The sequence below is a fragment of the Pseudomonas ogarae genome (genome assembly GCF_014268695.2).
In the GTDB taxonomy this organism is placed as follows: Bacteria; Pseudomonadota; Gammaproteobacteria; order Pseudomonadales; family Pseudomonadaceae; genus Aquipseudomonas; species Aquipseudomonas kilonensis.
Map to the genome: position 1 here is coordinate 3,982,773 of NZ_CP077086.1, position 115,343 is coordinate 4,098,115.

The 115,343-nt window shown below is 62.1% G+C and carries 87 protein-coding genes (2 of these 87 cut by a window edge); 42 read left to right on the forward strand and 45 right to left on the reverse strand.

From position 1 onward, the window contains the following. Positions 1–325: the 3' end of a bifunctional diguanylate cyclase/phosphodiesterase gene (locus HU749_RS17350; RefSeq protein ID WP_095961938.1), read on the forward strand. The gene continues 2,249 nt to the left of window position 1, outside the view; only the last 325 of its 2,574 coding nucleotides appear in the window; its start codon lies off the left edge, out of view; it ends in the stop codon at positions 323–325. A gap of 149 nt (positions 326–474) precedes the next feature. Here the strand turns inward: HU749_RS17350 and HU749_RS17355 are convergent, their stop codons facing one another. From HU749_RS17355 to gspG, 9 genes are all read right to left on the reverse strand, one after another. Continuing rightward, positions 475–12,885: a filamentous hemagglutinin family protein gene (locus HU749_RS17355; protein WP_095961939.1), complete on the reverse strand. Its 12,411-nt coding sequence runs from the start codon at positions 12,883–12,885 to the stop codon at positions 475–477. A gap of 216 nt (positions 12,886–13,101) precedes the next feature. Then, on the reverse strand, positions 13,102–14,289 hold the full coding sequence (locus HU749_RS17360; RefSeq protein WP_186650841.1) for a substrate-binding domain-containing protein: 1,188 nt from the start codon (positions 14,287–14,289) through the stop codon (positions 13,102–13,104). A gap of 523 nt (positions 14,290–14,812) precedes the next feature. After that, positions 14,813–16,024 (reverse strand): type II secretion system inner membrane protein GspF, encoded by a 1,212-nt coding sequence (gspF, locus tag HU749_RS17365; protein ID WP_095961941.1) that lies wholly within the window; start codon positions 16,022–16,024, stop codon positions 14,813–14,815. Further along, on the reverse strand, positions 16,024–17,442 hold the full coding sequence (gspE, locus tag HU749_RS17370) for a type II secretion system ATPase GspE (RefSeq protein WP_095961942.1): 1,419 nt from the start codon (positions 17,440–17,442) through the stop codon (positions 16,024–16,026). Before gspE ends, gspF begins: the two co-directional genes overlap by 1 nt. A gap of 271 nt (positions 17,443–17,713) precedes the next feature. Then, positions 17,714–20,074 (reverse strand): type II secretion system secretin GspD, encoded by a 2,361-nt coding sequence (gene gspD, locus HU749_RS17375; RefSeq protein ID WP_186650839.1) that lies wholly within the window; start codon positions 20,072–20,074, stop codon positions 17,714–17,716. Continuing rightward, on the reverse strand, positions 20,071–20,637 hold the full coding sequence (locus HU749_RS17380; RefSeq protein ID WP_186650837.1) for a type II secretion system protein M: 567 nt from the start codon (positions 20,635–20,637) through the stop codon (positions 20,071–20,073). Before HU749_RS17380 ends, gspD begins: the two co-directional genes overlap by 4 nt. Then, positions 20,630–21,802: a type II secretion system protein GspL gene (gene gspL / locus HU749_RS17385; protein ID WP_186650835.1), complete on the reverse strand. Its 1,173-nt coding sequence runs from the start codon at positions 21,800–21,802 to the stop codon at positions 20,630–20,632. Before gspL ends, HU749_RS17380 begins: the two co-directional genes overlap by 8 nt. Then, on the reverse strand, positions 21,799–22,785 hold the full coding sequence (gene gspK / locus HU749_RS17390) for a type II secretion system minor pseudopilin GspK (protein WP_186650833.1): 987 nt from the start codon (positions 22,783–22,785) through the stop codon (positions 21,799–21,801). The genes gspL and gspK overlap by 4 nt, the downstream gene beginning before the upstream one ends. Before the next feature lie 8 nt (positions 22,786–22,793). After that, the gene (gspG, locus tag HU749_RS17395) at positions 22,794–23,243 is read right to left on the reverse strand and encodes a type II secretion system major pseudopilin GspG (protein WP_046062736.1); all 450 of its coding nucleotides are present in this window, start codon (positions 23,241–23,243) and stop codon (positions 22,794–22,796) included. A gap of 148 nt (positions 23,244–23,391) precedes the next feature. Between gspG and gspI the strand changes: the two genes are divergently transcribed. Continuing rightward, complete coding sequence (gene gspI / locus HU749_RS17400) at positions 23,392–23,766, forward strand: type II secretion system minor pseudopilin GspI (protein WP_046062737.1); 375 nt, start codon at positions 23,392–23,394, stop codon at positions 23,764–23,766. 116 nt (positions 23,767–23,882) lie between these two features. Here the strand turns inward: gspI and HU749_RS17405 are convergent, their stop codons facing one another. After that, positions 23,883–24,326 carry a type II secretion system protein N gene (locus tag HU749_RS17405; protein ID WP_186650831.1) on the reverse strand — a complete coding sequence of 148 codons (444 nt, stop codon included), beginning with the start codon at positions 24,324–24,326 and terminating at the stop codon, positions 23,883–23,885. Positions 24,327–24,443: 117 nt separating this feature from the next. Between HU749_RS17405 and gspH the strand changes: the two genes are divergently transcribed. Both gspH and HU749_RS17415 read left to right on the forward strand, forming a co-directional pair. Beyond that, the gene (gene gspH / locus HU749_RS17410; protein WP_046062739.1) at positions 24,444–24,896 is read left to right on the forward strand and encodes a type II secretion system minor pseudopilin GspH; all 453 of its coding nucleotides are present in this window, start codon (positions 24,444–24,446) and stop codon (positions 24,894–24,896) included. Next, positions 24,893–25,504 (forward strand): type II secretion system protein GspJ, encoded by a 612-nt coding sequence (locus tag HU749_RS17415; RefSeq protein WP_186650829.1) that lies wholly within the window; start codon positions 24,893–24,895, stop codon positions 25,502–25,504. Before gspH ends, HU749_RS17415 begins: the two co-directional genes overlap by 4 nt. 101 nt (positions 25,505–25,605) lie before the next feature. Here the strand turns inward: HU749_RS17415 and HU749_RS17420 are convergent, their stop codons facing one another. From HU749_RS17420 to HU749_RS17430, 3 genes are read right to left on the reverse strand one after another with little or no spacing between them, the layout of a single operon-like run. Beyond that, positions 25,606–26,547, reverse strand: a complete 942-nt coding sequence (locus HU749_RS17420; protein WP_186650873.1) for a FecR family protein — start codon at positions 26,545–26,547, stop codon at positions 25,606–25,608. 37 nt (positions 26,548–26,584) lie between these two features. Further along, a complete protein-coding gene (locus HU749_RS17425) occupies positions 26,585–27,130 on the reverse strand; it encodes a sigma-70 family RNA polymerase sigma factor (protein ID WP_186650827.1) in 546 nt (181 codons plus the stop codon). After that, positions 27,127–27,759, reverse strand: a complete 633-nt coding sequence (locus HU749_RS17430; protein WP_046062742.1) for a secretin and TonB N-terminal domain-containing protein — start codon at positions 27,757–27,759, stop codon at positions 27,127–27,129. Before HU749_RS17430 ends, HU749_RS17425 begins: the two co-directional genes overlap by 4 nt. A 205-nt stretch (positions 27,760–27,964) precedes the next feature. Between HU749_RS17430 and HU749_RS17435 the strand changes: the two genes are divergently transcribed. Beyond that, on the forward strand, positions 27,965–28,306 hold the full coding sequence (locus HU749_RS17435; protein ID WP_186650825.1) for a hypothetical protein: 342 nt from the start codon (positions 27,965–27,967) through the stop codon (positions 28,304–28,306). Between the two features lie 126 nt (positions 28,307–28,432). On the opposite strand, the gene HU749_RS17440 is transcribed toward HU749_RS17435, so the two are convergent. After that, positions 28,433–28,873, reverse strand: coding sequence for a carboxymuconolactone decarboxylase family protein (locus HU749_RS17440; RefSeq protein WP_003202631.1), 441 nt, complete (start codon positions 28,871–28,873; stop codon positions 28,433–28,435). 194 nt (positions 28,874–29,067) lie between these two features. On the opposite strand from HU749_RS17440, the gene pdxR reads away from it, so the two are divergent. The 3 genes from pdxR to HU749_RS17455 all read left to right on the forward strand — a co-directional run bounded on the left by pdxR (position 29,068) and on the right by HU749_RS17455 (position 31,509). Beyond that, on the forward strand, positions 29,068–30,501 hold the full coding sequence (pdxR, locus tag HU749_RS17445) for a MocR-like pyridoxine biosynthesis transcription factor PdxR (RefSeq protein WP_079305553.1): 1,434 nt from the start codon (positions 29,068–29,070) through the stop codon (positions 30,499–30,501). A gap of 119 nt (positions 30,502–30,620) precedes the next feature. Then, positions 30,621–30,914, forward strand: coding sequence for an antibiotic biosynthesis monooxygenase family protein (locus HU749_RS17450; RefSeq protein WP_046062745.1), 294 nt, complete (start codon positions 30,621–30,623; stop codon positions 30,912–30,914). Between the two features lie 190 nt (positions 30,915–31,104). Continuing rightward, the gene (locus HU749_RS17455) at positions 31,105–31,509 is read left to right on the forward strand and encodes a cupin domain-containing protein (protein ID WP_095961949.1); all 405 of its coding nucleotides are present in this window, start codon (positions 31,105–31,107) and stop codon (positions 31,507–31,509) included. A 198-nt stretch (positions 31,510–31,707) separates the two neighbouring features. On the opposite strand, the gene HU749_RS17460 is transcribed toward HU749_RS17455, so the two are convergent. Beyond that, positions 31,708–36,576 carry an NAD-glutamate dehydrogenase gene (locus HU749_RS17460; protein WP_186650823.1) on the reverse strand — a complete coding sequence of 1,623 codons (4,869 nt, stop codon included), beginning with the start codon at positions 36,574–36,576 and terminating at the stop codon, positions 31,708–31,710. Between the two features lie 426 nt (positions 36,577–37,002). Between HU749_RS17460 and HU749_RS17465 the strand changes: the two genes are divergently transcribed. Continuing rightward, positions 37,003–37,356 carry a hypothetical protein gene (locus HU749_RS17465; protein WP_046062747.1) on the forward strand — a complete coding sequence of 118 codons (354 nt, stop codon included), beginning with the start codon at positions 37,003–37,005 and terminating at the stop codon, positions 37,354–37,356. 206 nt (positions 37,357–37,562) lie between these two features. On the opposite strand, the gene HU749_RS17470 is transcribed toward HU749_RS17465, so the two are convergent. Next, the gene (locus HU749_RS17470; protein WP_186650821.1) at positions 37,563–39,716 is read right to left on the reverse strand and encodes a WG repeat-containing protein; all 2,154 of its coding nucleotides are present in this window, start codon (positions 39,714–39,716) and stop codon (positions 37,563–37,565) included. Positions 39,717–40,429: 713 nt separating this feature from the next. On the opposite strand from HU749_RS17470, the gene HU749_RS17475 reads away from it, so the two are divergent. Together HU749_RS17475 and HU749_RS17480 are read left to right on the forward strand one after the other, a co-directional pair. Further along, positions 40,430–41,602, forward strand: a complete 1,173-nt coding sequence (locus HU749_RS17475; RefSeq protein WP_225919101.1) for a YcaO-like family protein — start codon at positions 40,430–40,432, stop codon at positions 41,600–41,602. 33 nt (positions 41,603–41,635) lie between these two features. Next, positions 41,636–43,351 (forward strand): ATP-binding cassette domain-containing protein, encoded by a 1,716-nt coding sequence (locus HU749_RS17480; RefSeq protein WP_079305543.1) that lies wholly within the window; start codon positions 41,636–41,638, stop codon positions 43,349–43,351. A gap of 508 nt (positions 43,352–43,859) precedes the next feature. On the opposite strand, the gene HU749_RS17485 is transcribed toward HU749_RS17480, so the two are convergent. Further along, complete coding sequence (locus tag HU749_RS17485; RefSeq protein ID WP_079305541.1) at positions 43,860–44,228, reverse strand: DUF6124 family protein; 369 nt, start codon at positions 44,226–44,228, stop codon at positions 43,860–43,862. Positions 44,229–44,813: 585 nt separating this feature from the next. Between HU749_RS17485 and HU749_RS17490 the strand changes: the two genes are divergently transcribed. The 9 genes from HU749_RS17490 to HU749_RS17530 all read left to right on the forward strand — a co-directional run bounded on the left by HU749_RS17490 (position 44,814) and on the right by HU749_RS17530 (position 57,379). After that, positions 44,814–45,773: an AAA family ATPase gene (locus HU749_RS17490; protein WP_003202654.1), complete on the forward strand. Its 960-nt coding sequence runs from the start codon at positions 44,814–44,816 to the stop codon at positions 45,771–45,773. Between the two features lie 9 nt (positions 45,774–45,782). Next, positions 45,783–46,727: a DUF58 domain-containing protein gene (locus HU749_RS17495; RefSeq protein ID WP_014339082.1), complete on the forward strand. Its 945-nt coding sequence runs from the start codon at positions 45,783–45,785 to the stop codon at positions 46,725–46,727. Beyond that, entirely contained in the window at positions 46,724–47,218 is a 495-nt protein-coding gene (locus HU749_RS17500) for a DUF4381 domain-containing protein (RefSeq protein WP_046062756.1), read from the forward strand. Before HU749_RS17495 ends, HU749_RS17500 begins: the two co-directional genes overlap by 4 nt. After that, positions 47,211–48,290, forward strand: coding sequence for a vWA domain-containing protein (locus HU749_RS17505; protein WP_046062757.1), 1,080 nt, complete (start codon positions 47,211–47,213; stop codon positions 48,288–48,290). The genes HU749_RS17500 and HU749_RS17505 overlap by 8 nt, the downstream gene beginning before the upstream one ends. Then, complete coding sequence (locus HU749_RS17510) at positions 48,287–50,023, forward strand: tetratricopeptide repeat protein (RefSeq protein WP_079305539.1); 1,737 nt, start codon at positions 48,287–48,289, stop codon at positions 50,021–50,023. Before HU749_RS17505 ends, HU749_RS17510 begins: the two co-directional genes overlap by 4 nt. Continuing rightward, positions 50,020–51,657: a BatD family protein gene (locus HU749_RS17515; RefSeq protein ID WP_079305537.1), complete on the forward strand. Its 1,638-nt coding sequence runs from the start codon at positions 50,020–50,022 to the stop codon at positions 51,655–51,657. Before HU749_RS17510 ends, HU749_RS17515 begins: the two co-directional genes overlap by 4 nt. Positions 51,658–51,897: 240 nt before the next feature. Beyond that, on the forward strand, positions 51,898–53,142 hold the full coding sequence (locus HU749_RS17520; RefSeq protein ID WP_046062760.1) for an exonuclease SbcCD subunit D C-terminal domain-containing protein: 1,245 nt from the start codon (positions 51,898–51,900) through the stop codon (positions 53,140–53,142). Further along, a complete protein-coding gene (locus HU749_RS17525) occupies positions 53,139–56,780 on the forward strand; it encodes an AAA family ATPase (protein WP_079305535.1) in 3,642 nt (1,213 codons plus the stop codon). The genes HU749_RS17520 and HU749_RS17525 overlap by 4 nt, the downstream gene beginning before the upstream one ends. After that, positions 56,777–57,379 carry a glutathione S-transferase gene (locus HU749_RS17530; RefSeq protein WP_046062762.1) on the forward strand — a complete coding sequence of 201 codons (603 nt, stop codon included), beginning with the start codon at positions 56,777–56,779 and terminating at the stop codon, positions 57,377–57,379. Before HU749_RS17525 ends, HU749_RS17530 begins: the two co-directional genes overlap by 4 nt. A 170-nt stretch (positions 57,380–57,549) precedes the next feature. On the opposite strand, the gene HU749_RS29380 is transcribed toward HU749_RS17530, so the two are convergent. The 7 genes from HU749_RS29380 to HU749_RS17560 form a co-directional block, all read right to left on the reverse strand. Next, a complete protein-coding gene (locus HU749_RS29380) occupies positions 57,550–57,675 on the reverse strand; it encodes a hypothetical protein (RefSeq protein WP_003180680.1) in 126 nt (41 codons plus the stop codon). Positions 57,676–57,849: 174 nt separating this feature from the next. Beyond that, entirely contained in the window at positions 57,850–58,029 is a 180-nt protein-coding gene (locus HU749_RS17535) for a hypothetical protein (RefSeq protein ID WP_014339063.1), read from the reverse strand. Positions 58,030–58,185: 156 nt separating this feature from the next. Continuing rightward, on the reverse strand, positions 58,186–59,361 hold the full coding sequence (locus HU749_RS17540; protein ID WP_079305533.1) for a lactonase family protein: 1,176 nt from the start codon (positions 59,359–59,361) through the stop codon (positions 58,186–58,188). Continuing rightward, the gene (locus HU749_RS17545; RefSeq protein ID WP_046062899.1) at positions 59,348–59,647 is read right to left on the reverse strand and encodes a DUF5629 family protein; all 300 of its coding nucleotides are present in this window, start codon (positions 59,645–59,647) and stop codon (positions 59,348–59,350) included. The genes HU749_RS17540 and HU749_RS17545 overlap by 14 nt, the downstream gene beginning before the upstream one ends. Before the next feature lie 238 nt (positions 59,648–59,885). Further along, positions 59,886–61,466 carry an aldehyde dehydrogenase (NADP(+)) gene (locus HU749_RS17550; RefSeq protein WP_079305529.1) on the reverse strand — a complete coding sequence of 527 codons (1,581 nt, stop codon included), beginning with the start codon at positions 61,464–61,466 and terminating at the stop codon, positions 59,886–59,888. A gap of 12 nt (positions 61,467–61,478) precedes the next feature. Beyond that, positions 61,479–62,471 (reverse strand): AraD1 family protein, encoded by a 993-nt coding sequence (gene araD1 / locus HU749_RS17555; protein WP_079305527.1) that lies wholly within the window; start codon positions 62,469–62,471, stop codon positions 61,479–61,481. 205 nt (positions 62,472–62,676) lie between these two features. After that, positions 62,677–63,999 carry an MFS transporter gene (locus HU749_RS17560; RefSeq protein WP_046062765.1) on the reverse strand — a complete coding sequence of 441 codons (1,323 nt, stop codon included), beginning with the start codon at positions 63,997–63,999 and terminating at the stop codon, positions 62,677–62,679. Between the two features lie 193 nt (positions 64,000–64,192). Here HU749_RS17560 and HU749_RS17565 point away from each other — a divergent pair, with 193 nt between their 5' ends. From HU749_RS17565 to HU749_RS17575, 3 genes are all read left to right on the forward strand, one after another. Continuing rightward, the gene (locus HU749_RS17565) at positions 64,193–65,929 is read left to right on the forward strand and encodes an IlvD/Edd family dehydratase (RefSeq protein ID WP_014339057.1); all 1,737 of its coding nucleotides are present in this window, start codon (positions 64,193–64,195) and stop codon (positions 65,927–65,929) included. A gap of 242 nt (positions 65,930–66,171) precedes the next feature. After that, the gene (locus tag HU749_RS17570) at positions 66,172–66,891 is read left to right on the forward strand and encodes a FadR/GntR family transcriptional regulator (RefSeq protein ID WP_003202686.1); all 720 of its coding nucleotides are present in this window, start codon (positions 66,172–66,174) and stop codon (positions 66,889–66,891) included. Between the two features lie 219 nt (positions 66,892–67,110). Then, positions 67,111–71,787: a dermonecrotic toxin domain-containing protein gene (locus tag HU749_RS17575; RefSeq protein ID WP_095974020.1), complete on the forward strand. Its 4,677-nt coding sequence runs from the start codon at positions 67,111–67,113 to the stop codon at positions 71,785–71,787. A 327-nt stretch (positions 71,788–72,114) separates the two neighbouring features. Here the strand turns inward: HU749_RS17575 and HU749_RS17580 are convergent, their stop codons facing one another. From HU749_RS17580 to HU749_RS17615, 8 genes are all read right to left on the reverse strand, one after another. Continuing rightward, positions 72,115–74,490: an efflux RND transporter permease subunit gene (locus HU749_RS17580; RefSeq protein WP_014339055.1), complete on the reverse strand. Its 2,376-nt coding sequence runs from the start codon at positions 74,488–74,490 to the stop codon at positions 72,115–72,117. A 43-nt stretch (positions 74,491–74,533) separates the two neighbouring features. Beyond that, positions 74,534–75,586, reverse strand: a complete 1,053-nt coding sequence (locus tag HU749_RS17585; protein ID WP_046062767.1) for a WD40/YVTN/BNR-like repeat-containing protein — start codon at positions 75,584–75,586, stop codon at positions 74,534–74,536. 358 nt (positions 75,587–75,944) lie between these two features. Further along, on the reverse strand, positions 75,945–78,602 hold the full coding sequence (gene pepN / locus HU749_RS17590; protein WP_079305653.1) for an aminopeptidase N: 2,658 nt from the start codon (positions 78,600–78,602) through the stop codon (positions 75,945–75,947). 13 nt (positions 78,603–78,615) lie between these two features. Next, positions 78,616–79,446: a DUF2797 domain-containing protein gene (locus HU749_RS17595; protein ID WP_046062769.1), complete on the reverse strand. Its 831-nt coding sequence runs from the start codon at positions 79,444–79,446 to the stop codon at positions 78,616–78,618. Continuing rightward, complete coding sequence (locus HU749_RS17600) at positions 79,443–79,703, reverse strand: YeaC family protein (protein ID WP_046062770.1); 261 nt, start codon at positions 79,701–79,703, stop codon at positions 79,443–79,445. Before HU749_RS17600 ends, HU749_RS17595 begins: the two co-directional genes overlap by 4 nt. Positions 79,704–79,748: 45 nt before the next feature. After that, on the reverse strand, positions 79,749–80,621 hold the full coding sequence (locus HU749_RS17605) for a rhomboid family intramembrane serine protease (protein ID WP_046062771.1): 873 nt from the start codon (positions 80,619–80,621) through the stop codon (positions 79,749–79,751). Further along, complete coding sequence (locus HU749_RS17610) at positions 80,618–81,592, reverse strand: metallophosphoesterase (RefSeq protein ID WP_172436021.1); 975 nt, start codon at positions 81,590–81,592, stop codon at positions 80,618–80,620. The genes HU749_RS17605 and HU749_RS17610 overlap by 4 nt, the downstream gene beginning before the upstream one ends. After that, positions 81,589–82,479, reverse strand: a complete 891-nt coding sequence (locus HU749_RS17615) for an NAD(+) kinase (RefSeq protein ID WP_003202709.1) — start codon at positions 82,477–82,479, stop codon at positions 81,589–81,591. Before HU749_RS17615 ends, HU749_RS17610 begins: the two co-directional genes overlap by 4 nt. Positions 82,480–82,584: 105 nt before the next feature. Between HU749_RS17615 and HU749_RS17620 the strand changes: the two genes are divergently transcribed. Next, positions 82,585–83,550 (forward strand): DUF1853 family protein, encoded by a 966-nt coding sequence (locus HU749_RS17620; RefSeq protein WP_186650818.1) that lies wholly within the window; start codon positions 82,585–82,587, stop codon positions 83,548–83,550. A 104-nt stretch (positions 83,551–83,654) separates the two neighbouring features. Here the strand turns inward: HU749_RS17620 and HU749_RS17625 are convergent, their stop codons facing one another. Both HU749_RS17625 and HU749_RS17630 read right to left on the reverse strand, forming a co-directional pair. Continuing rightward, a complete protein-coding gene (locus HU749_RS17625; protein ID WP_079305647.1) occupies positions 83,655–84,938 on the reverse strand; it encodes an arsenic transporter in 1,284 nt (427 codons plus the stop codon). A gap of 227 nt (positions 84,939–85,165) precedes the next feature. Beyond that, a complete protein-coding gene (locus tag HU749_RS17630; RefSeq protein WP_041476018.1) occupies positions 85,166–85,723 on the reverse strand; it encodes an NADPH-dependent FMN reductase in 558 nt (185 codons plus the stop codon). A 185-nt stretch (positions 85,724–85,908) separates the two neighbouring features. Here HU749_RS17630 and HU749_RS17635 point away from each other — a divergent pair, with 185 nt between their 5' ends. Together HU749_RS17635 and HU749_RS17640 are read left to right on the forward strand one after the other, a co-directional pair. Next, a complete protein-coding gene (locus HU749_RS17635; protein ID WP_014339045.1) occupies positions 85,909–86,142 on the forward strand; it encodes a hypothetical protein in 234 nt (77 codons plus the stop codon). Positions 86,143–86,229: 87 nt separating this feature from the next. Continuing rightward, on the forward strand, positions 86,230–87,123 hold the full coding sequence (locus HU749_RS17640) for a LysR family transcriptional regulator (RefSeq protein ID WP_095961958.1): 894 nt from the start codon (positions 86,230–86,232) through the stop codon (positions 87,121–87,123). Here the strand turns inward: HU749_RS17640 and HU749_RS17645 are convergent. The 4 genes from HU749_RS17645 to HU749_RS17660 all read right to left on the reverse strand — a co-directional run bounded on the left by HU749_RS17645 (position 87,089) and on the right by HU749_RS17660 (position 90,268). Beyond that, on the reverse strand, positions 87,089–87,703 hold the full coding sequence (locus HU749_RS17645) for a GNAT family N-acetyltransferase (RefSeq protein ID WP_053184822.1): 615 nt from the start codon (positions 87,701–87,703) through the stop codon (positions 87,089–87,091). The genes HU749_RS17640 and HU749_RS17645 overlap by 35 nt on opposite strands. Before the next feature lie 264 nt (positions 87,704–87,967). Beyond that, entirely contained in the window at positions 87,968–88,729 is a 762-nt protein-coding gene (dnaQ, locus tag HU749_RS17650; protein WP_079305643.1) for a DNA polymerase III subunit epsilon, read from the reverse strand. A gap of 239 nt (positions 88,730–88,968) precedes the next feature. Continuing rightward, positions 88,969–89,421, reverse strand: a complete 453-nt coding sequence (gene rnhA, locus HU749_RS17655) for a ribonuclease HI (protein ID WP_003180633.1) — start codon at positions 89,419–89,421, stop codon at positions 88,969–88,971. Positions 89,422–89,509: 88 nt separating this feature from the next. Then, on the reverse strand, positions 89,510–90,268 hold the full coding sequence (locus HU749_RS17660) for a class I SAM-dependent methyltransferase (protein ID WP_046062777.1): 759 nt from the start codon (positions 90,266–90,268) through the stop codon (positions 89,510–89,512). Positions 90,269–90,333: 65 nt separating this feature from the next. Here HU749_RS17660 and gloB point away from each other — a divergent pair, with 65 nt between their 5' ends. From gloB to fabI, 8 genes are all read left to right on the forward strand, one after another. Beyond that, entirely contained in the window at positions 90,334–91,101 is a 768-nt protein-coding gene (gene gloB / locus HU749_RS17665; RefSeq protein ID WP_079305641.1) for a hydroxyacylglutathione hydrolase, read from the forward strand. 99 nt (positions 91,102–91,200) lie between these two features. Beyond that, positions 91,201–92,649, forward strand: coding sequence for a transglycosylase SLT domain-containing protein (locus tag HU749_RS17670; RefSeq protein WP_079305639.1), 1,449 nt, complete (start codon positions 91,201–91,203; stop codon positions 92,647–92,649). Between the two features lie 278 nt (positions 92,650–92,927). Then, entirely contained in the window at positions 92,928–94,760 is a 1,833-nt protein-coding gene (locus HU749_RS17675; RefSeq protein WP_189664679.1) for an extracellular solute-binding protein, read from the forward strand. After that, positions 94,757–96,610 (forward strand): extracellular solute-binding protein, encoded by a 1,854-nt coding sequence (locus tag HU749_RS17680; protein ID WP_079305635.1) that lies wholly within the window; start codon positions 94,757–94,759, stop codon positions 96,608–96,610. The genes HU749_RS17675 and HU749_RS17680 overlap by 4 nt, the downstream gene beginning before the upstream one ends. A 4-nt stretch (positions 96,611–96,614) precedes the next feature. Beyond that, on the forward strand, positions 96,615–97,688 hold the full coding sequence (locus tag HU749_RS17685; RefSeq protein WP_079305633.1) for a microcin C ABC transporter permease YejB: 1,074 nt from the start codon (positions 96,615–96,617) through the stop codon (positions 97,686–97,688). Position 97,689: 1 nt separating this feature from the next. Beyond that, positions 97,690–98,709 carry an ABC transporter permease gene (locus HU749_RS17690; protein WP_046062782.1) on the forward strand — a complete coding sequence of 340 codons (1,020 nt, stop codon included), beginning with the start codon at positions 97,690–97,692 and terminating at the stop codon, positions 98,707–98,709. A gap of 1 nt (position 98,710) precedes the next feature. Then, complete coding sequence (locus HU749_RS17695; RefSeq protein ID WP_014339033.1) at positions 98,711–100,321, forward strand: ABC transporter ATP-binding protein; 1,611 nt, start codon at positions 98,711–98,713, stop codon at positions 100,319–100,321. A 19-nt stretch (positions 100,322–100,340) separates the two neighbouring features. Next, positions 100,341–101,135, forward strand: a complete 795-nt coding sequence (fabI, locus tag HU749_RS17700; RefSeq protein WP_014339032.1) for an enoyl-ACP reductase FabI — start codon at positions 100,341–100,343, stop codon at positions 101,133–101,135. Positions 101,136–101,333: 198 nt separating this feature from the next. Here the strand turns inward: fabI and HU749_RS17705 are convergent, their stop codons facing one another. After that, positions 101,334–102,296, reverse strand: coding sequence for a GGDEF domain-containing protein (locus HU749_RS17705; protein WP_079305631.1), 963 nt, complete (start codon positions 102,294–102,296; stop codon positions 101,334–101,336). A gap of 138 nt (positions 102,297–102,434) precedes the next feature. On the opposite strand from HU749_RS17705, the gene HU749_RS17710 reads away from it, so the two are divergent. Continuing rightward, a complete protein-coding gene (locus HU749_RS17710) occupies positions 102,435–103,259 on the forward strand; it encodes a helix-turn-helix transcriptional regulator (RefSeq protein WP_079305629.1) in 825 nt (274 codons plus the stop codon). A 178-nt stretch (positions 103,260–103,437) separates the two neighbouring features. On the opposite strand, the gene HU749_RS17715 is transcribed toward HU749_RS17710, so the two are convergent. Continuing rightward, the gene (locus HU749_RS17715; RefSeq protein ID WP_046063966.1) at positions 103,438–104,025 is read right to left on the reverse strand and encodes a LysE family translocator; all 588 of its coding nucleotides are present in this window, start codon (positions 104,023–104,025) and stop codon (positions 103,438–103,440) included. A 174-nt stretch (positions 104,026–104,199) separates the two neighbouring features. Between HU749_RS17715 and HU749_RS17720 the strand changes: the two genes are divergently transcribed. Further along, positions 104,200–105,654: a TrkH family potassium uptake protein gene (locus tag HU749_RS17720; RefSeq protein WP_046063967.1), complete on the forward strand. Its 1,455-nt coding sequence runs from the start codon at positions 104,200–104,202 to the stop codon at positions 105,652–105,654. Between the two features lie 77 nt (positions 105,655–105,731). Here the strand turns inward: HU749_RS17720 and HU749_RS17725 are convergent, their stop codons facing one another. Next, a complete protein-coding gene (locus tag HU749_RS17725) occupies positions 105,732–106,214 on the reverse strand; it encodes a hypothetical protein (RefSeq protein WP_046063968.1) in 483 nt (160 codons plus the stop codon). 146 nt (positions 106,215–106,360) lie between these two features. Between HU749_RS17725 and HU749_RS17730 the strand changes: the two genes are divergently transcribed. The 4 genes from HU749_RS17730 to HU749_RS17745 all read left to right on the forward strand — a co-directional run bounded on the left by HU749_RS17730 (position 106,361) and on the right by HU749_RS17745 (position 109,661). After that, on the forward strand, positions 106,361–107,443 hold the full coding sequence (locus tag HU749_RS17730; protein WP_079305627.1) for a bifunctional transcriptional activator/DNA repair enzyme AdaA: 1,083 nt from the start codon (positions 106,361–106,363) through the stop codon (positions 107,441–107,443). Between the two features lie 23 nt (positions 107,444–107,466). Continuing rightward, entirely contained in the window at positions 107,467–108,084 is a 618-nt protein-coding gene (locus HU749_RS17735) for a DNA-3-methyladenine glycosylase family protein (RefSeq protein WP_186650816.1), read from the forward strand. A 198-nt stretch (positions 108,085–108,282) separates the two neighbouring features. Beyond that, positions 108,283–108,771 carry a GFA family protein gene (locus HU749_RS17740; RefSeq protein WP_186650814.1) on the forward strand — a complete coding sequence of 163 codons (489 nt, stop codon included), beginning with the start codon at positions 108,283–108,285 and terminating at the stop codon, positions 108,769–108,771. A gap of 101 nt (positions 108,772–108,872) precedes the next feature. Next, entirely contained in the window at positions 108,873–109,661 is a 789-nt protein-coding gene (locus HU749_RS17745) for a MipA/OmpV family protein (protein WP_186650812.1), read from the forward strand. A 30-nt stretch (positions 109,662–109,691) separates the two neighbouring features. Here HU749_RS17745 and HU749_RS17750 read toward each other — a convergent pair whose 3' ends face one another. The 3 genes from HU749_RS17750 to HU749_RS17760 form a co-directional block, all read right to left on the reverse strand. After that, positions 109,692–110,978, reverse strand: coding sequence for an ATP-binding protein (locus HU749_RS17750; protein WP_186650810.1), 1,287 nt, complete (start codon positions 110,976–110,978; stop codon positions 109,692–109,694). Beyond that, on the reverse strand, positions 110,979–111,686 hold the full coding sequence (locus tag HU749_RS17755) for a winged helix-turn-helix domain-containing protein (protein ID WP_046063972.1): 708 nt from the start codon (positions 111,684–111,686) through the stop codon (positions 110,979–110,981). A gap of 140 nt (positions 111,687–111,826) precedes the next feature. Beyond that, positions 111,827–112,435: a MiaE family protein gene (locus tag HU749_RS17760; RefSeq protein ID WP_186650808.1), complete on the reverse strand. Its 609-nt coding sequence runs from the start codon at positions 112,433–112,435 to the stop codon at positions 111,827–111,829. Between the two features lie 178 nt (positions 112,436–112,613). On the opposite strand from HU749_RS17760, the gene HU749_RS17765 reads away from it, so the two are divergent. Continuing rightward, positions 112,614–113,477 (forward strand): universal stress protein, encoded by an 864-nt coding sequence (locus HU749_RS17765; RefSeq protein ID WP_079305617.1) that lies wholly within the window; start codon positions 112,614–112,616, stop codon positions 113,475–113,477. A 163-nt stretch (positions 113,478–113,640) separates the two neighbouring features. On the opposite strand, the gene HU749_RS17770 is transcribed toward HU749_RS17765, so the two are convergent. Continuing rightward, positions 113,641–114,111 (reverse strand): DUF1289 domain-containing protein, encoded by a 471-nt coding sequence (locus tag HU749_RS17770; protein WP_003202781.1) that lies wholly within the window; start codon positions 114,109–114,111, stop codon positions 113,641–113,643. A 408-nt stretch (positions 114,112–114,519) separates the two neighbouring features. Here HU749_RS17770 and acnB point away from each other — a divergent pair, with 408 nt between their 5' ends. After that, on the forward strand, positions 114,520–115,343 hold the 5' portion of the coding sequence (gene acnB / locus HU749_RS17775) for a bifunctional aconitate hydratase 2/2-methylisocitrate dehydratase (RefSeq protein WP_079305615.1). The gene runs 1,786 nt beyond the window's last position; 824 of the gene's 2,610 nt are visible here — the first part of the coding sequence; it begins with the start codon at positions 114,520–114,522; its stop codon lies beyond the right edge, outside the window.

The following is a 115,343-nucleotide window of genomic DNA, read 5'->3' on the forward strand; positions in this document are numbered from 1 at the left end:
CCTCGGCGTGCGGATCAACATCGACAAATTCGGCACCAGCATCGCCTCCCTGCGCGAGGTGCTGGACCAGCCGTTCGATGGCATCCGCTTCGATCGCAACATCCTCACGCAGCTGGGCCTGGAGGATGACAAGGAAGGCGTCCTGGCGATGATTCGATTGAGCCGCAGCGTGGGGCTGATGGTCACTGCCGAAGGCATCGAAAACGCCCGGCAATTCAGCCAACTGCGCAACGTAGCCTGCGACCATGTCCAAGGCCCCTACTTCGGCGCGGCCCTGGCCCGCTCGGAAATGGCCTCGTTCTTCACCACGCCGCGGTGGCTGTAACCCACCTCCCCACCGCTATCGCGAGCAAGCTCGCTCCCACAATAGGTTCTGCGGTGCATGCAGAGCTCATGAACGCCTCAAGCCCCCTGTGGGAGCGAGCTTGCTCGCGATGAGGCCTGCACAGCCGACATCCCTGCAAGCTCGGTCTCTTACAAACTCAACCGCCCCCGCTCCTCCTCAGTCAGCCGCTGGCGGTTCTGTTCGTCCAAAGGCCCCGCACCCAGGACCTGCACCGGGCTGGCCGGATCGTAGGCCCGAGGCGCTTCGCGGCTGGCACCATCGCGTGATGGGGCCAGTTGCTCGGAGCCAAAACTCACCACCTGCACGGTAAACACCGACGCCTGGTTCTGCCGCGCCGCGTTCTGTTGCTGACGGGCCACATCCTCAGCCGCCTGCGTCGCCGAAGACGCCGCCGAACTGGCCGAGGTGATGGCGCCGGTGTTCACCGAGGCCGCCAGCGGCACGCCAGTGGATTTGCCCTGGGTCTGGATGTTGGCCGCGTTCACCACGGTCAACGCCGCGATGTTGACGTTGCCCGACACCCGAATCCCCGCCTCGCCCGCATCGATGGTGCCCAACGGCGCGATCAGGTCGATATCCCCCGGCGCCACTTCGGCAATCGGGTTGAGGGTGGCGATACCGGCCCCGGTACTCGGCACCGATGGCGACAGGGTCACGTTGCCCCAGGTGTCGTACAAGCGCTTGGGCGGCGTATAGACCACGGTGGTCTTCGAACCGCGACCGGCGTTGATATCGCCCTGGGCCGACCAGCCGAGAATAGAACCGCCGAAGGTGGTCATGATCCGGCTCTGCCCCAGCAGGATGCTGTTTTGCGCATACAACTGGATATCGCCCTCGCCCTGGGTGATGACCCCGGCGGTGGACGGCGGCGCGTTGCCCTCGATGCCGAACGTCTGCCCGCCACCCGGGGTGAGCATCTGGATGCTGCCGCCGAAATCGGTGTGCACCCCGGCCCCGCCGAACATGGTGATGTCGCCCTTGTAGGTGATCGCGTTACCCGCCACATCCTTGCTCGGGAACAACCAGTCGATAGCCTCCCGCCCGCGCAGGTAGCTGCCTTGGCGCACGCCGCCCACTTCGTTGTACTCACGGCCACCGGCCTTGAGTTCAGCAAAGTACACATTGCGGGCAAACACCCGCTGCTGCTCCGCCGGCAGCGCCGCGAAGAAGCTGCGGGCCTGCTCGGTGTCGCCGCTGAAGCCGAAGCGTTTCTCCAGCCAATCCACCAGCTCAGCCTCGTAGGTCTTGGCGACCTTGCCGTCCTGGTTCGCCAGGGGCACACCGGCCAGAGCCTGGTTGGCCGGGTCCAGGTACGCCTTGACGAAGCGCTCGTAATCCGCGCCATTGAGGCCCGCGCCGGCTTGCAGCACCAGGCTTGCGCCGGGGCGGGAATCCCCTGGCACCACCGCGCCGATACTGGTGATGCTGACCTTGTCGTCCATCAGGATATTGCGCCCGGCGGTGATTTCCAGCAGGCCGGGACCGGCGACGTTGAAGTTGCTGTAGAGGATGTCGCGCCCGGCTGCCACGATGGAGATGTCGGTGGGGTTGTTGTGGATGAAGAGGTTGCCGGTGCTGGTGTAATTACCCGTGTCGGGGTTCTCATTCAGAGACCCGCCCAGCGGTATGCCGCTGCTGACAATGTCTCGTCCAGCCATCATTCGTACAGCACCGGCGCCTTCGTATGCGATTCGCCCCGGCCATCTGCCCGTAGAGACTGATGTGATCGACCGTCCAGTGGCGACTGCCAGCAAGTCGCCTTCAAGCGCATAGAAACGAGCAGGATCGACATTAAGGGCCCATTCACTGGAAGCGCTGCTGGTGTCGAAGGCAAACAGCGGCAATATGTTCGCAGTAGGGCGAGCGGGGTTGCCATCGGCTGAGAGATTGCTGGCCTTTATGATGAAACCATCGACGATACCGGCAAAGGCCGGCCTGAACGGTGTGGCCAGGGCCGCAGACGAAGCACCGGAACGGCTGACCGACATATCGCCACCGTAGATGGAATCACCGGCCATGAATTGCAACTCACTATTGACGCCGGGAGCAAGCAACAGGGCTGGGCGATTGTTGCCGTTGTAGCCTGTGTCATACAGCTCCGAGGACTTCCCGTAATAAAGACTGCCACTGGCTGCCACAGCTCTCAGGATGGACGGATAGACCACCGCCAGATCCGTTGCGGTACTGGACGTGAAAGGTGTCAGGTTACCTCCCGACGACCACAAGTCGACCGCAGTATTGGCCGTCCACAGCGTGAACCAACTCAGGCCCGATCCGTTGGTGTTACCGTCCTTGAAGCGTGAGGCGCTCATCATCGGCGCCCGCCCCGGATCGGCGACGTCCATCACCACAAGGTCGCCCGAAGTCGTCAGATCGAAGGTAGCATCGCCCGGCATGAGGGTCAGGCCGCCGGTCGCAAACCCTCGTGTGGATTTGAAGGAGTCGTAGGCCCGCGTTTCTCCAGGGGACTGTACTGCGACAGCATTGCCGTATTGAAGGTCGATTCGACCGATGGCGCCGCTGTCGATCTGCGCGTGGCCCCGCAGGTTGATGACCGCGCCGTTGAGATGCCCGCTCACGAACAGGCCCTCGGGATTCAAAGCACCACCCACACGCAGATTGAGATCACCACCGCCGGTCAGTTGCAAACTCCCATCGGCACCTACCCGCCCGGTGCTGCCCACGGCAAGAACCAGTCCTTGACTGCGGCGGTTGCTGCGCGGCTCAAGAAGACTGCCCGCTAGTTGATCGAGTATTCCGGCATCGCCGGCCACTTGGACGTTCAGATCCCCCCCGCCCAGCGTACCGAAACCGGTAAAACCAACCATCAGGTCAGCATTGATAGGATCCTGCGCAGCGGTGTAACTACCAAAGTTGATCCACCAGGCGGACGGTTGTGCCCCGGTACCCGTGGCAACTGAGCCGTTGCCTTGGCGCCACAACCAGTTACCAACGTTGACCGTGTCGTAACCGGTATCGAATGGGTTGGGCCGCCCATAATTGCTGCTGGAAACATCCATGGCGTTGCCGATCAAGTCACCGCCGACCTTCAGGGTCAGGTTACCGCCAGAGTCAGGGTACCAAGCGCGATAAACACTGTTGATGCCGCCGTCCACAAATTGCTCGTTTTCACCTGTTGCGTCATTCAGCACCGTACCTCCTGCCCCCAACGCCTTGGGCTGATTGTACGGATCGCCAGCGTAGGTCGCGCTGGCCGAACTGCCGGCGGTGTAGACCCCATAAAGGGAATCCATTTTCAGATCACCTGCCGATAGCAACTCAAGGTCTGCCGTGCCAGTGCGAATGACACTCCAGCGTTGGCTGCCCGGCTTATATCCGGGGGGACCATCCTCTTCACAGCGAGACGGGTCGTCGATGCACAGATTCGGATCGCCGAACCCAACGAAGTCCACGGGTTGCCCTACCATGCTGGAGTCACCAAAAAACTCCAGCGATCCGGCTTCGGTCCAGACCATATTCGGCACGCCAAATACACCGTAATGACTGTCAGCCAGATGAAGATCGCCACGGGCCGAGGCAGGCTGCACGACCCGGCTGTCCGCCGCCTGTGTATCGGCCCCCGCCACAAGGCGCAACGACCAGGACTGCGAGCCCTCGGCCAACATCGGTGCGATGGCCCAGTTGCTCCCCGCCACTTCCGGACGCAACTGCACCGACTCGACACCGGCCGGCAGCTTGATGTCGGTACCTGAAGGGATTTTCGAACCCACACTCAGTGCCAGGGGACCGCTGAGACGCAGGACATTGGTCAAGCCATGGGTCGCGTCCGCAATGCCTGGCAAGGCAACGCCTTTGGGCCAGATCAGGCTGCCTATTGTTGCGCTGCTGCCCAGCAAGCTGCCGGCCCCCAGCACTGTTCCTGCCTCAAGAGTCTGAGTCGAAGCCAACAAAGTGCCGGCGGCGAACAACAGATTACCGAAGGCGTCATGCACCGCTGCGGCTAGCACCGTGCCCGCCGGCAGCACCATTGGCTGATCAAGTGTCGCGGCGACCGGCAGGCGCGTTCCCGCCGCCAAGGTAGCGCCCTTGAGCGGCACGTCGAAGTTGAGCACCGAGCCCGCCGGAAACGCCGTGTCGTCCGCCAGGGTCACGCCGCTGCCGGGCACGACGATATCGCCCGCCGCGAAATCAATGCCCGGCAACAGCACCCAGCCTTTGTCATCGTTACTGGCCGGCGGCTGGGCAAACCCGTCGGTGATGCTGCCGTAGATATTCAAGTCACCGCCGGCCCGTAGGGTCAGGCTAGCGGATTCGCCGGAGCCGTAGACCCCGCTCAGGGCGTTATGCGGATTGAGGCTCTCGTAGCGATAGCGCGACAGGTCCAGGTCCCCCTGGACCACCAGGTCGCCATCGGCCGTTGCACTCACGACCTCCACGCCAGGGCGCAGATGCAACACATCGCGATAGCGGCTGTTGTTCAACCCGGCGAGCTTGCGCTGCAACAGATCGTTGTTGTCGAGGGCGTTAGTGATAAAAGCAGTGTTGTCGTCATGCACATCCTCCAGCCACGCTTGATTGATGACCTGATAAGGCCGACCACTGGCCGCTGGCACGTTAATCAGCGGCGCATCGCTGTATTGCCACATGGCAACCAGCGAGATCGAGCGGGCGCCTTGAATATCCAGCGCACCACTGGCATCGACAGCCACGTCGCCACCCGACACGCCACCCAATCGTGGTGCGCTGAGCTGCAACGTGCCGCGAGCACGACCGTCATTCAGGCCGGGTGCACTGCCCAGCGCGACCTCGGTACCGTGGCGCAGGTCGATGCGGGCGCCGTTGCCCAAGGTCAGGAGGCCTTCCCGAGCAGTCAAGTCGACAATGGCGCGGTTCGGCGAGTCGATGATCTTGCCGTAGCTGTCTACCCGCAGGCGCCGACCATGGGCGTCGAGCACAGCACCGCTGCCCAGGGTCAGGGCATTCTTGGCGGCCAGATAAATGCTGCCGACCCGCTCGCCGCTGGCGTCCACCGTACCGTTGACCAACAGGCTGCCATTGTCCAGGGACACGTTGATGGATGAGGCCTTGAGTTCGTTGCCGATCACCAGGTCGCCTTGCTTGAGCTGGAAGCTGCGAGAGCCGAATACCTGCCCGTTGTTCAACCGTTGGTTCAACGCCGCGAACTGCTCGCTGAGGTTGCCGCTGCCGCCCAGGCGCTGGGCCTGAATCTCCACGCCGCCGGCCAGGTACGGCATGGCGGTGCCACCGGCGTCATATTCGCCCGTGCTGCTGCCGAGAATCCGCCCCTGCAAATCAACGATCCCGGCCGCCTCGTCCAGAGCCACCGCACTGAGCCGACCGGCCTGGTTGTGTCGGGCCGAGAGGTCGATGCTCGAACCATCCGCCTGGCGGATGTTGCCGTTCTGGCTTTGCAGGATCACCTCGCCACCGGCGCTGTAGCGTGTCACATCGTTGAAGGTGACGGTGCGGCCCGCCACGTCGATCAGCGCCTCATCGGCCAGGGTCAGGTCATCCGTCGCGCTCAAGGTCAGCTTGCCGCTGGGCAGCATCACCGCGCTGGCAAGGTTGAGGCTTGCACCTTTGATGGACAACTCGCCCCCAAGCCCGGAGACAGCGCCCGGCTTAGCGCTCGTGCCCGCTACATTGACCGCACCGCCTGCGGTGATGCGGTTGACCGAACCGGCCTCACCGGTCAGCAACGGGGTAAGGATATTCAGGTTGCCGCCGCTGTAGGCGTAGCCCGTTTTCGCGTCATAGGCCCCTTGGCTTTGATACACCGCCAGGCTGCCTTTGTGGTTGGCCGTCAGGCGCTCGCTGGCGCTGAGGTTGACGTTGGCGAATCCCAAAGCAAGGCGGTTCAGGGTGGTGACCGAGCTAGGCTGGGCGAAGTCACCGTAGCCGAATTCGATGCGCTGGGCCTGGATGTCCAGGCGACCGGCGCCAGTGCCGGCCCCGCCGGCAATCACCGAACCCGGCGCGCCAACGGCGCCGTTCCAGATCAGGTTGGCGGTGCGAATGGTCGCCACGTCACTGGTGCTGCCTGCGCCATAAATGGCCGGAGTGCTGAGCATCAGGTTGGCCAACCGCGACTTGCCTGTCGCCGGGTCATAGGTGTCGAGACTGACAGTGCCGTAGAAATTCAACGCCTCACGCGCCGACAGTTCCAGGGTTTCCAGGGCCGGGGCGCCGTATTCGGTGTCCTCGCGCAACAGGCGATCGAGTACCGTCTGGCTCAGGGTCAGACCCGCCGGCAAGACCTGACGCGCCGCTGCGTCGCTCAATGCCGGGGCGGTGCCGACGTTGATATTGCTCAAGGCCAGGGTCAGGTGACGGGTGCCGTAGCGCACCTTGTCGTCCAATTCCAGGCTCCCTCCGGTGGCGACGATGCTGCCCTCGGAATGAATTCGGGTGACGCCGCTGCATGGCGTCAGGCTGCAGCCGCCGATGTTGATGGTGCCGATGCTGCCCGATGAGGGTGCCAACACGTTGAGCAAGCCGTTGGAGGCGGCCAGCAAGTTCTGACCACTCACATTGAGGTCATAGATAAAACCGTCATGGGCATCGTAGGCAGCCGCGCCACGACCAATGGTATTGATGGCCGCGCCTTGTTCCATCGACACCTCGCCGCTGGCCAGCAGGAAAACCTCCGGTGCCGCCAACGTAGCGCCTTCACGCAAGATCACTCTGGACGAGGTTCTACCTCCACTGCTCGAGGGCGTGATGTAGTTTCCGCTCTGACCATAGAGCGTCAAAAACTGGCCACCAATAACCTGACGCGATGCATTCAAGGCATTCAGGCTTTCGGCATTGAGGGTGACGCCCTCGAAGCCGGCCGTGGCCCCGCGCCCATCGGCAACGACCTCCAACGCCCCATTACCTCCAACCACCGTGACGGTACCGCCGTAGCCACCTTTCTGAGGCGCGAACTTGCCGATGCCTTTAAAGGAGAACGCCTGATCTCCCGCTCCTGGCGCGAGCTTCAACTTCAAAGTCTTGGCGTCCACCGGCAACAGGGCTCGTGGCACGCCCAGGCGTGCGGCATCGGCTACAGCGAACTGGGCGTAGCTGGTTTCGTTGTACTGCGAATAGCGACGCAGCACATCGCCCGAAGTCAGGATGACCTGGCTGGACAGACTGTTGCGCTGCCCGGTATTGACCACCGACAGCACCCCGGCGGTGGTCCAGGAGCCGTTGCGCATCTGCAACGCACCCGCCGTGGAACCCTGACCCGCCAGACCGTTGACCTCGACCCGGAACGCCCCCGGCAGCAAGGCATAGGTGGACGGCATCAGCGTATAGGTACCGGCGGCCAGCCCCGGTACACCGGCGCCAATGGTGATTTGTTGTCCGATCCTGGGGTCCACTGCGCCGCCCTCGGGCGCCACTGGCGCGTATGCACTCTGGTTGCCCGGCACAATGGCGTAGACCGGGTTGCTGGACAGGCCCGGTAAAGTAAAGCCGCCGTTGGCACCGATTTGCACCAGCGGGTTGAAGCGCGCGTCGGTGGAGCCGCCACGGCCGGAAATGAAACCGGCACCCAGCAGATCACCGCCACCCGAAAGATCGAGTACCGAGCCTTCCTGGGCCGCAACAGACTTTCCGCCCAGAATCACACCAATATTCAGATCCCCGTTGCCATAGGAGATGGCCCCTTGCCCCAGAAGCACCACCTTCTTGCCCGCGTACTCATAACTCTGACCATCGACGGTACCGCCGTAAGGCAGAACCAGACCGAGGCCACTGACTGAAGTGAGGCTGTTCGGCAGCAAGTCCACTTGGCTAGTGATGCTAGTGCCGTCGTTGGTGCCGACCTCAATCAACCCCAGCGGGGCCCGAACCACTCCGCCCTGCTCGATATTCGCACTGCCCAGTTGTAAGTGACCGAATGCCGAATAAGGTACCTGAGGCGTCACCTGGGTAGTCCGCCCGATGACCAAGCTGCGCGCCGGGTCGTAGGCAGAGGTGCCACTCAAGCTATACCCCGCCAATACCCGAGCCCCGACCCCGGTCGCCGGATACAGTTGCGCCGCTTGCAGGATCATGTCCGAGGGAGTCATTAATTGCGTGGTAAAGCCCGTAGGCAATCCTTCGCTGGAGAATCCCGCCAGGAAGCGCAAATCACCACGGCTGCTTAACTGGACCAGGTCGAACCCGGCGCGCTCCAACTCGACCGTGGTGTCATTGGCCTGTCTCAGCGTGCCTTTGCTGCTGAATCTCACATCGCCCTGTACATCCAACAAGTCGGCGTTGACGGAAAGCACCGCCTTGTTCGCAAGTGGCGATACGTCGCCTTCGATCAGCGGTCGGGTATAGGAATCCATATTCGGTAGACCGGCCGCCGACCCCGCCAGCAGCAGATGAGCTGCATTAAGTTGAACACGGGTGTCGGCTGGCGCGGCTGTGCTCAACCCGAAGCTACGCGCATATAGGCTCAGGCTTTGGTCGAGGGACAGCGACACGTCGCCATCGATACTAATAATGCCGTTACTCAGCAGAGACAGGCTGTCGAAGCCGCCCGCCTGGACCTGGTCCACACCCAAACGCCCATGACCATAGATAAACGAATCCGCCGAGGCCTCGGCGGTGTCGCTTAGCGGGCTCGCCTGGGCGGTTTGTCCCAGCACCAGTTCACGCACCTGCAAGACCCGGTCATTGACCGCGCTTTTCAGGTAATACGGTGTCTCCAGCGCCACCGACAAACTGCCCCCTGCGGCCCCCGTGCCACCGGAACGGGCGCTGAATTCGCCGTCCAGGTACAGACCATTGGCCGACGCCAGGGAAATACTGCCACCGTTGCTCGTCACCGATGTGCGTCCCTGGCCAGGAACATCCAGCATTGCCTGGCTGCCATCCGCTTGCAGGCGTGCCCCCTCGCGCATCACCACGAACAATTCCGGCGCCGAAGCCGATCCTTTCGCGACATCAATCTGACCACCAATGACAATCTCGCCACCGTCACGCACCAGGCCATAAGTCTGGCCGCGCATGTCCTGGGCAGTCACGGCCCGACTGGAGACATCGATCAATGCTTGCTCGCCTAACCAGATGGAGCGTCCATGGCCTTGGGCATTGACCGGGTTGCGAACGGGGTTGCTGACGCTCAGTTCGGTGAGACTGACTCGTCCGCCCCAGGCGTTGACGGTGCCGTTGACGGTCAGTTGACCGATGCTGCGCAAGTCGATGCCTTGTCCCGGATCGACGCTGATCACGCTTCCACGCCCGATGTTCAATACCGTGCTGGCCATGTCTGCCGCGCTGGAGTTCGCGGTACCAGCAGTGAGGCTCAGGCTCGCGCCGTGGCGCTGGGTGAGAACACCTTTGATCGCATCTTCCTGATACAGCTCCGGCGTCCAGCGCTGCAAGGCATCAGCCGGCTCTGCGTTGCTGCCGGTAGTCAAAGCCTGCTCGCCGAAACGGTACACCGGCATCGTCACATCGACCCGGGTCCCGTCGGCCACCGTCAGGCCTTCGTTGCCAGTGATGTCATAGGCCGAGAAGCCCTTGTCGAAGAAATCGCCGCCCAGTTGCAGGGTGCCGGGCTCGAGGGGCGCGCTGCTGTTGCCGATCAGCACTTTATTGGCCGCCAGCTTCAAGGTCCCGCCACCGCTCACCCCGGTGCCGCGCAGTTCACCACGCAGGCTCAAGTCGCCGCCGTCTGACGACGTACTGGTAACCGCCGTCAGAGTCAGGTCTCCGCCCTTAGCGCCGCGGGTCTTGCCATCGGCCATGACCGCGGCGCCCGAGCTGACGTCGATCAGGCTGCCCTGGCGCACATCGATATTGTCGCTGCGCACGGCCACGGCACCGCCGTTGATAAACGGCAGGCCCCGGCGATCGTTGCCGTCAAGCAGCAGGTTGCTCCACCGGCCAGCGGTGTTCAACGTCACGCCCTCTCCCAACGTGACCACAGCACGCTGCCCCGTGGCGGGCGTAAGCACGACGTCTTCAATCTTGAAATTATCGGTTCTGACCTGTTTAAGCACGTTACCCAGCACAATGCGACCGCTGCGAGCCGTCAGGTCGGCGTTCACTTCGACCTGCGGTGCATAAAGCGTGATGTCGCCGCCATCGGCCACTTTGAGCGCGCCATCGACTTTGATGCCTTGCGCCGCTGCCACCTTGACCGCGCCGAGTTGGAAGCCGTTGAGCAGATCGTTATCCAGAACCAATTTGCCTTGCCGATCAGTGCCAACCACCGAGGTCAGGTCAAGGCCCGCAGCAATCTTGTCGGCCACCTTGCCGACGGTGATCTGATCGAGCGTGGGGTTCAAGGCGCTGTTGATCACACCGCTGGTCTTGTCATAGATCGGCGTGTAGCTGCCCACCCACAATTGCGCCCGTCGGGCCACGGCGTTTTGCGATTGCTGGTAACCGTCGAGGTTGAGGTTCGGTGCCTGGGTCTGGCGTTCGCCCTGGTAGACCTCGCCGACGATCTGGCCTTCCAGCACGGCGTTGCGGGTCGAGACCACCAGCTTGCCGGCATCGCGTCCGACGGTGTAGCCGGCTTCAAAGCGCTCGCGCGGGGCGATCAGCGGGTTGTAGTAGTAATCGGTCTGGCCCCAGCGTTGGCTGTGGTCTTCGTAGCCCTTGTAAATCCCGCTGTAGAGGATGTCCCCCGGCGCCTTGGACAAGTCATACAAACGCCCATTGGGGCCCTTGAGCCAGGACTGGCGCAAGTAGCCGCTCTGCACATCCAGGGTACCGCCAGACAGGTTCAACTGCGCCGCCTGCTGGGTCACCACGTCGTTGCCGGTGAACGTCAGGGTGCCGCCTTGAGCAGCCCACTCACCGGCGCTGTGGCCTCGGGTCCCCAAATAACCGCCGACTTCCAACAGCCCACCCGCCGTGTACCAACGGTCGGTGGCGTAGCCGTTGGTGCCCGCCGGCACGTAGATCAAGTCACGCACGTCCACCCAGACATCGTTGTTGGTCAGTTTGCCGCCCTCGCGGTTGACCGGTGCGTCGCGCTGTTCGTTGCCCTGGACGTTGACCTTGATGGAGTTGGATTCCATCGCCACCTTGACGCCAATGGCGCCGGACACATCGATCACCGCACCATCACGCACCAAGCTGCGACCGGCGGCGCTGACCGCGACCTGGCCACCGGTGGCCAGGGTGATGGAGCCATTCTGGAAGTCGACGCTGCCGCCACTGACGATCTCGACCCGCGACTGATCGGTGCGGTCGACCACGCTGCTGAGGTTGTTGAACTGGCCGGTGATCAGGTTGTTCGGCGTGCCATCCAGGCCGGCCGGTCCGGCATTGCGCTGGCTGTCCAGGGCACTGCCACCCGCAGCATCGAGCAGCACCGCCGTGGCACTGCCCAGCCCCAGGGTCACGCTACCGCTGCTGTCGCTGAAGGCGTTGAGCAGGTGCACGGTGCCACGGGTGTCCACTGAACTGGTGGCGACGGCCACGCCGTTCTGCTGCACATTGTGCCCGGTAAGGGTGATGTCGCCGGTGCTGGCCTGGATCAGGCCGCTGTTGATCACCGTGCCGGCGCTGCTGCCCGGTTTGAGAGACGTGGCGACCTCGTTGCCACGGGTGGTGGAGCGCGGGTTGCCGCTGGTGCCCTGGCCGCGCCGGATATAAAAACTGTCGCCCGCCGCCAGGGTGGTCTGGCCCTTGGCGGTGATGATGGAGCCGGCGTTTTCCACTTCGGAGCCCAGCAGCAACGCATAGCCGCCCCCGGCCGTGGAGGTGGCGGCACGGTGGGTTTCGATCAGTGCGCCCTGCTGCACTTCGACCTTGCCCGCCGCGTCAGTGAAGGTCGGCTGGCTGCCAGTGGCATCGACGTACAAGCCGCGGTTGCTGAATTGCTCATCGCTGATGTTGGCCGCGACCGCCGCCAGGTTACGCACATTGACCTGGCTGCTGCCGCTGAAAATGATGCCGTTGCGGTTGACCAGCATTACCGTGCCATTGCCCTTGATCTGGCCCTGGATCTGGCTCGGTCGCGCTTGAGGGTCGTTGACCCGGTTGAGCACGGCCCAGTCCGACTGCTGCTGGAAATCCACCGTGGTATTGCGCCCGACGTTGAAGGTTTCCCAGTTGAGAATCGCCTTGTCGGCGGTCTGCTCGATCTTCACCGTGGTCTTGCCACCGGCCTGGGTCTGCTGCGGCCCCTTGGCGTTGAGCCAGCCCTGGGTCAGGCTGTTATCGACCTTGAGCCCGCCCTCGCCCAAACCGTCGGGCACGGTCTGCACCTGCCCGAATGCCGCTTGCCGTCCCGCAGCCTGAGCCGCCTGCTGGGCCGCGATGGCGGCCACGGTGTTATTCAGGTTGGTCAGCGAACGCTGCAGCTGCGCATTGGCCCGTTGCTGTTGCGCCAGGGGCGGCGGCATGCCTGGCTGCGCGGTCGTAGGCCGCGCCGCGCCACCGGCCTGGGTCGCACCCTTGGCGGCAAACCAGGCCGAACTGAACGCCGTCGCCGCGTGGGCATTGCCGGCTACCATCAGCAACGCAATGGCCTGGGCCAGCGGCTTGAGCCGCAACATCGACAACTCGCCATCGCGACGTGGGGCGTTCGGGTTCGTCTGGGGTTTGCTGCGCAGCATCCTACTCATCCTTTCGGGTTCGCTTCTTAAGGGGTCGCAACGCAGTGCTGTCAGGCTGCCAGCGTTGGTTATAGGGGATAGGCGGTTACAGGGGGGTGGGACCGAACGGTTGTCATGAAAATTTCATGTGGCTGTGTTGGTCGCGGCGCCAAAGCAAAAAATCAGCAACGGCTTGCGCCGTTGCTGATCCGTGTTGCGTGTCGCTCGAACGCGGTGTTACAGCGGACGACCGATGTTGTTGCAGACGTTGGTGTTGCCGATGCTAAGGGTATTGGTTGCGGTCACGAAGCTGCCACGGATGGCGGTCTTCCAGGCCGCAGGGAGCGGTACGAAGCGGTTGGCGGTGATTGCTGCGTCGTTGTTGTTCGCTGCCGTGGCGTTGTAGTGGCGGGTGAAGAAGTCTCGCACCTGCGTGGTTTGCGCAGCGTCGGCGTAGCACTGGCTGAAGATCAGGTTGGTGAAGCCCAGGATCGGATAGCCGGTGGCCGGGTAAGCCACGACGCTTGGATCGTTAGGGTTGGTGGTTGCGGCAAACACCGGCACCCAGGCGTTCGGTTTGGCGCGGTTGGCGGCTGTCGGTACTGGGACAGCAGCGATGGCGGTCGATACGTTGGCTGGGGCTGGGGAAACACCGGCAACGCGAGCAACCTTGGTGGCGTCGTCCAGACCGGCCAGGGTGGTAGCGGCGTAATCCGGGCTCATGTAGGTGATACGACCTTGGGCAGCGTTCAACGCTGTCATTACAGCCTGGCTGCCAGTGGCAGCTACAGCGCCGGCTGGCAGGCCACCGCTGTAGCTGGAGGCGAAGTTGGTGGTGATGGCGAAAGTGCCGGGCACAGCGGGTACAGCTGTAGGGCACTTGGCGTTCAGAAAGCGGGTGAACAGTTCGGTAGTACCGCTGCTCTCAGCACGATAAGTCACAGTGATCGGGCCGGAACGGCCGGAACCGGTGATTTGGTTCCAGTCAGTCAGCGTGCCGGCGAATACGCCGCACAGCTGAGCGACGCTGAGGTCAACGTTGGCGGTGCCGGTCTTGTTGAAAGGAATGGCAACCGAAGTGGCGACCGAAGGCACCTGGATCAGTGGACCCCAAGCGGCACCGTGGTTGGCAACGTAGCCATCCAGTTCAGCCTGGCTGAGCTTCGAATCACTACCCGCCCAGTGCACGTTCTTGCTGGTGTTGCCAGATACGAACTTGGTGTAGTCGTTGTTCAGGAAAGCAGCCTTGCCAGCACCGCTGCCCACGCCGATGTAAGGGGCAAAACCGGCAGTCAGTACGCCGGAAGTCTGGTACAGCGGCTGAGGCAAGGTAGCACCACCGCCGTTGACATCAGCCATGGCGGCCTGAGCGGCGCAGAGGCCGGCGAGGGTCAGGGATACCGCGAGAACGTTGCGCTTAAACATGAAGAATCTCCTTTCATCGTGTTCGTACGTAGGTTGGGTGACGCGTGCTTGCCGTCATGGCGCTCGGTCCTGTGCCGATGGCGATGGGGTGAGGCCATGGGTTAGAAATTCGCAGTTTCCGGTGACAGATAAAGGAAAAAACCTCGGGAGCTGGGGGCTGTTTTTCGAGTTTTTTCCTCGGGTGCTCGAGGGCTCTGGGTTGGGGTTTCGAGCGGGTTTCACGGCCGTACCATGTGGGGGGGCGGTGGAGAGGACGGCGGGTGGTTGCCGGGCGCGGAAAAATGACAGAACGAGGAACCCGAGTTTGATGCTGGCAAGGCTCGGGAGGTGTCTCAAGCTTTGAAAAAAATTCCGCTAGATCAGCTTTTTTTGTGGCGAGGGAGCTTGCTCCCGCTGGGTTGCGAAGCGACCCCAAACAGGTCGAACGCGATCCATCTGATGCACCGGGGTGTCAGGTTTTGGGGCTGCTGCGCAGCCCAGCGGGAGCAAGCTCCCTCGCCACTTTTTTTTTTGCGAGGAGGGTTTATTGAACCAACTGATTGATCTCAATGATCGGCAACAACACCGCCATGACGATGACCAACACCACGCCGCCCATGACCACGATCATCAACGGCTCCAGCAGCGCAGTCATGCCCATGGCGCGGCGTTCGATGTCTCGGGACAGGGTTTGCGCGGCGCGTTCGAGCATCGGCGGCAGACAGCCGGTTTTCTCGCCGCTGGCGATCAGGTGGATCAGCACTGGCGGGAAGACTTTTTCCACCCGCAGCGCCGCCGCCAGGTTGACCCCTTCGCGGACCTTGGCTGTGGCATCGCTGACGCTCTGGCTCAGGCGGTCGTTGGACAGCGTCTGGCGTGCGGCCTCGAGGGCTCGCAGCAACGGCACCCCGGCTCCGCCGAGAATTGCCAGGGTCGAGGCAAACCGCGCGGTGTTGAGGCCCAGTACAAAACGCCCGATCAGCGGCAGGCGCAACACCCGCGCGTGCCAGTTCAACCGCGCCGCCGGTTTGCGCAAGTACATGCGCCAACTCCAGAAGCCTCCGGCCAGCACGCCAAAACACAACCAGCCCCAGGCACGAATGAAATCGCTGGCGGTGAGCATCGCCACGGTCAGCGCGGGTAGGTCTTGCCGGGCCTGGGAGAACGCGCTGACCACCTGGGGCACGACATAGCTGAGGAGGAAAATCACGATGGCGATCGACACCAACCCCACCACCCCGGGGTAGATGAACGCCGTGAGGATCTTGCCCCGCAGGTTGTTGCGCTCCTCGATGTAGTCCGCCAACCGCTCCATGACCTGGGCCAGGTCGCCGGACTCTTCACCCGCGGCAATCAACGCCCGGTAGATCTCCGGAAAATCCCTGGGCCGCGCCGCCAGGGCTTCGGCCAGGCGCATACCGCTGCGCACATCGGCGCGCACCGCGCTCAGGGTCTGGGCGATGTGCTTGCGCTCGGCCTGCTCCACCGTGGCGCTCAACGCCGCTTCCAACGGTAGGCTCGCCCCCAGCAGGCTCGCCAGTTGCCGGGTGGCCCAGGCCAGGTCGTTGTCCGAGAGCTTGGCGCTGAACAAGCCACCGCCGTTGGCTTGCGCCGTGTTGCGCTCAAGCTGCACCTGCAATGCCGTCAACCCACGGCTGCGCAACAGGTTGAACGCAGCGCCCTGGCTGTCGGCTTCCAAGTGTCCGGATTCGATCTTGCCCTGGGCGTCGGCGGCCTCGAAACGGTAGCGATTCATCAGGCGTCCCGTGTTACGCGCAGGATTTCTTCAGGGGCCGTGGTGCCACTGCGCACCCAGCGCTCGCCGTCCTCGCGCATGCTGAACATCCCCGCTCGGCGAGCGGCGGCGCGCAGTGCCTGCTCCCCTGCCCCCTGGTGGATCAGCGTGCGGATGTCATCGTCAATGCAGAACAATTCATGGATGCCGGTGCGGCCGCTGTAGCCGGTCTGGTTACAGATCGGGCAGCCCACCGGCCGCCAGGTGCCGGGCGTGGCCGGATCGGGCTGCTTGCACTGCGGGCACAACCTGCGCACCAGTCGCTGGGCGAGCACGCCGAGCATCGACGAGGCCAGCAGGAACGGCTCGACGCCCATGTCGATCAAGCGGTTGATGGCTGACACCGCGTCGTTGGTGTGCAGCGTCGCCAGCACCAAGTGACCGGTGAGGGAGGCTTGCACGGCGATTTGCGCAGTCTCCAGGTCACGGATTTCGCCGATCATGATGATGTCCGGGTCCTGGCGCAGGATCGCCCGCAGGGCCAGGGCGAAGGTCATGTCGATCTTGGCGTTGACCTGGATCTGGCTGATGCCTGGCAGGTCGTATTCCACCGGGTCTTCCACGGTGAGGATGTTATGCACGCTGGCGTCCAGCCGGGCCAGGGCGGCGTAGAGGCTGGTGGTCTTGCCGCTGCCCGTGGGGCCGGTGACCAGGACGATGCCGTGGGGCTGGCGAATCAAGTGATCGAGCTTGCCCAGCACGTCAGTGTCCATCCCCAACGTTTCCAGTTGCAGGCGTCCGGCCTGCTTGTCCAGCAACCGCATCACCACCCGTTCGCCGTGGCCGGTGGGCACCGTCGAGACGCGAATATCGATCGGTCGCCCGGCGACGCGCAGGGCGATGCGGCCGTCCTGGGGCAGGCGTTTTTCGGCGATGTCGAGCTGGGCCATGATCTTGATCCGTGACACCAGCGCACCGTGCAAGGCCTTGCGCGGCGAAACCACATCGCGCAGGGTGCCGTCGACGCGGTAGCGCACCACCGAATGGCTCTCGTAGGGTTCGATGTGGATGTCGCTGGCCTCGTCCCGTGCGGCCTGGGTCAGCAAGGCGTTGATCATGCGAATCACCGGCGCACCGTCCTGGGTGTCCAGCAGGTCGGTGATCTCGGGGATGTCCTGCATCAGCCGATCGAGGTCGACTTCGTTTTCCGCCGCACCCACTACTGCGGCGGCACTGCCGGTGTCGGCATAGGCACTGTTGAGCAGCCCGTCGAGCTCCTCGTCGCGCACCCGCTCCAGCCGTACCTCGCCAAACTGGCGGCGCACTTCACTGATGGACCAGCCCGGCGTGGACGGACACACCATCAGCACCGCGCCCTCTTCGGACTGGCGCAGCACCAGGCGTTGGGCCTTGGCCCAGGCGTATGGGAGGGTGTTCATGTTGACACCCCAGGCCCACGAAACACACAAGCCTCTTGTGGGAGCGAGCCTGCTCGCGATAGCGGCGGGTCAGTTGCAATGATGTTGAGTGAACTGCCGTCATCGCGAGCAAGCTCGCTCCCACAGTGTCTTGGGGTGGTCTCAAAATTGCTCTCACCGCAACTCCCTTGTGGGAGCGAGCTTGCTCGCGATAGCGGTGTGACAGCTTGCATGGATATCGATCGGGTCGCCGTCATCGCGAGCAGGCTCGCTCCCACAGGATGGGTGTTCATCAAGGAGTGCCCCCCTCGATAGGCACCGCCTTGATCACCGCCCTGGGTGTCTGCAAGCTCACCGGCGCAGCGCCCGGGATCGCCCGGGCCGAGGCCGGCAGTTGCGGGGCTTGCATGTCTGGCAGGGCCCAACTGCGTTCCGGTTGCAACAGGCCCTGGGCGCGGCGCATGAAGTCGTAGCGGTTGAGGGTGATGCCGCGGCCCGCCGCCGTGTCGCGGATGATGTAGGGCCGCAGGAACACCATCAGGTTGGTCTTGGTGATCTGCCGCCGTTCGTTGCGAAACAGCGCGCCGATCCCCGGAATGGTCGACAACCATGGCACCGCGTCATTGCTCTGGCTGTAGCCATCCTGCAGCAACCCACCCAGAACCATGATCTGCCCGTCGTCGAGCAGAATGCTGGTGTCGATGGCGCGCTTGTTGGTGACGATGCCGGTGGTGCTCGAAGCGCGATTGTCGACGCTGCTGACCTCCTGATAGATGTCGAGCTTGACCGTCCCGCCTTCGGAAATCTGCGGCCGGACATTGAGCTTCAAACCCACCTCCTCGCGGGTCACGGTCTGGAACGGGTTGTTGCTGGTACCACCGCCGCCGGTGACGTAGCTACCGCTGACAAAGGGAATGGTCTGGCCGACAAAAATGCTCGCCGCTTCGTTGTCCAGGGTCAGCAGGTTGGGCGTCGACAGTACATTGGTGCCACCCTTGCTCTTCAAGGCCCGGGCCAGGACCTTGAGGTCGAGAATCTTGCCGATACCGGGAATGTCCACGGTGCCGTTGACCAGGCCAAGGTTCAGGCCTTGAGGCAATACATCGATGCTGGTCTTGCCATTGAGGTTGAGCCCTGTGCCGCCAAGATTGACCCCGCCGATCACGCCGCTGCCACCGAGGTTGCCGGTCTGCCATTGCACACCGAACTCGCTGGCGTCGTCCTCGCCGACCTCGACGATCAGGCTCTCGATCACCACCTGGGCCCGACGCTGGTCGAGCAGGTCGATGACTTCCCGCAGGTTGCGGTACAGCGGGTCCGGCGCGGAGATCAGCAAGGTGTTGGTGGTGGCGTCGGCCTGGATGGTCACGCCACCAGCGCTGAAGGCAGTGCTCTGTTCGTTTTTCGTCGAAGCGGAAGTCGTGCCGTTGCTGCCCTGGGCGTAGCCATTGCCGCTGGTCGAAGCACTGCCGCCGGTGGTGCTGCTGGTGCCATCGCCACTGCTGCTCTGCCCACTCTGGCCATTGGTGCTGGCGCCCATGCCACTGAGCACCGAGCGCGAATTGTCGCTGCCCTCGCCTTCGCTTTCCCCGGTGAGCAAGCCGCGCAGGGCCTGGGCCAGTTTGCCGGCCTGGGCGTTGCGCAGGTACACCACATGCAAGTTGCTCGGGTTGTTCTGGGCGTTGTCGAGCTTGTAGATCAGGTTGCGCGCCAGCTCCGTGCGCTCGGGGCTGCCGGCGCGAATGATGATGGAATTGGAGCGCGGGTCGCCGATCACGTTGATCTTCTGGGTCTGGTCGCCGCCCTGGGTTTCCAGCAGGTCAGCGACCATCTGCGCGATATCGACCGCGATGCCGTTGTGGACCGGCACCACGTCGGTGTCGATGGCGCTCGGGGTGTCGATGCCTTCGATGAGCTGCGCCACCCGCGACAGGTTCTCGGCGTAATCGGTGACGACAATGGTGTTGTTGCCCGGGTAGGCATTGATCGGATTGTTCGGCGACACGATCGGGCGCAGCACCGGGATCAGGTTCACCGCGTTCTCATATTGCAGGCGAAAGGTGCGGGTCAGCATGCCGTTGCCGGCCGGTTTGTCGGCGCTGTAGATCGGCCCCCCAAGCAGCTTGGCATCGGCCTCCGGCACCACCTGGGCCACGCCGCCGACGTCCACCACGCTGAAGCCTTGCATGCGCAACGCGGCCAGCAGCATGTCGTAGGCTTGGTAGGCTGGGACCTGGCCTTCGGATACCAGCGTCAGGTTGCCCTTGACCCGCGGGTCCACCAGAAACTGTTGGCCGGTGGAACGGGACAAGGCCCGCACCACCGCCTGGATATCCGCTTCGACGAAATTCAGCGTCACCGGTTGATCGCCCAAGGGCGTGCGCGCCGGCACATTGCTGCGCGGCTCACGGGCACGGGTGGTGAGGTCGACCTGATGCCGCACCGCTGGCTTGTGTTCACGCAGGTCCTGGGCCCGTTGGCGATCGAGCAATGCATCGCCGCTGCGCTGGGTGCTTCCCAACGGAATGCCCAGCTCGCTGTCCACCAGCAACGGTGGCTGCGACGCCGGTGGCGTGCTGTTGCACGCGCTCAACGCCAGCACCAACAGCGGTGCAGCCTTGCGCCAATGACGTGGGTATCTGGCCCCTTTCATGAAGCTTCCTTAGCGCTTTGCGCCTGATCCATGCGAACGGTTCCGGACAGTGTGCCGGCGCTGTTGTCGAGGTTGTCGGGATTGGCAAGGGCGGTGCGCTGCAAACGAGCCTCGATCACTTCCAGGGAGAGTTGCCGTGGGTTACCCAGCAGCCAGCCGATCACTGCCTCTGCAGGGGCCTGGTCGAACGTGAGCTGCCAAGTGGTGGGGCGTTCGGCGCCGGGCGTTTGCAACTGGTAATGTTGGCTCAAGCCGCTAGCGTCCAGGCTCTGGCGCAAGGCGGCTTCGAGGGGCTGGCCTTGTGCAGGCCCAGCGACGTCACGCAACAGCACTTCAAGGGCTTCAGTCTGTGAACGCAGCTTCGGGGTTTCGGCTTGCCAGTAGGCGATGGTCTTGAGCGGCGGCTGGATCAGCGCGAGCCAGACCATACAGCCGCCCAACACCAGAGCAGCCAGGGCCACGGCAGCTTGCTCACGCACCGCCAGCCCCTGCCAGAACGTGCGTAACCGCGTGCGAAAGGCTTGCCAGCGCACCCACGCCAGTGCCAGGGATTGCTTATTCATCATCGGCGTCCGGGGTTTCGTCGGGGCTGCCCTGGCCGGCCGGGGCGACACGCAGGGTCCAACCCTGATCGATGGCGGCGACGTCAATGCCGGCCTGGGCCAGGGGGATTTTCCAAGCCTCTTCGGCGGAGGGTTTCTGCGCCTCGGCCACGACACTCAGGCGCAACTCACCGTTCTCGAACACCAGCGCCTGCACATTGCCGCTCATGAACGGCATGGCGCTGCCCGCCTGCTGCACCAGGCTGGCAAAGCGTTGCGCCGGGTCGGTCGCCGTACCGCTCTGGCGCGCAGCGATTTGCTGACGCGCCTGTTGCAGCGGGTTGAGGATCACCGGCAACTCGGGAAACGCCTGCTTCACCCGCTGGCTCATCTGCGCCTTGAGCCGTTGACCCTGGGCCGCTTCGCGGGCGGCGTAGAGGTTCAGCCCAACCACCCACACCACCAGCGCTGTCGCGCAGATCGCCACCGCCCGGCCCCAACCGCCGCGCTCGACGGCGTTGCGTGCAAGGCCGGCATGCAGCCCCCAGCCTGGCGCAGGGCCCATCCAGCGTTGGGTTTCGGCCAAGGTGCTGATCGAAGGTTGCGGCGGCGCCTCGCCCACCCAGTGCAACCCGTGCCCTGTTTCCAGCAACCACTCGTCCAGCGCGTCCTCCTGCAACGGTTGCACCACGGCGTGCTGCAGGCCGTGGCGCACCAGCAGATGGTCGTCCTCGATGCAGGCCACCGGCCCCGACAGCACCGGCAAGGCGTAGGCCGCCGGGTAGAGGCCGCGCAGCTTCATGTCGGCCTGGTGCACAAGCCGGCCCAGGTTGGCGAGGGATTCACGGTCCAACCAGGCGATCTGCACCTGCCCGTCGACCCCGCGCGGGCTGTGGGCCACCTGCATGTGTTCGCTGGCACCGAGCATCAGGGCCTGGGCTGCGCACGTCACTGCGGCGGTGATCTTGGCCGCTGGCAACAACGGCAACTCCAGGCGGGTCAGCAAACTGTCGCGGGGATGAAGGAAGCATTCCACCGAAATATTCTTACCGCCTTGGCCCAATGCCCGCAGGCTGCTGCGGCCTTGCTCGCGAACCTGGCCCTGGCGATCCAGCCAGGCAAATGCCACCTCACTGTCGAGATCCAGCCTGCCCAGCGGCGCCAGGGCGATGCGCAAGCGCGTCATACGCCCACCCTTGACCAGATCACCTGGGGCAAGCGGTCCTCGGTGCGTTGCAGCAACGCCTCCAGTTCGACCCGCCGCTGTCCGCTGCGCGCCTGGCCTCGCAGGCGGAACCAATCGCTGGTGATGCCGACCTTGACGCTGGCGGTGTCCAGCTCCGGCATGCGCAGGCGATTGACGAAATCCCCACGATTGATAAACCAATGACCACCGTCACGCTCCCTGACCAGTGCCTCGGCCCGCTGCAGCGACAGCCCCGGCACATAGGCGGCCAGCACCGGGGCGCTGGCGGTGTTGCCATTGAGCCAGGTATTGGTCGGCAGGATCGTCACGTATGGCGCCAGTGTTTGCAGCGACCGCGCATTGACGCCTTTGACGCTACGCAGGTCTTGCAAGGTGCGCAGCATCGGGCGTGTCGGGGCCAGCGGCGTGTTGTCGGCCTGTGGCGAGGTTTCGCGGCCGCTGTCGAAGGTATTGGCCTTTGGCGCCTGGTCCACCCGCTGCGGGTTCAACAGGCGCGGATAGGCCTCGACCACCCTTTCGACGATGCGCGTACGGACCGTCGCGGCCACGCCCAACTGCTGGCACAAGCGTTCGAAGGCGCGCAGTTGTTCTTCATCTACACGCTCATTGGCGACAAGGTTGCGCAGGTTGAACTTGCCTTGCTCGTCTTCCAGCTGGCCTTCGAACGGCGTGTCGACCTGGTCCGAACCCGGCATCACGATGGGTTTGGCCCAGGGTTGGCCGAAGCGCGTCAGCGGATCACGTTGGCGGGCCTCCCAGAGCAAATGGCGACTCAGTTGCAGGCCACCCTGCAACCGCGCCGAGCCCTGGACGCGCAACTGCTCGGCCTCCAGGCTGCGGGTGAACAGGGTCTGGCGGGTCAGCATGCCGCCGGCGATGACCGCCACCACGGCAGCGATCAGCAAGGCACTGATCACCGCCATGCCGCGCTGCTTCGCCGCGAGGGGCGAATCCGTCTGCATCACGGCCCTTACAACTGCCAGGAGCCAATGTCGGCATTCACGCCGTCGCCGTCAGGCTGACCGTCGGCCCCCAGGGAAAAGATATCGACTTCGCCGTTGGCACCGGGGTTGAGGTAGTTATAAGGACGGCCCCATGGGTCGTTGGGCAGGCGCTCCAGATAAGAACGCCAGGTGCTGTTTTTCGCATCGGCCGGCTTTTCCACCAGCACCTTGAGGCCCTGGTTCATGCTCGGGTAACTGCCGTGGTCCAGGCGATACAGCTTCAGGGCTTGCATCAGGCCGCCAATGTCCTGTTTCGCCGCCGTTGCCCGCGCCTGGTCAGGGCGGTCGAGGACCTTGGGCACCACCATCGCCGCCAGGATGCCGAGGATCACCACCACGACCATGATTTCGATCAGGGTGAAACCGCGCTGCCCGCGAGGGCCTTGGGAACGGGCGTTGTAACGGGCGATCTGCATCTCGACGGTCCTTCGCTGGATTCGATTCGAGGCGCAGTGTTGCAAGAAAATATGTCAGTGATATTGAAATTGCTCAGGAGCTTGCGTCGTCAATTGGTCATGAACGGCGTCTAGCCTTGAAGGCTGCCCTCGCCGCCGAGCCCGCACCATGTCACGCCCTGCGCCGCAAGCCGGCTTCACCCTGATCGAAGTACTGGTGGCCCTGGCGATCATCGCCGTGGCCATGTCGGCCGCCGTGCGCGTGGCTGCGGTGATGACCCAGAGCAACGGCCTGCTGCGCGACAAATCCATCGCCCTGCTGGCCGCCCGCAGTCAGTTGGCGCAGTTGCATCTGGAAGGCCGTTTTACCCAGGGCTCGAAAGTGTTCGAATGCGACCAGGGACGACTGTTGCTGCGTTGCGAACAGACCCTGCGCCCGGCGGAGAACGGTCGGTTGCTGCGGGTTGAACTGAGCGTGTCGGATCGCAGTCGCGAAGCACCGCCGTTGGCTCGGTTGGAGACGTTGGTCAGCCGGGAAAAATAAAGGCAGACACAACCCCCTGTGGCGAGGGAGCTTGCTCCCGCTGGGTCGCGAAGCGGCCCCAACATCTTGCGGTTGCTGCGCAACCGAGCGGGAGCAAGCTCCCTCGCCACAGGGGTTCAGCGCTGATTTTCGGTGTGTGTCAGGGACGGCAAACTCACCGAATCCGGCAACCGAGCCAGGACCAGTCGGGTCTGCTCGTTGCCGCGTTCGATGACCACCGCCTGCGCCTCGATCGCCACCAGCCGTACCCCTTGGGCCACCCGCTCACCGACCAGGAAACTGCGCGGCGGTCCGTCGTTGAGGCTGAGGATCGCCACGGGCGCGCGGGTGCCGGCCATCACCCCGCTGACCTTGATGTCCACCGCTGCCGGCTGGTTGGAGAACCATTGCAGCGCCGGGTTATCGGAACGCTCGGCCATGCGTTGCGGGGCGACATCCGGCGTGCGGGACTCGGCCGACGTGAGCAGCAGCGAAGACCAGGTCGCCACCCCGGCCAACGCCGCCAACAGGCCCACGGCCTGGATGATTTGCGCCGGGGACACACGCTCGATGAACGCCATGGCCTGAATCTCCTTTTTTAGGTTCCAGCGTCCAGCGTACGCGTCAATTCTCTCCGTTTTATTTCACATCCTTATCATCTTCACCGTGCAGGATGGCTTTCACGCAAAGGAGCGCGCATGAACCTCGGCAAGCAACGCGGTTTCACCCTGATCGAATTGATGGTGGTGCTGGTGATCATCGGCATTGCCAGCGCCGCCGTGAGCCTGAGCATCAAGCCGGATCCGTTGAAGTTGCTGCGCCAGGACGGCGAGCGGCTGGTGCAACTGTTGCAACTGGCCCAGACCGAAGCCCGCACCGACGGGCGACCGATTACCTGGCGCTGGGACGCCAAGGGGTTTGGCTTCAGTCGTCGCGCCGATCAAGGCACCGGACTGGATCGTTTCAAGGACGACCCGCAATTACACCCACGTCGTTGGCAGAGCCCGTCGATGGAGGTTCGCGTGGAACCCAGGCAGCGGATCGTGCTGAATGCCGAATGGCTCGGCGAGCCCTTGCAGATCCGCTTGTCGGACGGCCTGAACAGTCTCACGGTGCAACGCAGTGCCGCCGGGCGGGTGCAACTTCAATGAGCGCCCGGCAGACAGGCTTCACCTTGCTGGAAGTGATGGTGGCGATCCTGCTGATGGCGGTGGTCAGCCTGATCGCCTGGCGCGGGCTGGACAGCGTGACCCGTGCCGACAGCCACTTGCAGGCCAGTACCGAACAGACCGAAGCCTTGTTGCGGGTATTGAACCAACTGGAGCGCGACGTGGCCCTGCGCGCCAGCATCGAGCTGAGTGAACCGGTCAAACCCGGCGTCGACGACGAGCCCTCGACCGCCCCGCCGGCCCTCACCGTGCGCAGCACCGAAGGCCGAGGGTTCCGCCTGGATGTGATTCGCGTGGCGGCGACCCAGGAGGGCGAGTTGCAACGGGTGCGCTGGTGGCTCAAGGGCGACACGCTTTACCGCGCCCAAGGCCAGGCCCGCAGTCGCTACCCACTGCCCGCACCCGGCCCGGGCATGGCGGTGCTCAGTGACGTCAGCGACGCCGGACTGCGGTTCTGGGACAAGGAAAAAGGCTGGCGCAAGCTCAGCGGCAACCGCCAGGAAAACCCGATGGGCATCGAAATCAGCTTGACTCGCCAGACACCTCAAGGGGTTGAACAGTATCGACAGGTGCTGGGGCCGTTGGAGTAGCCCCCACAGATTACTGGGTGACCTTCAAGGCTTGAGCACAGCACAGGTCCCTTGTGGGAGCGAGCCTGCTCGCGATGAGGCCCGCCCAGGCGCCACTGGCCTCAGCTCAGCACCACCACCCCACCCGGCAATTCAGTGCATTTGGCACCATAGGCATCGCGGATCAACAGTGCCACGCCCGCCAGTTGGTCGAGGCGAAACCGCGCCTGGACCTTGCGCTGGCCGAGCTCGCGATTGAGCAGCAGCAACATGCCTGGCCGATAGCGGTTTATCTCATCAATGACACTGGCCAAGGTCGCGTCGTTGAACACCAGGACCTGCTCACGCCAGGCAATCGCTGCCGACACATCGGCACGCTTGGGAGCGTCCACCCGGCCAGGGTCGTACGTCAGTTGCATGCCCGGCTCCAGGCGGAACCGCTGGCCTTGCACCTCGACCTGCACCACGCCCTCCAGGCAAGTCGCGCAGAGGCTGTGGTCGGTGTAGCGGATGTTGAAGCGTGCCCGGGCAGCGCTGATCCAGCCGGCACCGGCCTGGACGCTGACCACCTGGGCACTGCGCCCCTGCACTTCAATCTCACCGCTGAGCAATTCCAGTCCTTGCCCGCCATCGGCCAGCGCGCGGCGGCTGAGGCGGGTCTGGGTATTGAGTTCCAGGCTGACGCCCTCGGCCAGTTCCACTCGGCGCTGTTCGCCGACATCGGTGACGTAGTCGGCTCCCAGCCCGGAAACACCACCGGGCACCGTGGCGCGGATCAACAGGAACGCCGCCGACGCCGCGATGGCGCCACCCAGCAACGCCCGACGGCCGAAATGCCGGGGCGCCTGCACCGCTGCGGCGGCAGGTTGCAGCCCCTGCCACAGCGCCTTGGCCTGTTCGAAGGCCCGGGCATGTTCGGGGCTTTGCCCGCACCACAGGCGCAAGGCCCGGGCATCGGCCACGGTGGCGCGCCCCGAGGTCAGCAGGATCAGCCAGTCTCGGGCCTCGCTGGCCAATCGGGCCTGGGGCGTGGCGTCAGGGGAAGTGATGCTGAAGATGTTCAAGCGCACACACACTCACGAAAGGGTCGGGTCTCTACTCTCAAGACGGTTTTCCCGCGCCGGGACCGAACCGCTGAATGACTTTTCTTTCCAGGCGCAGGGCGCAGTGCCCTAACGCAGCCTTGATTTCCTTCTCCACCATGCGCGTGGAAATACCGAAGCGCTGAGAGATTTCCAGGTGCGGCGCTTCCTCCAGGCGCGCGGCGATGAAAATCCTGCGACGGCGCGCCGGCAGTTCGTACAAGGCCTTGAGCAGGGTCTGCAGCTCCTTCTGCCCACCCACCACCCGCGCCGGATCCAGCGCTTCATCCGAGACCTGCAGCAATTCCTCGATTTCATCGCCGGTGAGCAGGCGCGCATCGGCCTGTCGGCGGTCGGCGGCGATGTTCAGGGCCATGCGATACAAATAAGCGTTGGGCTGGGCAATCTCCTGGGTATCGACCATGCGATCGACCCGAAGGTAGGTTTCATGCAACACATCGTTGGCCAGCTCCTCAGAGCCCAGGCGTCTGCGCAGGCGCACCTTGAAATCCTCATACGAGGTGAGGAACATCTTCACCAACGGGCTGCGACCGGAGTCTTTCATCGCCCGGACACCCCTTCCCCTGCTATGCATTCCATGCTTCTTCCTGATGAGTCGGGTAACAAAAGCAGGGTCACCGGCTGGCGCAACGAGCTGGGCGCCGGGCGGTCGATCCTGAGGTTTTGCAAACTGTTGACCAAGGCCTTGTCCCGCATCAGGTCGCCCGTGGAACTGACCAGGCGGCTGTGCTGGACCACGCCGTCCCGGCCGATCCACACTTGCAGCACCGCCCGGAAACTGCCTGGGCGGGTTAACGGTGAACGACACAAATTGCGTTGGATGACCGTCTGGATCGCTGCCGCGTAGTTGCTGTCACTCAAGCCTGGGGTGACGCCGGGAGGCAACGGCACCTCGCGGACCTGCACCGGCTGCAACGTGAATGCATCCTCCCGGGCATAGTGCGCCGCCAGCCCGGTGCCGCTGAGCAACACCCTCAACCCTTCGGAAGGTGTGAATTGCCCCTGGACACCCAGCGTATGGCGCTGGCTCGACAACTGGTGGTCCACCAGCACCGCCATGCCCGTCGCCCGGCTGAACTGCTCCAGCGCCGTGGTCAGTTCCTGGGGCGCGATGTCCAGGTCCACCAGGCCGACCGCCTGGATCGGCCCGGCCAGCAGACACAGCACCACCATCAGCCACCGCAAGGGCGCCCTGGTCAATCTACGCCCGCGTCCGCCCCCGGCTCTGCCCTGCTGCACGACTGACGTATCCGTTGAAAACCGTCATCCTGAGGGGTGTTTATGAATGTCGTATGACATCTGATACAAATCCTCCGGGCCGCACTAGACTGGTGCCCAGACAACGAACCGCCCTGTGAGACGGGCCAGGAGGTCGGTGATGAAACAGTGGACGAAAATGATGGCAGGCCTCGGGCTGCTCATGGCCCTGCCTTGGGCCCAGGGTGAAGAAGCCCCGGCGTGTATCGAGGTGACGGTCGGTGGCTACAAGACCCCCGACTACAACTGCCTGAGCCGGCAGATGGGCAACGACCCGCAGGCTGCAACAGCTGCGCAACGGGCCCAGGACGCCATGAATGTGCCGGTCAACGAACGCGCACCGAACAGCATCGGCCTGGTAACCCCGGCGGCCACAGGTGTGCGCATGGGCAATACGTTTGGCACTTCGGTCAAGCCCCAGCGGCCGCCGGTTCCGGCCAGCAATTCGCCGCTGCCCAAGTGAACGACACTGCTTTTGTGGCGAGGGAGCTTGCTCCCGCTGGGCTGCGAAGCGGCCCCAGGATTTTGCGGTCGCTGCGCAACCGAGCGGGAGCAAGCTCCCTCGCCACAAAGGACTAGACCCAAGCGATCAGCCACCCGGACTCTGGCGAAAACTCACCGCCAGCCGATTCCAACTGTTAATGGTGCTGATCGCCAGGGTCAGGTCCACCAGTTCCTCCTCGCTGAAGCAGGCTCGGGCCTGGGCATAGACGTCGTCCGGCACCTGGCTCTCAGCCAACAGCGTCACCGCCTCGGTCCAGGCCAGGGCAGCGCGTTCGCGGGCCGTGAAAAAACCGCTGTCGCGCCACACCGCCACCGCGTAGAGCCGTCGCTCGGTCTCGCCCTGGCGTCGCGCCTCCACCGAATGCATGTCAGTGCAGAAGGCGCAGCCATTGAGTTGTGAAGCGCGGATCTTGATCAGGTGCAGCAACGCCGGTTCGATACTCAGGCGACTGGTCAGGGCTTCCAGGCCGATCATGGCTTTCATCGCCCCAGGCGATGCAGTGTAGTAATCCAGACGCGGGCTCATGGCGGGCTCCGTGGCGTTCGAGACCTTCACGGTAGGCCCAGGGACCGCTCAATGACAGGTCCAATTCGGCGAAAAACCCGGAGGCAAGTCCAATGGGCGGGATTTTCCCCACGCAACTTCTATGCAGTCGCACAATGCGGGTAATCTTGCGCCTTTGACGCTGGCCGCCAACAATCGCCCAGGAGCTTGCGGGTATGGAACTTCATGTTGTCATCAACGGCCGCAAGGACCTGTCGAGCCAGCTGTATCAACAATTGCGCAGCGCCATCGAAAGCGGTCGCCTGGCGGCCGGCACGCAACTGCCGCCCAGCCGCCTGCTGGCCGAACAACTGGGGGTCTCGCGCAAGACCGTCTCCGACACCTACGCCCAACTGACCTACGAAAACCTGCTCACCGGTATCATCGGCAAAGGCACCTACGTCAACGCGCGGCCGGCCAGAATCGTACGCAAGCAAAGCCACCGCGAGCTGGCCGGCGCCGACGTCGTCGAAGCCTGGCGCACCATGCCCGACCTGATGCGCCATCCCACCCTAGAAGGCGCGTTGCGCTACGACTTCATCGGCGGCGCCACGGGCAAGGGCCAGTTTCCACTGGACGACTGGCGGCGCTGCACGGCCCACGCGCTGCGCCAGATCGCCAGTGCCAAGGGCTTCTACAGCCAGCCCGAAGGCCTGCCGTCGCTGCGCAATGCCATTGCCCGGCACATTGCGTTTTCCCGCGGGGTCAATTGCCAGGATGAAGACGTGGTGGTGTGCAACGGCGCGCAGCAGGCCCTGGACCTGATCTCGCGGGTGTTGACCCGTCCCGGCAGCCTGGTGGCCATGGAAGACCCAGGCTATCCGCCGGCGCGGTTGCTGTTCGGCTCCCAGGGCGCCACGGTGGCCGGGGTGCCAGTGGACGAGCAAGGCATGCGGGTCGACCTGATCCCCGACGGCACGCGGTTGATTTATGTGACGCCCTCCCACCAGTTCCCCTTGGGCATGCCCATGAGCCAGGCCCGCCGCGAGGCCCTGCTGGCGCGAGCCTATGAGCTGGGGGCGATCATCATCGAAGACGACTACGATAGCGAATTCCGCTACGAAGGCCGGCCCGCCGATTCGTTGCAGAGCCTGGATGAGCGCGGGATCGTGGCGTACGTCGGCACCTTCTCCAAGACCTTGTTGCCGGAACTGCGGCTCGGCTATGCGATCCTGCCGCCAGCGATTCTTGAAGCGGTGATCCTGGCCAAGCGCCTCACCGACCAGCACACCTCCACCCTGCCCCAGTGGGCGCTGGCGAAGTTCATCGCCGAGGGTTGCCTGCTAAAGCACATCCGCCGCTGCCACACCCTGTATGCCGGTCGCCGCGAGCGAATCCTGGCCCGCATGGCCGGGGACTTGTCGCCCTGGTTCGAGGCCGTGCCCACCACTGCGGGCTTTCATATGGCGGTGTTGTGCAAGGTCCCCATGGACCTGGCGCTGGTGATCGAGCTGGCGAAAAAAGCCGAAGTCGGGCTCTACCGCCTCGATGGCTTTTTCAACGAGGCCCCGGTGCGGCCAGGCCTGTTCTTTGGTTTCGGCGCGATCGAAACCCTGGACATCGACATCGCCCTGGACCGCTTGCGCGACATCCTGCAGCAAGTGGCCTGAGGGATTGGACTGGGCATTTATCCGCCCATTGGCTGTTTGAGCCTTGCGCCGACGGGCCTATCCTGCACGGGTGTGATTGATGTTGAGCCCCCCTGCGACTTGATTCAGGAGCCTGAACAATGTCTCGTCAAGTGATCAATACCGTACAGGTGCAAGCCGCCGCCGGTCGCTCGGAAGAGCTGGGCCGGCAATTGCAGCAAATCGTCGAGACCCTGCGTACCCAGCCGGGCTGCGATGCCTACCTGGTCGACCGTTGCCCGGACGATGGCGACCGCTGGAACGTCAGCGCCCGCTGGCAGTCGGAAGCGGCCATGCAAGCCCACTTCAACTGCCCGGAAGTGCAAGGCTTCATCAGCCTGATCGACAACCGACTGGCGCGCAGCGTGGATTTCAATAGTTTTCCGATTGTCTGAGCCCGCAGCTCTATTCCTGCCAGGCTCCCTCGCCACAAAAGCCCCATCAGCCAATGGCTGCATCGGGCCAGCCAATTGGTCTACCCACCTTCCGAAAGATTGGACGTTTGTTTGCCCCACCGTGGGGCTTAGGGTGAATCCATCGCCGCGACAGCGCGAAATCACTCGAAACCACACAGGCCATACCTTCATGAAAACACTCTGTCTGATCGCCGCCCTCAGCCTGCTGCCCATGACCCAGGCCTACGCCCACGAAGCCGCGCCTTCGGAAAAGGTCACGGTGCTGCAGGAGCAATTGCTGAAAAACGTTCCAGGTAAAAAAACCATGATGCTGACCGTCAACTATGCACCCGGCCAAGCGTCCATTGCCCATAAGCATGAGGGCACAGCGATGGCCTACGTACTGGAAGGCGCCATCACTTCCCAGGTCAAGGGTGAGCCGGCGAAGACTTACAAGGCTGGGGAGTTCTGGTATGAAGCGGCAGGTTCCGAGCACCTGGTGTCGAAAAACGCCAGCGCGAGCCAACCGGCAAAATTGTTGGTGTTCATGGTGATGGGTGAGGATGAGGCGGTGTTGATACCGCTGAAGAACTAACTTAACCGCACTTCATTTCTCTGTGGGAGCGAGCCTGCTCGCGATAGCGGTGGGTCAGCTACATTGAACTTGGCTGATACACCGCTATCGCGAGCAGGCTCGCTCCCACAGGAACTCTCTGTTGCTCATGAACTAGATTCCAAAAGACAAAAAAAGCCCCGCATCTCTCAATGCGGGGCTTTTTCATTCAACGCCGGATCAGTTGGCCGTCACGACCGCCTGACCACTCAACGCCAGGTCCAGCAATTCGCGGTTGGCGACCGCGTACATGGCGTAGTCGGTGCCGCTGGCGGCACGGATGTCCACCAGCATGGCGCGCCAGCGCTCGACCATTTCGTGATGCTGCTCAAGCCACATCGCCAGGCGGGTTTCCACGTCCTGGGTCGCGTCGCCGTCCTGCAGGACCGAGATGGTGATCGCCCGTTGCTGCCAGTCGATGTCATCGCGGAACGCTTCACGGGCCAGTGCCTGCCAGTTGTTTTCCACCGGCAGTGCGCTGATCTGTTGCAGGTACCAGGTGATGTCCAGGGCGCTGCCCACGGCGAAGTAGGCCTTGGCCACATCGGCGGCGTTCTGGCCAGTGACGTCGGACGCCTCGATGATCGGCAACAAGGTGTACAGGTGCGTGGTGCCGGCAACCATGCGCGCCAGCAGCTCCGGCACACCGGCGGCCACATAGGCCTGGTAGCGGGTCTGCCAGCCTTCGCGGGTCGGACCTTCCAGCAGTTCGTCGAGCTTGAGGCCCAACGCGGCCAGGTGCGGACCGAAGTGCGCGACGTCACGGGCAGCGTTCTGCTCGTTGCGGCGGCTGCGCAGGAACCAGCGCGTGGCGCGACGACCCAGGCGCATCAACTCGTCCATCAGCTCCAGTTGCACGTCGGCCGAGACCTGGTGGTCCAGAGCTTCGATCTGACGGAACCAGTGCGGGAGGTGGAAGATATCCCGAACAATGACATACGCACCCGCAACGTTCGCCGGGCTCATGCCCGTAGACTCCTTGAGCCGCTGAACGAAGGTGATGCCCATGTGGTTGACCAGGTCGTTGGCGATCTGGGTGCTGACGATCTCGCGCTTGAGGCGATGGCGACGCATGGCCTCGGAGAACTGGTTCACCAGCGTCGGCGGGAAAGCCGTCTCCATGTCACGGGTCAGGTAATCGTCGTCCGGTACCAGGGAGTTGAGCAGCGCTTCCTTGAGGTCGATCTTGCTGTAGGAGATCAGCACCGACAGTTCGGCACGGGTCAGGCCATGGCCCGCCGCGACGCGCTCGTTGATCGCCTCTTCAGACGGCAGGAACTCGATGGCGCGATCCAGCTTGCCGCGGCCTTCCAGATCGTTCATCAGACGCTTGTATTCGGCGATCCGCACGAAGGCACGGCGCGCCGCCAGGGACAGGGCCTGGGTCTGCTTGTAGTTGTTGCCCAACACCAGGCCACCGACTTCGTCGGTCATGCTCGCCAGCAACTGGTTGCGTTGCTTGTCGGTCATGTCGCCGGCCTGCACCACTTCGTTGAGCAGGATCTTGATGTTCACTTCGTGGTCGGAGCAGTCCACGCCGCCCGCGTTGTCGATGAAGTCGGTGTTGGAACCGCCGCCATTGAGGCCGAACTCGACGCGACCCAGTTGGGTCATGCCCAGGTTGCCGCCCTCGCCCACGACCTTGCAGCGCAATTCGTTGCCGTTCACGCGCAGTGCATCGTTGGCCTTGTCGCCGACATCGGCGTGGCTTTCAGTGCTGGCCTTGACGTAAGTGCCGATACCGCCGTTCCACAACAGGTCCACTGGTGCCTTGAGCAAGGCATTGAGCAGCTCGGTCGGGGTCAGCTTGTCAGCCTTGATGTCGAAGCGTTCTTTCATCTGTGGCGAGATGGCGATGCTCTTCGCGCTGCGCGAGAAGATACCGCCGCCTTCGGACATGATGCTGGCGTCGTAGTCGCTCCAGGCCGAACGCGGCAGGTCGAACAGCCGCTTGCGCTCGGCAAAGCTGCTGGCCGGCTCCGGGTTCGGGTCGATGAAGATGTGCAGGTGGTTGAAGGCCGCGACCAGTTGCAGCTTGTCGGACATCAACAAGCCGTTGCCGAACACGTCGCCGGCCATGTCGCCGACGCCCACCACAGTGATGCTGTCTTGCTGGACATTGATGCCGCGCTCGCGGAAGTGGCGCTGCACGCCGACCCACGCGCCCTTGGCGGTGATGCCCATTTTCTTGTGGTCGTAGCCAGCCGAACCGCCGGAGGCGAACGCATCGCCCAGCCAGAAGCCATAGTCGATGGCGATGCCGTTGGCGATGTCGGAGAAGGTCGCAGTGCCCTTGTCCGCCGCCACCACCAGGTACGGGTCATCGTCGTCATGACGCACGACGTTGGCCGGCGGTACCAGCGCGCCGTCCTTCAGGTTGTCGGTGATGTCCAACAGGCCCGAGATGAAGATGCGGTAGCAGGCGATGCCCTCGGCCGCGATCTCGTCCCGGCTGCCGCCCAATGGCAGGCGACGTGGCAGGAAACCACCCTTGGCGCCCACCGGCACGATCACCGAGTTTTTCACTTGCTGGGCTTTTACCAGGCCAAGCACTTCGGTGCGGTAGTCTTCTTCACGGTCGGACCAGCGCAGGCCGCCACGGGCAACGTTGCCGAAGCGCAGGTGCACGCCTTCGACCCGTGGCGAGTAGACGAAGATCTCGAACTTGGGCACCGGTTTCGGCAGTTCCGGGATCAGGTGCGGGTTGAACTTGAAGCTGAAGTAGGACTTGTTCTGGCCGTTGGCGTCGGTCTGGTAGAAGTTGGTCCGCAGGGTGGCCTTGATCAGGTCCAGGTAGCGACGCAGGATCCGGTCTTCGTTGAGCACCTGGACGTCGTCCAGGGCCGAGAGAATCGCTTGCTCCAGGCGCAGCTGCTTGTCTTCCAGGTCATCGCCAGTGAGTTTGCGCGCCAGGTAGAAGCGGGTCTTGAACAACCGGGTCAGCTCGCGAGCGATGTCGGTGTGGTTGTTCAGGGTGCTGGCGATGTAACCCAGGTCGAAGCCCAGGCGGATCTGCTTCAGGTAACGGGCGTAGGCACGCAGCAGCGCCACGTCGCGCCATGGCAGGCCGGCGGTCAGCACCAGGCGGTTGAACGCATCGTTCTCGGCATCGCCACGCACGATGTGGACGAAGGCGTCCTGCAAGGTGTCGTTGAGTTGCTGGATGTCCAGGTCCAGGCCTTCGGCGGCGGTGAACGCGAAATCATGAATCCAGAACTCGCGGCCGTTGGTGTGGCGCAGACGGTACGGGAACTCGCCCAGCACGCGCAGGCCGAGGTTTTCCAGGATCGGCAGCACGTCGGACAACGCCAGCGGCGTGTCGGCGTGATACAGCTTGCAGTGCAGCTCACGCTGGCCGGAGACCTGGCCCAGCGGCTGGTAGAAGCTCATGACCAGCGGGTTCTTTTCACTCAGGCTCAGCAGGTGCTGCATGTCGACCACGGCCGAGTGCGCGGCAAAACGCTCGCGGTAGCCGGCCGGGAAGCCTTTCGGGAAATCCGACAGCACGTTGGTGCCCTGGGCTTCGCCGAAGCTTTCGACCACCAGGCTGGCGTAGTCGTCCTTCCAGCTGCGGCAGGCCTGCACGACTTCTTTTTCCAGCAGGACCGGATCGATGTCGAGACGGTTCTTCGGGTCCACTCGCAGGATCAACTGCACGCGGGCCAACACGGATTCGGAGAAGAAGGTCCAGAACTCGCAGTCCGAGGCCTTCAGGCGATCCATCAGCACCTGCTGGATCTTCTGGCGCACTTCGGTGGAGTAGATGTCCCGTGGCACGTAGGCCAGGCAGTAGCAGAAACGGCCATACGGGTCTTTGCGCAGGAACACGCGGATCTTGTTGCGTTCCTGGATCTGCACGATGGACATGACGGTGCTGAACAGCTCGTCCACCGGGGTCTGGAACAAGTCGTCACGGGGCAGCACTTCGACCACCTGGGCCAGTTCCTTGCCCAGGTGCGCCTTGGCCTGGAAGCCCGAGCGACGCTCGATTTCCGCGACCTTGCGGCGGATGTACGGGATGACCCGCACGCTCTCGCCATACACCGAAGAGGTGTACAGGCCCATGAAGCGGCATTCCTTGATCACCTTGCCGTCGGCGTCGATTTCACGGATCGACACGTAGTCCGGGTAGGCCGGACGGTGTACGCGGCTCGGGTGCGCGGCCTTGGCGAACGACAGCGGCGTCGGTTCGCGCAGGTAATTGACGGCGTAGTCTTCGATGCGCAGGTCTTCGGCGGTGAGGCCGGCGCGCAGCAATTTGGTCAAGCCGAGGAACGAATCAGGGTTGTATTCGATGTGGCCGCCATCGGCCTCATCGCGAACCACGAATTCTTCGTAGCCCAGGAAGGTGAAGTGGTTACCCACCAGCCATTCCAGGAAGCTCTTGATCTCGCTCTTTTCATCAGCGTCGATGGCGTAGGCGCTGCTGTCCAGGCTGTCGAGGATTTCCTGGACCTTGGCTTTCATCGGTTCGAAGTCAGCCACGGCCACGCGCACTTCGCCCAGCACTTGCTCAAGTTCCTTGCTCAGGACGTTGAGTTCGGCGGCGTTGGCGCAGCGGTCGATCTCCAGGTACATCAACGACTCTTGCAGGATGTCGTCGCCCTGGGTGCCTTTTGGCAGGATTTCCAGCAACTCGCCCTTGCTGCCGCGACGCACGCTCAGCACGGTGGTTTGCAGGGTATGGATGCTGTAGCCGCGACGATTCAGCTCGGTACGGACCGAATCCACCAGGAACGGCAGGTCGTGGTGCAGCACTTCCACGGCCGTGTGGGTCGACTGCCAGCCGTGGCGTTCGTAATCGGGGTTATAGACGCGCACCTGCGGTTGCGTGTGATCGAAGCGCTCAAGCAGGCGCCAGGCAGACAGGGTGCAGCCGGCCAGGTCGGACAACCGGCGTTGGGTAAGTTCATCGAGGGAAATGATGCCGAAGAATTGTTCAGCGAACAGCGCCACTTGTGGCAGTGCCTGTTCACTGATGTGCTGCGCCAGTGCCGCCTGCAGTTGGTGCTGGAAGTCGGCTTTGCTGGCTGCGGTGAAGAACGCCATCTGTGGTACTCCGCTTGGGCTTGTTATTGATTGAAGCGTCGCGTGCAACCCCTGCGGGGCTGTCGGCCATCCCGTTCCTGATTCTCGGGCAGAGGAAACAGGATGACAGGTGGGTGAAGCTGGACAGGACCGGCAGGTCACATCCTTTTCCATGTAATTTCATGTCATGGACACCTGCAAAAACCACCCAGGGGTGGCCTTTGCAGGTGCACATCCGTTGCGCAGCTTAACGAGTGCGACAATGTGCCTGCTTGCAGCGCTGCGACATATTCGGTCATCGGCAAGCTAAACAGCCGTTGCGCACCGAACAACCCTAGCAGGCTGGGGACCAAACGGCACCCCAAGGCGGTAAACCTGCAGAAAATCCTTCAGGCTGGCAGAATCCACTTTTTGCCCAGCACATGCATCCGGCCAGGAGCCATCACCATGCAAATGACTACCGCCCTTCTGATCGCCAACCCGTGCGACGATGAAGAAGACAACATGGCCATGCTCTGCTGCCACAGCGCCCAGGGCGAAATGTTCCTGATGACGCGCTACCCCGACGAAGACGAACTGGAAATCGCCCTCGATGGCGAGCCTTCGACACTGGACGGCGTGAAGGTCACCCTCAGCCCTACCCGCTTGCTGATTGAAATTGCCCCGGCGGATGCCGATGCACTGAATGGCGACGACGTGCTGGAAATCATCCACGACACCGATGCGGCGGACCTGGCGGAAGTGGAACTGACGTTGCAGAACATCCTCAAGGGGACGGGTACCTATATAAGCCAGCTCTGAGATCCGGACACGAACACGTTCCTGTGGCATCAGCCACCCCTGATCCAAAGGCACCCCGTGGCGAGGGAGCTTGCCCCCGCTGGGTTGCGCAGCAACCCCAAAACCAGGCGCTGCGATGTGATGGGCAAGCTGCATAGGCCGCCTTGCGACTGCTGCGTAGTCGAGCGGGAGCAAGCTCCCTCGCCACGGGTTCAGCGTAGTTGCCGCTATTGCTCTTTCTTCACAAGATTGCCATCGGCGTCATAGACCAGGTACTCGTCATCGTTATTCGGATCTCTCACGTAGTAACGGGCCTCATTGCCGTTATCCGGCACCTTCATGCTGGTGTAGGAGCCCAGTTCCTTGATCACCTTGTTGTTCTGACTGATCAAGACCAGCCCGGAACCACCACCGGCCCGGATGGCCGCGGCGTAACGGGTCTGGAACGCGTTGATCTGGTTGTAATCCAGCGGCACCTGCAACCTGCCCGCCAGGTCGATGGCGCCATAGCTGCCATCGCGTCCGACCACCGCCATGCCGTTGGAGAACGGCGTCACGTCGTCATACGGCAATTTGATGGCTAGCCGCGCGCCCTGGCGATCGATAAAAGCGAATTTCCGGCTTTTAGTGTCCTGCACCAGCAGTGGTTGCTGGCCCACAAACCGGCCTATCACGTTGTCACCCGGCAGGTTGATCCGTTTACCGTCCAGGTCGAAAACATCCTGGCGGTTCCGATCGGCGGAGCTGGCGTAGAGCAAACCCGCGCTGTGCTCGATGCCCGAGAATTGCATCGGCAGGATCTGCTTGCCATCCAGGGTATAGGCACCGTACAGGCCTTCCGTGACATCGGTTCGCATGCCGAGACGGGCGATGAACAGGTTGTCGGTCACGGTGGGGTTGACGAACTTCATCGGCAACACGAAACGATGGCTCCTGGCATCGTAGAGCCCATAAGGGCCGTTGGTTTCACGCTCCACCAACAGCAGGCCATTGCTCAACGCCTCGGCGATGTTTTCGAACGGCAGGTCCACGAGCTTGTTGCTACCGGCAGGAAAATAGGCGAGCTGGCTGCGCAACGGCTGCCAGTCCGAGTCCGGGTCGCTGGACTTTTCCGGGGAAAACAACGTGTAGGTATCGGCCATCTGGCTATCTTGTACCTGCACCCAACGGGGTTTGATCAACCACTGGCCGGCCTGGTCGATGAAGCCGTAGCGCTCGGCCCTCCGGTCCAGGGCGATGTAGCGCGCTTGGGCTGCCAGGACGTTGTCGACCTGGGTGAACTCCACGGAGTTGTCTTCCATCGGATCGAGCACATGGATGACGATGCGTTGCGGGGTGGCCTCGAATTGGTAGTCGACCTCGGTGTTTTGCAACGGCCCCGCCTGAGCGGCCAGCGCCTCGGTCAAGCGCTCCAATTGCTGCTGCACCGCCTGGCCGGTCTTGAGCTGCTTGAGATCGTCCTTGGTCTGCAGCAGCGCTTTGTAATAGTCATGCAACGCCGCGATATCGCTGTCGGAGGGAAACGCCCGGGAGTTATTGCCGTTGCTGTAGAGCGCCTTGCCCGCGTCGTCCAGCCCCTGCACCACGAAGGTCGACATTTTCGGCGTACTCAAGCGCACAGAGGCGCTGCCATCACCCAGGGCGGTGAGCTGGAAGGACTGGCCGTCGTCCAGGGTCACCTTCGGATGATCCTTGTCCAGGACCACTTTCCTGAACGCCGGATAGCTGCGGTAAGCGACCGTCAGGTCGAGACTCGCCAGAGGTTTGTTCACCGTAAGTGCGAAGGCGTCATGGGACGCGATCATGTCGTCGGGCTCGACCTTGGGCGGCGCCTTGAGCTCGGCGAAGGTTTTCTCGCTGCCATCGCGAAACCGCAGGCGCTGCGGCAAGTACTGCTCCGCCGCCGGCTCATCCGGCGTCGCTGCACGCTTCCAGAGCGGATCAAGATTGCTGGTGTCGAGCCTCACTTCGGAACCGTCGGCGAATAGCCTCTGGGCAAAACGCAGGCCCTGGATCGACGCCAGTTCAGCCTTCAGTTGTGCGCTGGTGAACGGCACAAACAGCGGCTCGTATTGCAACGGCTGCTCGTGGGCAGGCTCGGTCGTCTCAATACTCAGGCTCAATTGCGCGTCACTGAGCAGTTCCAGGGAGCGGAGGGTTTCACCGGTGTCTTGAATCAAATAGTTGAGGCGTTTCTCCACCTCGGGCGGTGCCAGCGTGCCGATGTCTTCCATACCCCCTTCGTTCAGTTGCTCGGCGGCGAAACCTTCATCCACCGGCGCGCCGCTATGGCGAAACAGGGTGTAGGACGTACAGCCCACCACCAACAGGGTCACACTCAGTATCGACAGCAATCTCAAACGAGGCTGGGTAAAGTTCATGGAGGCTTCGGCAGTCAAGGGGCTGGGAGAGGTTGGCAGCTAACCACACGGCTTGGCGCGCTGCAAATCGGCTGGGTGGCGCCGATTTGGCTCTTCGTGCCCTCACCATAGAGGCAATGCTGTCCACTCAAGGTGGCGAGGCCACACGTCGGCTCTGCCATCCACTAGATGCGGGAAGCGATGGCAACCCTGTTCATTTAGATGTGCACGCAACACAACCTTTCCGGGCACCCCCGCATTAGAACACCGCCGTAACCTTGCCAGACTATCCTTTTGATCCTTTCTTAAAATAATATAAACATCCCAAACGGCGAAAACAGTAGAGAGCAACCACACTTTCAACAAAGCAGCTACATTCCTACACCCCCCTCCTACTCAACGGCAAGAACGAACCTACGTCAGCCTCGGAAGTCGCGCAATAGCCTTCACCTCACCCCAATGTTATTAATTAATCACTTGCGAACAAACGCAAGTTGGACGCTCGCGTCGCGACGCCCATTAACTACATTGGAGTAAATCGACATGGGTAGGAAACGCTCTGAAATAAATCATACCTTTTTTGGCCTGCCGCAGGCATTAGGCCTTTCTAAAGACCTCCTCGCAACGGAAGCCGTTTTTTTTGCGTCGCTGACCAATTAAGCCAGTGACCGATTAAATATCGGCGAACAGATGCCGAAAGGATCTCCTTTCGGCATCCTTTAACGGAGATCCATATGTCAGAACGAGAACTATCACCCACCGAAGCGCTATTCAATATCATGTCTACGCTCCACACACTGGACCTCAGTGCAGTAACACGGTATACGACACCATCCAAGCTAGTAGCGACGGCCGAATTATTTGATGGCAACGACAACCTCGTTGAATCGGGGGCTGGCAAGGGACCAGACTCACTAATAGGCGCACTGGCAGAAAGCATTGAACACTTCAGCACGTTCCAGCCTCTTGCTGATGCTCCCATACGATACCGCTCCGACAAGATAGCTACTCAAAAAGCAGTTACAGAAGATGGGATTTTTACCAGCCTGCCTTACACCGAAAAATTAATCGAATGTTTCAGGCTTACCTCGCTCAATAACAATGAAGAGCTATTCGCTCCGTGCGTCCTTCTACGCCCTGAAACGACGCAAAACATCCACGAAGATTCGAATTCTGCACTGCGCTTTTTATCTCGCTACTCATCAAACTCAGGAATTGCTTTTGGCTGCACAGAGAACGAAGCACTGTTACATGGTGCCCACGAAACAATCGAAAGGCATATCCTCTCTCTTTTCTACATGGCTGTCTGTGGCCTCGGTCCGGCAATGGAACTATACACACCTTCTGCGGCGTTGCTTCGAACAGCGCTGAGGAGCCACCCCGCTGCCTTGGCGTCAGCGAACAGACTGCAAGTGATCATTATCAAGGATGTGCTGTCAGTTTACTTTGCAGTGGCTTTTCCCAAAGCGGGCCCTGGAGTTCACCATCTTTCACCCATTGGCTCCGGATGCTCGCTTGAGATCCATACTGCAATCCAAAGGGCAGTTACTGAACAATTCCAGTCCGAGGACTTATATGATGCCGCTGAAGAATCTATAGATAGAGAAACTTTTGATCTACTATCTAAATCAAGACGCCTGAAACACTTGATTGACTTCGCACCCGTCACAACAGCGACACTTCCTACAATTGACGCCCCTGCACATATCAACTCCACGACAGTTTCCGCACAACTGGAAAAACTGCAAAAAAACCTATCAAACACAGGAATGAAAATATTCCGCCGAACCGTAGCCCGCTTTTCAAGCAACAGCATCGTCACTCAAATTTATATTCCAGGACTTGAGCGATTCAATATCATTAGAAACGGTCGTCTGGTGGTACCGCAGTACGTGTTACGCGGTTGAATTATCGAACACAAAGCAACCAGGAGCGAGTACATGCATAGCATCCGGGCAATGATAAAAAACGCCTATAAAAAACACACCAAACTTCTAGCAATGACGATAGTCACAATCATCGCACTCAAGCTCATCACACTTGCCCCTCCACTGTTACTCGGAACCATCATCGACACCCTGCAAGGCGACAGAAACCCAGCATCCAGCACCCTGCTCGCACTGACGACAGGCCTGATTGTCGCGGGATGCATTCATGCCATCATCACTCCTCTGCAGCTCCATGCGCTGTCCAAGCTGGTACAGAGTATTATCATGAAGGCTTCCATTGAGTGGATCACCGAACTCATAGGCAAAGAGTTTTCGTTATTCAACTCTTGGAGAATCGGCCATTTCATAAAATCGGTCGAGCGCGGAATTACTGCGCACGAACAACTACTCACTTTCATTGTGACCATCGCACTTCCCGTACTCTTGGAATTCATAGTTGTTGGGGCTGCTTTTATTTACATAGGGGACAGTGAAATTTTTTTGAGCATGACGGCGTTCGGAATTATCTATCTGGCTGTTACCCATCAAATTATCAAATGGCGGAGAAGGCACATTGATGCAGTCAATGAGCAGGAAGATGAGTTAAGTGCCCACCTCTACAACACCCTCAACGCGGGAAAAACCATAAAACTGGAAAGTGCCATACCCACTGCCCTGCACCCGTTGAACGCGGCGTTCGGACGTTATGCCGACGCTGCTGTGACTACGGCATCCTCTGGCGGCCTGCTGAGCGCCGCCAAGATACTGTTCGTAAGCCTTTCCACTGGGGGATTGCTCTATTGGGGCGTCCTGGACCAGCTTTCGGGGCATCCCAGTATCAGTGTCGGGCAGCTGGTTGCCATTTTTTCAATCGCGGGGAGTTATCTGCTCAGTATTTCAACCTTGACTGAAGGGTATCGTGTTCTTGATCAGTTCCTTGCAGACCAGCGTCAATTTCAGGGTCTGCTATCACTTCCGGATTTCGATCGCAGCAATCGGCTGGCCTGGGTTGATTTCCAGCGGTCCTCAGTTCTGGAACTCGGCCCCTGCGAAGTCGCAGGAGCGGGACCGCTTCGCCTGTCGATCAAGCGCCCCCTGGCATTTGCTCAAGGGCAGTCAGTGGCCGTTACGGGGCCTAGCGGCGCAGGCAAAACCACTTTTCTGGAAGTCCTCGCCGGACTTGATGCATCAAAGCGAGACCAACTGAGTATCGACTCGGTACCGGTCTCACTTTTGTCCGGTCAAGCTCACTTGGACGCCTTGAGATATTGCCCCCAACAACCGCGGTTTCTGGAAGGCTCTTTTGAACAATCGGTTCTGTTCGGAGGCTGCGCATCGCCGATTTTGTCTAGAGCCATACGGCAATTGGAACTGGATGAGATCGTGACAACACGGCAGGTCAGCGAAAATGCATCGAATATCTCCGGAGGCGAAGCCAAACGCCTATCACTGCTGCGCCTGATCAACAAGCCCGGGAAATTCAATATGTTCGACGAGCCAAGCGCATCCATCGAACCTAGGCTGACCACGCCTCTTTGGGACCTGTTATTCGACGTTTTTGCCGGGCAGGGGTTGATATGTGTCACCCATGACGTTGACCACCTGCATCGGTTTGACCGGGTCATTGTGATGCATGACGGGGCAATCGTAGAGGATGGTCCGTGGCGGGAGCTGGTCGACAGGCCAGCAGTCAAGCTTCTGGTGGATGAGATTCGGACGCAGAACTAGCGAAATAGGGTGCTGGATCTGCTGCCGTCATCGTCGGATCGCCGCCGGAGCAGGCTCGCTCCCAAGGTTTTGCGGTTTGTCCAGGATTTAAGGAATGCCACAAGTCCCTTGTGGCGAGGGAGTCCCCGCCGCGTCTTCGACACTGCGCTGTCGCGCAGGGAACAGGTCTTGTGGCGAGGGGATTTATCCCCGCTGGGCTGCGCAGCGGCCCCCAACCAGACAACTCGGTGTGTCAGTAAGATCGAGGTCGTTGCTTTTGGGGCTGCTGCGCAGCCCAGCGGGGATAAATCCCCTCGCCACACGGGAATAGCGGTCCAACTGAGTCACATTGCAGCTTGTTTAAAAGTACTTTAAAAACATGGGGTTGTAATTTGTTCCATGAGAGCTTGCTCCCGTTCGGCTGCGTAGCAGTCGCAGGCCCGGCGGGCGCGGTGTGTATGGGGAACCGCGCCGGCTCGGTTTGGGGCTGCTGCGCAGCCCAGCGGGAGCAAGCTCCCTCGCCACGGGGTTATGTCGGCTGACGGGTTTCGATGTTGTCCAGTGCACGGTTCGCCAGCAGGCTGCCCAGTTCGATCAGTTGCTGAATGCCCAGGAGGAAATGCCGGCGTGAACCGTCCAGGTCGAAAGCCAGGTCATTGGCCATGGCATTGGCCGAAGCCAGGGTTTCGCTGAGGTAGGCAAGCAAGCTTTCGGTGTCGATGTCTTTGTTGACGGTGAAGAGTTGGCCGGGCGCAGGTTCTGCTTCGGGCTTGTCCGGTTTGGGGTTTAGGTAATGGTCGAGGACTCGGTCGGTGACTTCGTCGTGTTTTTGGGACTTGGTTTTTGGGCGCGGTGAGGACGAATCGGTGTTCGGTGGGTTGGGGGTTACTTTGAACATAGATGAAACTCCAGATTAGAAAATTGGAGCCATCTCTCTCGCTACCAAACGAAGGGGAGGTGGCCATACGAAGGTTGGTAGACCGGTTACCTGGCAACCCGGCGCGTCCAAGGACGCCCTGCGCATGACCACCATAAAACAGAGGACGAAAAGCCCCCTATATCAGGCTGCACCTGCGCCAGAAAACCGGGCTACCAAACCCGATCGCTGATTCCTCAACGACCCGGAAACGATAGAACCTGCCTCCCAAGCGCACAAGCCGGCGAATTCTGGCGCAGTCGTAGGCAATGGCGCAAGACAACGTAGCCTGTTCCAGAGCACTCCTACGTCCGGATAAACACCCCTTCATTTTGTGAGCGCTTTGCACTCAAGCGGGAGCAAGCTCCCTCGCCACGGGGTAAGTGCGCCTGTCCGGGTGGGATTCATGGCAAGCAAACCCACCCCACAATGTTTCCAAGCCGATCACAATTCACACGGCCGATCAAAATCCCGTTAGTCGCCACCCCCCACCATGCATTAAAGTAACGCCCCCAGCCCCGGCGTTATCCGAACGCCTGGGGCCACCCTTTCCAGGAACAGTCACCGATGGAACATCGTGAAGCGCTGCTGGCGCTGCGAACCTTTCTTTCAACGCAGATTCTCGGCCAGGAAAAACTCATCGAGCGCCTGCTCATCGCCCTGCTTGCCGACGGCCACATGCTGGTGGAAGGCGCGCCGGGGCTGGCCAAGACCAAGGCCATCAAGGAACTGGCCGAAGGCGTCGAAGCGCAATTCCATCGCATTCAGTTCACCCCCGACCTGCTGCCCGCCGACATCACCGGTACGGAAATCTACCGTCCGGAAACCGGCAGTTTCGTGTTCCAGCAAGGGCCGATTTTCCATAACCTGGTGCTGGCGGACGAAATCAACCGCGCTCCAGCCAAGGTCCAGTCGGCCTTGCTCGAAGCCATGGCCGAGCGCCAGGTCAGCGTCGGGCGCAGCACCTATGAACTGTCGCCGCTGTTCCTGGTGATGGCCACGCAAAACCCGATCGAGCAGGAAGGCACCTACCCGCTGCCCGAAGCCCAGCTCGACCGGTTCCTGATGCACGTCAAGATCGGCTTTCCCGATGCCGCGGTGGAACGCCGTATCCTGCAGCAGGCCCGGGGTGAAGCGCTGAACGGCGAGACCAAGCCCGAACGCCGCGTGAGCCAGCAGGCGATTTTCTCCGCGCGCAAGGAAATCCTCGGGTTGTACATGGCCGACGCCGTGGAGGAATACCTGGTGCAACTGATCATGGCCACCCGTAACCCGGCCAAGTTCGACCCGGAAATGGCCGAGTGGATCGCCTACGGCGCCAGCCCACGGGGCTCCATCGCCCTGGACCGCTGCGCCCGTGCCCACGCCTGGCTGGCCGGACGCGACTTTGTCAGCCCGGAAGATATCCAGGCCGTGCTGTTCGACGTGCTGCGCCATCGCATCATTCTGTCGTTCGAAGCCGAGGCCGCCGGCATCGACCAAGACCGGGTCGTGCAGCGGATTCTCGACGTCGTCGCTGTCGCTTGAGCATGCACCATGAATAACCCTCTGGCGCCCGCACCGGGCATCCGCGTCAGCCTTTCGGAGCTGATCGAGATGCGCCATCGCGTGCGCGAGGTGCAGTTGTTCTCGACACCGGGACAGCGCAGTCCGCTGATCGGCCTGCATCACTCCAAGTTGCGCGGACGCGGGGTGGATTTCGACCAGGTGCGGGTCTACCAGGCCGGCGACGACGTACGCACCATCGACTGGCGCGTCACCGCCCGGACCCAGGAGCCCCACACCAAACTGTTCCACGAAGAACGCGAGCGACCGATCTTCATCATGATCGAGCAAAGCCACCGGCTGTTCTTCGGCTCGGGGCTGGTGTTCAAGTCAGTGCTCGCCGCCCAGGCCGCCAGCCTGATCGGCTGGGCCGCACTGGGGCACAACGACCGGGTCGGCGGCCTGGTGTTCGGCAACAACACCCACTACGAGGTCAAGCCGCGACGCAGCAAACAGAGCCTGCTGCAATTGCTCAACCGGCTGGTGCGGGTCAACCAATCGCTGCACACCGAGGCCGAGCCGGACCGCGACTCGTTTGGCATCGCCCTGCGTCGGGCCCGGGAAGTGCTAAGACCCGGCAGCCTGGTGATCGTGATTTGCGACGAGCGTGCGTTGTCCGACAGCGCCGAGCAGCAACTGAGCCTGCTGTCGCGCCATTGCGACCTGTTGCTGCTGCCGCTGTCGGACCCGCTGGATCACGCCCTGCCCGCCGCCGGCTTGCTGCGCTTCGCCCAGCGTGGCGCCCAACTGGAACTCGACACCCTGAATTTCGAACTGCGCCAGGCCTATCGCGCCCAGGCCGAGGCGCGCCAGGAGCGCTGGGAATTGCTGGCGCAGAAACTGCGGATCCTGATGATGCCCCTGAGCACCCAGGGCGATATGGTCGAGCAACTGCGCGAATACCTGAACCCCAAGCGGGCCGGAAAAAGCCGATGAGCAGCCTCGATCAATTACAGCCACTGATGGCCCCGCCTCCCATCGGCTTCTGGCCGCCCGCACCGGGCTGGTGGTTGCTGCTGGTCTTGATCCCCTTGCTGGGCCTGGGGCTGTGGCAATTGCGCCGGTTCATTCCCATCCAGCGCACCACCGCCCGCAGCGAACAACCCCTGGACCCGGTGCGCCTGGCCGCCCTGGCCGAACTCGCCCGGCTGCCCAAGCCCTACGACGGTGCACCGGCCGGTGCCTGGCTGCAACAGCTCAACGGGCTGCTCAAGCGCCTGTGCCGCAACCACTATCCTTACAGCCAGAGTCACACCCTCAACGGGCGCAAATGGCTGGCCTTCCTGGATAACCGTTGCCCGGCCGCCGGCCTGACGCGCTGGATGATATTGGTGGAAGGCGCCTACAAACCCGAATGCAAGCTCGATGACAAGGCCATCGCCGGCCTGACCCAGGCGGTCGAAATCTGGATTCGCAAACATGTTTGAGTTCGCCTGGCCGTGGGTTTTTGCCCTGTTGCCGCTGCCCTGGCTGATGCGCCTGGTGCTGCCGGCGGCCGACAGCGGCGAGCCGGCGCTCAAGGTCAGCTTCCTCGGGGACCTGGAAGGCCTGGTGGGCCGGCGAGCCCGGGCCAATCTGCCAACCTGGCGGCAACAGTCGCCCTTCATCCTGCTCTGGCTGCTGTTACTGATCGCCGCTGCCCGACCGCAGTGGTTGGGGGAACCGTTGCCCATCGCCGCCAGCGGCCGCGACCTGTTGGTGGCGGTGGATGTCTCGGGCTCCATGGACTTTCCCGACATGCACTGGAAGGACGAAGACGTCAGTCGCCTCGCGCTGGTCCAGCATATGCTCGGGGATTTTCTCGAAGGCCGCGAAGGTGACCGGGTCGGCCTGATCCTGTTCGGCAGCCAGGCCTACTTGCAGGCACCACTGACCTTCGACCGCCGCACCGTGCGCCATTGGCTCGATGAGGCACGCATCGGCATCGCCGGCAAGAATACTGCCATCGGCGACGCCATCGGCCTGGCCCTCAAGCGCCTGCGCCAGCGGCCGGCCCACAGCCGCGTGTTGATCCTGGTCACCGACGGCGCCAACAATGGCGGCGAAATCGACCCACTGACCGCCGCGCGACTGGCCGCCGACGAAGGTGTGAAAATCTACCCGATCGGCATCGGTGCCGACCCGGAACAGAGCGGCACGGCGGGCTTTCTCGGAGTCAACCCGAGCCTGGACCTGGACGAGGCGACCCTCAAGGACATTGCCCAGGCCACGGGCGGTCGTTATTTTCGTGCCCAGGATGGTGAGCAATTGCTGGCGATCAAGACCACCCTCGACCAGCTCGAACCGGTGACCCAGCAACCGACCCAGGCGCGCCCTGCCCAGGCGCTGTATCACTGGCCCCTGGCCGTTGCGCTGCTGTTGAGCATGTTGCTGGTGGCCCGCGCGCGCTGGCCGGACAATCCGTTGCAGCGCCTGTTCAACCAGCCGCTGTTCCAGCCGGCCCAACACACCGAGTGGCGCCAGCGGCTCAAGCGCCTGCGCTTGCGGAGGCGTCGATGATCGCCCTCTGGCCACACTGGCTGCGCCCCTGGTTCGTGTTGCTGCTGCCGTTGCTGGGCTGGTTGCTCTGGCAACTGTGGCATCGACAGAAACGCGTGGGCCGCTGGCAGATGATCTTGCCGCCCGCCTTCCATGCCGTGCTGCTCAGCGGCGGCAGTGGCCGGGAAAGCCGGTTGCCGTGGATTGCCCTGGGCCTGGGTTGGCTGTTGATCGTGCTGGCGTTGCTGGGACCAAGCTGGGCGCGGGTCGAACAGACCAGCCAGAAACCCGCCGACCCGCTGGTGGTGGTGCTGGAACTGACCCCGGAAATGCTCGCCACCGATGTTCCGCCCACGCGCCTGGAACAAGCCCGGCGCAAGGTACTGGACCTGTTGCAGAACCGCAGCGATGCCCAGACTGCGATCGTCGTCTATGCCGGCAGCGCCCATACGCTGGTGCCGCTGTCCGACGATCTGGCCACCAGCGCCAACCTGCTCGAAGCCCTCACGCCGTCGATCATGCCCCAAGGCGGCCATCGTGCCGACCTGGCCGTCCACAAGGCCATGGCCCTGCTGGACCAAGGCGAACTCGGCCACGGTCGGATCCTGCTGATCGGTTCGTCGTTGAATGAACAGGAACGCCAAGGCATCCGCCAGATCCTCGACGGATCCGCCACGCAATGGCTGATGCTGGGTATCGGGACCCGCGAAGGCGCCCCGGTTGCCCAGGAAGATGGCAGTTACCTCAAGGATGCCCAGGGCGCGATCCTGGTGCCACGCCTGGACAGCCCGGGCCTCAAGGCCTTCGCCAATGAGTTGGATGGCCGCTACCGGCCCGCGCGGCTGGACGACAGCGACCTGCGCGGCCTGGGCCTGCTGGCCGGCCCTCGCCACTTGCGCAGCGACGGACAAACCTTGCGCCTGGACACTTGGGCCGACCAGGGCTATTGGCTGCTCCTGCCCCTGTTGCTGCTGGCCGCCTGCGCCGGGCGGCGAGGCTGGCTGTTTTGCCTGCCGCTGCTGTTCGTGTTGCCGCAAACCGGCCATGCCTTCGAGTTCCAGGACCTGTGGTTGCGCGCCGACCAACAGGGCCAGCACTTGCTCAAGCAGAAGCGTCCCGCCGAGGCGGCCACCCATTTCGAGGACAGCCAGTGGCAAGGCGTTGCCCTGTACGAAGCCGGTCAATACAGCGAAGCTGCCCGGCGCTTCGCCGAAGGCAACGACGCCCGCGCGCACTACAATCGTGGCAATGCCCTGGCCCGCAGCGGTGAGCTGGAAGCCGCACTGGATGCCTACGAACAAGCCCTGGAGTTACAGCCCGACCTGCGCCCTGCCCAGACCAACAAGGCCCTGGTGCAGAGCCTGTTGAACGAGCAGACACCACCGGCGCAGGAGCCCAAGCCCACCGAAAGCGAGGAACCGGGCCCCACCGAACAAGCACCGGATGCCGATTCACCCAGCCAGTCTTCCGAACCGGGCCAGTCATCCGCCGAGGCAACCGCGACGCCGGACCAATCCCAGCCACCGCGGACGGCACAACCGCCCACCGCCCAGGATGTGCCGGGCAGCGAGCTGCCGGACGAGCAGACCACCACCCCGCCGCTGCGTCCCGCCGCCGGCCAGCGCAATGAAGAAGAACAGCGCCAGGCAACGGAACAATGGCTGCGCCAGATCCCGGATAATCCGGGCGAGTTGCTCAGGCGTAAATTCTGGTATGAACAGCAAAGCCATCAGGCCCAGGGAAAAACCCAATGACCCGCTTCACCGCCTACCTCCTCGTCTTGCTGCTCTGGGCCTCTGGGACCCAGGCTGTACAGCTGACTGCCAGTGTGGATCGCAGCCGCCTGAACTCTGGAGAAACGGTGGAACTGACCCTGGAATCCAACGACGCCACCTTGTTCGGCAAACCTGACCTCGGCCCGCTCCAGGCCTTGTTCGATGTGCGTGGCACCCGCCAAGTCAACCAGTTGACGACCCTCGACGGTGAGAACCGCGCCACCACCCGCTGGATCGTGACCCTGCTGCCACGCCGAAGCGGCACCGTGGTCATTCCGTCGCTGCAACTGGGCGAAGTGACCAGCCAGCCGATCACCCTGCAAGTGATCGAAAGCGAAACCCGCAACGCCTCGGGGACCCTGGCGCCGGTGTTCATCGAGGCCAGCCTCGACCAGCGCGACGTATACGTGCAGGCCCAGGCGATCCTGACCCTGCGTATCTACCATTCGGTGTCGCTGTACGACGACAGCAGCCTGACGCCGCTGCACATCCCCGATGCCCGAACCGAACAGCTGGGCGAATCGCGTACCTATGAAAAAGTCATCAACGATGTGCGCCATGGGGTGATCGAACTGCGGTATGGCATCTACCCACAGCGCAGTGGCGAGCTGACGATTCCAGCCCAGGCATTCAGCGCCACCCTGGTCGAACCGGTGGCCCAGGACGCCGCCCCTTCGGGCCCCAAACCCGGCCAATTGATGCGGGTCAGCTCCGAGCAACTGCTGCTGAGCGTCAAACCCAAGCCTGCCAGCTACCCGGCCGACGTACCCTGGCTGCCGGCACGCAGCCTGTCCTTGAGCGAAAGCTGGAGCCCGGAACCGACCCACAGCCAGGTCGGTGATTCCCTGACCCGCAGCCTGACCCTGGAAGCCGAAGGCCTGGCCAGCGCCCAGTTGCCACCGCTGCCGGCCACCGAGATCAATGGCCTGCGGCGCTACCCGGACCAACCGGTCCTCAGCAGCCGCAGCAGTGAGCGCGGGCTTGTGGGCAGCCGCGAAGACCGCGAGGCGCTGGTGCCAAACCGCAGCGGGACCATCGAGCTGCCACCGGTGGAAGTGGTCTGGTGGAACACCCTGGAAGATCACCTGGACCGCACCAGCCTTCCGGCGCGGACCCTGCAGGTGGCGAACAATCCGAGCCTGATGGTAGACACGCCGGCCAGTACGACGCAGATCGTCACGACGGTCGACAGCGACACCCTGTGGTATTGGCAATTGAGCAGCCTGATCCTGGCCTGCACCACGCTGCTCGGCTTCGGCTTGTGGTGGCGGGCCCGCTCGCAGCCCGCCGTCCTGCGCGCGACCCAGGCCGGGCCCAGCCCGCGCACCCTACTGGACGACCTCAAGCGCGCCTGCCTGGCCAACGACTCCCACGCCACCCGCCAGGCACTCGACGCCTGGGCCCGCCAACAGCCGGAAACCCTGGCCGACATGGCGGCACGCTTCGTGCCGCTGTCCGACGCCCTGGACGGCCTCAACGGCGCGCTCTACAGCGAGACCGGCCAGCACTGGCAAGGCGAGGACTTGTGGCGGGCCATCCGTACCATCCCGCCCACCGAAGGGGGGGTGGACTCGGCGGGTGATTCGGGGTTGCCGCCGCTGTACCCCAAATAAACCCGCTTTTTTTCGTAACCTTTGTGGCGAGGGGATTTATGTGGGAGCACGGTCCCTCAGAAATCGAGTCGCCTTCCTCGCGGGCAAGCCTTGTTCCCACATAAATCTCCTTGCCACAGGATCGGTGTTCATGGATCCAGCGAAGTTGAACAAGTCCTAGCCCCGGTTTCCCAGTAAACTCTGCTTCTTTTAGCCGCCCTTCTCTTCACCGCGGCCATCATCTGTTTTCTGGAGTTCACCTTGCGTCTGTTTCACACCTCCGACTGGCACCTGGGGCAAAACCTGCACGGCCAGGAACGCGATTTCGAACACGCCTGTTTCCTCGACTGGCTGCTGCGTCAGCTGACCCAAGAAAAACCCGACGTGCTGCTGATCGCCGGCGACATCTTCGACACCGTCAACCCGCCGGTCAAAGCCCAGGAACGGCTGTACGATTTCATCGTCAGCGCCCATGAACAAAACGCCAACCTGACCATCGTGATGATCGCCGGCAACCACGACTCCGGTTCGCGGATCGAGCTGCCTGCGCCACTGATGCGGCGCTTGCGCACCCATGCCCTGGGCCGGGTGCTGTGGCTGGACGACGGCCAACTGGATGTCGAGCGCCTGCTGCTGCCGTTGCCCGATGCCAAGGGCAAGGTCAAGGCGTGGTGCCTGGCGCTGCCGTTCCTGCGCCCCGCCGAAGTCACCGGTGCGCAACTGGGTGACGACTACCTGCGAGGCATCGGCCAGGTGCATGAGTGGCTGATCGCCGCGGCCAACAGCAAGCGCAAGAAAGGCCAGGCGCTGATCGCCATCAGTCATGCGCACATGGCCGGCGGTTCGGTGTCCGAGGACTCCGAGCGCAGCCTGATCATCGGCAACGCCGAGGCCCTGCCCGCCAGCCTGTTCGGCCCGAGCATCAGCTACGTCGCCCTCGGCCATTTGCACAAGCCGCAGAAGGTCAACGGTGAAGAGCGTATCCGCTACAGCGGTTCGCCGATCCCGCTGTCATTTTCGGAGATCGGCTATCAGCATCAGATCCTCGACATCACCCTGGACGGCGAAACCCTGGTCAAGGTCGAGCCGCGCCTGATCCCACGGGCCGTCAACCTGCAACGCCTGGGCCCGGTGCCGCTGGCCGATCTCCTGGTGCAACTCAAGGAACTGCCCGACATCGACCTGTTGGCCGATGTCCAGCGTCAACCCTGGCTGGAAGTGCGGGTGCGCCTCGACGAACCGCAGCCGGACCTGCGTCACCAGGTGGAAACCGCACTGCAAGGCAAGGCCGTACGCCTGGTGCGGATCGGCGCCGAGTACGCCGGCAACGGCGGCGCCGGCAGTGCCGATGACGGCAGCGCGCTGGTGGAGCTGGATCAACTCAGCCCGCAGGAGTTGTTCAGCCGCGCCTGGCAGGACACCTACGGCAACGAAGTGGACGAACAGACCCTCAAGGACTTTGCCGTGCTGTTGCAAGACGTGCAGATGGAGAGCGAGCAGCCATGAAGATCCTCGCGATCCGCCTCAAGAACCTGGCGTCCCTGGCCGGGCCGTTTGAAATCGATTTCACCGCCGAACCCTTGGCCAGCGCCGGCCTGTTCGCCATTACCGGCCCCACGGGCGCCGGCAAGAGCACGTTGCTCGACGCCTTGTGCCTGGCGCTGTTCGGCGCCGTGCCGCGCCTCAACAACACCGGCCGCGACGCCAAGGTGCCAGACGTCGATGGCGACATTGCCACGGGCGACCCACGCACGCTGTTGCGCCGTGGCACCGGCGATGGCTTTGCCGAAGTGGATTTTCGCGGCATCGACGGGCGCCGCTATCGGGCCCGCTGGGAAGCCAATCGCGCCCGGGAAAAGGCCGGCGGCAAGTTGCAAGCCAGCCGCCAGAGCCTGCGGGACCTGGACAACGATCAACTGCTGGCGAGCCAGAAAGGCGAATACAAGACCCAGCTCGAAGCGGCCCTGGGCCTTAACTTCGAACAGTTCACCCGTGCCGTGCTGCTGGCCCAGAGCGAGTTCAGCGCGTTCCTCAAGGCCGATGACAATGATCGCAGCGAACTGTTGGAAAAACTCACCGACACTGCCCTGTATACCCGCCTCGGCCGCCGCGCCTTCGACAAGGCCAAGCAAGCCAAGGACAGCCACCGGCAGTTGCAAGACCAGGCCACCGGTGTCACGCCGCTGGCCCCCGAGGCCCGGGCCGAGCTGGACCAGCGTTTCAACGACGCCCAGCAACTACTCAAGGCCCAACAGGGGCAACTCAAGCAACTGGAGCAGCAGCACACCTGGCTGCGCGACCTGGGCGTATTGCAGGATGAACACGCCAGCGCCGCCGAACAGCTGCAACAGGCCCAGGCCGATTGGAACGCCCTGGCCGACGAACGCCTGAAACTGGTCCGCCTGGAACAACTGGCGCCCCAACGCCATCAGTTCATCCGCCAGGCCGAACTGAGCCGACAGCTCGACCCCTTGGCCGTGCAGATCCAGCAGCTTACCCAGCAGCAGCTCAATCTCCATGACCAGCAGGCCGAACTGGAAAAAAGCCTGGGCGCCGCGCAACTGGCGCTGGCTGCGGCCCGGCAACACAGCAGCGACAGCGCGCCGTTGCTGCGCCAGGCCTTTGAAGAGCAAAGTACCCTGGCCCGTCTCGCCAGGGACGCCAGCCAGGGCGCCGAGCGCCAGGAACAGGCGCAACAGGCCTGCACCGAAGGCCAGCGCACCATCGACACCTTGCTCGAACAGCAACGGCAGGTGGCCGAGCGCTTGCAGCGCATCGCCGGCGCGTTGGAACAAAGCACACACCTGGCCCCGCTGAGCGATGCCTGGAACGCCTATCGCGATCGCCTCCAACAACTGATGCTGATCGGTAATCGCCTGAACCAGGGCCAGGCCGAACTCGCCACACTGGAACAAGGCGCCACCCGCGCCGCCGAGGAATTGGCCAGCCGTCGGCAAGACCTTGAAGTGCTCTACAAGGAAGCTGGCGCCGAGCCGGAGGCAGTGGCCGAACAGATCCAGTTACTCGGCACCCTGCTGCAAGACAACCGCAAGCAATTGCGTGCCTTCGAAGACCTGACCCGGCTGTGGGCCAGCCAGCAAGAGCTGGACAAACGTGGCGCCGAGCTTGAACAACGCCAGCAACGAGCGTTGCAGGAACGTGACCGGCTGGTGCGCGAAGGCGGCGAAGCCAAGGCCGAACTGACCATTGCCGAACAGACCCTGACCGTCACCCGCGAGCTGCTGGAGCGCCAGCGCCTGGCCCGCAGCGAAAGCGTCGAGCAACTGCGCGCACAGTTACAGACTGAACAGCCCTGCCCCGTGTGCGGCAGCGTCGAGCATCCTTATCATCAGCCCGAAGCCCTGCTGGAAAACCTCGGGCGCTTTGATGAAACCGAAGAGGCCAACGCTCGCAAAGCCGTCGACCTGCTCAATGAAAAAGTCATCGACCTGCGGGCGCAATACAGCGGGGTCATCGCCCAGCTCAAGGAACTCAAACAGCAGCAGGAACAGCTCGCCAGCCAGCAACAGAGCCTGGCGCCCAGCCTTGAAGCCCACCCGTTGTCGGCGCAACTGCTGGCCCAGGAGGCGAACAAGCGCGACGCCTGGCTGACCCAGCAGAACAGCCAACTGACCCTGCGCATCAGCCAGGACGAACAACGGCAAACCGCCCTGCTGACCCTGCAGCAGGACGCCGCGCGCATGGCGCAGCGGCTACGTGAAGCCGAGGCAGCCAGCCATCAGGCGTCACAGCACCTGGGCAACCAGCAGCAGGAGCTGGCCCGCGATCGCCAGCGCCTGGACGAGGAGCTGAGCCACTTCAGCACCCTGCTACCCGCTGACACCCTGCAGGCCTTGCGCAGCGAGCCCGCCGCAACCTTCCTGCAACTGGACCGGCAGATCGCCCAGCGCCTGGAGCAACTGGAACAGCAACGCGACGAACTGGGCGAACAGCTCCAGCGCCAGCAGACCGTGGAGAAAGAGCAGGACCGCCAGCAGACCCGCCTCCAGCAACTGGAAGCGGCCCGCCTGCAATTCAGCGCCCTGAGCGAGCAACAACAAGCCTGTCAGGAGAAACTCACGCAACTGCTCGGCGAGCACACCAGCGCCGAAGAGTGGCAGCAACAACTCGACCAGCGCCTGGAACAGACGCGGGATGCCGAGGCGACGGCCAATCAGCAGTTGCAGCAATTGCGCAACGACCTGGTGCAACTGGCCGCCGAACTCAAGGCCCGCCAGGAACAGGCCCAAGCCCTGGACCACGAACGCCAGGCGCTGGCCGCCGGTATCGCGCAATGGCGCACCACCCATCCGGAACTGGACGATGCTGCCCTCGAAGCCCTGCTCGGCCTTGACGAGCAACACGTCAGCCAGTTGCGCCAGCGCTTGCTCAACAGCGAAAAAGCCATCGAACAGGCCCACGTACTGCTCACCGAACGCGAGCAGCGCCTGCAAAACCACCAGGCCCAGCACAACGGCAACCTGGCGCCCGAACAACTCGCCCAAGCCCTCACCGAGCTGCAAACCCAATTTGCCGCCAGCGAACAGCGCTGCGCCGAACTGCGCGCCGAACAGGCCGAGGACCAGCGCCGGCAGAACGCCAACCAGGCCCTGGCCCAGCAGATCGAACAGGCCTACACCGAATACCAGCGCTGGGCACGCCTCGATGCCCTGATCGGTTCGGCCACCGGCGACCGCTTCCGCAAGCTGGCCCAGGCCTACAACCTCGACTTGCTGGTGCACCACGCCAATGCCCAACTGCGGCAACTGGTACGCCGCTACCGGCTCAAGCGCGGCGGCAGCATGCTCGGGCTGCTGGTGATGGACACGGAAATGGGCGATGAACTGCGCTCGGTGCACTCGTTGTCCGGTGGTGAAACCTTCCTGGTTTCCCTCGCCCTGGCATTGGGCCTGGCCTCGATGGCGTCCAGCACACTCAAGATCGAATCGCTGTTCATCGACGAAGGCTTCGGCAGCCTCGACCCCGAGTCGCTGCAACTGGCGATGGACGCCCTCGACGGACTGCAGGCCCAGGGCCGCAAGGTCGCGGTGATTTCCCACGTACAGGAAATGCACGAGCGGATTCCGGTGCAGATCCAGGTGCGTCGCCAGGGCAACGGTTTGAGCACGGTGGAGGTAAAATGAGCCACGCCACGCTCTATTCCTTCCGTCGCTGCCCCTATGCGATGCGGGCGCGCATGGCCCTGCGCTACAGCGCGGTCGAGGTGGCGATTGTCGAAGTCAGCCTGAAGGCCAAGCCAGCCGAGATGCTCGCACTCTCCAGCAAAGGCACGGTGCCGGTGCTGCAGGTCGATGGCCGGGTGATCGATGAAAGCCTGGAGATCATGCGCTGGGCCTTGGCCCAGCACGATCCGCAAGACTGGAGGCTACGGGACGATGCCGAAGGCCAGGCGTTGACGGCAGCGCTGATCGAAGAAAACGACCAGGTGTTCAAGCTGCACTTGAATCGCTACAAATACCCCGAACGCCATCCCGAATGCCCGAAGGAACATTACCGTAGCGAGGGTGAAAGCTTTCTGCGCAGGCTGGAGGCACTGCTTGCAACCCGGCCGTTCCTGGCGGCGAATCACCCGAGCCTGGCCGACGTGGCAGTGATGCCCTTCATACGGCAGTTCGCCCACGTCGACCGTGAGTGGTTTGCCCAGGCGCCCTACCCTCGGCTACAGGACTGGTTGCAGAGGTTGCTGGATTGCGAACTGTTCGTGGCGATCATGGCCAAGTAACCATTTGCCCGGCGAGCGCCCTTTTATAGCTAAAGAAGCTTTTGTGGCGAGGGAGCTTGCTCCCGCTGGGCCGAGCAGCGGCCCCCTTTTTGCGATTGCTGCGCAATCGAGCGGGAGCAAGCTCCCTCGCCACAAAGGCAATCATGCAACCCCATTGTTGCCTGATCCGATCAGTCACTAAGCAAGCTCAACAATCGCTCACGCGCCACTTCCAGCTCGCCGGAATCCGGCTGGGCGGCGGAGACAATCGGGGTGGAATAGAGGAACAGCAGCATCACTGCCAGACGCATCGCCATGGTGTCGATCCTTATCGGTAAAGGAGTCAATTTGTCAGCGTCAAATTTAAACACATGGCCAAGTGATATTACAGCAGGATTTCTCTGGAAACGGCGAAGCCTGCGATCTTTTCTCTTTCACCTGATGTTCAGTGAAGATGAAAAGATCGCAGGCTTCAGTCGTTGCGCGATCGTTCAGTGTTGGGTCTTGTGGTCCAACGCTGCATAGAAGTTGGCGCTTTGTTGCAGGTATTTTTCGGTGTAGCTCTGGGTGCGATTTTTCTTGTCACCGATCTCGATGCTGGCACTGGCAGGCAATGCCACGGTGGCGGAGATGGCGGAAGCGGCGATCACGGAGAAGAGATTCAGGTTCATGGCGGTAGACCTCGGATTCAGTTGGCTGACTTGCCCGGTGGGGCCGTGAAGCAAACTTACGCGCCGAGGCGTCCTGCGTTGAAATGCTTTGCATCACTTGCGAATATCAGTCTCGTTGATACAACGGCGCAGGTCCCGAAAAACGGGGCCTGCGGTCTATTGACGGACCATGAACTTCAAATCGCTGGGCGCATCCATCGGCATTTTCTGCACGGTTTTACCCAGCAGGCCGGTCTTCGGATCGCGCTCTAGTACCACGATCTGGTTGCTCTTCTGGTTGGCAATCAGCAGGAATTTCCCGCTCGGGTCGAGGCTGAATTCCCGTGGATGATCGCCTTCGACCGAGCGCCGCTGCAGCTCTTTGAGCGTGCCGGCGGCCGGGTCGATGGCGAACACCAGCACTTCGTTGGTGGTGCCACGGTTGCTGACGTAGAGGAACTTGCCATCCCTGGACGCATGCAACGCAGCCGCCGCCCTGCCCGGTTGCGGCTTGCCGGCGGCCAGGTCGACCAGTTGACGCTGAGTCAAGCGACCGTCCTGATAATCGAACACCGCCACTTGCGCGCTCATTTCCATGGTCAGCCAGGCGTGCTTGCCGTCAGCGCTGAACAACAGGTGACGCGGGCCGCTGCCGGGTGGCAACTGCACGAAGGCTGGATCGGCAGCGGTCAACGGCAACTCGGGATTGGCCTTGGGGTCGTAGCGGTAGATGAACACCTTGTCCGCCCCCAGGTCGTTGGCGAACACGTATTTGCCATCGGGCGAGGACACTGCGGCGTGCACGTGGGCCGACATCTGCCGCTCGGGGTGGACCTTGCTCGGCTGATGACTGCTCAACTGCACCACCGGCGCCAGCTTGCCATCGGCGCCCACTGGCAATACCGCCAGGGTACCGCCCGGGTCTTCCACCACCGAATAGTTGCTGACCAGCAGATGCCGGCCATCACCGCTGAGGCTGGAATGGGTCGGCTCGTTGCCCAGGGACTGCACCTGGTTGATCAGGCTCAGTGCATGGGTCTTCGGGTCAATGGCGTAGCTGCTGACCTTACCCACTGGATCTTTCTGGCCCGGCCCGTTTTCGTTGACCACGAACAGCCGGCTCATGTCCTTGGTAAGGGTCAGCCATGAAGGGTTTTCAGTCTTGATCACTTGCAACGGGTTGGCATCGAGCTGGCCGGTACGACTGTCGAACTGCAATCGGTAGATACCCTGGCTCTGCCCGGCGGTGTAGGAGCCCACCAGCAGTTGATGACGTTCTTCAGTGTCCGCCTGGACGCCCATGGCGCCCATGCTGCCGGCCATCAACAACGGCCAGAGACTACGCATTTTCATCTTCTTCGTCGTCCTCATCGTCGTGGCCGCTGGTGGCTTCCACGCACTCCAAGTGGTGATCGCCCGAATCGCTGGTGATGATCCAGTGATTGCAGGTTTTATCGAAGGTCGCGGCCTGCATCTGCGCCGGCGTGAAACGCCAGTGCTCAAGGGTGCGACCGTTCATGCACTCGACGTGCAACTGGTCCTGCTCGTCGAGGGAGAAATCGAACGCGTGCAGCCCGTCGATAATCAGCATGTCGCAGGATTCGAGGGCGTGCAGCAGGGTGTCGGTTACGGCAGTCATGGCGATCAGTCGTTCATTGGGAAAGTCGTCATGATAACCCAATGTGGGCGTGGGCCTTGGGCCATAAGGTTCGAAAGCGCTTTCGACTGGAAGATCGCCATCGCGAGCAAGCTCGCTCCCACAGTTGGATTTTCAGCGAACACAAATCCTGTACTCACCAAAGCCCCCCTGTGGGAGCGAGCTTGCTCGCGATGAGGCCGGCACATTCAACTTGAATGTAACGGCGTCACCGCAACCCTCAGAGCGCCTCGCGCCCCGGCACGCCATCCACCAACCGCAGGATCCCCAGCGGATTGGCATTCTTCAGCGGCTCGGGCAACAGGCTGTCAGGATAGTTCTGGAAGCACACCGGACGCAGGAAACGATCGATCGCCAGGGTGCCCACCGACGTACCGCGGGCATCGGACGTGGCCGGGTAAGGCCCGCCGTGCACCATCGAATCACACACCTCCACCCCGGTCGGATAACCGTTGAGCAGGATGCGGCCGACCTTCTGTTCCAGCAGCGGCGTCAGTTCGCTGAACCGTTCGAAGTCCGCCGGCTCGCCGATCATCGTTGCCGTCAGTTGACCGTGCAGGCCGTTCAGCGCGGCGGTCAGTTGCGCCTGGTCCGCGACTTCGACAAACACCGTGGTCGGGCCAAACACTTCTTCCTGCAGCGCCTCGTCACCGTTGATCAGCAGGCTGGCGTCAGCCTTGAACAACTGCGGCTGGGCCTGGTTGCCCTGCTGCGCGCGCCCGGCCAGATGCTCGATGCCCGGGTGAGCCAGCAACTTCTGCAGGCCCTTGCCGTAGCTTTGCAGCGTGCCGGCGTTGAGCATGGTCTGGGGCGCCTGGTCGCCGATCAGCGCGGCTACCTGCTGGGTGAAGGCAGTGAACTGCGGCGAACGAATGCCGATCACCAGGCCCGGGTTGGTACAGAACTGACCGCAGCCCTGCACCACCGAGGCGGTCAGGTCACGCGCGACGCTCTCGGCGCGGGTTTCCAGTGCCTGCGGCAACACGATTACCGGGTTGATGCTCGACATTTCGGCAAACACCGGAATCGGCTGCGGCCGTGCGGCCGCCATGTCGCACAGGGCACGCCCGCCCTTGAGGGAGCCGGTGAAACCCACGGCCTGGATCGCCGGATGCTTGACCAGCCATTCGCCAACGCCACCGCCGTAGATCATGTTGAACACACCCGCCGGCATCGCGGTCTTTTCAGCCGCGCGGATGATCGCATCGGCCACGTGCTCGGCGGTCGCCATGTGGCCGCTGTGGGCCTTGAACACCACCGGGCAACCGGCCGCCAGGGCCGCTGCCGTGTCACCACCGGCGGTGGAAAACGCCAGGGGGAAGTTACTGGCGCCGAACACCGCCACCGGACCGAGGCCAATGCGATATTGACGCAGGTCCGGGCGTGGCAACGGCGTACGCTCAGGCAACGCCCGGTCGATGCGCGCACCGTAGAAATCGCCACGACGCAGGACCTTGGCGAACAGGCGCATCTGGCCGCTGGTGCGACCGCGCTCGCCCTGGATCCGTGCCGCCGGCAACGCGGTTTCACGGCAGACCACGGCCACGAACGCATCGCCCAAGGCGTCCAGCTCATCGGCAATGGCCTCGAGGAACTCGGCCCGGCGCACCGCACTCAGGCTGCGGTAGGCGGGATAAGCCGCCGCGGCAGCCTTGGCGGCGGCGTCGACTTCTTCTGCCGTGGCCTGGACAAAGTCATGGGGCAAGGCCTCGCCGGTGCTGGCGTCAACGCTCTGCAGGCGAGTCTGGCCGGCTGCGCTGCGCGCCCCGCCGATGTAGTTGTGGCCAAGGATCTGGTTCATCGCAAGTCTCCTTTAAAGTGTGCCGATAGTACCCGGGTTGAACACCGCGTCCACCGGGGCAATGCCGTTGACCAGCGGCGCGCCGAATTCAGCCTGGCTGATTTCGAACACATCCCCCGGCTGCGTGCGGATGCCATCGGCGAACGACAGGGTCGCGGTGCCGAAGAAGTGAACGTGGACATCCCCCGGACGCAGGAACTGACTGTACTTGAAATGGTGGAATTCCAGGTTTTCGAGGCTGTGGCACATGTTCGCCTCGCCGCTGAGGAATTCGTTCTGCCACAGCACTTCGCCGTTACGCAGGATACGACTGGTCCCGGACAGATGTTGAGGCAGTTCACCCACGCGAAGTTCCGGGCCAAAACTGCAACTGCGCAATTTCGAATGGGCCAGGTACAGGTAATTCTTGCGCTCCATCACGTGGTCGGAAAACTCGTTGCCCACGGCAAAGCCCAGGCGATAGGGCTTGCCGTCGTGGCCGATGACATACAGGCCGCTGATTTCCGGTTCTTCGCCGGCATCTTCGGCAAAGGGCGGCAGCGGGAACGGATGGCCCGGACGGACCACAATGCTGCCGTCGCCCTTGTAGAACCATTCCGGTTGCACACCAGCCTGCCCGGCCTGGGGCTTGCCGCCCTCCACACCCCACTTGAAGATGCGCATGGTGTCGGTCATGGCCGCTTCGTCGCCAGCCTGCTGGTGCATCTTGTCCCGGGCCGAGGCGCTGCCCAGGTGGGTCAGGCCGGTGCCGCTGACCAACAGGTGCGCCGGGTCCGGGTGGTCCAGCGGCGGCAGGATGCGCAGGTCACTGAGCAACCGGGCGTAGTCATGGCTCGCCCCCAGGCCCAGGCCGTTGACCTGCTGCTCAAGCTTCACGCCCGCTTCGATAGCCGCCAGCGCCAGGTCGCGCACGGTGCGAGCGCCCTGCACTTCGCGCACCTGATCGCCCTCGACCACACCGACGCGGCGCTCGCCGTTACTCAATTCGAACTGAACTAAACGCATATCTTTCTCCTTGTAAGCAAAACTTGAATAGGCGTAGCAGGCTTTTGTGGCGAGGAAGCTTGCTCCCGCTGGGGGGCGAAGCACCCCTAACTTCAGGCACTGAGTTCATTCAGACGAAACACAGCACTTGTTTTGCGACTGCTGCGCAGTCGAGCGGGAGCAAGCTCCCTCGCCACAAAAGCTCTCTTCCACAATTGCAATAAGTTCAGGTACGCGTCGCCCCGCGGGCGCTGGCGGCAAACTGGTCCGCCGGCAGCACATGCTTGCGCTCCAGCAGGCGATAGACCACGCCGGTCAAGACCAGGCCGAACACCATCACACACGACAGGAAATACAGCCCCGAGGCCAGGTTGCCGGTGTACTCCTTCAGCGCACCGATCACGAACGGGCCGATGTAGCCGCCCAGGTTGCCCACCGAGTTGATCAACGCAATGCCCGCCGCCGCACTGGCGCCGGCAAAGAAGCGCCCCGGCAAGGTCCAGAACACCGCTGTGCAGGAAAACAGTGCGAACGCTACCAGGCACAGCGCCGCCAATTGCAACACCGGCACCGACAACCAGGCGCTGAGGAACAGGCCGATGGCGCCCAGCACGTACAACACGGCCAGGTGACCGTAGCGGTCGTTCAAGCGGTCGGAGCTGCGGGGAATGATCAGCAAACCGATGATGCCGAAGATGTACGGCACCGACGACACGAAGCCGGTCACCAGGTCGCTGCCGCCGAACTGCTTGATCAGCGTCGGCAACCACAGGCCCAGGCCGTAGATGCTCAAGGTCACCGGCAGGTAGAACAGCGCCAGCAGCAAGACACGCTTGTCCTTGAGGGCATGCAGCGGATTGCCGTGGCGGGTCTGGCCGTATTCCTGCAGGTCTTTTTTCAGTTCACCGGTCAGCCAGTCCTTCTCGGCCTGGTCCATCCATTTCACTTGTTGCGGGCCGTCCGGCAGGTAGCGCAGCACCGGCCAGGTCAACAGCACCGCCGGCAGGCCGATGACGATGAACAGCCACTGCCAGCCGTGCAGGCCAAGGATGCCGTCCATGCCCAGCAAGCCACCGGACACGGGGCCGGTGATCATCATCGCGATGGGTTGGGAGAGAATGAACAAGCCCAGGATCTTGCCGCGATGGCGCACCGGGAACCACTGGGTGATGTAGTACAGCACGCCCGGGAAGAACCCGGCTTCGGCCGCGCCCAGCAAAAAGCGCATCACATAGAAGCTATGCGGGCCTTGTACGAACGCCATGCCGATGGTGATGGCCCCCCAGGTGATCATGATCCGCGCGAACCAGCGCCGGGCACCGAAGCGCTCCAGCATCAGGTTGCTGGGGATCTCCAGCAGGAAATAACCGATGAAAAACAGCCCTGCACCCAGGCCATAGGCGGCGTCGCCAATACCGAGGTCGGCACCCATGTGCAGCTTGGCAAAGCCCACCGCAGAGCGGTCCACATAGGCGATCAGGTACAGCAGGATCAGGAAGGGAATCAGTTTCAGCGTGATGCGACGTATAAGCCGCAATTCCTGGCTCATGGGACCGGTCTCCGATTGTTGTTGTTATGGAACCTCGGGGGATTTCTCTCGCGAATGACCGCCAGGACAATCCCTTCATTGAATCGGACTATATAGTAATACTATTTACCCAACAACACTTCCAAACCGCACAAATTGCGCTTATGTTACGCTTCAGCTAGAACAATATAGTCATACAATAAGAGAATCGATCATGTCTGATAAGAAACCCTCCCTGCGCTCGGCCCAATGGTTTGGCACCGCCGACAAGAACGGCTTCATGTACCGCAGCTGGATGAAAAATCAGGGCATCGCCGACCATCAGTTCCATGGCAAGCCGATCATCGGCATCTGCAACACCTGGTCGGAGCTGACGCCGTGCAACGCGCACTTCCGGCAAATCGCCGAACACGTCAAGCGCGGTGTGATCGAGGCCGGGGGCTTCCCGGTGGAATTCCCGGTGTTCTCCAACGGCGAGTCGAACCTGCGTCCCACCGCCATGCTGACCCGCAACCTGGCGAGCATGGACGTGGAAGAGGCGATTCGCGGCAACCCGATTGACGGCGTGGTGCTGCTCACCGGCTGCGACAAGACCACCCCCGCCCTGCTGATGGGCGCCGCCAGTTGTGACGTACCGGCCATCGTCGTTACCGGCGGGCCGATGCTCAACGGCAAGCACAAAGGCCAGGACATCGGCTCGGGCACCGTGGTCTGGCAATTGAGCGAACAGGTCAAGGCCGGCACCATCACCATTGACGATTTCCTCGCAGCCGAGGGTGGCATGTCCCGCTCGGCCGGCACCTGCAACACCATGGGCACCGCCTCGACCATGGCCTGCATGGCCGAAGCCCTCGGTACTTCCCTGCCGCACAACGCGGCGATTCCGGCCGTGGATGCACGGCGTTATGTGCTGGCCCATATGTCCGGCATGCGCGCCGTGGAAATGGTCCGTGAAGACCTGAAACTGTCGAAGATCCTGACCAAGGAAGCCTTCGAAAACGCCATCCGCGTCAATGCGGCCATCGGCGGTTCGACCAACGCGGTGATCCACCTCAAGGCCATTGCCGGCCGCATCGGCGTGCAACTGGACCTGGACGACTGGACCCGCATCGGTCGCGGCATGCCGACCATCGTCGACCTGCAGCCGTCCGGACGCTTCCTGATGGAAGAGTTCTACTACGCCGGCGGCCTGCCCGCCGTGCTGCGTCGCCTCGGCGAAGCCAACCTGATTCCCCATCCGAACGCCTTGACCGTCAACGGCAAGAGCCTCGGCGAGAACACCAAGGACGCGCCGATCTATGGCCAGGACGAAGTCATTCGCACCCTGGATAACCCGATCCGCGCCGACGGCGGTATCTGCGTGCTGCGTGGCAACCTGGCGCCACTGGGCGCGGTGCTCAAACCGTCCGCCGCGACCGCCGAACTGATGCAGCATCGCGGTCGCGCGGTGGTGTTCGAGAATTTCGACGAGTACAAGGCACGAATCAACGACCCGGAACTGGACGTCGACGCCAGCTCGATCCTGGTGATGAAAAACTGCGGACCGAAGGGTTATCCGGGCATGGCCGAAGTGGGCAACATGGGCTTGCCCGCCAAGCTGTTGGCCCAGGGTGTGACGGACATGGTGCGGATTTCCGACGCCCGCATGAGCGGCACCGCCTACGGCACCGTGGTCCTGCACGTGGCACCGGAAGCCGCCGCCGGCGGACCTCTGGCGGCGGTGAAGGAAGGCGACTGGATCGAACTCGATTGCGCCAGCGGCCGCCTGCACCTGGACATCCCGGACGCCGAACTCGCGGCGCGCCTGGCCGACCTGCCGCCACCGCAGAACCTGTTGGTGGGCGGTTACCGGCAGTTGTACATCGACCACGTGCTGCAAGCGGACCAGGGCTGTGACTTCGACTTCCTGGTCGGCTGCCGCGGCGCCGAGGTGCCCCGCCACTCCCACTGACCCCACCCATCCCCCCCTGTGGGAGCAAGCTTTTTGTGGGAGCTGAGCTTGCTCGCGATGAGGCCCTTCCAGTCAACATCTCTGTTGTCTGTGACACCGCTATCGCGAGCAAGCTCAGCTCCCACAAAAGCTCGCTCCCACAATGGGTCTGTATCTAAATCAAAAATCGCATTAGCGACCCGCCATCGCCGCGCCTGCTATCATGCGCAGCACTCCCCTCGCACAGGATCGCGCCGCATCCCATGGATTACCGTAAACCCTCCGACCGCAAAAGCATGCACGCGCGCATCGTCCAGGAACTGGGCATGCAGATCGTCTCCGGGCGCTTCAAACCGGACGACAAACTGCCCGCCGAAGCCTTGTTGTGCGAAGAGTATGCGGTCAGCCGCCCGGTGCTGCGTGAAGCCACGCGGGTGCTGGTTGCCAAGGGTCTGGTGTATTCGCGCCCGCGCGTGGGCACGGTGGTCAAGGCCCGGCGGGAATGGCACATGCTCGACCCGGATGTGCTGCATTGGCTGATGCAGAGCAGCCCGCAGAATGAATTCTTCAACCTTCTGACCAGCGTGCGCAGCATCATCGAACCGGCCGCCGCGGCCCTCGCCGCACAGTTCGCCAACGAGGACGACATCGCTTCCATCCGCGAGGCCTACCAGCGCATGGAAGCAGCCCCGACCCCCGAAGCCGTGCTGCAACCGGACCTGGACTTCCACAGCCGCATCGCCGACGCCACCCACAACGACCTGCTCGCCAACCTCTGCAACATGCTCTCGGTCGCCATCGCCGAAGCGCTCAAGCATTCCAACCAGCGGCCCAACCTGCATGAGCTGGCGATGCCACGCCACAAGGCGATCCTCACCGCCATCGAGAACCGCGACGCCCTCGGTGCCCGCCATGCCACGCTGGTGCAACTGGACGATGCCCGCAGCGCGTTGAATGTGGTGCTGGGCAACGATCCCGCCTGACATCGCCCCGTAGGAGCTGCCGCGTGCAACGAGGCTGCGATCTTTCCTCTGCCCATTGAATCCCAAGCGAACAGACCGCAGCTTACGGTAGCGACTACCAGGCCTGGCACAACTCGTACTCGACAGGGCGGTAGTTATATACCGCACGCCGGAAAACAAGAGGTCGATACTTGACTCGTCGTCATCCCGACGGCCATGAGCTCAGGAAAAGGACTTCTTATGACCTCGCCCTCCCCGGCTGACAGCCCCTCTGCCCTTGCGCAAACCGTCAGCCAGTCATTTGCCGACCGCCCGACCTTCGAGCATGTCGCGCAACAAATGCTCGAACAGGCCATCAAGGCCAGATACCCCTCGCTGACCATCGACCTCGCCAAGACCCAATTGGCAACACCGGCTGCGATCACCCGTGGCTGGCGCTTTCAACCGTTCATGCCGTTGGTGCTCGAGTACCTGGCCCTCGGCACCCCCGTGGATTTCAGCCCCCGGGGAAATCTTGACTGCTACCTCTGCGACGCGCCACCGCAACGCCTTTGGCCACGCGATGAAAAACTCGACATGAAGGTCATCGAAAAGCTGGTGCTTGAACTGTCCTCCACCGTACCGATCGGACTGGAAGACGCACTGACCCGGTATTGGAACACCGACATCGGCAACCGCCCCCAAACCGCCACCGCTATACGCACCAGCCGCTGGCAATGGCTCAGCGACACACTCAAGAACATGCTGCATATCCGGGGGCTGCAACAGCCAGGACTGACTGAACCGGTACGCGAGGCCCTGGCCCAGATCGTTCGCTGGCCGGACCGTGAACAACGCTTTAGTCACAATATCCCGCCCGTCTACGCCTACAGCCTGGAAAGCACCGTCACCCAAGGCGCCTCCAGCAGCGTGCTGCCCGGCAACGAGATCCTGCTGCTTCATTACACTCGCTACGGCCTCGTCATTGTGCTTTGCAGCCCTGGCAGCGCCGTGCAGGCCTTCGAGTCGATGGAAGCCTTCAACCGGTATTGGGGCGAACGGATCGCCAGTCGCTATGTCGTCGACACCGTGACCTGTCAACGCTACGAAATCGACGGCCATGCCTTCGACACCCAGGCCGCCATGATCTTGGAGCAACAACTGGCCGACTTGCAGGCGGTACAGTTGCCCTCCCGAATAGGCCTGCCAGACCTCAAGACGCTCTACAGCGAGCTGAGCGATCCCGCTCGCTATCTGCACGACGCGCCGCGCCTCACGCCTGAAACATCGGCACGCCTCGAGCCGCTGCTGCCCGAATGGCTGAAAAAAGCCTCCGTCGTCGACCGAACAACGTTCCAGCGATGCAGCCTGGCGCTGGCCAGCATCAAGCAGCGCACTCAAGGACGTCCCGCACTCAGTGACATCAAGGCTTTTACCGCAGACGCATTGCTCACGCAGATGGGAAAGACCAACGACAGCAGCCCCGCCAAGGTGCAACCCCGTCACTATCAACCCGACGATGTGGTACTGACGTTCACCGTCTCGGCGGGATACCCCGGGACCGTTGGCATCAGCGAGAAAAGAACGATGAGCCTGACGCAGCTGGCCATCGACAACCTCGTCGCACGCCCCAGCGGCAACCTGCAACTCAGTCATCGCAGGGGGCTGGCGTTGCCTGCCTGGTTGACGCCGGACTTCATTACCCGCACGGGCGGGCTGATCGAACAGGTCGACATCGGCACGGCGTATCCGCGCTACCTGCAACAAGCCCTGTTGAGCGACTCGCCTCAAGCGCAGGCATTTCAACGGACGTTCGCCGAACAACTCCCGGCGCAGTTGCCGCTTGAAGCACTGCAACAAATGCTCGACAACGAAAACGGCATGACCCGCCAAGGACTGCATCTGATCGAGGCCCTGCTGCAACCCGATGCTGATGGCCGACAAGTTGACGGTCGCCCCGTGGTCATTCGACACCTGGCCTTCCTGCGCAAGCCCCAGGCCCGGCCCGACATCGTGAGCAACATGTTCATCGTCGAGACGCAGGACGCCAAAACGGGCCCGCACCTGTTGTATCGACCGCTGTACGCGCCCGTGCTGTTGGAGTTCCCGACGCGCCAGGCACTGTTGCAGTCCGTCGTGACCAGCGCAGACTTGCAGAACAGCGTCCTGACCTGGATGTCCGACGACGCACGCCCGGTGTATGCCAATGGCGGCTTCCTTGAGCCGCACATCGTGCGCTTCCTTCAGGGCGACGAGTTCAGTGTTCCCGAAAAGCCCGCTCCGGCAACGCTCGCCGTCGACGCCGGCAACGATGAACTGCTGCAATACCTGCGCAACGGCAAATTGACGCAGTACCTGTACGGCTGCAACGCCCGAGCCCTGGTCACCCAGGCCGACCGCAACTCGGTCTCCAACAGCGAAAGCCGCTGGGCAGTGTTACTCAAGGGCGGCAGCCTGCTGTTCAATACACTGCTGTTTCCGTTGCTGCGTGGTCCGGCCATGGCCACTGTCTGGCTATGGAGCCTGATGGCCAGTGCCAGTCAAGATATCCCGGCCTTGAGCAGTGACGATCCGGCGACGCGGGAACTGGCCGCCGTCGATCTGCTGGTCAACCTGGCCATGCTGGTGAGCCAGTTTCCCACCGTCCGTGCGCCTGCTCGCGCCTCCTTGCCGGTAGCAGTCGAGCACCAGGCAATGCGTGCTCCCGCACCGCGCATCGTTGCCCAGCAGTGGCCCGCGCCAGACTTGCCGAGCATTCTGGAAGGATCCGTGGCCTTGCCTGGCGAACCACCCGGCAGGTCTCTGGATTTTGGTTTCAGCAGCACGCGCCACACCCTGACGCAGGAACAACGCACCCGCCTACGGCGCATGCAGGTGCCGCGTCCGACGGCATTGCCAGAGCCGATTGGAAATGGCCCATTCAAGGGTTTGTACGTAATTGGCAACAAATGGCACGTATTGATGGAGGACGGCCTGTATCGAGTCAACCCGGACCCGAACGGCACCACCATTGTCGACCCGCAAGACCCGACACAGACGGGGCCTGCGCTGCAATCGGACCTGGACGGCCACTGGTCCCTGGACCTGCGTTTGCGCCTGCGTGGAGGTGCGCCGCCCAAGCGCCTGGCGGACCAGCGTCGCCTCAATGCCCACAAAGCCGTCGAGCTGACCGCTGAAATGAACAACTACCTCGCCCAGGAGAACGAACGGCAACGATCCCTGGACATTGCCCAACAAGTGATGACCCGGATCGAGGAAGGAAGCGCCTTTACCGAGGAGCAGCGCGCACCAAAACGAAAAGTGTTTTATGACCTGCTCAACGAGCAGACCGACATCTATTTGAAACTGCTGGACAGTGCGCCCGAGCGCGCAAGGCTGGGCATTGGCTTGCCTTCTGGAAGCATCCGCGGGCTGATGGAGAATGTGGTCAACAATGCCCGCAAGGCCTTCCTGGTGGTGGAAATGGATCAACAGGCCCTCAATGCCGCTCACCCGCAGTTCTCCGGAACGTTTGTGGAAGAAGCCGTGGCTCGCGACATGCAGGGCTACGTGATGTTCCTTGAAGCCATGAGCGACATCAACGATCGCGCCATCCATTGGCTGCAACTCAAGGATGAGTACCTGGAGAAGCTATTGAACCTGGATTCGGTGGGGGCCCAAGCCTTCGACCGCCTGACCCGCGGCCGTCCACAGAACGAACGGAATGTCATAGGCACCAAGGCCCTGCAATTGGCCGCCCTGCCGATGCTGGCTATCAAACACCCCGAAACCGGCTTGCCCGATAGCTTGTATCGCATCGTCAGGCCATTGGCCGAGCAAGTGCGCTCTCATGCCGACCTGCAACTGTACGACCTGAGCGCCTCGGAACAGCTTGAGGTCCTGACCAGCCTGACAGAGCATTATGGCGAGGCCTTGGACGCCTTGCAGGGCATGAAAGCCCTGTATGCCGACGACATCAATGACGCCTATTTCGAGAGGCTGACCACGCTGCTTGACAGCCTGTACCAGGATGCCTCCGGGAAACTGGCGGCAGAAGTCAAACCCGAACCGACACCGCGCAAGCGTGCGCCCAAACGCCCCAAGACGTACTCCGGACGTCTTCAGAAAAAGGTGATCAAGACTCGCAGGAGCGGCGTGCTGATCGGTGACCTGAAACCTGCCGGCACCTCCTTGCCGATTGAAGTCGTCGAGTTGCGCTCCGAAGTCGACGATCAGGTGCTGGCCACCTATTCGCGTCACGACGACGTCTGGGACGTTGTCGACGTACACCGACCGGCTCGAGCCCCCAGGACCCGATCGGTCAACGCGATCAAGGGCGATGCACGAACACTGCTGGAGGAGCTGGAAAAACGTCTTCGCCGCGCTGAAAGCTATAAAAAGCGCTGCCGTCATCCCCAGGAAATCGAGGAGATCATGAACAATGAGGCGAGTCGCTTCCGCGCGATCTCGGAAGAGCTCGGCAGGGCCTTCTCAGCCTCACAAACACCACGCACTCCTGCTGATCAAGCGCTGGGCAGGCAGTTGGCCGAGGCTATTTCCACCCTGACGTCCAGGGGCAGCGCCCTGCGTGTCGAACTGAGCCTGCACCTGCCGCCCACCGACGGCAACCTTCAGTACCTGTTCGAAAAGGACCTGATACAAGTCGCGCGGCTGGGTGAACGCAAAGCGTTGAAAGGAGCCCGCAAGGACTTCCTCCAGGAATATGCCATCAACAACCGGGACGGCTTCCCCCTCTGGTACGCGCATTTTCACTACGAAAAAATCGACACGCCGAAAGCCGATTACAGCGTCGCCCACCTGAAAACCAAGGCACAACGCCGGGAAGACTATCACTCGCTGCTCGCCAAGGCCGATAGCCCCTACGCGGTGGTGAATGTGCATCGAGGAAAAATCGGCAAGCTCATGGCGCAGAGCAAGTTCTTGCCGTTGGCGACCTGATTACAACGCAAGCGTAAGGGTTGTGATACCGCTCACCCAAGGCGGGTGTCATTTATTGTGGCGAGGGAGCTTGCTCCCGCTCGGTTGCGAAGCGACCGTCCAAGGGGCCTGCTTCGCAGTCCAGCGGGAGCAAGCTCCCTCGCCACAGAGACTGTGTTTGGACTGGAATGATCAGTGTCTGAGCGACAAAAAAACTGTGGGAGCGAGCTTGCTCGCGATAGCGGTGTAACAGTCAATGAGGTATTGAATGTCAGTGCGCAATCGCGAGCAAGCTCGCTCCCACATTGGATCGCCACGGGGGCTATGCCGCGCAGGTTCTACCGTCGATCAATGCGCAAACAACGAATTGCCCTTCTGCCCCGCCAGTTTCTCAGGCTTGATCAGGAAGCGCGCCAGCGCCGGCAGCAGCCACAGCGCGCCGAACATGTTCCACAGCAACATGAACGTCAGCATCAAGCCCATGTCCGCCTGGAACTTGATGGCCGAGAAGATCCAGGTGCACACGCCGATCGCCAGGCACAAACCGGTGAACAGCACCGCCTTGCCGGTGGATTTCAATGTCTGGTAGTAAGCCTCCTGCAACGGCAACCCGGCGCGCAGGAAACTTTCCAGGCGACTGTAGATGTAGATGCCGTAGTCCACGCCGATGCCCACGCCCAGGGCCACCACTGGCAAGGTCGCGACCTTCACGCCAATGCCCATGAACGCCATCAGGGCGTTGCCCAGCACCGAGGTCAGCACCAGCGGAAGCACGATGCACAGCGTCGCCGCCCAGGAACGGAAGGTGATCATGCACATGGTTGCCACGCAGATGTACACCAGGATCAGGATGGTCAGCTCCGATTCCTTGATCACTTCATTGGTGGCCGCCTCGATGCCAGCGTTACCGGCGGCAAGGATGAACTCCAGGCCATCGCGGTTGTTTTCCTTGGCAAAGTCCTGCACCGCCTTCACCGCGCGGTCCAGGGTCTCGGCCTTGTGGTCGTTGAGGAACACCAGCACGGGCGCCAGGGAGCAACTGTTGTTATACAGGCCATCGGCCCGGGCAATGGAGTTGTTCAGCACGTCAGGGTTACGCGACAGGGTCTCCCACTTCAGGTTGCCCTCGTTCATGCCCTTGATCATTTGCTTGGACACGGTCACCAGGGAAATCGCCGACTGCACGCCCTCGGTGTTCTGCATCTTCCACATCAGCTCGTCGATAGGGGCCATGGCTTCATAGCGCGAGCAGCCTTCGGTCTTGGTCTTGACCATCACCACCAGTACATCGGAGCTGGTGGAATAATTGCTGATGATGAAATTGTTGTCCTGGTTGTAGCGCGAGTCCGGACGCAATTCCGGCGCGCCCTGGTCCAGATCGCCGATCTTCAGGTTCTGGCTGTACCAGAGGCCACCGCCAAAGGCGACCACCGCCAGGGCAATGGACACCGGTGCGACCTTGGCGCTGGCGAAGTTCGACAGCAGGCGCCAGAACGGATGTTCGCGGGTCGCGTCTTTCTTGCTGCGCTCGACCGCACGCTTGCTGATGCCGGCGTAGGAGATTGCCACCGGCAGCAGGATCAGGTTGGTGAACACGATCACCGCCACGCCGATGGAGGCGCCGATGGCCAGTTCGCGGATCACGCCGATGTCGATGATCAGCAAGGTGATGAAGCCCACGGCGTCCGCCAGGATCGCGATCATCCCCGGCAGGAACAACTGCCGGAAGGTACGCCGTGCCGCCGTCAGGGCATTGTCCGCCTCGCTGGACTGCAAGGCGATGCCGTTGATTTTCTGCACCCCATGGGAAATGCCGATGGCGAAGATCAGGAACGGCACCAGCATCGAGTACGGATCCAGGCCGAAACCGGCCGCATGCATCAACCCCAGTTGCCAGACCACGGCCACCAGGGTGGTGGTCAACACCGCCACGGTGCTGCGCATGCAGTTGGTGAACCAGTACAGCAAAATCAGGGTGATGACGAAGGCCACGCCGAAGAACAGCACCACCATGACCAGGCCGTCGATCAGGTCGCCGACCTTCTTGGCGAAACCGACGATGTGGATCTGCACGTTGGGGTTCTGGGCTTCGAACTTGTTGCGGATCTTGTCTTCAAGCTCGTGGGAGAACTTCTGGTAGTCCAGGGCGAGCAACTTGCCCTGGTCCTGCGGGTCCGGGTAGGACTCCAGCAGCGGGATGTCGACGATGCTCGACTTGAAGTCGTTGGCTACCAGGCGCCCGACCTGGCCGGACTTGAGCACGTTATTGCGCAGCAGGTCGAGGCTGTCGGCCGAGCCGTTATAGCTCTGGGGGATCACCTCGCCACCGGCGAAGCCCTCCTCCGTCACTTCGGTCCAGCGTACGCTTGGGCTCCACAACGACTTGAGCCCGGAACGGTCGACACCGGAGATGTAGAAGACCTCGTCGTGGATCTGGCGCAGGGTCTCCATGTACTCCTTGGAGAAGATGTCGCCATTGGTGGCTTCCACGGAAATACGCACCGTGTTGCCCAGGTTCGCCAGGTCGTTGCGGTGCTCGAGCATCTTCTGGATGAAGGGGTGCTCGAGGGGGATCATTTTTTCGAAACTGGTGGACGGCCGGATCAGCGTGGCCTGCCAGAACAGGAAAATGCTGACCAGCAGGCAAATGATGATCACTGCCGGGCGGTTGTTGAAAATCAGGCGCTCGAGGAACGTCGCCTTGTCTTGGTGATGACTGCTCATGGGTTCCGCCTTCTTGTTTTTGTGCCCGTCTTGCAGGACTGACTCATTTGCTCAGTTCGGCGCCGGTGGACGTGGTGGCACGCACGCCGCCTTGCCCCGCCAGGATCAGGTTGCCGTTGCCTGCCGCCGTGACGGCTGCCACGGAAATCCGGTCCGGGCGGTTGAACACGCTGAAGGTCTCGCCGTCGTCGGTACTGCGCACGACGCTGCCGCCGTTGCCGACAATCACGATGGAACCGTCCGCCAGCAGCGTGGCGCCTGACAGGCCGAACTCCAGGGCGCCCCGGTTGGCCTTGAGCTCGACCTGCTCCCACGTGCCGCCGAAGTCAGTGGAGCGATACAGGTTGCCGCGCAAGCCGTAGGCCAGCAGCGTCGATGGCTGGGCGGTGCCAATGACCCCGAACAGCGAGCCTTCGTACGGGCCTTCGACCTTTTCCCAGGTCTGGCCCCAGTCGGCGGAGCGGAACATGCTGCCGGCCTCGCCGACAATGAACAGCCCGGCGTCTTTCACGGCGGCTATCGCATTGAGGTGGAACTGGTCTTCGTTATCGAGGCGGTCGCTGGCGTCTTCCCAGTGCTTGCCGCCGTCGGTGGTTTCCAGCAGCGCGCCGTAGGCGCCCACGGCGAAACCGTTGCCGGGGTCTTTGAACCAGACGTCCAGCAGGGGTGATTCGCGGGTAAGGTCTTCGAATTGCTTGGTCCAGGTGCTGCCGCCGTCATCGCTGGCGAGGATCTGCGCGTCGTGCCCTACGGCCCAGCCGTGTTTGTCGTCGACGAAAAATACCGCCGTGAGCAGTTGGCGAGTCGGCACCTTGGCCTGGGTCCAGGACGTGCCCTGGTCATCGGAATAGACAATGTGCCCACGGTCACCGACCGCCACCAGGCGCTGGCCGGCGTGGACCACATCGAGCATCAGGGTTTTGCTGGCCTTGGCCGATTCCACGGAATAGATGACATCGGACGTCGACGCCGCAACAGCCATCACCGGTGCCGACAACACCGCAGAGCCCAGCAGCGAGAGCGCCGCAGCCAGCAACGCGACCCTGCGCAGCATCGGCGGCCGGCTGCGGCCCACAGCCATGACAGGCTCATTCATAGACCTTTCCCCCATTATTATTGTTATGGCTTGGTACGTTGCCAGTCCTGGAGCATAGTCCTGAAACCTGCAATCTAGAGCCACTTCGGAAGCAGACCTATCCTATCGGGCTTTCGAAAGGTCTGACAATCGACGCCACGTTATCTTTTGTTAACCGGGGAGGATATCGGCCAGGGGTGAATCAGAAGACATTCGCGAGGGTGATGAATGTGGCGAGGGAGCTTGCTCCCGCTGGAGGCCGAAGGACTCCCTGATCTTGGTTCACACGCCTTCTCTGGCGAAATGAATCAAGATCGGGCCTGCTTCGCAGGCCAGCGGGAGCAAGCTCCCTCGCCACAAAAGGCAGCGCCAAGCCCGGTCACGCCAGGCTCTTGCTCACCACCTCGAACACATCGGCGGAAAGCGCGCCGGAGGCCAGGATGCGCTCCAGTTCGGCTTTCATCAGCGCCTGGCGGGCGCTGTCGTATTTGCGCCAGCGGGTCAGCGGGGCCAGTTGCCGGGAGGCGATCTGCGGGTTGAAGCCATTGAGCTGGATGACCAGGTCCGCCAGGAAGCGATAACCCGAACCGTCGGCGGCGTGGAAGTTGATCAGGTTCTGCCCGGCAAACGCTCCCACCAGCGCGCGCACCTTGTTCGGGTTCTTGATATTGAACGCCGGGTGCTCCATCAATGCCTTGACCCGCGCCAGGCCACCCGGCAACGGGCTGCCCGCCTGGACGCTGAACCATTGGTCCATGACCAGCGGGTTGCCCTTGAAGTTTTCCGCAAACACTTCCAGAGCCTTGGCCTTTTCGGCTTCGAATGGCGAGTTGACCAGCACCGCCAGCGCGGTCAGGCGCTCGGTCATGTTGTCGGCGGTGTCGAACTGCTCAAGCGTCGCACTCAGCACCTCAGGCTTGCCGGTGAGCATCAGGTACGACAGCGCGATGTTCTGCAACGCGCGGCGGGCGAAATGCTCGGCCTCGGCCACGTAAGGCGTTTTCTTCGACAGGTCGCGGTTGGCTGCATAACGCAGCCAAAGGGCTTCGAACAGGTTCTCGGCCAACTGCTGACGGGCGAAGTCACGGGCGACATGGATCGCCTCGACATCGGCCACTTCGCTGATTTCCGTCAGGTAGGCTTCGCTTGGCAACGAGAGCATTTCGGCGACCATGGCCTGGTCCAGGGACTCGTCCGACAGCACGCTGCGCAGCGCACTGACCAGGCGCGGGTCCAGCGTCAGGCTGGCGCCCTGCTGATGCTGGGCGATCAGTTCCTGCAGCACCTGCACCGACAGTTGCTGGCCGGCATCCCAGCGGTTGAAGCCGTCGCTGTCGTGTTGCATCAGGAACATCAACTGGTCGCGGTTGTACGGGAAGCTCAGCTTCACCGGCGCCGAGAAACCCCGCAGCAACGAAGGCAGGGGCTGTTCGGCGATGTCGACAAAGGTGAAGGTCTGCTCGGCTTCGGTCACCGAGATCACCCGGGACGTGCCGTCTGCCGCGGCTTCACCGACCAGGCGCAGAGGGATTTCAGCACCCTTGCTGTCCAGCAGGCCCAGTTCCACGGGAATCACGAACGGCAGCTTTTCCAGCTTGTCCGGGGTCGGCGGGCAACTCTGGCTGAAGGTCAGGCTGTAGGTCTTGGCGGCGGCATCATAAGACTCGCTCACCGCCAGCCGTGGTGTACCGGCCTGGCTGTACCAGCGCTTGAACTGGACCAGGTCGACGCCGTTGGCATCTTCCATGGCCTTGATGAAGTCGTCGCAGGTCACGGCCTGGCCGTCGTGGCGTTCGAAGTACAGGTCACTGCCCTTGCGGAAACCCTCAGGCCCCAGCAGGGTATGGATCATGCCAACCACTTCCGAGCCCTTTTCGTACACGGTCAGGGTGTAGAAGTTGGAGATCTCGATAAAGCTGTCCGGACGCACCGGGTGCGCCATCGGGCCGGCGTCTTCGGCGAACTGGTGGGTACGCAGGTACGCCACGTCCTGGATGCGCTTGACCGTGGCAGAGTTCATGTCGGCCGAGAACCCGGCGTCGCGGAACACCGTGAAACCTTCCTTGAGCGACAGTTGGAACCAGTCGCGACAGGTCACGCGGTTGCCCGACCAATTATGGAAATACTCGTGGGCAACGATCGCCTCGACCCGCTGGTGCGCGGCATCGGTGGCGGTCTCGGCGCGGGCCAGCACGGCGCTGGAGTTGAAGATATTGAGGCCCTTGTTCTCCATGGCACCCATGTTGAAGTCGTTGACCGCAACAATCATGAAGATGTCCAGGTCGTACTCGCGCCCGTATACCTCTTCGTCCCAGCGCATCGACTTCTTCAGGCTGGTCATGGCGTGCTGGCATTTGTCGATGTTTTCCGGCTCGACATAGATGCGCAGCGCCACGGTGCGCTCGCTCAGGGTGGTGAAGGTGTCTTCGACGCACCACAGGTCGCCGGCCACCAGGGCAAACAGGTAGGCAGGCTTCTTGAATGGGTCTTCCCAGGTTGCCCAGTGCCGGCCGTCTTCGCCGGGGCCGCTGGCAATCGGGTTGCCGTTGGACAGCAGCACCGGATAGCTGTGCTGCTCGGCCACCACGGTGGTGGTGAACTTGCTCATCACATCCGGGCGGTCGAGGTAATAGGTGATCTTGCGGAAACCCTCGGCCTCGCACTGGGTGCAGAACATGCTGCCGGATTTGTACAAACCTTCCAGGGCGGTGTTGGTTTCCGGGTGGATCCGGACGGTGGTGTCGATCGTGAAGGCCTGGGCCTTGGGGTGAACGGTCAGGTGGCTGTCGTCCAACTGATAGTCGCCCTGCCCCAGGTCGGCGTCGTCGAGCTTGAGCGAGAGCAGTTCCAGGTGCTGGCCATCGAGCACCAGCGGCGGCAGCCCGGCACCGCGCTCGGGGTTGCGGCGCATCACCAGTTGCGCATGGACCAGGCTGTGGTCCTCGAACAACTCGAAGGTCAGGTGTGTTTCGTCGATCAGGTACTCGGGCGCCTGATAGTCCTTGAGGTAAATCATCTTCGGTTGTTCGGTGCGCATGGGTCGAATCCTTCTACTGATGCACGGCGAGCTGGTAGGCCGTGTATTTACGAATATTGATCACGCCGGTGTCAAAAATCAGGTACTGGCCCTTGATCCCCAGCAGCGTGCCTTCGGCGATCGGGTTCTTGTCCAGGTTGAAGCTGACGATCTTGGCCGGGTACTGCTCCACCGGATAACGGATCTCGATGGGTTCGACGTCCGCTATGGTCTGGATCGCTTGCAGGCCGAATCGTTCCTGCAAGCCCTGCAATCCCTCGGCACAGCTTTCGAACAGCGAGTCGCGGATCGCCGGCAGGTCCACCGCCACGGCGTCGCCCTTGAGCAAGGCGCGCCAGTTGGTCTTGTCCGCCACCTGGCTGCGGAACAGGTCTTCGACAAACCCCGACTGCTGGCGGGTGGCGACCCGCAGGATCGGCAGCGCCTGGCTGGCGCCCTGGTCCAGCCAACGGGTCGGCAACTGCGTGGCGCGGGTGATGCCGACTTTCACGCCCGAGGAATTGGCCAGGTAGACCACATGATCGGTCATGCAGAACTGCTCGCCCCAGGCCGGATCGCGGCAGGTGCCGGCGTCGAAATGGCAACGCTCGGGGCTCATGATGCACAGGTCGCACTGGGCCAGCTTGGTCATGCACGGGTAGCAATAACCCTGGCTGAAGCTGGTCTTGGTCCGGCGTCCGCAATGGGTGCAGTGGATCGCACCGAGGTATTCCAGGCGTATCGTGCTGCCGATCAACGGGTTGACCGGCACCTCGACGTCGCCCAGGCGAAAGGCGTATTGAACAGTCGGCCCGTCAAGGCGCGCCGACATCTTGCTGATTGCACCGCGGCCAATCTCGATCAATGGATGGCATCCGACTTGAACAGGATATTTGGCACTTCGGTCGATTTCGAATGGCATTCCTGCGCGCCCATGTAACCGGTGCGCTCGTCTTCGGGCAGGTTCTGGATTTCCCAGGCGATCATCGCCTGCAGCGACAGCTCGCGCTGCTCGGCGGTGAGTTTGTTGCCATCGGCCCATTTACCGATCTCCACCGCCAGTTTCAGGCTCTGGTAGATGTCGGGGGTGATGTTCTGGATCATTTCGTTGAAGGAAGACATGGGTTCTCCGCGCAATTGCGCATTCTCAAAAGGCACAGGTGCCGGTCAAAGGGCCATTTTACGGCGAGCGAACAGCCCACCCAACAACCCCGTGAAGCAGCCGACGAGCAGTCCGCCGACGTGAGCCGCATTGGCGATCTCACCGAAACCGATCAGCGAAACCAGCCCGGACAGGCACAGCAGCAACCACACCAGCATCATCACCAGCACCCCACGGGGCAAGTGATAGGCCGGGTTCGGTGCGAGCAGTTGGTAGATCCAGCAATGGCCCAGCAGGCCGTACAGCACCCCCGACAAGCCGCCGAACAACGTCGGGCCGCTGAAAAAGTACTGGGCGAAATTGGAGACGAGGCTGAACAGCAGCGTCAGCCCCAACAAGTTGATACCACCCTGGCGCGCTTCGATCCGTCGTCCCAGTTCCCAGTACCACATGCCGTTCATGGCGATATGCAGGAAGCCAAAGTGAATCAGCATCGGCGTTACCAGGCGCCACCACTGCCCCGCCGCCAGGCTATCGGCCAACGGTGTGAACTGGATGTAGTCGCCAACGATGCGAAATTCGAGGAAGGTCAACCAGCGCAGGGTCTCGAGATTATCCCCCAGCAGGGTGACCGCGCTGACGATCAGGCTCAGCAACAGCACCAGGGCCGTCACTGGACTGCGGGTCAGTTGCTGGACGAACCCCGCTCGCCGGGAAGTGCCGCCCGTGTCCGGCAGTTCCAGCTGTTGCTCGGGATCGCCAGCGGGAAAACGTGCGTACAACGAACGCACATCCTCACTGACTTCATCCGGTACCCAGAGCACCTGCTCGCCCGCCTCTTCGCTGACACGATGGGGTACCTGCATGCGTTGCAGCAGCTTGACGAAGCCGCTCAGGTCGACTGCCAGGGGCAGGCGCAAAACCGCGACAGCACTCATTGCACCACCTCCGGCCGCTCGACATCGACCCAGACAAACTTGTGCGGATCCAGGCGGGTTTCCTGGTCCAGGCGATAGGCGACCAGCTTGCCGTAGAGCACCGCACTATAATCCAGGCAAGCCAGGTTCGGGCGGATAGGCGCGGGCTTGCCACTGCGCCAATAGTGGCCGACGAACAGCAACGGTTCATGGACGCCATAGCGCAGCAGGTTGTTTTTTTCATCCGGCGACAGCGGCGTACGGGCCACCGGTTCCGGCAAGGCGTCGGGCTGGAACACGATGTCGCCGTAGGTCTGCGGGTTGTCTTCCCAGAACTTGGTGCGGAAAAACGACCGAGTCAGGCCATCGCCACCGGTCAGCGTCAGGCCATGGGGCAGGCGCATGTCCGTGCCACGCAGCAAGCGATCGAACACCGTGCAGGCAAAACTGCCCGGTTGCGCCGAGGCCTGGAGAAAATGTTCGTCGACACAACCATCCGGGAACAGGCCACGCAGCGGTTCGATCAGGCCCGCATCCCAACAGGCATGCACCACCCGGAAACGGCCGGCGTCGACAAACAGCGGCAGCTCATAGAACCACTTGAGAAAGTCATGCCAGTCGCCGGGATGCTGCTCGAACTGGGTCAGGGTTTCGTTGAGCAGGCGGGCGTGGCGTGGCGTGTGTTCGCGCACGTAGCGCTGACCGCTGCCCGGCAATGCCGGTGTGCTCCAGCCCAGGGCGTTGAACTCGTGGTTGCCCATGATGCACAGCGCCTGGCCGGCCACGACCATGTCGTGGACAATGTGCAGCGCCTCGCGAATCCGCGGGCCACGGTCGATGATGTCCCCCAGAAACACAGCCATGCGCGACGGATGCCGCCAGACCCCGCCCTGCTTGTGGTAACCGAGTCGGTCCAGCAGGTGTTCCAGGGTCAGGGCGCATCCGTGCACGTCACCGATCAAATCGTAACTGCGCGCAGGATCGAGCATCAGTCGCCTCCACCCCCCAACCGACTGCCCCAGCCGAGCTTGGTCCGGCAGACTTCGTAGTAATTGTGATCCAGCGGATGGATCAGGCGCAGCTTCTGCGCTTTTTTGCTGACGGTAATGGTGTCACCCGGCGCGCAGGTGAAATGGTTCTGACCGTCACAGGACACTTGCGGGTAGATCTGCATATCCTTGGACACGACGATTTTCAGCTCACTGTTGCCATCGACCACAATCGGTCGCCCAGACAAGGTATGGGGGTACATGGGCACAATCACAATAGCGTCGAGCTTGGGGTGCATGATCGGGCCGCCGGCCGACAGCGCGTAGGCCGTGGAACCGGTCGGGGTCGCGACGATCAGGCCGTCGGCCTTCTGGCTGCAGACGAACTGGCCGTCGATGTACAGCTCGAACTCGATCATGCGCGTGGATTTGCCGGGGTGCAGGACCACGTCATTGAGGGCATCGCCCTGGCCGATGGCTTCCGCGTGACGACGGACCTCGGCTTGCAGCAGGAAGCGGTTTTCCACCAGGTAGTGGCCGTCCAGCACCTCGGCGACCTTGGTTTCCAGCTCGTCAGGGCGGATATCGGTGAGGAACCCCAGGCTGCCCCGGTTGATCCCCAGCACCGGGATATTGTGCCGCGCCAAGGCCCGGGCGGCCCCCAGCAGACTGCCGTCGCCGCCGACCACGATGACCATGTCGCAGACCTCGCCCAACATCTTGCGCGACGACGTCTGCAGGCCATGGCCCGGTAGCACTTCGGCGATGGTATCTTCGAGGATCACATGCAGGTGCCGCTCCAGGAGGAAACGTTTGAGACGGCGAACGGTGTCCAACACCTGCGAACTGCCCAGGCGACCGATGATGCCGATATTGCGAAATTGCTCCATGGGGCTCCTGCGAAGGTCTGCGTCGGGCGAAAACCACGATTATGGGCGAAAGCGCTCCATAGACAAAATCCTTTAAGCCTTCGCAGCAGCAGCTATGCTCGCAAAATGATCCTGTTCCCTGAATTGCTGGACTTGCCCCGCCGCCTTCGCCATCCCGAAGTGCGCGACCTCGCGTGGGCGATCATCGCCCCGCCGATGCTCATCGACACGCCCTGGCCCCAGCGCCATCCCCTGGCCGGCAGTGACTGGGTACAGGATCCGGGTCAGTTGGAGCACTGGCTGCGGCAACTGGACCGCGACAGCTATCCACTGCTGCACTGCCTGTCCCAAGGGCGGACACGCCGCCTGGGCCTGTATTACGAAAGGCTGTGGCAGTTTGCCGTGCAGCAGGCCCCGGGCATCGAGTTGATCGCCGCGAACCTGCCGATCCGACGCGAAGGCCATACCCTAGGTGAATTGGACCTGCTGCTGCGTGACCGCGACGGCATCCATCACCTGGAGCTGGCCATCAAGCTGTACCTCGGCCCCCAGCACGGTAACGGCCTGGACACCGCGCAATGGCTGGGCCCGGGTTGCCATGACCGGCTCGACCGCAAGCTGGCGCATCTGCGCGAACACCAATTGCCGATCTCCGCCCGCCCGGAAAGCCGCGAGGCCCTGGCGGCACTGGGTATCGAGCCCTCAGGCATCGAACTGTTTCGCTCCGAACTCTGGCTGGGCGGGTATTTGCTGTACCCCTGGCCGGGCGAGGCCGAACCGCCGGCCGGCGCCCACCCCAGGCATTTGCGCGGTCGCTGGCTGCACCAGCGGGACTGGCCGGCATTTATCGCTCAACGTCCGCCGGGGCGCTGGCAACCCCTGCCCCGCGCCGCCTGGCTGGCCCCGGCGCATTATCCGGCCGAGCAGACCTGGAGCACTGCGCAACTGGAGGCCTGGCGACTGGACCTCGACCCGATGGCGCCGGCACAACTGATGGTGCGCCTGACTGAAAATACCGAGGGGGAGTGGGAAGAAGCTGAGCGGCTATTCCTGGTGGCCGATCTCTGGCCGAATGTGCCGGGTAATGGTTGAGTCTTGTACTGCCCGTCAGGGCCCCATCGCGAGCAGGCTCGCTCCCACAGGGGATTGCATTTCAAGTGTGGGAGCGAGCTTGCTCGCGATGAAGCCAACTCGGTCTAGAGTGACAACCGCACCGCCAGCGCCGCCAAGGTCACCAGCAACACCGGCAGCGTCAGCACAATCCCGACCTTGAAGTAATACCCCCAGCCGATCTGGATGTTCTTGCGCGCCAGCACATGCAGCCACAGCAAAGTCGCCAGGCTGCCGATCGGTGTGATTTTCGGGCCCAGGTCGCTGCCGATGACGTTGGCGTAGATCATCGCCTCCTTCACCACCCCGGTGGCCTGGCTGGCGTCGATGGACAGGGCGCCGATCAGCACCGTTGGCAAATTGTTCATGACCGACGAGAGCAACGCCGTCAGCAGCCCGGTCCCCATGGCCGCACCCCACACGCCATATTCGGCGAAACCGTCGAGCCATTGGGCCAGGTAGCCGGTCAGCCCGGCATTGCGCAAGCCATAGACCACCAGGTACATGCCGAGGGAGAAGATCACGATCTGCCAAGGCGCCTCCTTCATCGCCTTGCGGGTGGAAATTTTGTGGCCACGGGCCGCGACAGCCAGCAGCAATGCAGCGCAGACCGCCGAGATCGCGCTGATGGGAATCCCCAGCGGTTCGAGGGCAAAGCAGCCTAGCAGCAGGATCGCCAACACCACCCAGCCGGCATAAAACGTTGCCTTGTCGTGGATCGCCGTCGCCGGATCGTCCAGTTGATCGGGGTCGTAGTCGCGCGGGATGTCGCGACGAAAAAACCACAGCAAGATCGCCAGGCTGGCGGCCACGCTGACCAGGTTCACCGGCACCATGACCGCCGCATAGCGGTTGAACCCGATGCCGAAGAAGTCCGCCGAGACGATGTTCACCAGGTTCGACACCACCAGCGGCAGGCTCGCGCTATCGGCAATGAAACCGGCCCCCATCACGAATGCCAGGGTCGCCGCCGGGGAAAAACGCAACGCCAGCAGCATCGAAATCACGATGGGCGTCAGGATCAACGCCGCCCCGTCATTGGCAAACAGGGCCGACACCAACGCCCCCAGCAGCACCATGAACGCAAACAGCTTGCGCCCGCTGCCCTTTCCCCAACGGGCCACGTGCAAGGCCGCCCAGGCGAAGAAGCCAGCCTCGTCCAGCAGCAGGCTGATAATGATCAGCGCGACAAACGTACCGGTGGCGTTCCAGATGATCTGCCAGACCAGCGCAATGTCGCCGACCTGCACCACCCCGCTCAACAACGCCAGCAGCGCGCCGAGCGTCGCGCTCCAGCCGACGCCAAGCCCCTTGGGTTGCCAGATCACCAGCGTAATGGTCAGCAGGAAAATCAATGACGCGATCAGCATGCACAACAGCCTTGGAAGGTGGATTGAAAAGAGGGAGTCAGCCGTGACGAAGAACGGCCTGGTGGTGCGAAGGGGCGAATATATCCCACTGTGGGAGCAAGGCTTGCCCGCGATGAACGATATCGCGGTTCAACTGTTAAACCGCGGTGCGACCATCGCGGGCAGCCTTGCTCCCACAGAAAATCACTTCACCACAAAGGTGATTGGCTTGAAGCTGCGCAAAGGTATCAAGCCTTCTTGTGTTGCTCGACCCACTTGCCGTAGGCATCGATGAACTTCTGCAGGAAAGGCCGTACCGACTCCGACAGGTTGCCCGCCTCGTCAAACGCCGTCCCGGCACCGCTCAGGTAGGCTTCCGGCTGTTGCATGCAGGGCACGTCAAGGAATACCAGCGACTGGCGCAAATGATGGTTTGCACCAAAACCACCGATGGCGCCCGGCGAAGCACTGATCACCGCGCCCGGCTTGCCGCTCAGGCAACTCTGGCCGTAAGGGCGCGAGCCGACGTCGATGGCGTTTTTCAACGGCGCCGGCACCGAGCGGTTGTATTCAGGCGTGACGAACAACAAAGCATCAGCCGCACCCACCTGCTGGCGGAATGTGGTGTAGGCTGCCGGCGGTGTTACATCAATGTCTTCGTTATAAAGTGGCAACTCGCCGATCTCGACGATGTTCAGCTTGAGGTTGGCTGGCGCCAGGTCAGCCAGTGCCAGCGCGACCTTGCGGTTGATCGATGCCTTGCGCAGGCTGCCCACCAAAACGGCCACTGTGTAGACATTACTCATGAGAGGCTTCTCGACTATCGGCTCAAAGGAGCCTGTAGTTATAGATGATCGGGGTGACAATTGGACCAGTGGAGCGACGAAAACCTGTCGGCTGGACTATTTTTTTCATGTAGGAAAACTTACCGCGCTTGACCAAGGTCTACAGAACCGCAAATCGAGTGATTTATTTCCAGAGGTTCTAAGCAATGGCAGCAGTACTTGTCGGACAATTTCATGCGCGGGACGCCGAAGGTCGCGTCTATTCGGTGCATGAGTTCCAGGAATCGACCCCGTCGCCCGACGGAAACGGCAAGGAGCCTGTCACCACTTACAAGCTGGCGATCGGTGATCGAGTCAAGAAACTCAACGAGGACGAGTTTGAATTGGTGCAGACCGGCATCAAGTTGACGCGCGAACCCGAAACGCAAATAGCGCTATAACCTGTTGGTTATTAGCAGAAGTCATGCCCGGACTTGGGTTAGGATTCAGCCACTCAATGGCTCACCCGCCGAACATGGACTTCTTGCATGCGTTTACGCCACATCGAAGTGATCCAGGCGCTGCTGCAGACCGGTCACCTCGGCACGGCGGCCGAATGGCTGCAACTGCCGGTGACGGAGGTCGAGGCGATCCTGCGCGATGCCGAGGCCCAGCTGGGCTTCATGCTGTTTGCCAGCGTGCGCGGGCGCCTGCAGGCCACCCGGGAAACCCTTGAACTGCGCGACGGCATCACGCGGGTGTACGACACCCTCGAACCGGTGCAGCGCCTGGCCAGCAGCCTGAAACACTATCAGGCGCCACCCTTGCGCATTATCTGCACCCCGCCACTGGCCCAGCAGTTGTTGCCCCAGAGCATCGCCGCCTTGCGTCGCCGCCATCCGGATGCGCCTTGCACCCTGCTCAGCCAACCGACCCGCGAGATCGTCCACAGCCTGCTATTGCGGGAAAGTGACCTGGGCCTGAGCCTGCACGACCCGGAACACCCCGACATCCATTGCCAGATGATCGCCCAGGGCAAATTGCAATTGCTGGCACCTCACGGCTGGCTGCAACCACGACAGAAATACATTTCGCTCCAGGACCTGGCGGGCCAGCCGTTGGTGGGCCTGGATGGCCATGACCCGCTGAGCCCTGCGTTCGAGCATAAACTGGCGGCGCTGCGTCCGGCGCCAATGATCCAGATCCGCGTCCAGACCCATCAGATGATGCGCGCCATGGTCGAGGCCGGCGAAGGCCTTGCCATCGTCGACCCGTTCACCGCCTCGGGGGCCAAGGGCGGCGGCCTGGATGTCTGCCCGGTATCGCCCGCCATTGCGATTGGCCTCTATGCCCTGAGCCTGAACGGTACGCCGCCCTCACCCACCCTCCAATCGCTACTGGAACGGGTTACGGAACAAGCCGAGGCGTTGTTGAGCCACTGATCGACATGCCCAGCGGATCGTCGAACAGTCGGTACCAGAACAGCGCCACTTCGTCGGTATGCCGGTCAATGCCGCGATAGCGCAGGTGATCGATACCGCCGAGCACGTAACCGCAACGCTCATAGAGTCGGCAGGCACCCAGATTGTTGTTCTGGGTCTCGAGCATGATGCCCGGCAGTTTTTTCTTGCGACTCCAGAACTGGGCGACATCGAGCAATGCCTTGGCTACTCCGTGGCGACGGGCTGGGGCGTGTACCGCCAACTCGTCGATGTGGGCATAGCCGTTCCAGTTGGTACTGACCACCAGATGCCCCACGGGCTGATCATCGAGATAAGCCATGAATATCTCGCTGTCCGGGGCATCGCGGAAGCTGCTGAACTCCTCGGGATCGATGCCGTAGCACTTGCGATAGGGAACAATAGGTGTCACCGGCCACTGGCTGACGGGGCGGCCGATCTGTGCCGTCCCGTAGTCGCTGACTTCGAAACTGAAGTCACTGCCCCAGATATAGGCGGCAAAGCCGTCATCGACGACGCGCACCGACAACCCGGGGTGCTTGGGATTCATGACCGGTTGCATACTGGGGAAGGTCCTCATTCCTTGAGGCAACCAACGGCGTGGTGCCATCCATTGCCCTTGCCTTTCAAATCTTCACACATCAAGCGGGATCCGTAGCCTGCCCGTTACCTCAGGGTAGAAGGTCGTGGCGATTGTGGCGAGAAATGAAACGATAGCGAGTGACAGTCTTTGTGGGAGCGGGCTTGCTCGCGAATACGGCGGCACCTTCAGCACAGATGCAAACTGATCCACCGCTTTCGCGAGCAAGCCCGCTCCCACAAGGGGTCAGTTGGCCGCAGCCTGCGACTCAGCCAACTGCGTCCACAATGCCGGAGCACCCGCGGACTTGGCGATGGCTTCCAGACGCGCGGCATGTTCGGCCAGGTCGCTTTCGCTGGCGCGGATGATCCGCGAGGGCTGGCGGTCAGCGGGCAAACGGCGAATCTCCGAGGCCTGGTTACCAGAGCCTTCGCCAGTACCGTTGCCGTCCGAGGCGTTGCCGGCCAGGGACAGACTGGTCTGGCCGCCGGTCATGGTCAGGTAGACGTCGGCCAGGATCTCGGAGTCGAGCAAGGCGCCGTGAAGCTCACGGCCGGAGTTGTCGACGCCATAGCGTTTGCACAAGGCGTCGAGGCTGTTGCGCTGCCCAGGGTGGCGTTCCCGGGCCATCATCAGGGTATCGAGGATGGTGCAATGCTGGGTAATGTCGGCCCGGTCGTGCTGGCCCATCAGGGCGAATTCGTTGTTGATGAACCCGACGTCGAACGCCGCGTTGTGGATGATCAACTGCGCGCCCTGGATGAATTCGAAGAACTCATCGGCCACTTCGGCGAAACGCGGCTTGCCCACCAGGAATTCGTTGGTGATGCCGTGGACGCCGATGGCGCCCTCGTCGCTTTCGCGGTCCGGTTGCAGGTACACATGGAAATGGCGACCGGTCAGGCGCCGGCCGATCAGCTCGACACAACCGATTTCAATAATCCGGTGACCATCGGTCACCGGCATGCCGGTGGTTTCGGTATCCAGTACTACAGATCTGTTGGCCATCAGTGTTCAGCTCTCAGCGGGCAGTCTTGCAAAAGCGCGGATCTTAGCACGCTCACGCCAATGCATCCGCAATGTCCTGTGAGCAGGCTTTTATGGCTTGGAGCTCTTGTGGCGAGGGAGCTTGCTCCCGCTCGGTTGCGCAGCGACCGCCCCTGGGGCCTGCTCCGCAGTCCAGCGGGAGCAAGCTCCCTCGCCACAGGTGTGAATTCATGCCTTCCGACAGGGGACACCCAGCCAGATCAAGCCTGCTTATAGCCCCGCACCTCATCCACCCCACGATTGGCCAACTGGTCAGCCCGTTCGTTGCCGTGGTGGCCGATGTGGCCGCGCACCCATTTCCAGGTGACGTTGTGGCGGTTGACCTGTTCATCCAGCAGCTTCCAGAGGTCGGCGTTTTTTACCGGCTCCTTCGCCGCCGTCTTCCAGCCACGTTTCTTCCAGTTGGCCATCCACTCGTTGATGCCTTTCATGACGTACTGCGAGTCGGTCACCAACAACACATCGCAGGACCGCTTGAGCTCCTCCAGGCCTCGGATGGCGCCCATCAGCTCCATGCGATTGTTGGTGGTATTGGCTTCGCCGCCCCAGAGTTCCTTCTCCACGCCCTTGCACACCAGCAACGCGCCCCAGCCGCCCGGACCGGGATTGCCCTTGCAGGCGCCATCAGTGAAGAGTTCTACGCTATCGCTCATGCCAATCTATCCAGGAAAAAATGCAAAGGCCCGCCGATCGGGCCCGACAACACCCGCAGCCCAATACGACAAGAACCATCAAAAAAGGTTACGGCTCGATGTGGCGACGATTGACCTTGGCCATTGGCAAGGGAATCAGCTTGCCCATCGGCTCGCGTCGCGCCTGACGAACCGGGCGCAGTCCGACCGCGATCTTGCGCGCCACCAGCAGGTAGAAACCGCCGCCGGACAGCTGCCAGTCACCGGCCTTGCGCTCCCAGCCGGCCAGGCGCGCCTGCCACTTGGGCGACGCAAGCGGCGGACGATAGCACCCGAAGCGGCGTTTCTCCAGCGCAAAGCCCAGCAGGTTGAGCCAGTCACCGACCCTGGACGCCGAGATGCAGCGGGCCTGGCGCAAGGCGTCGTGGGCAAACACATGACGCAACCCCCAAGTGCTCCAGGGGTTGATGCCGATGATCAACAGATGCCCGCCGGGGCGCACGCTGCTGGCGGCTTCACGCAACAAGCCGTGGGGCGACAGGCAGAAATCCAGGCCGTGCTGCATGACCACCACATCGGCGGCATGTTCGCTCAACGGCCAGGCTTGCTCCTCGCAGACGATTTCCACGCCGGGCAACGGCGCCCCCAGGCGTACGTTGCGCTGGACTTGCGGTGCCGACGGCGGGGTTTGCGCCGAGGGCCCGTAGTGCACCAGGTAGCCGCCGAAGAAACGGCCCAACTCGTCTTCGAGCATGCGCCGTTCTTCATCCAGCAAAAATTGCCCGACAGGGCCGGACAGCCATTCACGGGCGGCGCTGATCAACGCCAGCCAGTCAGGATCAGCCTGAGCGAACGCTTCATCGGTCATTGCATTCTCCAACGCGTCAGGAAGTTCTAAGATGCGCCTTTGTTTTCCGCTTGGCGAATTCCGCGATGATACAGATCAGTGCCCTGCCCGCATTCACCGATAACTACATCTGGTTGTTACAGGATCACTCTACCCAGCGCTGCGCCGTGGTCGACCCGGGTGACGCCGCACCGGTGCAGGCCTGGCTCGAGGCCCATCCGGGCTGGGTCCTGAGCGACATCTTGATCACCCACCATCACCATGATCATGTCGGCGGCGTCCAGGCGCTGAAGAATGCGACGAACGCCACCGTTTACGGCCCGGCCAGCGAAAACATTCCGGCGCGGGACCAGGCCCTGCATGACAACGACCAGGTCAGCGTGCTCGGCTGGGACTTCGATGTCTACGCCGTGCCAGGCCATACGCTGGGGCACATCGCCTACTACCACCATGGCCTGCTGTTTTGTGGCGACACCCTGTTCGCCGCCGGTTGCGGCCGACTCTTCGAAGGCACGCCTGCGCAAATGCACCACTCGCTCAGTCGCCTCGCCGCCCTGCCTGAAGATACGCTGGTCTACTGCACCCATGAATATACCCTCAGCAACCTGAAGTTCGCTGCCGCCGTGGAGCCAGGCAATCCGGACGTCGCCGCCCGCCTGGAAAAAGTCAGCCGGCAACGCAGCGAAGGCATCATGACGCTGCCCTCGACCCTGGCCCTGGAAAAACTCACCAATCCGTTCCTGCGTACGACTGAAACATCCGTTAAACAAAAAGCAGACGAACGGAACGGCCAGCGAAACCAGACGCCGAGTGAGGTTTTTGCGGCCTTGAGGGCTTGGAAAGATACGTTCTAAGGCAGCTATCGATTGATACAAAAATTCTGAAAGGTTGACCTGTTGGGGTGCGCTTCCTAGAATCGGCCGACATTTTTGCCCGGAACTTACTTCCAGCCAATGTCGTCATCTATACGCAGGTCCGTCCAGTCAGACACATTGACCCGCTTGGCTCAAGCCATCGCGGTGGCTGTGTCCGCCACCTTGGCGGGCTGCCAGAGCACGAGCCAGCTGCCGCAGACCGACGCGGCGCACACGCCGAATATCGCCGCTCGCGCCAAACAGAAGCCGGTATGGCTCGCTGAGAAACCCAGCCCCCAAGTACCCCAGGACGTCTGGGAGCGTATGCGCCAGGGTTTCCAGCTGCAGGAAACGGCCGGTGTCAACCCACGCATCGAGCAACAGCGCCTGTGGTTCGCCAGCAATCCCTCCTTCCTGGAAAACGCCGGTGAGCGCGGCAGCCTGTACATCCATTACATCGTCGAACGCCTCGAAGAGCGCAACATGCCGCTGGAGCTGGCGCTGCTGCCGGTGATCGAGAGTGCCTACAACCCCATGGCCTATTCCCGGGCCAACGCCGTGGGCCTGTGGCAATTCATCCCGTCCACGGGGCGTTACTTCAACCTGCGCCAGACCCGCTTCTATGACGGGCGTCGCGATATCACCGCCTCCACCACGGCCGCCATGGACTACCTGACGCGGCTGCACGACATGTTCAACGGCGACTGGTTGCTGGCACTGGCGGCCTACAACGCCGGCGAAGGCACGGTCAGCCGCGCCATCGAGCGCAACGAGAAGCTTGGCCTGCCCACCGACTACTGGAACCTGCCGCTGCCCAGCGAGACCCAGGCCTATGTGCCGAAGCTGCTGGCGCTGTCCCAGGTGGTGCTCTCGCCCGATGCCTATGGCGTGAACCTCAACCCGATCGCCAACGAACCCTATTTCCAGGTCGTCGAGATCAACCAGCGCATGGACCTGTCCAAGGTCGCGGCGGTGGCCAACATCGATGAAGACGAGCTGTTCCAGCTCAACCCGGCCTTCAAGCAGCGCACCACCATCGACGGCCCCCAGCACCTGCTGGTGCCAACGTCCAAGGCCCAGTTGCTGACCGCCAGCCTGTCGACCATGCGCCCGGAAGAGCTGATCAGCCAGCGCTCGCTCAAGCCGGTCTTTGAATCGGCCGACGACAGTGACGTGGCAGGCGCAAGGCGCACCTACCGCGTCAAGCGCGGCGACAACCTGGCCCAGATCGCCAAGGCCAACAACGTCCAGACCAAGGACCTGCAACGCTGGAACAAACTCAGCGGCAGCAAGCTCAAGGTCGGCCAGACCCTGGTGATGCAGGACGCCAAGGCGAGCAAAACCACCGGCAAGCGCATCAGCACCGTGGTGGCCGCCAATACCAAGGACCAGAAGAAACAGACCCAGTACAAGGTCAAGCAGGGTGATTCGTTGTACGTCGTCGCCAAGCGCTTCAACGTGGAAATGCAGCACCTCAAGCGCTGGAACCCGCGGATGGGCAAGGCACTCAAGCCTGGGCAGATGCTGACGGTCTACTCCCCCCACTAAGCCCATTAATGGCTGAAGGGCTTTTTGTGGCGAGGGAGCTTGCTCCCGCTGGGCTGCGAAGCGGCCCCAAAAGCAACGACTCAATCCACCTGTCACACCGAGGTGGCAGGTTCAGGGTTGCCTCGCACCCCAGCGGGAGCAAGCTCCCTCGCCACAAAAGCATTCTCGCTCCGGTTTCGAGTAATCTGAGACGCTTTGGCCCACCGCCTTTTTCCTGCCGATACAAGCTGTTACTGTACAGGCCATAAAGCCCAAGCCGCCTGGATCGGATCTCATACTTGATACGTCCCCTCCTCCTGCTCCTGATCAGCCTGGCCTTGAGCTCTCCCGCCAGCGCAGCCATCAGCGAAAGCCATGGCTATGCGCAGTTCGGCACGCTCAAGTATCCGGCCAGATTCACCCACTTCGACTGGGTCAACCCGCAAGCGCCCAAGGGCGGAGTCTTGCGGGTCATGGCATTCGGCACCTTCGATACGCTCAACCCCTACACGTTCAAGGGCAGCAGCCCGGTTTCCACGCCCAACTTCCTGCAGTACGGTATCAATGAGCTGAACGAACCATTGATGGTCGGCACTGGCCAGTACGCCCCCTCCGGTGACGAACCGACGTCGAGCTATGGCCTGATCGCCCAGTCGGTGGAATACAGCGAAGACCGCAGCTGGGTGGTTTTCAACCTGCGCCCCGAAGCGCGGTTTCACGATGGCGTGCCCATCACCGCCTATGACGTGGCGTTCTCCTACAGGACGCTGCTCAAGGAAGGACACCCGCAGTACCGCACCAACCTGCAGGAAGTGCTGCGGGTCGACATTCTCAACCCGCTGAAAATCCGCTTTGTCTTCAAGCGTGCGGGCAATCCGCTGCTGATCCTGCGCCTGGGTGAACTGCCAGTGTTGCCCCAGCACTACTGGAAAAACCGCGATTTCAAGGCGACGACCTTCGAACCGCCCCTGGGCAGCGGGCCGTATCGCATCACCAAAGTGCAACCAGGCCGCCAACTGGTGTTCGAGCGGGTCAAGAACTACTGGGGCAAGGACCTGCCGGTCAATCGCGGCAAGTACAACTACGACCGCATGGACGTGGAGTTCTACCGTGACAGCGAAGTCGCCTTCGAAGCCTTCAAGGCTGGCGAGTTCGATATCTACATCGAACACCAGGCCAAGAACTGGGCCAACGGCTATCAATTCCCGGCGGTCAACCGGGGCGATGTCATCAAGGCGCAAATCCCCCACCAGATCCCGCCCCAGACCCAAGGCCTGTTCATGAACACCCGGCGCAGCACGTTTGCCGAGGTCAAGGTACGTGAAGCCCTGGGGCTGATGTTCGATTTCGAGTGGACCAACCGCACCCTGTTCAGCGGCGCCTACAAGCGCACCCTCAGTTACTACCCCAACAGCGAATTCTCCGCCACCGGCCTGCCGGTGGGCCATGAATGGCTGTTGCTCAAGCCGTATCGGGAACAATTGCCGCCCACACTGCTCACCGAACCCTTCAGCTTGCCCAAGACCGACGGGCGCGGCATCCCCCGGGAAACCTTGCGCAAGGCCCTGGGCCTCTTGAAGGAGGCCGGCTGGAGCCTTAACGGCCAGCGCCTGCTCAATACCGACAGCCAGCCCCTGAGTTTCGAAATCCTGCTGGTGAACCCGAACCTTGAGCGCATCCTGCAGCCCTACGTCGAAAACCTCGCCAGCATCGGCATCCAGGCCCGGTTGCGCACAGTGGATCGCGCCCAGTACAAACAGCGCCTGGACCAGTTCGATTTCGACATGATCCTGCTGACCTTGGGCCAGACCCTCAGCCCGGGCCTTGAGCAATGGCAGTACTTCCACTCCAGCCAGGTCGGGGTCAAGGGCAGCAAGAACTACGCGGGGATCGCCAACCCGGTGGTCGACCACCTGCTGGAAAAATTGCTCGCCGCCCAGACCCGCGACGAACAGGTCGCCGCCGGCAAAGCCCTGGATCGCGTGCTGTTGTGGCAGCATTACTGCATTCCCAACTGGTATCTCAATTATCATCGCCTGGCGTACCGCAACCGGTTCGCCTTCGTCACCACGCCGCCCTACACCCTGGGCCTGAGCGCATGGTGGCTGAAATCTTCGGAGAAAGATCAATGAAGCCTCTACGTGCCCTGCTCCTGCAGGCCAGCAGCCTGTTATTCGCCGGGTTGGCCTGCGCCGCGCCACAGCACGCCTTGACCTTGTACAACGAGCCGCCCAAATACCCGGCGAACTTCAAGCATTTCGACTACGTCAACCCGGATGCGCCCAAGGGCGGCATCTTCCGCCAGGGCGGCTTTGGGGGTTTCGACAGCCTCAACCCATTCATCAGCAAAGGCGTGCCGGCCGATGACATCGGCCTGATCTACGACACCCTGGCCAAGCAGGGCCTGGACGAACCTTTCACCGAATATGGCCTGATCGCCGAAAAAATCGAGAAAGCCCCGGACAATGCCTGGGTGCGCTTCTACCTGCGCCCCGAAGCCCGTTTCAACGACGGCCACCCGGTACGGGCAGAAGACGTGGTCTTCAGCTTCCAGACCCTGACCAGGGACGGCGCGCCGATGTTTCGCGGCTATTACAACGATGTTGCCGACGTCATTGCCGAAGACCCGCTCAAGGTCCTGTTCAAGTTCAAGCACACCAACAATCGCGAACTGCCGTTGATCCTCGGCCAACTGCCGGTATTGCCGAAGCACTGGTGGGCCGAGCGCGACTTCAGCAAGGGCAACCTGGAAATCCCCCTGGGCAGCGGCCCCTACAAGGTCGCCGAAGTGAAGGCCGGTCGCTCGATCCGCTATGAGCGGGTGAAGGACTATTGGGGCAAGGACCTGCCGGTCAATCGCGGCTTCTACAATTTCGACGTACTGGTCACCGACTACTACCGCGACAACACCGTCGCGGTCGAAGCGCTCAAGGCCGGTCAATTCGATTTCTGGTTGGAAATGACCGCCAAGAACTGGGCCAATGCCTACAACATCCCGGCCGTGACCGAGGGCCGGCTGATCAAGGAACAGATCCCCAACGGCAACCCCACCGGTATGCAGGGTTTTATCTACAACCTGCGCCGGCCGATCTTCCAGGATATCCGGGTACGCAAGGCATTGAGCCTGCTCCTGGATTTCGAGTGGACCAACAAACAACTGTTCAACGGCGCCTACGCTCGCACCCGCAGCTACTTCGAGAATTCGGAAATGGCCGCCACCGGCCTGCCCGGCGAAGACGAACTGAAGATTCTCGAGCCCCTGCGCGGCAAGATTCCCGAGCAAGTCTTCACCGACGCGTTCCAGCCTTCCATGTGCGACGGCAGCGGCATGATCCGCGACCAGCAGCGCAAGGCCTACCAATTGCTGCAGGAAGCCGGCTGGCGCATCGTCGACGACAAGATGGTCGATGCCCAGGGCAAACCGGTGGTGCTGGAGTTCCTGCTGGCCCAGACCGAGTTCGAACGGATACTGCTGCCGTTCAAGCGCAACCTGAGCGACCTGGGCATCGAACTGATCATCCGCCGGGTCGACGTCTCCCAGTTCGTCAACCGCGTACGCTCCCGAGACTTCGACCTGGTGGTGGGCAGCTTCCCGCAATCCAGCTCGCCGGGTAACGAACAGCGCGAGTTCTGGATGTCGGCCGCCGCCGACAAGCCCGGCAGCCGCAACACCATGGGCCTGAAGGATCCGGCCGTGGACCAACTGGTGGAACAACTGATCAACGCCGATTCGCGCAAGAGCCTGGTGGCCCACGCCCGAGCACTGGACCGGGTTTTGCAGTGGGGCTACTACGTGATTCCCAACTGGCACATCAAGACCTGGCGCGTGGCCTACTGGAATCACATCGGCCATCCGAAAATCACCCCAACCTATGACATCGGCACCACCACCTGGTGGGTCAAGCCGGAGGTCAAGCCGGCCGATGAAGTAGAAAAGCAGGTCATCGAGCAGCAAATCGCCGCCCCTGCGAGCGTGGAGTAACAAGATGCTGGCTTATATTTTTCGGCGACTGCTGCTGATCATCCCGACCCTGTTCGGCATTCTGCTGATCAACTTCGTCATCATCCAGGCCGCGCCCGGCGGGCCGGTGGAACAAATGATCGCCAAGCTCGAGGGCTTCGAAGGCGCCACCAGCCGCATTGCCGGCGGCGGTGCCGAAGTGGCGGTGGCCGGCTCCTCGTACCGCGGTGCCCAGGGCCTGGACCCGGCGCTGGTCAAGGAAATCGAGCACATGTACGGCTTCGACAAGTCGGCCCCCGAACGCCTGTGGATCATGATCAAGAACTACGCCCACCTGGACTTCGGCGACAGTTTTTTCCGCGATGCCAAGGTCATCGACCTGATCAAGGAGAAAATGCCGGTGTCCATCTCCCTCGGGCTGTGGAGCACGCTGATCATGTACCTGGTGTCGATCCCGCTGGGGATCGCCAAGGCCACGCGCCACGGTAGCCATTTCGACGTCTGGACCAGTTCGGCAATCATCATCGGCTACGCGATCCCGTCGTTCCTGTTCGCCATCCTGCTGATCGTGGTGTTTGCCGGCGGCAGTTATTTCGACTGGTTCCCGTTGCGCGGGCTGACCTCCAACAACTTCGACGAATTGAGCATGGGCGGCAAGATCCTCGATTACTTCTGGCACCTGGCCTTGCCCGTGACCGCCCTGGTGATCGGCAACTTCGCGACCATGACCCTGCTGACCAAGAACAGCTTCCTCGACGAAATCAACAAGCAATACGTGGTCACCGCCAAGGCCAAGGGCCTGACTCGCCAGCGGGTGCTCTACGGCCACGTATTCCGCAACGCCATGCTGCTGGTGATCGCCGGCTTCCCTTCGGCCTTCATCGGAATCTTCTTTACCGGCTCCCTGCTGGTGGAAGTGATCTTCTCCCTCGACGGCCTGGGCCTGATGAGTTTCGAAGCGGCCATCAACCGCGACTATCCGGTGGTGTTCGGCACCCTGTTCATCTTCACCTTGCTGGGGCTGGTGGTGAAACTGATCGGCGACTTGACCTACACCTTTGTCGATCCGCGCATCGACTTCGAAAGCCGGGAGCATTGAGATGAACCTGTCCCCTCTCAATCGCCGCCGCTTCGAACTGTTCAAGGCCAACAAGCGTGGCTGGTGGTCGCTGTGGCTGTTCCTGATCCTGTTCGGACTGAGCCTGGGCGCCGAGTTGATCGCCAACGACAAGCCGCTGGTGGTGCATTACGACGACGGCTGGTACTTCCCGGCGCTCAAGCGCTACCCGGAAACCACGTTCGGCGGCGAGTTCCCGCTGGAAGCCAACTACAAGAGCCCCTACATCCGCGAACTGCTGGCGGCCAAGGACGCCTGGGTGCTGTGGGCACCGATTCCGTTCAGCTACCAGAGCATCAACTACGACCTGAAGGTCCCGGCCCCGGCCCCGCCCTCTTCCGTGAACTGGCTGGGCACTGACGACCAGGGTCGCGATGTCCTGGCCCGGGTCATCTATGGCTTCCGCATCTCGGTACTGTTTGCCCTGACGCTGACCGTGCTCAGCTCGATCATCGGCGTGATCGCCGGGGCCCTGCAGGGCTTTTATGGCGGTTGGGTGGACCTGGCCGGCCAACGCTTCCTGGAAATCTGGTCCGGGTTGCCGGTGCTGTACCTGCTGATCATCCTGGCCAGTTTCGTGCAGCCCAACTTCTGGTGGCTGCTGGGCATCATGTTGCTGTTTTCCTGGATGAGCCTGGTGGACGTGGTCCGTGCCGAGTTCCTGCGCGGGCGTAACCTGGAATACGTGCGCGCCGCCCGGGCCCTGGGCATGCAGAACGGCGCGATCATGTTCCGCCACATCCTGCCCAACGCCATGGTCTCGACCATGACGTTCATGCCGTTCATCCTCACCGGCGCCATCGGCACTCTCACCGCCCTGGATTTCCTCGGCTTTGGCCTGCCGCCGGGTGCGCCGTCCCTGGGCGAGCTGGTGGCCCAGGGCAAATCCAACCTCCAGGCGCCGTGGCTGGGCATCAGCGCGTTCGCCGTGCTGGCCCTGATGTTGAGCCTGTTGGTGTTCATCGGCGAGTCCGCTCGCGATGCCTTCGATCCGAGGAAGTGATATGAACCAGGATAATCTGATCGAAGTGCGCGACCTGGCGGTGGAGTTCATTGTCGGCGAGCGCCGCCAGCGCGTGGTCGAGGGGGTCAGCTTCGATATCAAGCGCGGCGAAACCCTAGCCCTGGTGGGTGAAAGCGGCTCGGGCAAATCGGTCACCGCCCACTCGATCCTGCGGTTGCTGCCCTACCCGCTGGCCCATCACCCCACCGGCACTATCCAGTACGCCGGCCAGAATTTGCTGGGCCTGAAGGAAAAAACCATCCGGCATATCCGTGGCAATCGGATCGCGATGATCTTCCAGGAGCCGATGACCTCCCTCAACCCGCTGCACTCCATTGAAAAACAGATCAATGAAGTGCTCGGCATTCACAAGGGCCTGAGCGGCAAGGTCGCGACCCGCCGGACCCTTGAGTTGCTGGAACTGGTTGGCATCCCCGAGCCCCACAAGCGCCTCAAGGCCCTGCCCCACGAGTTGTCGGGCGGCCAGCGTCAGCGGGTGATGATCGCCATGGCCCTGGCCAATGAGCCGGAACTGCTGATCGCCGACGAGCCGACCACTGCCCTGGACGTCACCGTCCAGCTGAAAATCCTCCAATTGCTCAAGGAACTGCAGGCGCGATTGGGCATGTCGCTGCTGCTGATCAGCCACGATTTGAACCTTGTGCGAAGAATTGCGCATCGCGTATGTGTCATGCAGCGCGGTTGCATCGTCGAACAGGCATCGTGCGAAGAGTTGTTCCGCGCACCGCAGCATCCGTACACTCGGGAACTGCTGGGCGCCGAGCCCAGCGGCACCCCGGCGAACAACGTTGTCGGCCCGCCGCTGTTGCAGGTCGAGGACCTGAAAGTCTGGTTCCCGATCAAGAAAGGCCTGTTCAAACGCACGGTAGACTACATCAAGGCCGTGGACGGTATCCGCTTCAGCCTGCCCCAGGGTCAGACCTTGGGCATCGTCGGCGAAAGCGGTTCCGGCAAATCCACCCTGGGGCTGGCAATCCTGCGGTTGATCGGCAGCCAGGGCGGGATCCGTTTCGAAGGCAAGCAGCTGGACAGCCTGACGCAGCAACAAGTCCGGCCGCTGCGCCGGGAGATGCAAGTGGTGTTTCAGGACCCGTTCGGTAGCCTGAGCCCACGGATGTGTGTGAGCCAGATCGTCGGCGAAGGCCTGCGGATCCACAAGATCGGCACCGAAGCCGAACAGGAACAAGCGATAATCGCGGCATTGAAGGAGGTAGGCCTGGACCCGGAAACCCGGAACCGCTACCCCCATGAATTTTCCGGAGGGCAACGGCAGCGTATCGCCATTGCCCGGGCCCTGGTGCTCAAGCCGGCGTTGATTCTGCTGGATGAACCGACGTCGGCCCTGGACCGTACCGTGCAACGCCAAGTGGTGGAGCTGTTGCGGTCATTGCAAACCAAGTACAACCTGACGTACCTGTTTATCAGCCATGACCTGGCTGTCGTCAAAGCGCTGAGCCACCAGTTGATGGTGGTCAAGCATGGCCAAGTGGTCGAACAAGGTGATGCCCGCAGCATATTCGCCGCGCCGCAGCACCCCTATACACAGCAGTTGCTGGAGGCCGCCTTCCTGGCCCCAACAACTGCCGAATAACCTGAAAGAGGAGCAACACATGGGTTTTCTCGCCGGTAAGCGCGTACTGATCGTCGGTGTCGCCAGCAAGCTGTCCATCGCATCCGGCATCGCCGCCGCCATGCATCGCGAGGGCGCTGAGCTTGCCTTCACTTATCAGAACGACAAACTCAAGGGTCGTGTCGAAGAGTTCGCACAGGGCTGGGGTTCGAGCCCTGAGCTGTGCTTCCCGTGCGACGTGGCCAGCGATGAAGAAATCGCCAAGGTCTTCGAACAACTGAGCAAGAAGTGGGATGGCCTGGACTGCATCGTGCACTCCGTGGGTTTCGCCCCGGGCGACCAACTGGATGGCGACTTCACCGAAGCCACCACCCGTGAAGGTTTCCGCATTGCCCACGACATCAGCGCCTACAGCTTCGTGGCCCTGGCCAAGGCCGGTCGCGAAATGATGAAAGGCCGCAACGGCAGCCTGCTGACCCTGTCGTACCTGGGCGCCGAGCGCACCATGCCGAACTACAACGTCATGGGCATGGCCAAGGCCTCCCTGGAAGCCGGTGTACGCTACCTGGCCGGCTCCCTGGGCCCGGACGGCACTCGCGTCAACTGCGTATCGGCAGGTCCCATCCGCACCCTCGCCGCTTCCGGTATCAAGAACTTCCGCAAGATGCTGGCCGCCAACGAAGCGCAAACCCCGCTGCGTCGCAACGTCACCATCGAAGAAGTCGGCAACGCTGGCGCCTTCCTGTGCTCGGACCTGGCATCGGGCATCAGCGGTGAAATCATGTACGTGGACGGCGGCTTCAATACCACCGCCATGGGCAACATCGAAGAGTAATCTTCACCCGCGCCACGCGTAAAAAACGCCGCTCGCCCTGGAAAGGGCAAGCGGCGTTTTTTTATGCTCTCACTACAAATCCGCTTGTGGGAGCGAGCCTGCTCGCGATTGCGGTGGGTCAGCTGGCATTGATATTGAACGTACCGACGCCTTCGCGAGCAAGCTCGCTCCCACATTGGATTAGGGGGTAGGCTTGTGCTAGCTGCGCAACGCCTGTTTCTGTGTGTACATCGCCGCATCGGCGTCAGCCAGCAGGTTGTCGATCGACTGATGGCGCTGGGCGTCGTACTCGATCTGGCCGACACTGAAACGAATGTCATAGCCACGCTGCAACATCGCATTGCGCTCATCGAGGATTTCCATGAGCCGCACCATGATCGCCGCTGTCTCGACATGGGAAGAACCGGTGAGCAGCGCCACGAATTCATCACCGCCCAGGCGCCCGATCACGTCACTTTCGCGAAAGGCGATACGCAGCACATCGGCGAAGGTTTTCAGCGCGCTGTCACCCTCGGCATGCCCATAACGGTCGTTGATCGGCTTGAAGTCGTTGAGGTCAAAGAACAGCAACGTCGCCGGCCGCGACAAGCGATCACACACATTCAAGGCATGCTGGGCCAACGTCCTGAAGCCACGCCGATTGGATAACAACGTCAGCTCGTCCATGCTCGCCATCTGCACCGCGACCATTTCCTGCTCGGCCATGCGCGCCAGGTCGCGCAGCAGCTCGCGCTCTTCGTCATTGAGCTTGCGCGGCCGGGTGTCGAGCAGGCACAACGTGCCGAGCTTGCTGCCGTCCTCCAACCCCAGCGGATGCCCGGCGTAGAAGCGAATGCCAGGCTTGTCCGTGACCAGGGGGTTGTCGTGGAAGCGCTCGTCCTGTTCCGCGTCGCAGATCTCCAGGATCTGGTCCTGCAAAATCGCATGCCCACAGAAGGAAATCTCCCGCGGAGTTTCGCTGGCGTCCAGGCCGGCGCTGGACTTGAACCATTGCCGGTTGGCGTCTACCAGGGACACCAACGCGATGGGCACGTCAAACAGACGTCGGGCAAGGCGGGTCAGGCGGTCAAACCGCTCTTCGGGTGCGGTATCCAGCAGCTTGAGCGAGTGCAGATTCTTGAGGCGAGCGGCTTCGTCGTCCGGTTTGCGTGGCACAAGCATCGGGAACTCCATTGGCAGGACTTCACGAAGTCTAGTCCAGGACCCCTGCCATTCAAACCGAACGGCTAAATCCAATGGGCATTTACCGGCCAGGGCTAATACACTGCCACTCAAGGTTCAAGACGAGGACGCTGACCGATGAAGCACGCCCCCCATGACGACGCCCCACGCTTCTGGCGCGACGCGGCCCTGCCCTTCATCGAAGCCCGGGCCATCGGCGATGGGCGCAAGGTCTGCTACTCGCGCCATTCCCATGACCACTTTTCCATCGGCGCGATCACCGCCGGGCGCAGCACCTACCTTCACGAACGCTCGAACTTCCAGGTGGAGAGCGGCACGGTGGTGCTGATGAACCCCGGCGACGTCCATGCGTGCAACCCCATCAACGATCAGCCGTGGTCCTACGTGATGTTGTACGTCGACACCCTGTGGCTCAGGGACCTGCAGCGCCGTATCGGCTTTGACGAAAACCTGGATTTCCAGGGCTTCGCCACCACGCACAGCCGCGACGCGGAACTGTTTGCCGCGTTGGGACGGCTGTATGAGCAATTGGTGGACGAGCAACTGAACACCGCCCACAAGCACGCCGCCGCCGAGGCGTTTTTCATTGACCTGCAACAACGGCTCAACCCTGCCGGACGTCCAGACCGGGGCAGCCATCCAGGGCTGATGCGTGCAGCACAATTCATCCACGACCATTGCAGCGAAGCCTTGAAGCTCGAAGACATCTGCATCGCCGCGCAACTGTCGCCGTCCTACCTGAGCCGAGCCTTCAAGCGCCATTACGGGATGACGCCCCACGCCTTCCTGGTCAACCGCCGGATCCAGTTTGCCCGGCACCAATTACGCGAAGGCAAGCTGATCGCCGACGTGGCGCTGGACAGCGGCTTTGCCGACCAGGCGCATTTCCAGCGCGCCTTCAAGCAACACCTGGCGGCTACGCCCGGGCAATATCGCGGTTGATACTGTCCCACCACCTTGTTTGGACCAAAAACAGTGGACCTCTGTGGCGAGGGAGCTTGCTCCCGCTGGGCTACGCAGTAGCCCTCGATTCTGGGCGACTGCTGCGCAGTCGAGCGGGAGCAAGCTCCCTCGCCACAACAGCACTCGTCTCAAAAGCCCGGATTGCCGCCACTTCTGCTCAAGGCAACAACAGATACACCGCACTGGCCACCAACAACACCGCCATCGCCCGATTGAACAGGCGCATGGTCGCCGGATTACCCAGCCAGGTGCGCAGAAAACTCCCGGCATAGGCCCAGCAACCCACCGAGACGTAGCAGATCACCAGGTAGATCGCCGCAAACTGCCACACCAGCCGCGCCTCGCCATCGGCCACGAATGCCCCCATCCCAGCCACGCAGGCCAGCCACGCCTTGGGATTGAGCCATTGCATCAGCGCGCCATAGAACATCGAAGGCGCCCGCCCCTCGTCTTCGCCGCCCAGGTGCCCATTATCCATCGCCAGTTTCCAGGCCATGAACAACAGGAACGCCACGCCGCCCAATTGCACCACTCGTGTGAGACCAGGCCAGCGCTGCAACACTTCATGCAAGCCCAGCCCCATCAGCACCAGTAACAGGACAAACCCGAGGGTGGCCCCGGCGACATGGCGCAGGGTGGCACGAAACCCGTACCGGGCCCCGGAGCTGAGGGCGACGATATTGACCGGGCCGGGTGTAATGGAAGCCACCAAAGCAAAAGTGGCCATGGAAAGTATCAAGCTCATCACTTATCTTCTTCATTCTAGGAAAGAGCCCCCAAGGTAGTGGGCCCGGCTCTGGTGGTATTGAAGAAAACTGCCTTGTCGACGAGCGCGACCGCTCATTTTTTTACGCAAACTTTACGCGCGGGTCGATTCACCAAATCGATACTGTGCGGCTCATTGAATCAGGCGTTATTCATGTCCATTGCGGTTTTGCGTCTCATCGGTTTCATCCTCGGCATTTTCCTGATTACCCTGGCGATCAGCATGGCGATTCCGCTATTCACGCTGATGGTCTACGAGCGCAACGATGACTTGTCGGCGTTTCTCTGGTCGAGCCTGATTACCTTCGTCTGTGGTATCGCGCTGGTCGCCCGTGGACGACCGGAACATGTCCAGATGCGCCCCAGGGAAATGTACTTGCTGACAACCGCCAGCTGGGTGTTCGTGTGTGCCTTCGCCGCTCTGCCGATGGTGTTTATCCAACACATCAGTTACACCGACGCTTTTTTTGAAACGATGTCCGGCATCACGACCACAGGCTCGACCATTCTGACCGGGCTGGACACAGCGTCTCCCGGCCTGCTGATCTGGCGTTCGATGTTGCATTGGCTCGGTGGGATCGGCTTCATCGGCATGGCCGTGGCGATCCTGCCGCTGCTGCGGGTCGGCGGCATGCGGCTGTTCCAGACCGAATCATCGGATTGGTCGGAGAAAGTCACACCGCGCTCCCATGTCGCGGCGAACTACATCCTGTGGATCTATATCGGATTGACCGCCCTCGCCACCCTGGCCTTGTGGTTGGCCGGCATGACGCCCTTCGAGGCGATCAACCATGCAATGTCGTTGATTTCCACCGGGGGCTTCTCAACCTCCGATGCGTCCCTAGCGCACTGGCCTCAACCGGCTATTCATTGGGTATCAGTCGTTGTCATGATGGCCGGATCGCTACCCTTTACGCTGTATGTAGCGACACTGCGGGGAAACAGGCGCGCGTTGCTCAAGGATCAACAAGTTCGGGGGTTCATCGGATTTCTGGTCATTACCTGGCTCGTGGTGGGTACCTGGCTGAGCCTGAACAGCGACCATGAGTGGTGGGACGCGGTCCGCATCGTGGCCGTCAACGTTACCTCTGTCGTCACAACCACCGGCGTGGCGTTGGGTGACTACACGTTGTGGGGCAGTTTCGCCCTATTGCTGTTCTTTTACTTGACGTTCGTTGGCGGCTGTTCGGGATCCACGGCCGGCGGGTTGAAAATCTTTCGCTTTCAAGTCGCCGGGGCGCTGCTCATGGGCAGCCTGAAACAACTGATCCACCCCAGGGCGGTGATCCGAAAAAAATACAACAACCACCCCATCGACGAAGAGATCGTCCGCTCGCTGCTGACGTTTTCGTTTTTCTTCACCATCACCATCGGCGCTATCGCCCTGGGGCTGGCGCTGATCGGCCTGGACTGGACAACAGCCTTGACCGGCGCGGCCACCGCCGTGTGCAACGTCGGTCCCGGACTGGGTACGATCATCGGGCCGGCGGGCAACTTCTCGACGCTGCCGGATTCGGCCAAATGGCTGCTGACCATTGGCATGCTGCTGGGGCGACTGGAAATCCTGACGGTACTGGTGTTGTTCACGCCGGTGTTCTGGAAGTATTGACGACTTCGGGCAAGGCGAAACAGACAAACAAAAAGCCGCGACGCCCTGAACAGGCGTCGCGGCTTTTTTTCAAGCGATCAGCGGTCGTTCTTGATCGAAGAGCTGGTCGCGTTGGTCAGGCCCTTGGTGTTGTGGGTACCTGGGGTAGCGGTGGATATCGCCGACGCCTTGGTCAGGCCGCGTGTATCACGGTCCTTGGCGATGGTCGAAGTCAGCGAGGACTTGCTGGTGCGATCGGTGCGGGTAGTGCCAGTGTGCTTGCCGCTCAGGCCATGATCGCGGGTGCGGGTGCCGACATGGTCGCTGGCCAGTCCTTTGCCAAGGCCGCTGGAGTCACTGGACTTTCCATTGCCCTGCCCTCCGCCGATGCCACCACCGTGGCCGCCGCCGTTTCCTCCACCGTGACCGCCACCCCCACCATTGCCACCACCACCGCCGCCGCCATTGCCTGCGGCATAGCTCGAACCGATAGGCGACAGGTCGGCAGGCAGCAAGGCCGAGGCACCAAGGGCCAAGGCACAGACAGCAACGGCAATGAGGGATTTCTTATGTTTGGACATGATGTCTCCGAAAGACAAAAACAACGGTTGAACCTTTAAGACTCAAAGGTTCCACTTTTGTTCGTGAGCATCCGACCAAGTGCCCGGAGAATTCCCTGTCGATTTTTCGGTGGAGTCGTTCCGAGCACGGTTCTATGCTCAGCCCCATGAACCTACACGACTCGCTGCTCCCGCCCCATGCCGAGATGGTCCGCGCCATGCTCGAACGAGACACCGCCTACGAGGGGGTGTTCTTCACTGCGGTCAAGACCACCGGCATTTTCTGCCGCCCCAGTTGTACCGCGCGCAAGCCGAAGCCGGAGAACGTGGAGTTCTTCGCCCATGCCGACGAAGCCATGTCGGCCGGCTACCGGGCTTGTCTGCGCTGCAAGCCGCTGGACGCCGCCGCCATCGCACCCGACTGGATCCAGGCCCTGCTCAAAACCGTGGACGCCGAACCCGACCTGCGCTGGACCGACGCCCTTCTGCTGGAGCAAGGCATCGAACCGCTGAAATTGCGCCGCTGGTTCAAGCAACATTTCGGCATGACCTTTCACGCCTACCTGCGTACCCGCCGCCTGGGCATTGCCCTGGGCGGCATCAAGGATGGCACGTCCATCGATAATGCCGCGTTCGATTCCGGCTATGAATCGTTGAGCGGGTTTCGTGAGGCCTTCGTGAAATCCTTCCACATCACCCCGGGTCGCGCTGCCCTCAGCGAACCCTTGCTGTTCACCCGCCTGACTACGCCATTGGGGCCGATGCTGGCCATGGCCGAGCGACGGGGCCTGGTGCTGCTGGAGTTCCTCGACCGCCCGGCCCTGACCAAGGAGCTGGAAGAGCTGCAGCAACGCTACGGCTACACCATTGCGCCGGGCCACAACGCTCATTTGCAGCAGATCGAAACCGAACTGGCCGAGTATTTCGCCGGCAAGCTCACGGCCTTCAACGTCCCGTTGCACATGCCTGGCAGCGCCTTCGCCGTGCGGGTCTGGGCTGAACTGCAAAAGATCCCCTACGGCGAAACCCGCAGCTATGGCGGCGTCGCCACAGCCCTCGGCAGCCCTGGCGCCAGCCGCGCCGTGGGCTTGGCCAACGGGCAGAATCGCCTGGCCATCGTCATTCCCTGCCACCGGGTGATCGGCGCGGATGGCTCGTTGACCGGCTATGGTGGCGGCCAACCGCGCAAGGCATTTCTGCTGCGGCTGGAAAAAGCCGCCGTGCAGGTTTCGCTGCCCCTGGCGTTTTGAACGCACCGGAGAACGAACACCTGATGCCTGTGCCCTACCACGACGCCAGCGCCTTGCTGGCAAGCCTCGATGAAGACTGGCGACGTCACGTCGAGACGATCGGCCCTTGCCTGCTGCAGCCCAAGCCGGCCCGCGATCCCTATGAAGCCTTGGTGCGGGCGATTGCCTACCAGCAACTGCACGCCAAGGCAGGCGATGCGATTCTGGGTCGGCTGCTGGCGTTGTTCACGCCGGGCTCGTTTCCCAGGCCTGAGCAGATACTGGCAACGGACGTTGCGCAACTGCGCAGCTGCGGATTTTCCGCCAGCAAGATCGCGACGATCCAGGGCATCGCCCAGGCGACGCTGGACGCCATCGTGCCGGATTACACCACAGCGCGGGCGATGGAGGACGAAGCGTTGATCGAGCGCCTGATCAGCTTGCGTGGCGTCGGACGCTGGACCGTGGAGATGCTGCTGATCTACAGCCTGGAGCGACCAGACATCCTGCCAGCCGATGACTTCGGCGTACGTGAAGGCTATCGACGGCTCAAGGGGTTGGAGCAACAGCCTGGCCGCAGGCAGATGGTGGAAATCGGCCTGGCCTGGAGCCCTTACCGGACGGTGGCGGCGTGGTATTTGTGGCGGGTGCCCGGCCGCTAGACCGTGTCATCGTTCATCGCGAGCAAGCTCGCTCCCACAGTTGATCTTCAGTGTCCACAAATTGTATCTACACAGAAAATCTCCTGTGGGAGCGAGCTTGCTCGCGAAGGCGGTCGCATGGTCACCTTCAATTCAACTGTCAAGACACAAACTGTCTAGGCTGTACTGAGTCATTTCCAATCCCACTGGAGGTTCCCCATGCAATTAGAAGGATCCTGCCACTGCGGCGCGGTGTCGTTCACCCTCGACAGTGCCCACCCCTATCCTTACCAGCGCTGCTACTGCTCGATCTGTCGCAAGACCCAGGGCGGTGGCGGCTTTGCGATCAACCTGGGGGGCGATGCCCGAAGCCTGAAAGTGCGCGGTCGCAAGCACATCTCGATCTACCATGCGCGGCTCAAGGACGAAGACGATAAACGCGCCCGCCGCAGCAGTGCCGAACGGCACTTCTGTGCCCTGTGCGGTTCAGGGCTATGGCTGTTCAGCCCCGAATGGCCGGAACTGGTTCACCCGTTTGCCTCGGCCATCGACACACCGCTGCCGGTGCCGCCGGAGCACACCCACCTGATGCTCGGTTCCAAGGCGCCGTGGGTGGAAGTCGGGGCGCATTCGGGCGACCAGCAGTTCGAGATTTATCCCAAGGAATCCATTGCCCAGTGGCATGAACGCCTGGGTTTGAGTCGTTAGGTCGCTTCACACTCTTTGACAATTTCCCGACAAAACTGTCAAAGATTGCCCGCCGGCAACTGCCTAGCATGGGCGCATCCAACTTCCATCCGGGTGCTCCCATGTTCCGTTCGCTGTGTCTGTCGTTGACTTCATGTGGCCTGCTTCTGCTCTGCGACTCATCGCAAGCCGAAGACTGGCGTTACAGCTTGCGGGCCGGCGCCGCCAGCATGCCCCGCTACAGTGGCAGTGACGAACGCGTCGTGGCGCCACTGTTGGGCGCGAAGATCGTCAGCCCCTATGGCGTTTTTCTCGATACCGACAAGGGCGTGGGCTGGGCGTTTGACGAAGAGGACTTCGGTTTGCGCGTGTACATTGGTGCCAGCGATGTGCGCAAGGATCGCAAGCGCGGGTTCAAAGGCTCGGATGAACTCAACGGCATGGGCTCGATCAAGTCCAGGCCGGTGCTGGGGCTGGATGGGACCTATCAAATGGGGCCTATCGTCCTTGAGGCCAGCTTCGAACATGCGCTGGAAGAAGATGACGACAACCGTGATACCGGCTCCGCCTGGAACCGGCTGAAACTGAGCATCAGCATGCCGCTTTACGAGGGAAGCCATGGCAAGCTCATGGGCAGCCTCAACAGTCAGTTTGGCGACGGCGCCTATGTCCGTACCTGGTATGGCGTCAGCGCCGCCCAGGCTTCGCGCAGTCAGTTCCGGGCCCACGACACCCATGGCGGGCTGGTGAGTCGCGGAGCGGATTTGACCTGGTCATTACCGCTCGACGAACAGTGGAGCGTATCGACGGTGCTGGCCGTGCAGTACCTGGCCGGCGACGCAGCCCGCAGTCCGATTGTGGATCGGCGGATGCAAGCGTCGCTGGTCGGACAGGTGGTTTATGCCTTCTGAAGAAAAAGCTCCCTCACGAATGCGCCCGATCTAATCAAGGTGCGCCCAGGTCAGGCGAAACGATGCTCCGCCCCAGGGCGAGTCCGTCACTTCCACGTGGCCGCGATGAGATTGCGACACCCGTCGCACCAGCGCCAGGCCCAGGCCAAAACCCCCGGTGCGACGGTCGCGGCTGGCGTCCAGGCGCGCGAACGGCTCGAAGATCTTCTCCCGACCGTCCAGCGGCACACCCGGCCCGTCGTCGTTGACCCGCACTTCATAATGATCACCCGCACGCGTCAATGACACCTGCACTCGCTCATCAGCGTAGCGAATGGCATTGCGCAGCAAATTGATCACCGCACGAGCCATGAAGCGTGGCTCGATACGAACCACCTCGACCGGACACTCGCAAATCAATAGCTGTACCCCGGCGGCCTCCGCCTCCAACGCCACACTGCCCACCACGCTGTCGAGCCAATCGCGCGCCTGGATGTCCTCACGGACAATCACCGTGGCGCCCTGCTCAAGGCTGGCATAAGTCAGCAGCTCGGAGACCATTTCTTCCAGCTCGCCGAGATTGGAGTACATGTCGTCAATCAACTCGCGGTTCTGACTCGGATCGGGCTGCTGCTTGAGTTGATCCAGTTCAAACGACAAGCGTGCAATGGGCGTGCGCAGCTCATGGGACACCGCATTGGTGAGCTCGCGTTGATTGGCGATCAGGCCCTCGATGCGCGCCGCCATCAAGTTGAAATGCTCGGCCAGGTCGCGAATGTTCGAACGCTTGGACAGCTGAATACGCACCGACAGATCGTTGCCGCCAAAGCGCTCGGCCGCCAGGCGCAGTTTCTCCAGGTCGCGCCAGTGAGGTCGCACCCAGAAAAACAGCACGAAACCGATCATGATCGCGATCATCAGGTAGGCCACGGCGATATAGAACGTCATCAGGCTCGGCTCTGCCGGCAGCTTGATGCTCAGCAACTGCGAACCATCGTCAATGCGCGAGATGAACTGTGTGTACTGCTCACGCATTACCACACGCCCTTGGGCCAACTCGGCTTGCTCCTGAGGGGTCAGGGCCACCTGATCGCGCTCGACCAAGGCCAGGCCCAAGCCGTAGTGAGGCCGCACGGTTTCCAATTGTCGCTCCCGGGCCGAACCGTCCAGGCCGCGCAGTTGCTCGACCAATGACCAGGCCTGACCACGAACCGCCTCTTGGTTGTAATGCTGCATCTCACCGTCAAGAAGCGCATCGAAGGTGCGATCAACCGTTTGCAACGCCAGCACCAAGCCAATCGTCATGACCAGGAACAACCCCAGGAATAACCGCAGCATCTACAGCTCCCACCCAAACGGATTGAACAGGTAACCCTTGCCCCAGACAGTTTTGATCCGCATCGGCTCCCGGGGATTGTCGTTGAGCTTGGCCCGCAGCTTGCTGACATAGACATCGACGCCACGGTTGAGACCATCGAAGGCAATGCCACGCATGCGGTTGAGAATGTCATCGCGCGACAGGATCTTGCCTGCCGCGCTTGCCAGCAGCCACAACAGCTCGAACTCCATGGTGGTCAGCTCGACCAAGTCACCGGCCAGGCGCACCTCCCGACTGCTGCGGTCGATGGATAATCGTCCGAACTCAAGGGCACCGCGCACGGTGGTATCTGGCAATTGCCGACGTTGCAGCGCCCGCAGGCGGGCCAGGAGTACCGCAGGCTTGATGGGCTTGATCACATAGTCGTCGGCACCGGATTCCAGGCCGAGGATATGGTCGACGTCATCTTCCTTGGCCGTCAGGATCACGATCGGAGTATCGGCGACGTTGCGGATCCCACGGCACACCTGCAACCCACTCTGCCCCGGCAGCATCAAGTCGAGCACCACCACTTTGGGCTCGAATGCCAGAAACGCCGCCAGCGCCAGGTCGCCTCGGTGCTCGATACGCACCTCGAAGCCATGTTGAGAGAGGAAGTGCGCGATCAGCCCGGCGAGCCTTTCGTCATCCTCCACCAGCAACACTTTGCCCGAACCCAGGTTATCCATAACAACCGCCTGCCAACCCATAATTGAAGTGGCCGCATTATGGCGCCAACCGACCACGGGACGGGTAATGCAGACAGCAAAAACCGGCCTCATGGGCCGGTTTTCAACGAAGTTTCATGTTTTTAAGAGTTTTTAACAATTCAGGCCGCCATCGGCACACCACTGTGGAAACGAAACTCCACGTCCGGTGACTCGATCAGCTCCCGCTCGGCGTCACGGACCTTGTCGATCACCTGGGCAATGTCCTTGGCGTCGCCGTACTGGTAAGCCAGTTTCAGGTAACCCTGGAAATGCCGGGCTTCGCTTTTCAGCAAGCCGAAATAGAACTTGCCCAGTTCTTCATCCAGATGTGGCACCAGGGCCTCGAAACGCTCGCAACTGCGGGCCTCGATGAAGGCACCCACCACCAGGGTATCCACCAGCTTGACCGGTTCGTGACTGCGTACCACCTTGCGCAGCCCCGAGGCATAACGCCCGGCGGAGAGCTGGCGCAAGCCGATCTTGCGCTTTTTCATCAAGCGCATGACCTGCTCGTGATGCACCAGCTCTTCCCGAGCCAGGCGCGACATCAGATTGATCAGGTCGACGTGGGAATGGTACTTGGCGATCAGGCTCAGGGCGGTGCTGGCCGCCTTGAATTCGCAGTTCTTGTGGTCGATCAGCATCGTTTCCTGGTCAGCCAGCGCGGCCTGGACCCAGGCATCGGGGGTGCGGCAACCAAGGAATTCGTGAATTTCGGGAAGATTCATGGGGCTCACGGGAAAAGGTAGTCGAGCGAAGGGCGCCGATTATACCGGCCTGCCCCCAGACCACCAGCCACCGCCGTTGATATGCATCAAGTCGAAGACTCATCCACAACAACTAGACTGCCTCACAACAACTATAGTTGAGCAACGCCAGCCTTTTCATTGCAGGAGAACGCCGATCATGCAAGCCATTCGCAGCATCCTGGTGGTTATTGAGCCCGAACATTCGGAAAGCCTGGCGCTCAAGCGCGCCAAACTGATCGCCGGGGTGACCCAGGCCCACCTGCACCTGCTGGTGTGCGACAAAAAGCATGACCATGCCGGCCTGCTCGGCGTGCTCAAGGCCGCACTACTGGCTGACGGCTACAGCGTCACCACCGAGCAGGCCTGGAACGAAAGCCTCCACGAAACCATCATCGACGTGCAGCAGGCTGAAGGTTGCGGGCTGGTGATCAAACAGCACTTCCCCGACAGCCCGCTGAAAAAAGCCCTGCTGACCCCGGCGGACTGGAAGCTGCTACGCCATTGCCCAACCCCGGTGCTGCTGGTGAAAACCGCCGGCTCCTGGAAAGACAAGGTGATCCTGGCGGCCGTCGACGTAGGCAATGCCGACGGCGAGCATCGCCACCTGCACACCACCATCATCGATCATGGCTATGACATCGCCCTCCTCGCCAAGGCGCACCTGCATGTGATCAGTGCCCATCCCTCGCCGATGCTCTCGTCCGCCGACCCGACGTTCCAGCTCAAGGAGACCATCGAGGCCCGTTATCGCGAACAATGCCGGGCGTTCCAGGCCGAATTCGACATCGATGACCAGCACCTGCACATCGAAGAAGGCCCAGCGGACGTCTTGATTCCGTACATGGCGCGCAGACTGCAGGCGGCAGTGACAGTGATCGGCACCGTGGCCCGCTCGGGGTTGTCCGGGGTGCTGATCGGCAACACCGCCGAAGCCGTGCTCGACACGCTGGAAAGCGACGTGCTGGTGCTCAAGCCGCAGGAGGTCGAGGACCATCTGGTGGAGTTGGCGGTCAAGGAATAAACAGACCCTGGCTATAGGCTCTTGTGGCGAGGGAGCTTGCTCCCGCTGGGTTGCGAAGCGACCCTCGCTCTTGATCTTAAAAGTTTCTGGTTCTGAAAAATCCAGGCGTCTGCTGCGCAGCCGAGCGGGAGCAAGCTCCCTCGCCACAAAAGCTCTCGGCCTGTCAGCCGCCAATCGCGTCTTTCAGGAACCCCGGCGCGATATAGCGCTGGTAATGGGCTTCGGACAGAAGGAAAAACTCCCGATCAATGGCATCGCGCAGATCCGGCAGATCCCAGTCGCGAAACTCCGGCATCAGCACCATGCCGTAGGCCTCCAGGTTGTTGATCACCCGCGCGCCCCGGGCGATCAACTGATAGGCCCAGCAATATTCCGACTGGTGCGGCACAAAGCGGATCTTGCGCGACTCCAGTTGCTGGCGAAGCAATACCGGGTCGAAAACCTCCAACTTGGCCACCATCACCTGCACCAACAACTGCTCGAGCCGCATCCACACCGCGCGTTTTTCGTCCTCGTTGTAGCCGTTCCAGTGAATCACTTCATGGTGGAACCGCTTGCAGCCACGGCACACCAGGTCACCGTAGACAGTGGAGCAAAGGCCGACGCAGGGGGTCTTGATGAGCTGGTTGGGCATAAGGAAACGCACACGCAAAAGCAGGACAGGCCGGCATGTTAGCCCTTTGTCTAAGATTGATCACCCCTCAAACTTCCAGGCCCAACTTACCTTTAATTTTTTTTTCCCGTAGAATCAGCCAGCCTTTTAAGGCGCCAATGTCCGTTAGAAGCTGTTTTCAAAGCGTCACGAGCACAGTCGTTCCTTCAGAGCGGTGTTGGCGAAGGGTCTTTCCAGCGGGGAAAGCCCAACGCCAACCCTCATCAGCTCCCCGTTCTGCAGGCGTAAAACTTTGAAAGCAGCTTCTGTGAGGAACGTGCGGAAACTCTGGCGTGGTGGCTCAAAAAGCCGCCGACGCGCATGAGTACCGTGGGTTCCTGGATGAGCGTCCCGGACACCCATTTGGGACCACTGATGAGGGTAATAACTGTGCTTGAAGCCTACCGCAAACATATCGAAGAGCGCGCAGCCCTGGGTATCGTTCCCCAGCCGCTTAACGCCGAACAAACCGCAGGCCTGATCGAGCTGCTGAAAAATCCTCCGGCTGGCGAAGAAGCTTTCCTCGTTGACCTGATCACCAATCGCGTTCCGCCTGGAGTCGACGAAGCCGCCTACGTCAAGGCCGGTTTCCTGTCCGCCCTGGCCAAGGGCCAGGCCCAATCTCCTCTGCTGGACAAAAAGCGCGCCGTTGAACTGCTCGGCACCATGCAGGGCGGCTACAACATCGTGACCCTGGTGGAACTGCTGGACGACGCCGAACTGGCGCCGGTAGCTGCCAAGGAACTCAAGCACACCCTGCTGATGTTCGATGCCTTCCACGACGTGGCTGAAAAAGCCAAGAACGGCAACGCTCACGCCCAGGCCGTGCTGCAATCCTGGGCCGACGGCGAGTGGTTCAAGAACCGCCCGGTGCTGGCCGACAAGATCAGCCTGCGGGTGTTCAAGGTCACCGGCGAAACCAACACCGACGACCTGTCCCCTGCCCCGGACGCCTGGTCCCGCCCGGACATCCCGCTGCACGCCCTGGCCATGCTGAAAATGGCCCGTGACGGCATCGTTCCGGACGAGCAAGGCAAGACCGGCCCGATGAAGCAGATCGAGGAAATGCGCGGCCAGGGTTTCCCGATCGCCTACGTCGGTGACGTGGTCGGTACCGGTTCCTCGCGTAAATCGGCAACCAACTCGGTGCTGTGGTTCTTCGGCGACGACGTTCCTTTCGTTCCAAACAAGCGCGCCGGTGGTTTCTGCTTCGG

What these genes read in the sequence shown, in the direction of transcription:
- HU749_RS17355 (WP_095961939.1), bottom strand. Translation starts at nt 12,885, where the DNA reads ATGCTGCGCAGCAAACCCCAGACGAACCCGAACGCCCCACGTCGCGAT.
- HU749_RS17360 (WP_186650841.1), bottom strand. Translation starts at nt 14,289, where the DNA reads ATGTTTAAGCGCAACGTTCTCGCGGTATCCCTGACCCTCGCCGGCCTC.
- gspF (WP_095961941.1), bottom strand. Translation starts at nt 16,024, where the DNA reads ATGAATCGCTACCGTTTCGAGGCCGCCGACGCCCAGGGCAAGATCGAA.
- gspE (WP_095961942.1), bottom strand. Translation starts at nt 17,442, where the DNA reads ATGAACACCCTCCCATACGCCTGGGCCAAGGCCCAACGCCTGGTGCTG.
- gspD (WP_186650839.1), bottom strand. Translation starts at nt 20,074, where the DNA reads ATGAAAGGGGCCAGATACCCACGTCATTGGCGCAAGGCTGCACCGCTG.
- HU749_RS17380 (WP_186650837.1), bottom strand. Translation starts at nt 20,637, where the DNA reads ATGAATAAGCAATCCCTGGCACTGGCGTGGGTGCGCTGGCAAGCCTTT.
- gspL (WP_186650835.1), bottom strand. Translation starts at nt 21,802, where the DNA reads ATGACGCGCTTGCGCATCGCCCTGGCGCCGCTGGGCAGGCTGGATCTC.
- gspK (WP_186650833.1), bottom strand. Translation starts at nt 22,785, where the DNA reads ATGCAGACGGATTCGCCCCTCGCGGCGAAGCAGCGCGGCATGGCGGTG.
- gspG (WP_046062736.1), bottom strand. Translation starts at nt 23,243, where the DNA reads ATGCAGATCGCCCGTTACAACGCCCGTTCCCAAGGCCCTCGCGGGCAG.
- gspI (WP_046062737.1), top strand. Translation starts at nt 23,392, where the DNA reads ATGTCACGCCCTGCGCCGCAAGCCGGCTTCACCCTGATCGAAGTACTG.
- HU749_RS17405 (WP_186650831.1), bottom strand. Translation starts at nt 24,326, where the DNA reads ATGGCGTTCATCGAGCGTGTGTCCCCGGCGCAAATCATCCAGGCCGTG.
- gspH (WP_046062739.1), top strand. Translation starts at nt 24,444, where the DNA reads ATGAACCTCGGCAAGCAACGCGGTTTCACCCTGATCGAATTGATGGTG.
- HU749_RS17415 (WP_186650829.1), top strand. Translation starts at nt 24,893, where the DNA reads ATGAGCGCCCGGCAGACAGGCTTCACCTTGCTGGAAGTGATGGTGGCG.
- HU749_RS17425 (WP_186650827.1), bottom strand. Translation starts at nt 27,130, where the DNA reads ATGAAAGACTCCGGTCGCAGCCCGTTGGTGAAGATGTTCCTCACCTCG.
- HU749_RS17430 (WP_046062742.1), bottom strand. Translation starts at nt 27,759, where the DNA reads ATGGTGGTGCTGTGTCTGCTGGCCGGGCCGATCCAGGCGGTCGGCCTG.
- HU749_RS17435 (WP_186650825.1), top strand. Translation starts at nt 27,965, where the DNA reads ATGAAACAGTGGACGAAAATGATGGCAGGCCTCGGGCTGCTCATGGCC.
- HU749_RS17440 (WP_003202631.1), bottom strand. Translation starts at nt 28,873, where the DNA reads ATGAGCCCGCGTCTGGATTACTACACTGCATCGCCTGGGGCGATGAAA.
- pdxR (WP_079305553.1), top strand. Translation starts at nt 29,068, where the DNA reads ATGGAACTTCATGTTGTCATCAACGGCCGCAAGGACCTGTCGAGCCAG.
- HU749_RS17450 (WP_046062745.1), top strand. Translation starts at nt 30,621, where the DNA reads ATGTCTCGTCAAGTGATCAATACCGTACAGGTGCAAGCCGCCGCCGGT.
- HU749_RS17455 (WP_095961949.1), top strand. Translation starts at nt 31,105, where the DNA reads ATGAAAACACTCTGTCTGATCGCCGCCCTCAGCCTGCTGCCCATGACC.
- HU749_RS17460 (WP_186650823.1), bottom strand. Translation starts at nt 36,576, where the DNA reads ATGGCGTTCTTCACCGCAGCCAGCAAAGCCGACTTCCAGCACCAACTG.
- HU749_RS17465 (WP_046062747.1), top strand. Translation starts at nt 37,003, where the DNA reads ATGCAAATGACTACCGCCCTTCTGATCGCCAACCCGTGCGACGATGAA.
- HU749_RS17470 (WP_186650821.1), bottom strand. Translation starts at nt 39,716, where the DNA reads ATGAACTTTACCCAGCCTCGTTTGAGATTGCTGTCGATACTGAGTGTG.
- HU749_RS17475 (WP_225919101.1), top strand. Translation starts at nt 40,430, where the DNA reads ATGTCAGAACGAGAACTATCACCCACCGAAGCGCTATTCAATATCATG.
- HU749_RS17480 (WP_079305543.1), top strand. Translation starts at nt 41,636, where the DNA reads ATGCATAGCATCCGGGCAATGATAAAAAACGCCTATAAAAAACACACC.
- HU749_RS17485 (WP_079305541.1), bottom strand. Translation starts at nt 44,228, where the DNA reads ATGTTCAAAGTAACCCCCAACCCACCGAACACCGATTCGTCCTCACCG.
- HU749_RS17490 (WP_003202654.1), top strand. Translation starts at nt 44,814, where the DNA reads ATGGAACATCGTGAAGCGCTGCTGGCGCTGCGAACCTTTCTTTCAACG.
- HU749_RS17495 (WP_014339082.1), top strand. Translation starts at nt 45,783, where the DNA reads ATGAATAACCCTCTGGCGCCCGCACCGGGCATCCGCGTCAGCCTTTCG.
- HU749_RS17500 (WP_046062756.1), top strand. Translation starts at nt 46,724, where the DNA reads ATGAGCAGCCTCGATCAATTACAGCCACTGATGGCCCCGCCTCCCATC.
- HU749_RS17505 (WP_046062757.1), top strand. Translation starts at nt 47,211, where the DNA reads ATGTTTGAGTTCGCCTGGCCGTGGGTTTTTGCCCTGTTGCCGCTGCCC.
- HU749_RS17510 (WP_079305539.1), top strand. Translation starts at nt 48,287, where the DNA reads ATGATCGCCCTCTGGCCACACTGGCTGCGCCCCTGGTTCGTGTTGCTG.
- HU749_RS17515 (WP_079305537.1), top strand. Translation starts at nt 50,020, where the DNA reads ATGACCCGCTTCACCGCCTACCTCCTCGTCTTGCTGCTCTGGGCCTCT.
- HU749_RS17525 (WP_079305535.1), top strand. Translation starts at nt 53,139, where the DNA reads ATGAAGATCCTCGCGATCCGCCTCAAGAACCTGGCGTCCCTGGCCGGG.
- HU749_RS17530 (WP_046062762.1), top strand. Translation starts at nt 56,777, where the DNA reads ATGAGCCACGCCACGCTCTATTCCTTCCGTCGCTGCCCCTATGCGATG.
- HU749_RS29380 (WP_003180680.1), bottom strand. Translation starts at nt 57,675, where the DNA reads ATGGCGATGCGTCTGGCAGTGATGCTGCTGTTCCTCTATTCCACCCCG.
- HU749_RS17535 (WP_014339063.1), bottom strand. Translation starts at nt 58,029, where the DNA reads ATGAACCTGAATCTCTTCTCCGTGATCGCCGCTTCCGCCATCTCCGCC.
- HU749_RS17540 (WP_079305533.1), bottom strand. Translation starts at nt 59,361, where the DNA reads ATGAAAATGCGTAGTCTCTGGCCGTTGTTGATGGCCGGCAGCATGGGC.
- HU749_RS17545 (WP_046062899.1), bottom strand. Translation starts at nt 59,647, where the DNA reads ATGACTGCCGTAACCGACACCCTGCTGCACGCCCTCGAATCCTGCGAC.
- HU749_RS17550 (WP_079305529.1), bottom strand. Translation starts at nt 61,466, where the DNA reads ATGAACCAGATCCTTGGCCACAACTACATCGGCGGGGCGCGCAGCGCA.
- araD1 (WP_079305527.1), bottom strand. Translation starts at nt 62,471, where the DNA reads ATGCGTTTAGTTCAGTTCGAATTGAGTAACGGCGAGCGCCGCGTCGGT.
- HU749_RS17560 (WP_046062765.1), bottom strand. Translation starts at nt 63,999, where the DNA reads ATGAGCCAGGAATTGCGGCTTATACGTCGCATCACGCTGAAACTGATT.
- HU749_RS17565 (WP_014339057.1), top strand. Translation starts at nt 64,193, where the DNA reads ATGTCTGATAAGAAACCCTCCCTGCGCTCGGCCCAATGGTTTGGCACC.
- HU749_RS17570 (WP_003202686.1), top strand. Translation starts at nt 66,172, where the DNA reads ATGGATTACCGTAAACCCTCCGACCGCAAAAGCATGCACGCGCGCATC.
- HU749_RS17575 (WP_095974020.1), top strand. Translation starts at nt 67,111, where the DNA reads ATGACCTCGCCCTCCCCGGCTGACAGCCCCTCTGCCCTTGCGCAAACC.
- HU749_RS17580 (WP_014339055.1), bottom strand. Translation starts at nt 74,490, where the DNA reads ATGAGCAGTCATCACCAAGACAAGGCGACGTTCCTCGAGCGCCTGATT.
- HU749_RS17585 (WP_046062767.1), bottom strand. Translation starts at nt 75,586, where the DNA reads ATGAATGAGCCTGTCATGGCTGTGGGCCGCAGCCGGCCGCCGATGCTG.
- pepN (WP_079305653.1), bottom strand. Translation starts at nt 78,602, where the DNA reads ATGCGCACCGAACAACCGAAGATGATTTACCTCAAGGACTATCAGGCG.
- HU749_RS17600 (WP_046062770.1), bottom strand. Translation starts at nt 79,703, where the DNA reads ATGTCTTCCTTCAACGAAATGATCCAGAACATCACCCCCGACATCTAC.
- HU749_RS17605 (WP_046062771.1), bottom strand. Translation starts at nt 80,621, where the DNA reads ATGAGTGCTGTCGCGGTTTTGCGCCTGCCCCTGGCAGTCGACCTGAGC.
- HU749_RS17615 (WP_003202709.1), bottom strand. Translation starts at nt 82,479, where the DNA reads ATGGAGCAATTTCGCAATATCGGCATCATCGGTCGCCTGGGCAGTTCG.
- HU749_RS17620 (WP_186650818.1), top strand. Translation starts at nt 82,585, where the DNA reads ATGATCCTGTTCCCTGAATTGCTGGACTTGCCCCGCCGCCTTCGCCAT.
- HU749_RS17625 (WP_079305647.1), bottom strand. Translation starts at nt 84,938, where the DNA reads ATGCTGATCGCGTCATTGATTTTCCTGCTGACCATTACGCTGGTGATC.
- HU749_RS17630 (WP_041476018.1), bottom strand. Translation starts at nt 85,723, where the DNA reads ATGAGTAATGTCTACACAGTGGCCGTTTTGGTGGGCAGCCTGCGCAAG.
- HU749_RS17635 (WP_014339045.1), top strand. Translation starts at nt 85,909, where the DNA reads ATGGCAGCAGTACTTGTCGGACAATTTCATGCGCGGGACGCCGAAGGT.
- HU749_RS17640 (WP_095961958.1), top strand. Translation starts at nt 86,230, where the DNA reads ATGCGTTTACGCCACATCGAAGTGATCCAGGCGCTGCTGCAGACCGGT.
- HU749_RS17645 (WP_053184822.1), bottom strand. Translation starts at nt 87,703, where the DNA reads ATGCAACCGGTCATGAATCCCAAGCACCCCGGGTTGTCGGTGCGCGTC.
- dnaQ (WP_079305643.1), bottom strand. Translation starts at nt 88,729, where the DNA reads ATGGCCAACAGATCTGTAGTACTGGATACCGAAACCACCGGCATGCCG.
- rnhA (WP_003180633.1), bottom strand. Translation starts at nt 89,421, where the DNA reads ATGAGCGATAGCGTAGAACTCTTCACTGATGGCGCCTGCAAGGGCAAT.
- HU749_RS17660 (WP_046062777.1), bottom strand. Translation starts at nt 90,268, where the DNA reads ATGACCGATGAAGCGTTCGCTCAGGCTGATCCTGACTGGCTGGCGTTG.
- gloB (WP_079305641.1), top strand. Translation starts at nt 90,334, where the DNA reads ATGATACAGATCAGTGCCCTGCCCGCATTCACCGATAACTACATCTGG.
- HU749_RS17670 (WP_079305639.1), top strand. Translation starts at nt 91,201, where the DNA reads ATGTCGTCATCTATACGCAGGTCCGTCCAGTCAGACACATTGACCCGC.
- HU749_RS17680 (WP_079305635.1), top strand. Translation starts at nt 94,757, where the DNA reads ATGAAGCCTCTACGTGCCCTGCTCCTGCAGGCCAGCAGCCTGTTATTC.
- HU749_RS17685 (WP_079305633.1), top strand. Translation starts at nt 96,615, where the DNA reads ATGCTGGCTTATATTTTTCGGCGACTGCTGCTGATCATCCCGACCCTG.
- HU749_RS17690 (WP_046062782.1), top strand. Translation starts at nt 97,690, where the DNA reads ATGAACCTGTCCCCTCTCAATCGCCGCCGCTTCGAACTGTTCAAGGCC.
- HU749_RS17695 (WP_014339033.1), top strand. Translation starts at nt 98,711, where the DNA reads ATGAACCAGGATAATCTGATCGAAGTGCGCGACCTGGCGGTGGAGTTC.
- fabI (WP_014339032.1), top strand. Translation starts at nt 100,341, where the DNA reads ATGGGTTTTCTCGCCGGTAAGCGCGTACTGATCGTCGGTGTCGCCAGC.
- HU749_RS17705 (WP_079305631.1), bottom strand. Translation starts at nt 102,296, where the DNA reads ATGCTTGTGCCACGCAAACCGGACGACGAAGCCGCTCGCCTCAAGAAT.
- HU749_RS17710 (WP_079305629.1), top strand. Translation starts at nt 102,435, where the DNA reads ATGAAGCACGCCCCCCATGACGACGCCCCACGCTTCTGGCGCGACGCG.
- HU749_RS17715 (WP_046063966.1), bottom strand. Translation starts at nt 104,025, where the DNA reads ATGAGCTTGATACTTTCCATGGCCACTTTTGCTTTGGTGGCTTCCATT.
- HU749_RS17720 (WP_046063967.1), top strand. Translation starts at nt 104,200, where the DNA reads ATGTCCATTGCGGTTTTGCGTCTCATCGGTTTCATCCTCGGCATTTTC.
- HU749_RS17725 (WP_046063968.1), bottom strand. Translation starts at nt 106,214, where the DNA reads ATGTCCAAACATAAGAAATCCCTCATTGCCGTTGCTGTCTGTGCCTTG.
- HU749_RS17730 (WP_079305627.1), top strand. Translation starts at nt 106,361, where the DNA reads ATGAACCTACACGACTCGCTGCTCCCGCCCCATGCCGAGATGGTCCGC.
- HU749_RS17735 (WP_186650816.1), top strand. Translation starts at nt 107,467, where the DNA reads ATGCCTGTGCCCTACCACGACGCCAGCGCCTTGCTGGCAAGCCTCGAT.
- HU749_RS17740 (WP_186650814.1), top strand. Translation starts at nt 108,283, where the DNA reads ATGCAATTAGAAGGATCCTGCCACTGCGGCGCGGTGTCGTTCACCCTC.
- HU749_RS17745 (WP_186650812.1), top strand. Translation starts at nt 108,873, where the DNA reads ATGTTCCGTTCGCTGTGTCTGTCGTTGACTTCATGTGGCCTGCTTCTG.
- HU749_RS17750 (WP_186650810.1), bottom strand. Translation starts at nt 110,978, where the DNA reads ATGCTGCGGTTATTCCTGGGGTTGTTCCTGGTCATGACGATTGGCTTG.
- HU749_RS17755 (WP_046063972.1), bottom strand. Translation starts at nt 111,686, where the DNA reads ATGGATAACCTGGGTTCGGGCAAAGTGTTGCTGGTGGAGGATGACGAA.
- HU749_RS17760 (WP_186650808.1), bottom strand. Translation starts at nt 112,435, where the DNA reads ATGAATCTTCCCGAAATTCACGAATTCCTTGGTTGCCGCACCCCCGAT.
- HU749_RS17765 (WP_079305617.1), top strand. Translation starts at nt 112,614, where the DNA reads ATGCAAGCCATTCGCAGCATCCTGGTGGTTATTGAGCCCGAACATTCG.
- HU749_RS17770 (WP_003202781.1), bottom strand. Translation starts at nt 114,111, where the DNA reads ATGCCCAACCAGCTCATCAAGACCCCCTGCGTCGGCCTTTGCTCCACT.